Source organism: Bradyrhizobium sp. WU425 (genome assembly GCF_021052305.1).
Taxonomy (GTDB): domain Bacteria; phylum Pseudomonadota; class Alphaproteobacteria; order Rhizobiales; family Xanthobacteraceae; genus Bradyrhizobium; species Bradyrhizobium canariense_D.
The window spans coordinates 4,871,933-4,983,586 of the sequence record NZ_CP088089.1 but is presented as its reverse complement, the minus strand read 5'-3'; the positions used below and the strand labels follow the sequence as shown (position 1 = coordinate 4,983,586).

The following is a 111,654-nucleotide window of genomic DNA, read 5'->3' as shown; positions in this document are numbered from 1 at the left end:
GACACGGTTCTGCGGTGCGCGCCGGTGTCTGACTCATCGCACGCGTGACGCATCGCATATAGTCCGCGCGCTGTTCGCATTTATCCTAGTCTTTGGCGAAAACGTCCAAGCCGCATCCTGCGGTTGACGTTACGCAAGGACGATGTTCGATATTCCAGCATTTCGTTGCAACGTTTTCTCCCCGTCGAAGGCGGCCATTGGACGGCCCGTCTCCTTCGCCAGTCCCCGGATCGCGATCTTTCTCGCACGCCCGAGCCATACGCAGATTGCGTCGTCCGGCCGATGACAATCCTCCACGCAAATCGATTCTCGTCCCTTGTCGGCGAGATCTACGACGCCGCGGTCGATCCCGCACTGCGCAGCGGGGTGCTGGAACAGGTTTCGCATTTCGTCGGCGGATGTGCCGCGACCATCCTGTCCAGGGACAGAGCCAGGCTCTCGATCGAGATCCACGAGCATTTTGGCACCGAATCCCGCTTCCGCCAGCTTTATCGCGACCGATATGTGGAGCTGGACCCTCTACTCGATCGCCATTTTACGCTCGCGGCGGAGCAGACGATCGGCGTAGCCGACATCATGCCTCAGGCGGATTTTCTGGCAACGAGCTTCTATCGCGAGTGGGTGGAACCGCAAGGAGCGATAGACCTTGCAACCATTGCCCTCGAGAAGTCGGACACGCGCACCACAATCCTGCAGGTGTTGCGCCACCGGTCGCGCGGAATGGTTGACGAGCCGATGCGTGAGCGCGTGCGGCTGCTGGCTCCGCACCTTCAGCGCTCCAGGATCATGGGCCGACAGATCAGGGCACGCTCGCATACCGTGGACGACCTTGCCGAGGTCTTGGATGGGCTGAGCACGGCGATCTGCCTGCTCGACGCAGATGGCCGCGTCGTGCATGCCAACGCAGCATGCCGCGGGCTGTTCGCCGATGCCAGCCTGCTCGCAATGGTCGGCGACCGGATCGTGGCCCGCAACACCCAGACTGATAAAATATTCCGCGGCCTGTGCGAAATCGATTCAGGCAGCGAAACTCGTTCCGCTGCCCGCCGCCAGATCGAGCTTGCGACATCAGTTGATGGACAGCACTATCTGCTCCACGCCTTTCCCTTGAAGCGCTGTCGCACTCCATCGCGAGATGCTGCAGCCACGGTGCTGTTCGTTCAGAAGGCATCGGCGGCGACATGGCTCGCGGCTGATGCGATTGCGGCGGCCTTCAGGCTGACACCGTCCGAACTGCGCGTTTTAATGGCCATCATCGAGATTGGCGGTGTTCCCGACATTGCGGCAAAGCTCGGCATCGCCGAAACGACGGTGAAGACGCATCTCGGTCGCCTGTTCGAGAAGACCGGCACCGGCAGGCAGGCCGACTTGGTCAAGATCGCCACCGGCTTTGCCGTTCCATTCGCGCATCGAACGAATGGCGGTGACGACGCCGTGTGATCCATTTCACAAGGCTCGCCGATACGTGCCGCGATCTCAATGCATTGTGATGAGCCGAGCTCCCGTGTCCTCCGAATGCAGGACGCGAGTCATTTGATACTTTCGTATATCGCGATCCAGAAAAGTGAAGAGCAGCAAGCGCCACGAAGAGATGCGACGACGGCGTCAAACGCGAGTGTGAGGAAACGACAGCGCACGGCCGGACCTGCTCGTCGGTTGGAGGATTGCAGTGAGCCAGTTTGATTTTTCCATTATTAATGTTTCGACGAACGAAATTCCCGAAAACGAGCGTATCCCGCTGCTTCGCGATTTCTACTGCCGCGGGGTGTTGAAGGCGGAGGTCGAGGCGAGAGAAGGAAAGCCGGCTACGGCGAGCTTCACGTCCCACGTCTTGCCGGAAGCCCAATTGCTGATCGGAGGATTGTGCGGAGCGCGCGTCAGTCGCACCAAACACCTGGTTGCCGATGGCGACGACAGCCTGGCCCTGATCGTGAATCGATCTGGCGTACTTGGAATATCCGAGCGGGGACACGATCTGAGCCTTCGTGCAGGGGAGGCGGTCCTGACCAGCGCGGAGGACGTCACGACGTTCGAGCGATTGTCGCTGGGTAGCTGCTTCTCCCTACGCGTGCCGAGACGCGTGCTGGCGCCGATGATCGTGGATGTCGATGACGCCGTAATGCGTGTCATGCCGGAGAGCTCGACAGGACTTCGATTGCTGGTCAACTATGCGGAGACACTGGTGCGGGAGAAGGCGTTCGCGACGCCAAATTTGCGCCAGCTCGGGGTCGGGCATCTGCACGATCTTCTGGCAATCGTTCTCGGTGCCACCAACGAGCCCCGGGAGCTGGCCGGGCGGCGCGGCGTGAAGGCGGCACGGCTGCAGAAGGCCAAAGTCTCCATCGCCAACAATTGCTGGCGGCAGGACCTGTCGGTGGCCACAGTCGCCCAGGAGCTCGGCGTGACGCCGCGTTATCTCCAGCGCCTGTTCGAGGCCGACGGCAAGACGTTCTCGTCCTTCGTGATCGAACAACGCGTCAAGCGCGCCCATCGCATGTTGCGGGAACCCGGATACGCCGAGCGGACGGTCAGCTCGATCGCCTACGATGTCGGCTTCGGCGATCTCTCCTATTTTAACCGCTGCTTCCGTCGAACTTATGGCGCCACGCCCAGTGACGTCAGGAGCGGCGAAATGTCGTGACCGCGCACGACTGAGTTTCAAGTCAAATGCCGCTTGGAGACGGCAGGGGCGGGCGTGCGCCGCCCCCAGTTGGAGTGTTGCATGCGCCGTTTTTTCTTTGATCTTATGATCGGCAATATCGTGAAGATCGATCCGGGCGGCATGGTGTTCGAATGCCCCGAAGCGACATTCGTGGTGGCCAACGAGATGGCAAGCCACCTGTTCGTCTGGCGCGACGATTTGCGCGACCGCGATGCCTGCATCCGGGTCAGAAACGCCGACGGGCGCGAGATCTATCGCGCCGCGGTCTGGTCGGAGAATCTGGAGAAGGTCGGCTGGGACGAGATGTGAGCATCCCGGTGCGGTATCGCGACTCTGCATCAGTAGCACCCGAAACGAATATCCGCTCGTTACCGGCCGACGCCTCATCCGATCGGAGGATGCCGCATGCTGTGGTTGTGGTATGCTTGGTGATATTGATCACCCAGGCCATTTATAGCCATGCACGGACCACGGAAACTGCCCGACCTGGTCGAGGCCATCTACGATGCCGGGCTCGATCCCTCGCTGTGGAATAACGTCGTCACCGGCATCCGCGACTTCGTCGGCGGCCAGGCCTGCGGGCTGTTTTCCAAGGACTCGATCAGCAAATTCGGCGTCACGCACTATTATTGCGGGGCGGACCCGCACTACATCCGGCTCTATTCCGAGACGCATTCGAAGTTCGATCCGCTGACGGTCCTGCCGCCGCATGGCCAGATCGTCAGCATCCCGGATCTCGTCAATTTCGATGAATATCGGCGAGGACGCTTTTACCAGGAATGGATGCGGCCGCAGGGTTGCAGCGATGCGGCTAACGTCGTGCTCGAGAATTCGAATGCGAGCTGCCCCGTGATGATGACGGTGCTGTCGGGCCGCCGGATGGTGGATCCGGTGATGAAGCAGCGCCTCTCGCTGATCTTGCCGCACGCCAGCCGAGCGTTGCTGATCAACCGCGCCATGACCTCGCAACTGACGCTGGCGACGGCGTTGGCGGAGGTCCTGGACAATTTGGCCTGTGGCATCTTCCTGCTCGATGGCTTCTGCCGGGTGGTGCACGCGAATTCCGCAGGGCACGCCTTGCTTGCGGCCGACGATCTGGTTCGGTCCGTTGCCGGGCAATTGGTGACCAGCAGTGCGGAGGCCAATCAGACACTGTGGGAAGCGTTCGCGACCCGCCATGAAATTGCGCTGCTTGCCGCAAAGGGGCACGCGTTTTCGCTGCTTTCGCCTTCGGGCGAGCGCTACGTCGCGCACATCCTGCCGCTGTCGTCCGTCCTGCGGGACGGCAGCGAGCGGGTGGTCGATGCCGTCGGTGCGCTGCTGCTGCGTAAGGTATCGCTCGGCGGACAGTCCTATGGCGAATTGATCGCGCGGACATTCGACCTTACGCCGGCCGAGCTGCGCGTGTTCCTGTCGATCGTCGAGGTTGGCGGCGTCCCGGAGACGGCGGTCGCGCTTGGTATCGCGGAAACGACGGCGAAGACGCATCTGCATCGCGTGTTCGCCAAGACGGGCGTTTCGCGTCAGGCCGATCTCGTTAAGCTCGCGGCAGGATTCTCCAATCCGCTTGTGAATTAGACTGTTGAATTTTGCCTTCACGATTGAACCTTTCGCTCCCGCGAAAGACTCACGGAAGCCGCCAGGCATGAAGAACATTTCGCCATCTCCATGTGTCACCATTGGCTCTTCCGATGCCCCGACCTCCAAAACCGTCCGAGTTGATCGAGACTATCTATGACGCGGGTCTCCACCCGGAGTTGTGGAGCGAGGTCGTTGTCAAACTCAATGCCTTCATTGGCAGCCAAGCCTGTGGTCTGATTTCGAAGGACCCGGTCAGCAAATCAGGCGCGACGCATTATTATTGCGGGGTCGATCCGTACTACATTCAGCTCTATGCGGAGACCTACTCCCGATACGACCCGCTTGCTCGGCTTCCGCGCTATGGCGAGGTGCGCAATATCCCTGATCTCGTGGATTTCGACGAATACCGCCGCGGCCGCTTCTACCAGGAATGGCTGCGCCCCCAGGGCTGCGTCGACGTCGCCAACGTGGTGCTGGAGCAGTCGAAGTCGCCGTGTCCGATGCTAATGACCGTGATCCCGGGCAGGGAGATGCTCGGCGCGGAACAGCGGGCGCGAATGCAGTTCCTGGCTCCGCATGCGAGCCGGGCGCTGTTGATCAACCGGGCGATCGAGCGGAAGCAGCAGCGCGCGGTCGCGCTTGCCGACGTCGTGGACCGACTGAATGCCGGTGTCATCCTGCTCGATTCGACCTGTCATATCATCCACAGCAATCCGGCCGCGGCGATGATCCTAGACGTCGACGATGTCCTGCGGTCTGTCTCGGGCAGGTTGGTGGCAAGATCTTCCGCTGCTAATTCAGCCTTGCGCGATATTTTCCGTGACACCAGCGAGGTCGCGTTGGCGGCATCTTCGGGACGGAAAATTCCGTTGATGTCGCATGACGGTTCCTACTACGTCGCGCAAATCATCGCGCTGCCATCATTGCTGCGCGACGGGGTGGCCGAGCGCAGTTCGGCAGTGGGAGCCCTGTTCATCTGGAAAGCGGAACTCGACGGCCGCTCGTGTGCCGGGCTCATTGACCGCACCTTCGAGCTCACGCCTGCCGAACTGAGGGTCTTGCAGTCAATCGTCGATGTCGGCGGCGTGCCGGAGACGGCGGTTGCGCTCGGTATCGCCGAGACGACGGTGAAGACGCATCTGCATCGCGTGTTCGCCAAGACCGGCGTTTCTCGTCAGGCCGATCTCGTCAAGCTCGCAGCTGGATTTTCCAATCCGCTCGTGCACTGAGACGCGTTCAAAAACGCAGGCGAGTCGCCGTAGCTCGCAATAGGTTCAATCACAAGCATCATTAGAAAGTTATCGCACGTCGTTCGATCGAATGACGCGATTTTCCGCGTTGTCTTCTACTAGACGTCACACGATCTGTTGTTCGACCTACCAGATATTGTTGTGAAGCAACTCACTGCGAGCGGAAACGAATTCCGTCAATCTCTCGTGCAGGTTGAGAGGAGATTGTCATGCGGACGGCGTCACCAGTTCTGACAGGAAGATTCCGCGATATCGTCGCCCGCATGGGCGCGGTACTCCGCGCGCAGCGGGAAATCGACGCGGAGCGCGTGTTGCGGCGCTATCGCCACCTGCTGGACCAGCCGCACGAAGCGCCGTGTTTGAATGAAATTATTCCCGTTTCCCGTGAAGAGGATATCTTTGAAAATGCCAACGGAGTTGATCCGCGCGAGCGCACGAGCGACCACCCCAAATTCGAACGTGCGTAACGCCAGCATCGTCGCAATCGCGCTGACGGCAGCGCTCGTCGCTCTCGAACTGGTCGGCCTCGCGATGCTGGAGCGATCTCATGCTTACGCGCAGCCGTCGGTTCCACTCGTGCCGACCGTTTGCACCGAGAGCACCGATGTCCCCGTCTCGCAAATTCCCTACGATTGATCGGAGGGCAAATTGTGCCTGATGTCACGACTCTGATGCTGCTCAGCGTTGCCGTGTTCGCCGGCGCCTTTGTCTCCGGACTCTCGGGATTTGCCTTTTCCGCGGTAGCGGGCGCCATCCTGCTCCGGGTGTTTCAGCCGCTCGAAGCCGTACCGCTGATGATGGCGTGCAGCATCGGCGTGCAGGCCACCAATCTGTGGTCGCTTCGGCGCAATATCCGCTGGGAAGGCAGTCTGCTGCTGATCGTCGGCGGCTTGATCGGCGTTCCCATCGCGGTGTCGCTGCTCCAGAGCACCGATACGCATCTGCTCCGGCGCGGCTTCGGCATTATCGTTGCGCTCTATGCGGCCTACATGCTGCTGCGGCCGACGCTGGTGACGGCCGGCGAGGCGGTCGGGCGGCACTGGGTCGCGTTGATCGGGTTCGGTGGAGGACTGGTCGGCGGACTGACCGCGATGCCGGGCGCGATCCCGACGATCTGGTGCGACATGCGCGGCATGCCCAAGAGCGAGCAGCGCGGCCTGGTGCAGCCGTTCATCGCCGCGATGCAGCTGTTCGCGATCGCGCTGCTGTTCGGACATCAGGATCTGTCGTCAAAGGTCTTCGTCGATCTCGCGGTTAGCCTGCCGGCGCTGTTCGCAGGCTCCGCGCTGGGCGTGATCGCGTTCCACAGGGTCAACGAGACGGTCTTTCGCAAGACCGTGCTCGTTTTGTTGTTGCTGTCGGGGATTTCCCTGATCTAGTGCCCGACGGGTTGCACCGGCGCCGCGCTGGTGTCGCTGCCGTGATGCGTCAGCGGCTTCATGCCAGTGACGGTCCGCAGCAGCACATAGAACACCGGCGTCAGGAACAGGCCGAATACGGTGACGCCGATCATGCCGGAGAACACGGCGACGCCCATGGCGCGCCGCATCTCCGAGCCGGCCCCGGTCGAGAGCACCAGCGGCAGCACGCCCATGATGAACGCCATCGACGTCATCAGGATCGGGCGCAACCGCAGCCGGCTCGCCTCGATTGCGGCCCGGATCGGGGTGCGGCCTGCGAATTCGAGCTCGCGCGCGAATTCGACGATCAGGATCGCGTTCTTGGCCGAGAGTCCCACCAGCACGATCAAGCCGATCTGGGTGAAGACGTTGTTGTCGCCCTTGGAGATCCAGACACCGAACATAGCAGCCAGCAGACCCATCGGCACGATCATGATGATCGAGAGCGGCAAGGTCAGGCTCTCATAGAGCGCGGCCAGCACCAGGAACACCAGGAGGATCGCCAGCGGAAACACCCACAGTCCGGAATTGCCGGCGATGAACTCCTGATAGGTCAGGTCGGTCCATTCGAAGGCAAAGCCGGGCGGCAGCGTCTCCGCCGCGATCCGCGTCGCGACCTCCTGCGCCTGTCCGGAGGAGAAGCCGGGAGCAGCCGCCGCGTTGATATCGGAGGACAGGAAGCCGTTGTAGCGGATCGCCCGCTCGGGTCCCGCGCTCTGGCGAACGCTCAAGAGCGCCGAGAGCGGCACCATGTCGCCCGAGGACGAGCGCACCTTCAACTGCCGGATGTCGTCGGCGCGGGCGCGGAACGGCGCGTCGGCCTGCACCCGGACCGAATAGGTGCGGCCAAACTTGTTGAAGTCGTTGACGTAGTAGGAGCCCAGGTAAATCTGCAGCGTGTTGAACACCTCCGTCACGGGCACGCCCAATTGGAGCGCCTTGGTGCGATCGATGTCGGCGAACAGCTGGGGCACGTTGACCTGGAAGCTCGAGAACACGCCGGCGATCTCCGGCGCCTTCTGCATCGCCGCCATGAACGCCTTGGTCGCCTCGTTCAGCGCCTCATAACCGAGACCGGCACGGTCCTCGATCTGCAGCTTGAAGCCGCCGATGGTGCCAAGGCCGTTGACCGGCGGCGGCGGGAACATGGCGATGAAGGCTTCCTGGATGCCGGCATATTTCTTGTTCAGCTCGGCCGCCAGCGCGGGGCCGCTGAGAGAAGGATCCTTGCGCTCGTCGAACGGCTTGAGCGTGGAGAACACGATGCCGGCATTGGAGGAGTTGGTGAAGCCGGCGATCGACAGGCCCGGAAAGGCGACCGAACTCTCGACACCTGGCTGGGTCAGCGCGATGTCGCTCATCTTGCGGATCACCTCTTCAGTGCGATCGAGCGCTGCGCCGTCGGGCAGCCGCGAGAAGCCGACCAGATACTGTTTGTCCTGGCCCGGCACGAAGCCGCTCGGCACCTGCTGGAACAGAAGCGCGGTCACGCCGATCAACACCACATACAGTCCCATCACTGCGGCCTTGCCTGATATCACCTTGGTGACGGTGCCGCTGTAATTCTCCGACGAGCGTGTGAACACCTTGTTGAAGCCACGGAAGAACCAGCCAAGGCCCTTTTCCATGATGATCGTCAGCCGGTCCTTCGGCTCATTGTGTCCCTTGAGCAGCAGCGCCGACAACGCAGGCGACAGCGTCAGCGAATTGATGGCGGAGATCACGGTCGAGATCGCGATCGTCAGCGCGAACTGCTTGTAGAACTGCCCGGTGAGGCCGGAGATGAAGGCGAGCGGCACGAACACCGCGATCAGCACCATCGCAATCGCGATGATCGGCCCCGACACTTCGCGCATCGCCTGGTAGGTGGCGTCGCGCGGCGACAGCCCTCCCTCGATGTTGCGTTCGACGTTCTCGACTACGACGATGGCGTCGTCGACGACGATGCCGATTGCGAGCACGAGCCCGAACAGGCTGAGCGCGTTGATCGAGAAGCCGAACACGTGCATGACCGCGAATGTGCCGACGATCGACACGGGCACCGCCAGCAGCGGAATGATCGAGGCGCGCCAGGTCTGCAGGAACAGGATCACCACCAGCACCACCAGCGCGATCGCCTCCAGCAGCGTGTGAATGACGGCCTCGATCGAGGAGCGCACGAACTGGGTGGGATCGTAAACGATCTGGTAGGACACGCCTTCCGGCATATTCTTCTTGATCTCGGCCATGGTGGCACGGACATGATCGGAGATCTCCAGCGCGTTGGAGCCGGGCGCCTGGAAGATCGGAATCGCCACTGCCTGCTTGTTGTCGAGTAGCGAGCGCAGGCCGTATTCGGACGCGCCGAGCTCGATGCGGGCGACGTCGCGCAAGCGCACGACTTCGCCACGCGTACCGGTCTTGACCACGATGTCGCCGAATTGCTCTTCGTTCGCAAGCCGCCCTTCCGCGTTGACGGACAGCTGCAGGTCGATGCCCTTGACATTCGGGGAGGAGCCGACCACGCCGGCAGCGGCCTCGACGTTCTGCGCCTGGATCGCCTTGACGATGTCGCTTGCGGTGAGCCCGTGTTCGGCAGCCTTCTGCGGATCGACCCAGACCCGCATCGAATAGTCGCCGGCGCCATAGAGCTGGACGTCGCCGACGCCGTCGATCCGTGCAAGACGGTCCTTGACATTGAGCACGGCGTAATTGCGCAAATACGTCATGTCGTAGCGGCCGGTGGGCGACAACAGATGCACGACCATGGTGAGGTCGGGCGACGACTTCTTGGTGATGATGCCGAGCTGCCGCACCACGGCGGGCAGGCGCGGCTCGGCCTGCTGCACACGGTTCTGCACCAGCTGCGTCGCCTTGTCAGGATCGGTGCCGAGCCGGAATGTCACCGTCAGCGTCATCGCGCCATCGGTGGTCGCCTGGCTTGACATGTACAGCATGCCTTCGACGCCGTTGATCTGCTCTTCGATGGGAGTCGCCACCGTCTCGGCGATCACCTTGGGATTGGCCCCGGGATAGGTCGCGCGCACGAGGACGGAGGGCGGCACGACATCGGGATATTCCGAGATCGGCATCGCGAACAGCGAGATCAGGCCGGCGAGGAAGATCAGGACCGAGAGCACACCGGCGAAAATCGGACGATCGATGAAGAACTTCGAGAGATTCATGGCTTTGCCCCTGCGCGAGAGACGACCCTCCCGCCATTCCCGGGCGCGGGAAAAGCCCGCAAATCCGGAAATCCAGAAGTGATGTCTTGGTAGTTCAACAAATTCGACATTCCGGCTCGCGCTGCCCGCGCGCTCCGGAAGCGGAGAATGCTAGCGTTGCACCACGTCCTGTTTGCTGTGGTTGGAGGCCTGCTGCGGCCCGCGCGCGCCCATCGACGCGATCTCCGTCTTGAGCAGGGCGCCGGGACGCACGCGCTGGAGGCCGTTGACGATAATGCGATCGCCGGTCTTCAGTCCCGTCGTCACGATACGCAACCCGTCGACCGAGCCGCCGAGGGTGATCGGCCGGTAGACCGCGCGGCTGTCGTCGCCGACCGCCATCACGAACTTCTTGTCCTGGTCGGTACCGATCGCGCGCTCGTCGATCATGACCAGCGATTGCTGCTTGGGCTGGCCCATGCGCACGCGGGCGAACTGGCCGGGGATGAGACGCCCGTCCTCGTTTCTGAACACCGCGCGGACACGGATGGTGCCGCTCTGGCCGTTGACCTGGTTGTCGATGAGCTGGATGTGGCCCTTGGCCGAGAGGCCGCCTGAGGTCGTCATCTCCACCGGGATCTGGTCCAAATTGCCGCGCTTGCCGGAGACATCTGCGATCGAGTTCAGCGCCCGCAGCACCACCTCCTCATCCGCATCGAACGACGCGTAGATCGGATTGACCGAGACCAGCGAGGTCAGCACGGGGGAGGCGGTGCCGGCGGCGACGAGATTGCCGACGGTGATTTCGATCTTGCCGACGCGGCCGTCCACGGGTGCACGTACCTCGGTGTAGTCGAGATTAAGCTTTGCGGTCTGGAGCGTCGCCTCGGCTGCCTTCACGTTGGCGATGGCCTCGCGGTTGGCGTTGTCGCGCTGGTCGTAGTCGCGCCGCGTCACCACGGCGTTGCCGACCAGCTGCGCGCCGCGCTCAAGTTCATTCTGCGTGAACACGACGCGCGCTTTCGCAGCTTCGAGCTGGGCCGCGGCCTTGTCGACCTCGGCTGCGTAGGGCGCCGCGTCGATCTTGAACAGGATGTCACCAGCCTTCACCAGCGCGCCTTCGATGAAGTTGGCCGACAGGATCGCGCCGGCCACGCGCGGGCGAAGCTCGACGCGTTGAATGGCCTCGAGCCGACCGGAGAAATCGTCCCACAGCACGGTCTGCTTTGGTTCGATCAGCGCGACCGTGACAGGGACGGCTTGCTCGGCCGCGGCGGTCGCGGTCGCCTGCGCGGCACGAAAGTAATGGCCGGTCGCGATCGAGCCGGCTACGGCGAGAGCGCCCACGATGGCGACGCCGCCCAGAAGGCGGCGGACATGGCCGGGGCGAGAGGTATTTTGGGAGGGGGGCATTTGCGCTCCAGATATGTAGTGTTCACTACAGATGTGGAGCTGGATACCGCAGCGCAAGATACTTATGTACCATTCGCTAAGAAAATTGTAGCGGTTTACCGCAAGAATTGGCAAGTGGAAGAGAAAATATAGCGAGAACAAAGAGATAGGATCCGGCGTTAGGGTCAGGGACGACGCCGATTTCGAGGAGAAGAGGCAAATGGGCATGGGACGCCCCCGCGAATTCGACGCCGAAACGGCGTTGGACCAGGCGATGGAAGTGTTTTGGCGCCATGGCTATGAGGGTGCCACGATCGCTCAGTTGACCGAAGCCATGGGGATCAATCCGCCCAGCCTCTATGCCTGTTTCGGCAACAAGGAAGGGCTGCTGAAAGCCGCGCTCGACCGCTATACAAAACTGCGCAACGTCTGGATGGACGAGGTCGTGGCAGCGCCGACTGCCCGCGACGTCGCCGAACGGATGCTGATGGGCATCGCCGACAAGCAGACCGATCCCGCCAACCCGCCCGGTTGCCTGCTCGTGCAGGGCGGCATTGCATGCGGCACCGGATCAGAAAGCGTCCCCTTCGAACTCGCCGCTCGGCGCGCCCAGAACGAGGACCAGCTTCGCGATCGTTTTGTTCGCGCCAAGGCCGAAGGCGATCTCAAACCGACCTCAGATCCCGCGGCACTCGCGCGCTACGTTTCGGCCGTCTCCGTCGGCATGGGCGTGATGGCGTCCTCAGGCTCCGACCGCGAGGCATTGCAGCAGGTCGCGAGCGTGGCGGTGCAGGCGGTCGAGGCGCAGTCGACTGCAAGAACATGACGAGCGTTGTCGTCTCTATCATCTCATCGATTGCGTGGCAGGCAGCGACGGCGGCGGGACGAAGCCGCCGAACGCGCGTTCGATCAGTCCGGCGAGCGCAATCGGTGTGCGGTCCTCGAGATAAGGCCCGATGATCTGGACGCCGATCGGCAGCCCCGATGGCGTGCGCTCGATCGGAACGGCCGTTGCAGGCAGTCCGCAGGTCGAAGCGGGGTCTGCCCAGATGAAGCACGCATCGGCATAGGGATAGAGCTGTCCATCGATATCGAGTTGCCGCGCGTCGAACGGCTCGGACTGGTCCTGTGGAAACGCCGGTACGGCGGCGGCCGGGTAGATTACTGCGTCGAACTCGCGGAACAGCTCCTGCCATCGTTGTTGCAGCCGCAGGCGCGCCGCGTCGGTCGCCAGCCATTCGCGATGGACCATCGCCCAGCCGCGCGCGCGCTCGGCCTGCAGGCTGCGGTCGTCGGGCGAGAGTTCTGCGGCAACTCCTTGCGCCTCTGCGAGGGCGGCCGGTGTCAGGCGTGGACTTCGCGCTGCGTTCAACAGCTTCATGTAAAGGCGGGCGGATTCGGCGAGATCGGGCAGAGACGCACTCGAGCGCGCGACGCGTGCGCCTGATCGTTCGAGCCGTTCCGACAACCGCCCGATGGCGGAACGCACGGCATCGCCTGTCGGCATCAACGGATGCGTATCGATCACGAGAATCCTGAAACCCCTGAACTGGTCGTGTCGTGAGGCCGGCAACGCAAGACGATAGCCGATCCCGTCGCGCGTCTCGTCGGGGCCGGCGATCACGTCGAGGGCGAGCGCGAGGTCCGAGGCGGTGCGCGTCATCGGCCCGACGACGGCGAGATCACCCTGGCCGGCAACGGGCGGTGCCGGCGGAAGGTTGTATCCGCGCAGCGGGACCAGGCCGAGGCTCGGCTTGTGTCCGAACACACCGCAGAAATGCGCGGGCACCCGGATCGAGCCGCCAATATCCGAGCCGATCGACAGCGGTCCGAATCCCGCAGCCAGCGCCGCTCCTGATCCGCCTGAAGAGCCGCCGGGCGATCGGCCGAGATCCCACGGATTGTTCGTCGTACCGTAGATGTCATTGTAGCTCTGGAAATCTCTGAGGCCGATCGGGATATTGGTCTTGCCGATGATGACAGCACCCGCCGCCTTCAACCGCGAGACGACAAGGGCGTCCTCCGCGGGTTGGAAATCTTTGAAATGCGGAAAGCCCCACGTCGTCGGCAGGCCAGCGACGTTGAACGGTTCTTTCAACGTCACGGGGATGCCGAGCAATGGCTGCCGCTCGCCGCGACCAAGTGCGGTATCGGCGGCGCGCGCGGCGTCTCGTGCGCGATCGAAATCGCGAACGATGACGGCATTGATCTGCCCGTCCAGCGCCTCGATGCGCGCGATCGTATGCTCGATCAACTCGGACGCAGAAAGCTTGCGCGCGTGCAGGGCGCTCAGCAATGTGCTGATCGAGCCGTAGTCCCAGTCAGTGGCGGTCAATCCGGGCGGCATCACGATCTCCATTGTCTTGCATCGCCGCGTCGATGTCGCTCGGCTGCAAATCGATCCGAGTATCGAGCATGCAATTTGGCGGATGGTATGAGGAGGCCACGCAACGGGAACCAGATCTGTCCGCGGGTCGGGGGCCGGAGGCGGCGCCTGGCCATCAGATCGCGGGATACCCACTGCTTGCCGCGGTCTATGCGCGATCGAGGGCTCTGTACGGGCTGCTGCTCACGTGGCATTGGGGGCGGCGAAGCCTGGATACTGACGACCATGTTCGCCCTGACATTCCTTGGGACCTCCGCCAGCGTTCCGTCGGCGGAGCGCAACCATCCGGCTCTCCTGGTGGAGGCCACGGGCAAGCGCGTCCTCATCGATTGCGGCGAGGGCACGCAGCGCCAGTTGCTGCGCAGCGGCGCGGGCTTTCGACGGCTTGACCGCATTCTGCTGACGCATGCCCATCTCGATCACGTGCTCGGTATCCCCGGTCTCTTCTCGACGCTGGGGTTGCGTCAGCAATCGGACGCGATGACCGTCTATGGAGGCCAGGGCACGCTCGACATCGTCATCCGCATGCTTGCCGGCCTGTGGGGCGCGGGCAGGGCGCCGATCCCGGTGGAGTTCGCACCGCTGACCGAAGGACAGGTTATCGACGCCGGCGACTTCACCATCGATTGCTTTCCGGTCCGTCACCGCGACACCGACAGCTTTGGTTTTTGCTTCCAGAGTCCGGCACGCCGCCATCTTGAGCGGGAGCGCCTCGCCGAGCTCGGTGTTCCCGATGGGCCGCTGCGCGGAGAACTGGCCGCGGCACGACCAGTCGTGATCGCCGGCCGCACGATCTATCCCGAAGACGTCATGGGGCCGCCGAGCGGCGGCAGGAAGCTTGTGGTCATCGGCGACACCGAAACCACTGACGGGCTGTCCAGGCATGTCGCCGACGCCGATCTGCTGGTGATCGAGGCGACCTTCCTCGATCGCGACGCCGCGACCGCCCGGGACTATGGTCATCTCACCGCGCGCGAGGCGGCTTCATTTGCCGCCGCGAACAACGTCAGGCAACTCGTGCTGAATCACATGTCGGGGCGTTATCGCGACGAAGAGATTCTGGCCGAAGCGACAACGATTTTTCCAAACACGCGGATCGCCGCCGACTTCGATCGCGTCGTGATTTAGCGGCACCGCTCAAAGAGAGCGCAACCTCTGACTGTCTGATTGTGAGCTGCTTAACCTGCGGTGGCTGGGGAACTAGGATTCGAACCTAGACAAACAGAGTCAGAGTCTGTTGTGCTACCGTTACACCATTCCCCAACGGAATAGCCGAACAAATTCAATGACTTGTTGATTTGTCCGGCTGTGGCCTATGGCACTTATCGCGCAAATCACGGCTCAGGCGTGGAGGGTTTCTACCCGCTCGGCTGTGGGCTGGCAAGCGCTGCGACGCAGGGATGTTTTGCGGTCCACATGGGACGTGCGGGCCGTGGCATCGTGGGCTCCGGCGGAGCGCCGCGGCGGCGCGCGACCGTTTGCCTCATCCGAAAATCACGGTTCCTGGTCGGATCGTCACGCACCGCATCGTCCTTCGGACACACAACCCAAGGAGATCCGTGATGCCCTATGTCGATGGTTTCGTGCTGGCCGTGCCGAAGGACAACATCGAGGCTTACAAGGCGCTGGCGAAAACGGCCTGCGCGATCTGGATGGAGCACGGTGCGCTCGATTATGTCGAATGCATCGGCGACGACGTGCCCTACGGCGAGCTGACTTCGTTTCCGCGCGCGGTGATGGCGAAGGAAGACGAGATCGTGGTGTTCGCCTGGATCGTCTATCGCGACCGGGAGACTCGCGACACCGTCAACAAGAAGGTGATGGCGGACCCGCGGCTGAAGTTGGATGGTATGCCGTTCGACGGCAAGCGCATGATCTACGGCGGCTTCACGACGCTGCTGCGGGCGAGCGACGTGATGGGGTAAGGACGCTGACCCGGCCCACACGTCGGTGCTTGTCCATGCAGCGTCGTGGCAAGCCGTTTTACTTGCCGGTACGGGGCCAGCATGCCATCCTCTCATCGCCAGGCATAAACAACCGGAAGCGGGCGCTTAGCCGAGCTTCCAAAAAAACTGGTTGGGGAAACCCTTGGGAGGTTTGATTTCATGAGATTGAAGCACGTCACCGGGCTGCTTTGCGCGGCCGCGATGTCCCTTGCGCTCGCTTCAGCCGCGCAGGCCCAGGACAAGGTCGTCAAGATCGGCGCGATCCTGCCGATGTCCGGCGGCACCGCCTCGATCGGGGCGCACGCCAAGGCGGCGCTCGAGGTCGCAATGGACATCATCAACAACGCTCATCCCGAGCTCGGCACTCTGCCGCTGGCCAAGAACGCAGGCCTTGCGGGCCTCGGCGGCGCCAAGATCGAGATCGTGTTCGCCGACAACCAGGGCAACCCGGCGACAGGCCAGAACCAGGCGCTGCGCCTGATCACGGAAGACAAGGTAGCCGCCGTGTTCGGCTCGTATCAGTCCGGCGTCACGCTGACCTCGAGCGCCATCGCCGAAAAATACGGCATTCCCTTTCTAAACTCCGAGTCGGTCGCCGCCAATCTCACCGAGCGCGGCTTCAAATGGTTCTTCCGCACCACGCCGATCGCCACCGACTTCGCCAAGGCCTATGTCGATTTCCTCGCCGACATCAAGGCGCAGGGCGCCAAGACCGATGCAATCGCGCTGGTTCACGACAACACCGAATACGGCACCTCGGTCGCCAACACGATCAGCGCCGCCTTCAAGGAGAAGGGCCAAGCCATCGCAGTTGACGTCGCCTATCCCGTCAATGCGACCGATGTTCAGGGCCAAGTGCTCCAGCTCAAGGAGAAGAAGCCCGACGTGATCATCATGATCAGCTACACGTCGGATGCAATCCTGTTCGCCAAGACCATGCAGTCGCTCGACTACAAGCCGGCGGTGCTTTTGGCCGATGACGCCGGCTATTCCGATCCCTCCTTCATCAAGGCGGTCGGCAAGATATCGCAAGGCGTCTTCAACCGTTCGTCATGGTCGGTGGGGCCGGCCGGCTCACCATCGGCCATCATCGCCGACATGTACAAGAAGAAGAGCGGCGAGGAGATGGACGACACCGTCGGCCGTCAGATGCAGGGCTTCTTCGTGCTGGCCGACGCGATCGACCGCGCCGGCTCGACCGACCCGGCAAAGATCCAGGCCGCGTTGAAGACGACCGATCTGAAGCCCGAGCAATTGATGATGGGTTACAAGGGCGTGAAGTTTGACGACAAGGGCCAGAATATCCTCGCCTCCGGGCTCATCATCCAGCTCCAGGATGGCGAGAACTACACCGCGGTATGGCCGAAGGCCAACGCCGCGAAGGCGCCGGTGCTGCCCTACAAGGGCTGGTGAGATTGAAGGCGGGGCTGCGCGCCCCGCCATTTCCGAAATGATTTGATCAGAGCAACGCTGGCTCATGTCCTTTGTACTCGTGCAGGTGATCGTCGGCGGACTTCTGCTTGGCGCTGTCTATGCCCTGTTTTCCTCAGGCCTCACGCTGGTGTGGGGCATGATGAACATCGTCAATTTCGCGCATGGCGATTTCGTCATGCTCGGCATGTACGTCGCCTATGTCGTCTACACGCTGTTGGGAGGAGGGCCGATCCTCGGCGCGCCGCTGGCAACCCTGGTGCTCGCGACCGTCGGCGTCGTCGTCTATTTCGCCCTGATCCGCGATATCATGAAGGGACCGATGCTGGCGCAGATCCTCGGCACTTTCGGGCTTGCGCTATTGCTGCGTTATTCCGTGTTCTGGTGGTTCGGGGCCAACTTCCTGTCGATGCCTCCGGACATCGTGGGCGGCACTTATGCGTTCGCGGGCCTGCGCATCGAGGCCTCGCGGCTGCTTGCCGGCGTGGTCGCGCTGCTGGTCACGCTCGGGCTGCATCTGCTGCTCACGCGGACCTCGCTCGGCTCGAAAATGCTGGCGGTGGCGGAGGATCAAACAGCGGCCCAGCTCATGGGCATCCGTCCCGATACCATGCAGGCGATCGCCTGGGCGATTGCGGCCGGTGCCACCGGGCTTGCCGGCGCGCTGATTGCGAACTTCTTCTACATCGTGCCGACCGTCGGCGAGACGCTTGGCATCGTCGCCTTCGTCACGGTGTCGCTCGGCGGTTTTGGCAGTGTGCCGGGCGCCCTTGTCGCAGGCCTGCTGATCGGCATGATCGAATCGCTGTCGGGCTATCTGATCGGCGCGATCTACAAGGACATCGTCGTCTATGTCCTGTTCCTGCTCTTCCTCTGGTTCCGGCCGCAAGGCCTGATGGGCAAGACCTGATGGGAAGGCTGTGATGCGGCGCTTGATCTGGCTCTCGGTCGTCGCAGCGTTCGCGATCTGCTATCCGCTGCTGCTGTCCTCGCCGTTCCAGCAGCGTCTGGGCGCGCTGGTGCTGCTTTATGCGATTGCAGCGTCCGCGTGGAATATCGTCGGCGGCTATGCCGGCCAGGTCTCGGTCGGCCACGTCGTCTTTTTCGGCTGCGGTGCTTATGCCGCGATGGGATCCTACGCAAAGTTCGGCCTGTCGCCCCTGTTCGGCATCCCCGGCGGGATCGTGCTCGCCGTGGGCTTGGCCGCGATCATCGGCGTGCCGACGCTGCGTCTGTCGGGCCATTATTTCAGTATGGCGACCATCGCGGTCGCCGAGACGATGCGGCTGATCGTGACCAACACCGACTGGCTCGGTGCGGCCGTCGGGCTCTCAGGGCCGACCGTGCCGCGCAACATCTTCGATCTCTCGTTCCTGTCGTCGCTGCCGTATTACTATCTCTTCCTCGCAATCCTCGTGATCACGCTGTTGATCACCTGGTGGATGACCAACAGCCGCATGGGATTTTACCTGCGCGCGATCAAGGACTCCGAGCGCGCGGCGCGCTCGCTCGGCGCACCCGCCAGTCGCACCAAGCTCTACGCCTACATGCTGAGTGCGGCGCTGACGAGCGTCGCCGGCGCGCTCTATGCCATGATGTTCGGCTTCGTCGACCCCGAGTCCGGGTTCGGGATCCTGATTTCGGTGAAAATCCTGATCATGGCGGCGCTGGGCGGGGCAGGGCTGTTGTTCGGGCCCCTGGTCGGTGCCGCGATCCTGGTGCCGCTGGAGGAGATCTCGAACAGCTGGCTCGGCGGCAAGGGCGCCGGGCTCACCTTCGTGCTCTATGGCGCGATCATCGTGGTGATCGCGCGCTTCCAGCCCGGCGGTCTGCTCAGCCTGTTCACTCGGCGCAGCAAGCCGACGAAGGACACGGGAGCTGGCCATGCTCCTTGAGGCACGCGAAATTACGAAGGCGTTCGGAAGCTTCAAGGCGGTGGACGATGCCTCCGTGACCTTGGAGCAAGGCGACATCCTCGGCCTGATCGGCCCGAATGGCGCGGGCAAGTCCACCTTCTTCAATTGCCTGACTGGCGATCTCAAGACCACTTCGGGCTGCGTCCTGTTCGAGGGCCGTGACATCACCGACTTCGCGCCGGAGCTGCGCGCCGGGCTTGGGCTCGCTCGTACCTTCCAGGTGCCGCAGACATTTGAGGGCATGACGGTGCTGGAGAACGTCATGATCGGCGCATTCCTGCGCACCTCGCATCGCAAGGACGCCGAGACCAGGGCGCGCGCGGTGCTCGAGCGCGTCGGCATGATCAGGCTTGCGGATGCGCCGGCGCGCTCGCTCGGCACCCCCGGTCGCAAGCGGCTGGAGATCGCGCGGGCGCTGGCAACCGAACCGAAGGTGCTTCTGCTCGACGAAGCCATGGCCGGCCTCAACGCCCATGAGGTGAGGCTCGCCATCGACCTCGTGCGCGACATCCATCGTTCCGGCATCACCCTCGTGATCGTCGAGCACATCATGGAAGTGATCATGTCACTCGCCAGCCGCGTGATGGTGTTCCACCAGGGCAAGGAGATCGCCCGCGGATCGCCGCGCGAGGTCACATCCAACCCGGCGGTGATCGAGGCCTATCTCGGCAAGCGTGCAGCCAAGGCAGCGGCCGGCCACACGCCGGTCGAACTGATGGGCGGGCCGGACCTATGAGCGGGCCGTTGCTGCGGATCGAGCACCTCGAGGTGCGCTACGGCGATCTCATCGGCGTGTCCGACGTCTCGCTGGAGGTTCCTGAAGGCAGCGTCGTGGCGCTACTCGGCTCCAATGGCGGCGGCAAGACCACGACGCTGAACGCGATCGCCGGCCTCATTCCCGTGCATTCCGGATCGATCCGCTTTCGCGGCGAGGATATCGCCGGCGAGAGAGCCTTTGCGATCGTGCGCAAGGGGCTGGCGCTGTCGCCAGAAGGCTGGCGGCTGTTCGTGCAGCAGAGCGTCGAGAACAATTTGATGCTTGGCGCAACGCCGCTGCGCGACAAGTCGCGCCAGGCCACGCTGCTCGAACGTGTCTACGAGATCTTTCCGCGCCTGAAGGAGCGCCGCAACCAGCGTGCGGGCACCATGTCCGGTGGCGAACGGCAGATGCTCGCGGTCGGGCGCGCGCTGATGAGCGACCCGAAGCTGTTGATGCTGGATGAACCTTCGCTCGGTCTCGCGCCGGCGGTGGTCGAGTCCATGTACGAGACCTTCGGCCGCCTGCATCGCGAGGGCCTGACCATTCTGCTCGCCGAGCAGTCGATCGAGCTCGCACTGGAGGTCTCGGATTTCGCCACGGTGCTCCAGGTCGGCAAGAGCGTGCTGTCGGGCACGGCGGCGGCGCTCGCGGAGGATCCGCAGGTGCAGAAGGCTTATCTGGGCGTGGACTGACCGATTTTCCGCCTGGAGGCGCCCGGTATCGGCGGCGTTAGGCTGCAAAATGGATATGCAACAGTAACGGCGAGGCGTCGCTACTTGATCTTGTCGTAGGCCGCCGCGAAATCGCCGAGCGGCATCGGGATCGCGATCGTTTCCTTGGCCATGTTCTGGAAGGAGACCTTGAGCTGCTTGCCCGACCGCAAGGTCGCAAGCAGGTCCGGCGCGATCGGCGTGGAGGCGTAGCAGCCGCGGTTCTCGCAGGTCTGGATCTGGAGATCGACCGTCTTGCCCTCGTCAACCTGGAGCTTGGCGCCGATGGGAAGGTTGAGGCCAAGCGGCAATTGCAGCAGCGCCACCGGTGTGCGGGTGTCGGGCGCGATGCGGATGTTGATCAGAACGATGGTCTGGCCGGTCTTGGTCAGCACCGCGTTCTGCTCCATCGCGCATTCGAGCGGTGCGTCGCGGCTGACGCTGGTGCAGCGCACGACCCAGCCGGGCTGCTGCGCCGCAGCGCCGTCAGCCTGCGGCTGCGTCGGAGCCGGTGCGGGCTGTGCCGCCGGGGCAGACGGAGCTGCATTCTTCTTGGCGCCTTGCTGGGCATGCGCGGCACCCGCCGACAACAGGACAGCGGCGGCAAGCGCGACAAGTCTGGATTGGATGGGCATGGCAAGACCGCGTTGACGTGAACCGAGGGTCTCGCTGTAACGTCGTGAGGCGCGCGGTGCAAGCTGCTACTCGGCAGCTTCCTTAACGGTGCCGTGCTCGACCGTCTCGTCGCCTTCGCCGTCACCCTTGCGGCCCCAGCCCGAGAACCAGTTGTTGAGCTCGTCGAGATAGAGATAGACGACCGGGGTGGTGAACAGCGTCAGCGCCTGGCTGACGATCAGACCGCCGACCATAGCGTAGCCGAGCGGCTGGCGAATCTCGGCGCCGGTGCCGTGGCCCAGCATCAGGGGCACGCCGCCGAGCAGGGCAGCCATCGTCGTCATCATGATCGGACGGAAGCGCAACAGCGCTGCCTGCCGGATCGATTCCGCCGGCGTCTTGTGCTCGTCGCGCTCCGCGGCGATGGCGAAGTCCACCATCATGATGCCGTTCTTCTTCACGATGCCGATCAGCAGAATGACTCCGATCAAAGCAATGAGGCTGAACTCGAAGCCCGCCGCCATCAGGATCGCGAGCGCGCCGACGCCGGCCGAGGGCAGCGTCGACAGAATCGTGATCGGATGGATGTAGCTCTCGTAGAGGATGCCGAGGATCAGATAGACCACGACCAGCGCGGCGAGGATGAGGAGCGGCACGGTGCCGAGCGACTGCTGGAACGCCTGTGCCGTGCCCTGGAAGCTCGAATTGAGCGTCGGCGGCGCGCCGAGGTCCGCCATCGCCTTCTGCACGGCCTCCGTAGCCTGGCCGAGCGCGACGCCCTGGGCGAGGTTGAAGCTGATCGTGATCGCCGGGAACTGGCCCTGGTGGCTGATCGAGAGCGGGCGAACCGGATCGGTGCTCCAGGTCGCGAAGGTCGACAGCGGCACCTGGTCGCCGGTCAGCGGAGACTTCAGGTAGAGCTTGTTCAGGCTCTCGAGGCTGCCCTGCATCTCCGGCAGGATCTCGAGAATCACCTTGTAGGTGTTGAGCTGGGTGAAATACTGCGTGACTTGGCGCTGTCCGAAGGCGTCGTACAGCGTGTCGTCGATCAGCTGCGGCTGGATGCCGTAACGCGCAGCCGTATCGCGGTTGATCTTGAGCTGAACCGTGGTGCCCTGGGTCTGCTGGTCGGTCGCGACGTCGCGCAGTTGCGGCAAGGTCTGCATCTTGGCGAGAATCTTCGGCGCCCAGTCATTGAGCTCGGCGAGATCGGCGTCCTGCAGGGTGAACTCGAACTGCGTACGCGTCGGCCGGCCGCCGAGCCGGACGTCCTGGGCCGCCTGCATGTAGAGGCGGGCGCCGGACACCTTCTCGAGCTTGGGACGCAGCCGCGCGATGATCTGCTGCGCCGAGGCATTGCGGACGCTGAGCGGCTTCAGCGTGATGAACATGTTGCCGTTGTTGCCGGCGCGGCCACTGCCGCCGATGTTCATCGCGATCGTTGCGACGTCGGGGTCGTCCATTACGATTTTGCCGAGCTCGACCTGGCGGCGCTGCATCTCCGCGAACGAGATGTCCTGGGAGGCTTCCGAGGTCGCCGTGATCAGGCCGACGTCCTGTTGCGGGAAGAAGCCTTTCGGGATCAGCACGAACAGATAGACCGACAGGGCAAGGGTGGCGAAGAAGATCGTGAGCGTGGTGCGGCGCCAGCTCAGGGCATGGTCGAGCACCCATTCGTAGCCGCGCAACATTGCATCGAAGCCGCGCTCGCTCCATTGGTAGAACTTGCCGTGGGTGACCTCGCCATGGGCGCGCAGGAAGCGCGAGGCCATCATCGGCGTCAGGGTCAGCGACACGAACATCGAAACGAAGATTGTCATCGCCAGCACGACGGCGAATTCGCGGAACAGGCGTCCGATGATGCCGCCCATCAGCAGCAGTGGAATCAGCACTGCGACCAGCGAGATGCTGATCGACACGATGGTGAAGCCGATTTCCTTGGAGCCCTTGAAGGCCGCCGCCATCGGCGATTCGCCTTCTTCGATGTAGCGCGTAATGTTCTCGAGCATCACGATAGCGTCGTCGACGACGAATCCGACCGCGATGGTGAGCGCCATCAGCGACAGATTGTCGAGCGAATAGCCGACGACCCACATCAAGGCGCACGCGCCCAGCAGCGCCAGCGGCACTGTGATTGTGGGAATGACGGTCGCCCAAAAACTGCGCAGGAAAATGAAGATGACCATGACCACCAGCGCTATGGTCAGCAGCAGCGTGAACTGGACGTCCTCGACCGCGGCGCGGATCGTCGTGGTGCGGTCGCTGATGAGCTCGATCTTGATCGCGGGCGGGATCGCGGCGACGAGGCGAGGCAGGGTGGCCTTGATCCGGTCGACGGTTTCGATAACGTTGGCGCCCGGCTGCTTGAAGATCACCAGGAACACGCCGCGCTTGCCGTTGGCCCAGGCCGCCTGCTTGGCGTCCTCGGCGCCGCTGACCGCTTGGCCGACATCGCGGATTCGCAAGGGACCGCCATTGCGATAAGCGATGATGACGTCGTTCCAGTCCTTGGCCTGCGTGAGCTGGTCGTTGGCGTAGATCGTGTAGGCGCGCTTCGGGCCGTCGATGTTGCCCTTGGGGCTGTCGACCGTGGTGATCGCGATCTGGCTGCGCACGTCCTCCATCGACAGGCCCTTGGCGACGAGTTTCGCCGGGTCGATCTGGATGCGGATAGACGGTTTCTGCTGGCCCCCGATGAAGACCTGCGCGACGCCGGAGAGCTGGCTGATCTGCTGGGCGAGCTGGGCGTCGACCGCGTCGCTGACGCTGGTCAGCGGCAATGTGTCTGAGGTTGCCGACAGCAGCAGGATCGGCGCGTCGGCCGGGTTGACCTTGCGGTAGGTCGGCGGCGACGGCAGGTTCTTCGGCAGCTGACCGCTCGCGGCGTTGATGGCGCCCTGCACGTCGTTGGCGGCGCCGTCGATGCTGCGGTTGAGGTCGAACTGGATGGTGATCGACGCGGTGCCCAGATAGCTCGTCGAGGTCATCTGGGCGATGCCCGGGATCTGGGCGAATTGCCGTTCGAGCGGCTGGGCCACCGACGAAGCCATGGTCTCTGGGCTGCCGCCCGGCAGATTGGCTGTGATCTGGATGGTCGGGAAGTCTACCTGCGGCAGTGGCGCGACCGGCAGCAGGGGATAGGCGACGAGACCGACGAAGAGAATGCCGGCCATCAGCAGCGAGGTGCCGATGGGATAACGGATGAAAGGTGCCGAAATCCCGCCCGCGTTCATTCCTGTCGGACCTTGTTCTGGGCCGGATCCGTACTCGCCACGGCCGTGGAGACGAGGCTTCCGGGCTGGACCTTGAATTGGCCGCCGGTGATCACTTGCTGCCCGGGCGTCAGCCCTTCGTCGACGACCGAACGTCCGTCGATGCTGTAGCTGACCTTGATCTTGTGCACCTCGGCCTTGTTGTCCTGATTGACAGAATAGGCGTAGAGGCCGTTGGTGGAGTGCTGGACCGCGTCATCCGGGACAACGGTCGCATCCTTGAGGGTGCGCACCAGCAGGCGTGTCGACACCGATTGACCGGGCCAAAGCGCGTGGTCCTTGTTCTCGAACACCGCCTTGAGCCGGATCGTGCCGCTGCTGGTGTCGACCTGGTTGTTGATGACGGCAAGCTTGCCCTCGGCCAGCGTCTTCTTGCCGTCGGTGGTGAAGGCGATCACCCTGAGCGCGCCGGCCTTCTGGCCCTCGCTGATATAGGGCAGCTGATCCTCCGGCGCGGTGAAGATCACCGAGATCGGCTCGACCTGCGAGATCGTGACGATACCGGTCTGCGTCGAGGCGTTGACGATGTTACCGATGTCGACCTGGCGCAGGCCCGCGACGCCGGTGATCGGCGCCTTGACCTGGGTGTAGTCGAGCTGGGTCTGCGCGTTGGAGATCGCGGCATCGTCGGCGGCGATCTGCGCCGTGAGCTGGGCGACCGTGGAACGCTGGGTGTCGACCCGCTGGGCGGTGGCGAATTCGCCGAGCTTCATGGCGCGCTGGAGCTCGAGATTGGCGTTGGCCAGATTTGCCTCGTCCTGGGCCTTCTTGGCCTTGGCCTGGTCGAGCGTGGCTTGATAGGGACGGGGATCGATCGAGGCGAGAAGCTGGCCCTCCTTGACGATCTGGCCTTCGGTGAAGGCGATCTTGTCGATCTGGCCATCCACCCTGGTCCGGACTTGGACGGTGTTGAAGCCCGCAACCGTGCCCAGACCGGTCAGGTAAACCGGAAAGTCCACCTTTTGAACCGGCGAAACGCTCACAGGGACGGCGGACGGGCGCTGCGGCCCCTTTTGTGCGGTCTGGGTTTTTCCGGCGTCGGGCGAGCCGAATTTCTGCCAACCATAGTAACCTGCGGAGGCCACGGCCGCGATGATCAGAATCCAGAGGATCGGCCGGGACTTTTTCATATCGTCTCGTGTCGGCTCTTATGCCCTAAGCTACGAATTATGAGGCAATCATAGGGTTCCAGGAGGCTTGTATAATACACGCCAAGTTCCAGTGTAAACAGCACTATCGGTTGAGAATCCTAAACAATTGGAAAGCTTTGCACGGGTTAGGCAGCTCCGTGTCACTACGGTGTGCCGTGCTGCATTCCCCCCTCAGGAACGATCAGCGTGCAAAGTTTGTGCAATGCTCGAAAGCGGTGTGCTCTGGACTGAGCGGCGCCGCGCCTAGGCCGCAAGGCGACGGCTGGCAGGAACGGTTCTAATCGTGCGGAGCTCGTTTCGGTTGTCAGGGAAATCGGCATCGGTCATATCGACGCGCCACAACGGGAGCGCAGCATGGACGAACTGAACGGCAAGCTGATCGCGTGTCAGATCCTGATCACGGGACTGATCGCACGCGTCGCCAACGAGCAGCGTGATCCCTTGCGCTTTCTCACCGAGTTCCGCGACGAGATCAGAGCCGTCGTCAACGGCGTCAACATCGCAGGCATGGACAACAGCGACCGCGTGCGCGCGGTGGCGCGGAAGACCGTCGATGAATTGTTCTCGTTGATGAAGCCGCCAAGCAGCGATTGACCATGCGCCCGCGACCGCCGATTTAGCAGCATTTTCACGCGCTCTTTAGAACGACTCCAATCTCGATTTAGAACGATTTCAAACGGCAGTTTAGAATCGCTTTGATCTGGACTTATTCAAGCGTTCTCGCGGCTTACTCGCATTGACCCGCAATTTTGCGGCCGATACCAACACTCCAATCGCTCATCGAAGTGAATGGGCGAACTGGAATATGGGGCGTGTTTGGTAATGGGGCAGGTGGTCGCACCGAAGTCGTTGCGTTCGGTCGCAGCATTCGATGAAAAGTTCACGAGCGTTTCCGGCAAGAAGGTCTCCGCTGTCGCCGGCCTGATCGCAGCAGCATCGGTGTCGAGCGGCGCGGAGGCTCAGCAGTCGAACCTGCCGCCGGTGACGGTCGATGCGCCGGTCGCGCGTCCGCGCCCGGTGGCTTCGAAGCCGACGGCGGATCAGGTCCGCGCGCGCAATGCGCTTCGCCGCGCCGCGCAGCGGCAGCAGGCGGCGCAGCAGACCGCTCCCACCACGCCGTCCGGCGAGGTTGACCGCAATCCGTATTCGGATCCGGCGGCGCCATACAAGGTCGACCACGTCCAGGCCTCCGGCAAGTTTCCCGAGCCGATGCTGAACACGCCGAAGACCATCACCGTGCTCAGCAAGGAAGTTCTCGAGGACAAGAACGCCACGACGCTGAAGGAGATCGGGCGCTCCACCGCTGGCGTGACGCTGGGGTCGGGCGAGGGCGGCAACGCGTTTGGCGACCGCTTCTTCATCCGCGGCTTCGATGCGCGCAACGACGTCTTCATCGACGGTATCCGCGATCCCGCGGTCTCAATCCGCGAAAACTTCTTCACCGAGCAGATCGAGATCCTGCGGGGCCCCGCCTCGTCCTACGCCGGCCGCGGCACCGCTGGCGGTGCCATCAACATCGTCACCAAGCAGGCGGGCGACGTTAATTTCAAGCGGATGGATACCGAGTTCGGCACCGACAGAACCAAGCGCGTCACGCTCGACGTCAACCAGGTCGTCGATCCGACCTTCTCCGTGCGCGTGGGCGGCCTGTTCCAGGACGCCAACGTCGCCGGCCGCAACTATATCACCGACGATCGCTGGGGTTCTTTCATCTCGACCAAGTACACCCCGACCAACGACATCAAGATCACGACGAACTATGTCCACACCGATCTTAGCGGCTACCCGGATTTCGGCGTGCCCTTCTACAGGCAGGGCAATGTCCCTGTGACGTCGGCGGGCATTCCGCGCGGAAACTGGTACGGCTTCCTCAATCGCGACTTCCAGACCGCACGGCAGGATTTCGGCACCGGAACGATCGAGTACAAGGTCAACGATGCCATTACGCTGACCAGCAAGGTTCGCGGCGAGCACTCGCTGCTGAACTACATCGGCACCTTGCCGCAGAACCCGAACACGACCAGCCCCAATCCGCTGCTCTGGACCACCACGGCCAGCGCGCAGAGCCGCTTCCAGAACGTCGACGTGTGGGCCAACCAGAACGAGGCCACTTTCAAGCTCGTCACCGGAGGGGTCAAGCACACCGCGGTGTTCGGCGTGGAATACGCCAACGAGAACATCTCGATCGACCGTTACACCGGCCTCTCGTCGGAACTATTCGGCGGCGGCTCGACCAGCAACGGAGCGGTCACGGGGGTCAACCTCTACTCGCCGCAGTACACCTACATTCCCTTCAGCAACACGCCATCGCTGGTTGGAAATCCCACGCGCTATGGTGTCAACACCAGCAGCGTCTACGTCATGGACACTGCGAACTGGCAGGACACCATCATTGTGAATGGCGGCGTGCGCTACGACGGCTATAATATGAGTGCGTCAGTCAACGCGCCCCCCGCCCTAAAAATGAACGCCGATCTTGTCAATTACAATGTCGGCGCGGTCTACAAGCCGATCTCGATCGGCAGCCTTTATGCAGCCTATGCGACCTCGGCCAATCCGTTCGGGTCGGAGCTTGATGCGACCGCGACCGATTACGGTGGTGTTCCGCCCAACACGACCGTTTTGCTCGGACCCGAGCGCAACAAGGCAATCGAGCTCGGCACCAAATGGGAGCTTGCCGACCGTCACCTGCTGGTGACCGGTGCGCTGTTCCAGACGACCAAGGACAATGCGCGCGAGACCGTCAACAGCGTGCTGACTTCGGGCGCCGCCTACAGGATCCAGGGCATCGACATCGAGGCCGAGGGCAAGCTCACCGACCGCTGGAGCATTTTTGGCGGCCTGGTGCTGATGCAGTCGAAGGTCACGCAGAGCGGCGTTGCCTCGAATCTCGGTCTGCAACTCGCCAACATAGCCCACCAATCGTTCAGCATGTTGACCAAGTACAAGTTCGACGGCGGCTGGGAACTCGGCGGGCAGGCGGTGTACCGCTCGAAGGTCTATGGCGGCACGTTCGCGGCCAACACCAACGAGTTGCCGAGCTATTGGCGGTTCGACGCGTTCCTCGAGAAGAAGATCGACCAGAACTGGACCATGAAGTTCTACGCCCAGAACCTGACGAACAAGCTCTACTACGACTCGTTCTATCGCAGTGCCGTGCCTTTCGTGGCGGTCGCGCCGGGACGGGCGTTCTACCTCGTGACGACGGCGAAGTTCTGATCATGTTGACGTGCCTGCCTGGCGTTCTGAGCAAGGATGATGTGGCGGATTTCCGCCGCATCATGGACGCCAGCGATTGGGAGGACGGGCGCTCCACCGCCGGCTCGCAGTCGGCGATGGTCAAGCGCAACGAGCAATTGCCGCCCGACAGCGAAGTCGCGCGAAAACTCGGCAACCGCATCATTTCGGCGCTGACCTCGAACCCGCGCTTCATCGCGGCGGCGATCCCGCTCCAGATATTCCCGCCGCTGTTCAACCGCTATGCAGCCAGCAGCGGCCACCATTTCGGCCTGCACGTCGACAATGCCATCCGCGGCGACCGCCTGACCGGCCTCCGCATCCGCACAGACCTGTCGGTGACGCTGTTCCTGGCCGAGCCGGAGGAGTACGACGGTGGCGAACTTGTGATCGAGGACAGTTACGGTTCGCACGAAGTCAAGTTGCAGGCCGGGGACTGCGTGCTCTATCCCTCGACCAGCCTCCATCTGGTCACCCCGGTGACGAGGGGAACGCGGGTTGCGTCTTTCTTCTGGCTTCAGAGCATGATACGGGACGATCAAGCCCGGAGCATGATCTTTGACCTCGACACCGCGATACAGGCGCTGGTGGAACGGCTCGGGCGTGACGATCCCGAAACGGTCAAATTGACGGGTATCTATCACAACCTCATTCGCTACTGGGCCGAAGTATGAAGATCATGTCCTTCCAAGCAAGCCTTGCCGCAGCTCTTGTGCTGGCGGCCGCCTGGCTTGCATCCCCTGTTTCCGCCCAGACACAGGCCACGCCCGCGGCACCGGTCCAGTCGACGGCTCAGCCGTCCCCGGTCGGCCCGGCCCCGGTTGTTGCTCCGCCTGCGGCGCCGCAAGCTGCCGCGCCTGCGGCTGCAAAGTCCGATACTGCAGCCGGCATCGCGCCCGCCATGAAGGAATTGTCGCCCTGGGTGATGTTCATGTCGGCGGACATCATCGTGAAGGCGGTGATGATCGGGCTCGCTTTTGCATCGCTGATGACCTGGACGGTGCTGATCGCCAAGTCGATCGAGCTGTCGATCGCCGCGACCAAGCTTCGCTCGGCGCTGAAGAAGATCGCGGAGGCGCGCTCGCTCGCGGAAGCGCAGATGGCGCTCGGCTCCAAAGCGGGGATCCTGCCGTCCTTCCTGGCGGCGGCGCTGCGGGAGGCGCGGATGTCGGCCGGCCTGTCCAGTGACACCGGCATCAAGGAGCGGGCGGCTTCGAGCTTCTCCGAGATCATGCGCGCGGAGGCGCGGCGCATCCGCGTCGGCATGGGTGTGCTCGCGACCATCGGCTCGACCTCGCCCTTCGTCGGCCTGTTCGGCACGGTGTGGGGCATCATGAACAGCTTCATCGGCATCTCGAAGTCGCAGACCACGAACCTCGCCGTCGTTGCGCCCGGTATCGCCGAGGCGCTGCTCGCCACCGCGATCGGTCTGGTCGCCGCCATTCCCGCCGTCATCATCTACAATTACTTCTCGCGCGTGACGAAGAGCTATCTCGAGCTCGTCAGCCGTGCCTCGGGCGCGGCGGGGCGGTTGCTCTCGCGCGATCTCGACCGCAGCCACGGCAGCGTGCATTCGCGCGCGGCGGAGTGAACCATGGGCGTTTCGCTCGCAGACAATGATGACGACGACGATTTCGGCGAAACGCATGAAATCAACGTCACGCCGTTCATCGACGTCATCCTGGTGCTGCTGATCATCTTCATGGTCGCAGCGCCGCTCTCGACCGTCGACCTGCCGATCGATCTGCCGACGTCGAGCGCGACGCCGCAGAAGAAGCCGGACAAGCCGACCTATCTCAGCATCAAGCCCGATTTGACGCTTGCCATCGGAGAGAACCCGGTCCACCGCGCCGAGTTGATCGGCACCCTCGACGGGCTGTCCGACATGAGCAAGGACAAGTACGTGTTCCTGCGCGCCGATCGCTCGGTGCCGTATGGCGAGTTGATGGGCGTCATGGAGCTGTTGCGCTCAGGCGGCTATTCGCGGGTGAAGCTGGTTGCGCTGGAAGGCGCTCCGGGGGCGCCCGCGGCAGGCGCCGCTCAGCCTTAGAGGCCCGCTATGTCGGACGAGTCCAGACCAGCCCGGACGCTTTGGATTTTGGCAGCGATGGCGGCGCTCGCGCTCCATCTGGGCGGGGCCGCGCTCGCGTTGGCGCACCTGCGGGCCGATGACGCCGATGACGGCCTCGGCGCGGCCGGCGCGGAGTTCGCTGTCGAGATGGCCTCGCCGAAGGCGCCTGACACCGACCTTCCGCCGGGACCGGATAGTGAAGCGATGCAGGAGCAGCAGGCGCTTCCCGAGCAAAAGGCCGAGACCAAGGAAACCGAGCTTCCAAAGGATCAGTCGCAACAGGTCGACGATCCCGATCGGGTCGTCACCGAGAACATTTCGAAGAAGCCGCAGGACGAGGATCCGAAGATTGCGGCGGTCGAAACGCCCGCTGCGGAGGCCTCGCCGAAGTCCGTTGCGACGGCGCGGCAGACGCTCGACGAGGACGCGCGCGAGGCCGAGAAGGCACTGGCGCCCGTGCTGGGCATCGGCAAGGACATTCTAAAGCTCACGGCAGACTGGAATCGCAAGATTAGCGCGCACCTTACGGCCCACAAGGTCAATCCGGAAGGCAAGGAGCCCAACAATCAGAAAGTCAAGGTCAGCTTCGCGATCAACCGACGGGGCAACGTGCTTTCAGTCGACGTTGTCGAGTCGTCCGGGGATGCAGCTTACGATGCGGCCGCGATCTCGATTGTCCGCAAATCCGATCCCATCCCGCAGCCGCCTGCCAGCCTGACCGACGACCGGTTCGAGCGCACCGTCGACATCATCTTCACGCCGCCGGACGCAAGGAAAAAGAAGAAGACGGCTCAGCGCCAGTAGAGCCTGATCCCGACATAGACCACGACCAGGCAGGCGAAGATCAGGGCCACCGGGAGCGGCCGCTTCTGGGTTGCGCCCGCGGTCGCTGCCCGGAAGAAACTGGCCTTCTTCAGCTTCGGTTCGGGGCGGCGGAAAGCGGTAACATTGTCCGCCGCCGGTTCAGCCGCCCGGGGGCGGACGTCAGGTGGAGTTCCCGCGCCGCCCATCTCGGCATAGTAGGCCTTGTAGATGGCGCCGATGGTGGCCTCGGTAGCCTCACCCTCGTTCATCTGCGCCCGCAGGTTCTTGTAGCTCAGGAGGAACTCCTGCGCCTCCGGAGGCAGCGCGGACGACCCGTTGAGCTTGGCCATCATCTTCCAGGTGGCAAAATCGGCGCGAGCGCGGGTATCAGCGCGTCGCGCGATCAGCATATCGGCAGCTTTGACCAAGTCGGCCTCGAGCCCTTCGGCTTGTGTTCGGGTGTGCTGTTCAACTACGTATTGCCGGTCAGAATGAGAACAGCCTGAATCACATAACCAGTCAACGTTCGCAGTATTGCTGAAATAACATCAAGATTTAGACCGAACTGCGAGCCTGCCAGCGGTAGCAGGATCAGCAAGCCGATCAGAATCAGCATCCCGAACGGCTCGAGCCGCGCCAGCGGGAGGGCGAGTGGCCGGGGCAGCAGCCCTACCGCGACGCGCCCGCCGTCGAGCGGCGGGATCGGCATCATGTTGAACACCGCCAGCACCGCGTTGATCAGCAGTGCGTTCTTGAGATTGTCAAAGATCCATTGCGCCGAGTTCGCTGGGGCCCAGGGCAGGGCGTGCAGGGCAAGAGCTGCGGACAGCGCCAGCAGGATGTTGGTGGCGGGCCCGGCCAGCGCCACCCAGACCATGCCGAGTCTGGGGTCGTTGAGCTTGCGGAAATTCACCGGCACAGGCTTGGCATAGCCGAACAGGAATGGCGAATGCGCGAACAGCAGCATCGCCGGCAATATCAGCGTGCCGAACGGGTCGATGTGGCGGAGCGGGTTGAAGCTGACACGGCCGAGCTGCCATGCGGTATCATCACCGAGACGATGTGCGACGAAGGCGTGGGCAGCCTCGTGGAAGGTGATGGCGAGCACCAGCGGCAGCACCCACACCGAGAGGTCATACAAGGAAATGTTCACGGCTCGTCCGTCCCGGTTTGCCTGCGGTCTTGCAGCCGACCCAGCCAACCGGTGGTGCAGCAACGCGTCACCCCAACATAGGGTGGGCGGTCCCGAAATGCCACGCCGCAAATGATCGGCGAGACCAGCGGCCGTGACGTGGAGCCTTGGCGCCGGATGAGCTACGTCGGGATCGTCCCGTCATATCGGATCATGCCGTCCTCGATCGTCACCCAGCCCATCTTTTCGCTGACCCAGATGTGCTCGGTGGGCACAAACGCGTTGCGATCGTCGAAGGTCGCCAGCGCAACGCCAGCCAGCGTGCCGTTGCGCCGCCAGGCGAACAGGCGCGTGCCGCAGCGCTTACAGAACACGCGGTCGATGTTCTCGGACGACGCATAGCGCTCGGTGTCGCCCTCGACAGTCAGTGCGCGCTGGTCGAATTGCGCGCGGGCGAAGTAGGGCGAGCCCATCGCCTTCTGACAGAGGCGGCAATGGCAGATGCGGACGTTGAGCGGCTCGCCCTCCGCCTTGAACCGCACCGCGCCGCACAGACATCCGCCTTCTCGGATCATGGCTGCCTCAATAGGTTGCCCGCCCACCCGAGATGTCGAACACGGCGCCGGTCGAGAACGCGCAGTCCTCGGATGCGAGCCAGCTCACCATCGCGGCTAGCTCTTCCACCAGCACAAAGCGCGCTTTCGGGATTTTCGACAGCATGAAGTCGATATGCTGCTGCGTCATCTGGTCGAAGATCGCCGTCTTCGCAGCCGCGGGAGTCACCGCATTGACGAGAATGTCGTGTGCGGCCAATTCCTTGCCGAGCGACTTGGTCAGCGCGATCAGGCCGGCCTTGGACGCCGAATAATGCGAGGCGTTGGGATTGCCTTCCTTGCCGGCGATCGAGGCGATGTTGACGATGCGCCCGTACTTCTGCTTGAGCATCCAAGGCACGATCGCCTTGCAGACGATGAAAGGGCCGTCGAGGTTGATGCGCAGAACTTTCCGCCATTCCTCGAGATCGGTCTCCCAGACCGGCTTGTTGACGCCGGCGATGCCGGCATTGTTGACGAGGATGTCGATCTTGCCGAAGGCGGCCAGCGTCGCGTCGCGGGCCTGCTCGACGGCCGCGGTATCGGTGACGTCGACCTTGAAGACGCAGGTGTTATCGCCGATTTCCTTTGCCGTCTTCTCGGCCAGGGCTGCATCAAAATCCCAGATCGCGACCTTGGCGCCGGAGGCGACGAAGCGCTGAACAATGGCGCGGCCAAAGCCCTGCGCGCCGCCGGTGACGATGGCGACACGGCCGTTGAGATCGATCTTGTTCATGCCGGGCCTCTGGCGTCAGAGCATGTAGCCGCCGTCGACCACGAGGTCGACACCGGTGGTGAAGGCGCTCTCGTCGCTGCCGAGATAGACCGCCATGGATGCGATCTCGTCGGCGGTGCCGAGCCGGCCCATCTTCTGGCGGGAGACGAACATCTCCTTGCCCTGCGGCCCTTGCGCTGCGGCACGGTCGAGCATCGAAGGCGTCTCGACGGTGCCCGGGCAGATGCTGTTGCAGCGGATGCCCTTGGTGATGAAGTCGAGCGCGACCGCGCGCGTCAGCAGCGACACCGCTGCCTTCGAAGCGCTGTAGACGTAACGGTTGGCCGGCGGCCGCAGCGCCGCGCAGGAGGAGATGTTGACGATGCTGCCGCCGCCGCCCGCGAGCATGTCCGGCAGGAAGGCCCTGATGGTCCGGTGCATCGACTTGACGTTGAGGTCGAACGAGAAATCAAAATCCTCTTCCGAACACTCCAGGATGGTGCCGTGGTGCACGAAGCCCGCCGCGTTGAGCAGGATGTCGACCTTGCCGACGCGCTTGGCGAAGGCGTTAACGTCGGCGGTGCTGCGCACGTCGAGCTTCGCAGTCTCGGCAATACCTTCCTTAGCCAGGCTCGCGATGCCGCTCTCATTGATGTCGGTGGCGATGACGGTTGCGCCTTCACGCGCGAATGCAATGGCGCATGCGCGCCCGATGCCTGCCGCTGCAGCCGTGATGACGGCGCGCTTTCCCTTGAGGCGGTCTGCCATTTGTATTCTCCTCGATTTTCTCAGTGCCGTAGCCCGGATGAGCGCGCGAGCGCGATATCCGGGAGCGGATGTCCCGGGTGTCGCTCCGCTCACCCGGGCTACGTGTTCCTAACTCAGTGATTATCCCGCGCTACGCCAAATGTGCCGGCGACGTTCTGATAGCGCGTAGCGAGCTCCATGCAGGCACCGGTCGACTGCTGGCCGACGGTGTTGCGATAAAGCTCCTGCCACGGCGTCTGGTTCGGCGGATGCTTGAAGCCGCCATTCGCCGCCAGCTCGGCGTGGCGCTTCTTCACCTCGTCGTCGGAGATGAGAATGTTGGCACTGCCCTTGTTCAGATCGACGCGTACCTTGTCGCCGTTTCTGAGGATCGCGAGCCCGCCATTGGCGGCGGCTTCCGGCGAAGCATTGAGGATCGAAGGGGAGCCCGAGGTGCCCGACTGGCGGCCGTCGCCGATGCAGGGCAGGGACATGATGCCGCGCTTGATCAGCGCCGCAGGGGGCTGCATGTTCACGACCTCGGCGCCGCCGGGATAGCCGATCGGGCCGGTGCCGCGGATGAACAGCACGCAGCGCTCGTCGATCTCGAGTGAGGGATCGTCGATCCGCTCGTGATAGTCCTCGGGACCCTCGAACACGATGGCGCGGCCCTCGAATGCATTGAGATCGGTCGGGTTGCTGAGGTAGCGATCGCGGAACTCCTTGGAGATCACGCTGGTCTTCATGATCGCGGAATCGAACAGATTGCCCTTCAGCACCAGGAAGCCGGCGTCCTTCACCAGCGGCTTGTCGTAAGACCAGATCACGTCGTTGTCGGGTTTTGGCGCATTGGCGCAGTTCTCGCCGATGCCGCGGCCGTTGACCGTGACCGCGTCCTCGTGGATGCGCTTGTGCTTCATCAGTTCGCGCACCACGGCCGGCACGCCGCCGGCGCGGTGGAATTCCTCGCCGAGATAGAAGCCGGCCGGCTGCATGTTCACCAGCAGCGGCACGTCGTGGCCGACCTTCTGCCAGTCGTCGATGGAGAGCTCGACGCCGATGTGGCGCGCCAGCGCGTTAATGTGGATCGGTGCGTTGGTCGAGCCGCCGATCGCCGAATTGATCACGATGCAGTTCTCGAACGCCTTGCGGGTCAGGATGTCCGAAGGCTTGAGGTCTTCCCAGACCATGTCGACGATGCGTTTTCCCGTCTCGTAGGCGATCTGGCCGCGCTCGCGATAGGGGGCGGGGATCGCCGCACAGCCCGGCAGCGAGAAGCCGAGCGCTTCCGCGAGCCCGTTCATGGTCGAAGCGGTGCCCATGGTGTTGCAATGGCCGACCGAGGGCGCCGATGACGCCACGATCTCCATGAATTCTTCATAGTCAATCTCGCCGGCGGCGAGGCGCTCGCGCGATTTCCAGACGATGGTGCCGGAGCCGGTGCGCTCGCCATTGTGCCAGCCGTTCAGCATCGGCCCGCCCGACAGCACGATCGCGGGCAGGTTGACGGTCGCCGCCGCCATCATGCAGGCCGGCGTGGTCTTGTCGCAGCCCGTGGTCAGCACCACGCCGTCGAGCGGATAGCCGTAGAGGATTTCGACGAGGCCGAGATAAGCGAGGTTGCGGTCGAGCGCCGCGGTCGGGCGCTTGCCGGTCTCCTGGATCGGATGGGTCGGGAATTCCATCGCAATGCCGCCGGCCTCGCGGATGCCTTCGCGGACGCGATGGGCAAGCTCGATATGGTGGCGGTTGCAGGGGGAGAGGTCGTTGCCGGTCTGCGCGATGCCGATGATCGGTTTGCCGGACTGGAGCTCGGCGCGGGTGAGACCGTAGTTCAAATAGCGCTCCATATAGAGCGCGGTCATGCCCGGATTATGCGGATTGTTGAACCATTCCTGCGAGCGGAGGTGGCGGCGAGCGCCGTTGCCGGCGGGGGCATGCCCATTGGTTGGTTTTTTTGTCATTGGTTTCTCCTGCAATGCAAACGCACTGGCGTCCGTTTTATGGTATCGGCTTGTGCGATGCCCAACGGCGCGAGCGACGATTTGCCTGCCCGCTGGCGGGTCGTTTCCTCACAAATCCGATACTAGTCATGGCCACTTGGTAACGCTACCATTTTGTTCGCAACACCCCCGCCTGAAACGGCTGGCCGGTTGTCGGAACGCCGGGCCGACGAGCTTTGCCGCTCGATCACCTTGAAGCCGAGATCGAGCACCGGCTGCTCCGGACGCCGTCCGTCGATCGCGTCGATCAGCATGCTGGCGGCCGTGTTGCCCATCTCGTAGCGGTTGGTGCGCACGCTCGTCAAAGTCGGGACGGCGGAGGCCATGAATTCGAGATCGTTGAAGCCAACGATCGCGATCTGTTCGGGGATCGCGATCTCGCGGCGCCTGCATTCGAACAGCACACCCAGCGCGAGGTCGTCATTGGCGCAGAACACCGCGTCCATGCCGGGCTCCCGCGCCAGGAGATCGGTGAACAGGGCGCCTCCGAGCGTTACCGAGGTCGGAGTCGCCGTGGTGACGACGAGGCGTTGGTCGAACAGTCCGGCGTCTTTCATGGCCGAGACGTATCCGTCGAGCCGGCGCTGCACCCGCGGATCCATCCGTGCGCCGACGAAACCGATCTTGCGGTGACCTTGCGCGAACAGATGCGCAACCGCCGCACGGGCTGCGTCATAGTGCGAAAAGCCGATCATCATGTCGATCGGATTGGGTCCGATCTCCATGATCTGCACGATCGGGCAGTCGGCGGCATCGAGCATTGCGCGCGATTCCGTGGTCTGGTCGATGCCGGTGACGATCAGCCCGGCCGGCTTCTGCGCAAGAAACAGCCGCAGCAGCTTCTCCTCCTGGAGAATACTGTAGCGTGTGTTGGACAACTGGATCGAGTAACGGCTGTTTTCGGAGGCGTCGTAGATGCCGCGTAGCACGTCGGAGAACACGTTATTGGTCAGCGACGGAATCAAGACACCGATCACCTCGGTGCGCTGCGAGGCCAACGCGCGCGCCGCCAGGTTCGGTACATAGCCGAGCTCCCTGGCTGCGCTCTCGACCCGGGTCCGTTTGGCGAGCGACAGCGCCTCGGGATTGCGGAAGAAGCGGGACGCTGTGATCGGGCTGACGCCGGCGAGCTCGGCGACTTCCGCCAGCCGGATTTTGCCTGACTTGGTGCGGTTTCGACCCATTTGCTGCTCTTAACACACTCAATGTCGCAAACAAAGGAACGTTGACAGCGCTACCAGCACGGACTAACCAAAGACAAATTGCCAAAACCGCACAAACTGCCGACAATGTCGCCCGCTAAGGTTGGGCTTCGCTCGGTGAAGTCTGAAAAACAAGACGGTCGCGGCGCGAGATGCGTCGTGGACTTTCGAGGAGGGAGCTAGATGTCGTCTGTGCAAATCCGCGACGTGCGGAAATCGTTCGGCAATTTTGAAGTCCTGCACGGCGTTTCGATTCCGATCGAGGACGGCCAGTTCGTTGTCCTGGTTGGCCCCTCCGGCTGCGGCAAGTCGACGCTTCTGCGCATGCTCGCCGGTCTCGAGAACATCACCTCAGGCACGATCTCGATCGGCGACCGCGTCGTCAACAATGTCCAGCCCAAGGAGCGGGACATTGCGATGGTGTTCCAGAACTACGCGCTCTATCCGCACATGACGGTCGGCGAGAACATGGGCTTCTCGATGAAGCTGCGGGGCGAGAGCACCGAAGAGATCAACAAGCGCGTCAAGCGCGCCGCCGAGATCCTGGCACTGTCGCCGCTGCTCGAACGCTATCCGCGCCAGCTCTCCGGCGGCCAGCGCCAGCGCGTCGCCATGGGCCGCGCCATCGTGCGCGATCCGCAGGTGTTCCTGTTCGACGAGCCCTTGTCGAACCTCGACGCCAAGCTGCGCGTCGCGATGCGCACCGAGATCAAGGAGCTGCACCAGCGGCTGAAGACCACGACGGTCTACGTCACCCACGATCAGATCGAGGCCATGACCATGGCCGATAAAATCGTGGTCATGCATGACGGCATCGTCGAGCAGATGGGTACGCCGCTCGAGCTCTACGACAAGCCCGAGAACCAGTTCGTCGCCGGCTTTATCGGCTCGCCGTCCATGAACTTCCTGAAGGGTCATGTGCGGGTCAACGGCGTTGCGATCTTCGAGGGGCCGAATGGCGTCAAGCTGCCGCTCAGGAACGCGCCGGCGGCGTCCGACGGGCGTCCTGTCGTTTACGGCGTGCGTCCCGAGCATTTCACCATCGCTGACGACGGCGCCGATGCCGAGATCGTCGTGGTCGAGCCGACCGGCTCGGAAACGCAGGTGTTTGCGAAGCTCGGTGGTGAGCAGGTCGTCGCGGTCTTCCGCGAACGTCACCAGTTCAACCCGGGCGACAAGGTCAAGCTGAAGCCCGATCCTTCCGTGATTCATCTGTTCGACGAGGCGACGGGCAAACGCGTATAGCGACGCCAAAGAACTGCCAAGCAGAACTGCCCCAATACAAGACGACCCAATACAAATATAAAATTTAGGGAGAGAACGATGAGCGATTTCGACAGGCGAAGTGTGCTTAAAGTCGGTCTGGGCGGCGCGGCGCTGCTGGCCGGCCCGGGCATTGTCCCGGTACGCGCGGCGGAGTGGACCAACACGCCCGAGCCGAACGCTTCCATCCGCGTCTTGCGCTGGAAGCAGTTCATTCAGGCCGAGTTCGACAAATTCGCCGAGCAGACCAAGGCGTTCTCCGAGAAGACCGGCGTCAAGATCAAGCTCGAGGCCGAGAGCTGGGAGGACATCCGCCCCAAAGCCGCGGTCGCCGCCAATGTCGGCGCCGGTCCCGACCTGATCATCGGAACGCTCGATGATCCCCACAAATTCCCGGAAAAGCTGATCGACATGACTGACGTCGCCGACTATCTCGGCGCGCAGTATGGCGGCTGGTACCCGGTTGCCGAACGCTACGGCAAGAAGGGCAACAGCTGGATCGCCATTCCGCAGGGCGCGACCGGCGGCTGCCTGAACTATCGCGTTAGCCACGTGAAGGCCGCCGGCTTCGATGAATTTCCCAAGGACACTGCCGGCTTCCTCAAGCTCTGCCAGGCGCTGAAGAAGAACAACACGCCGGCCGGCTTCGCGCTCGGCCACGCCACGGGTGACGCCAACGGCTGGTGCCAGTGGGCGCTGTGGGCCTTCGGCGGCAAAGTCGTCAATGAAAAGAACGAGGTCGTGATCGACTCGCCGGAGACGATCGCCGCGCTCGAATACGTCAAGCAGCTCTACGAGACCTTCATCCCCGGCGTGCTGTCGTGGAACGACTCGAACAACAACAAGGCGTTCCTCAACGGCGAGCTCAGCCTGACGCTGAACGGCATCTCTATCTGGACCGTCGGAAAGAACTCGACCGATCCGAAGCAGCAGGAGATCGCCAAGGACATGAACCACGCGCCGATGCCGATCGGTCCGGTCGGCGTGTCGACCGAGCAGCAGAACGTGCTGGTTTATTACGGCTACAAGCACTCGAAGTATCCGAAGGCGGTCAAGGAATACATCAAGTTCATGATGGACAAGGCGAACTACGACGCCTGGGAGGTCTCCTCCAACGGCTACGTGTCGCCGCCGCTTCCGGCCTACAACGACAACCCGGTGTGGACGTCGGATCCGAAGATCACGCCGTATCGCGACTGCCTGAAGCGCTGCCGCGACAACGGCTATGCCGGCGATCTCGGCTATGCCTCGGCCGCCGTGATGGGCGACTTCGTCGTCGTCGACATGTTCGCCGAGGCGGCGTCGGGCTCCGTGACGCCGAAGGCGGCAGCCGCACGCGCAGCCGAGCGCGCCAAGCGCTACTATCAGGTCTGATCAGCTCCAATCTACGCGGCGTCCGGTTCGCCGGACGCCGCGACTTTTCGTCGAGGGGAATCCGACATGGCAGTTATGGCCGAGTCCACTGTCGCGCAGGCCAAGCGCAGCAGCTTGTGGACCAGAGCATTCGAGAGCCGGCATTTCCTCGGCGCGATGTTCATGGTGCCGGCAATCGCCATCCTCATCCTGTTTCTGGCTTACCCGCTGGCGCTGGGCTTCTGGCTCGGCATGACCGACACCAAGATCGGCGGCGCCGGGCGCTACATCGGCTTCCAGAATTTCGTCTCGCTGGCGAAGGACTCAGTGTTCTGGCTTTCGGTGTTCAACACGATCTTCTACACGGTCGCCGCCAGCGCGGTGAAATTCGCCATCGGCCTTTACCTGGCGCTGCTGCTCAACGAGCGGCTGCCGATGAAGTCGATGATCCGGGCGATCGTGCTGTTGCCCTTCGTCGTGCCCACGGTGCTCTCTGCGATTGCGTTCTGGTGGATTTATGACAGCCAGTTCTCGATCATCTCCTGGGTGTTGATTAAGGCCGGCCTGATCACGCGCTATATCGATTTCCTTGGCGATCCCTGGAATGCGCGCTGGTCGGTCGTCGCCGCCAATATCTGGCGCGGCGTGCCTTTCGTGGCGATCACGCTGCTGGCGGGATTACAGACCATCTCGCCCTCGCTCTATGAGGCCGCCAATCTCGACGGCGCCACCAATCTGCAGCGCTTCCGCCACATCACGCTGCCGATGCTGTCGCCGATCATCGCGGTCGTGATGACGTTCTCGGTGCTGATGACCTTCACCGACTTTCAGCTCATCTACACCATCACGCGGGGTGGACCGATCAACTCCACCCATCTGATGGCGACGCTGTCGTTCCAGCGCGCCATCACCGGCGGCAATCTCGGCGAGGGGGCGGCGATCTCGAACGCGATGATTCCGTTCCTGGTCGCGGCGATCCTGCTCAGCTTTTTCGGGCTTCAGCGTTCGCGCTGGCAGCAGGGCGGGAGGGACTGACCATGACCACGGCAGACGACCAAAGCGTCGGAATGGACTATCTCGAGAGCTTCCCGCGGAAGTTTTTTCGGGTCTACCTTCCGCTCGGCCTGATCATCTTCTTCCTGCTGTTCCCGTTCTACTGGATGGCGGTCGCGACGTTCAAGCCGGACGCGGAGATGTACGACTACGAAAAGTACAATCCGTTCTGGATCGTGCATCCGACGCTGGAGCACATCAAGAAGCTGTTCTTCGACACCGACTATCCGCTCTGGATGTGGAACACCGTGATCGTCTCGGTGTCCTCGACCTTCATCTCCCTGTTCGCCAGCGTCTGCGCCGCCTATGCGATCGAACGCCTTCGCTACAAGGGCTCGCGCTATGTCGGCCTTGCGATCTTCCTCGGCTATCTGGTGCCGCCCTCCATTCTGTTCATTCCGCTGGCGGCGATCGTGTTTCAGCTCGGGCTGTTCGACGGCAATTTGGCGCTGATCCTGACCTATCCGACCTTCCTGATCCCGTTCTGCACCTGGCTCCTGATGGGCTATTTCCGCACCATCCCCTATGAGCTGGAGGAGTGTGCGCTGATCGACGGGGCGACGCGGCTGCAGATTCTGATGAAGATCACGTTGCCGCTTTCGCTGCCGGGCGTGATCTCGGCGGGCATCTTCGCCTTCACGTTGTCCTGGAACGAGTTCATTTACGCGCTGACCTTCATCTCCTCGTCCGAAAACAAGACGATCCCCGTCGGCGCGATCACCGAGCTCGTCAATGGCGACGTCTACCACTGGGGGGCGCTGATGGCGGCGGCTCTGACCGGCTCGGTTCCCGTAGTTATCCTTTATTCCTTCTTCGTGGAGTATTATGTGTCGGCGATGACCGGCGCCGTGAAGGAATGATCGCGGGGCCTGCCTCGAGAGCGCGCCAGGACGAATCGCCGAAATCGGCGCGTTCCGGCCAATAAAAGGAGTAGGCTCTTGCACATTCTGGTTCTGGGCGCCGCCGGCATGGTCGGCCGCAAATTGTGCGAACGGTTGTCGCGCGACGGCCGGCTCGGCAAGAGCGACATCACCAAGCTGACCATGCATGACGTGGTCGAGCCGAAGGCGCCGGAAAGAGCCGGGTTTGCCGTCGAGACCGTGTCGAGCGATTTCGCCGTGCCGGGTGCGGCCGAAAAGCTGATCGCCGGCCGTCCGGACGTGATCTTTCATCTCGCCGCGATCGTCTCGGGCGAAGCCGAGCTCGATTTCGACAAGGGCTACCGCATCAATCTCGACGGCACGCGAATGCTGCTCGATGCCGTCAGGCTTGCAGGCGGCGGCTACAAGCCGCGCGTGGTCTTCACGTCCTCGATCGCGGTGTTCGGCGCGCCGTTCCCCGATGCGATCGGCGACGAGTTCTTCCACACGCCGCTTCTGAGCTACGGTACGCAGAAGGCGATCGGCGAATTACTGCTGGCCGACTATTCCCGCCGCGGCTTCCTCGATGGCATCGGCATCCGCCTGCCGACCATCTGCATCAGGCCCGGCCTGCCCAACAAGGCGGCATCGGGCTTCTTCTCCAACATCCTGCGCGAGCCGCTGGCCGGCAAGGAAGCGGTTCTTCCCGTGTCCGAGGACGTCCGCCACTGGCATGCCACGCCGCGCTCCGCCGTCGGCTTCCTGCTGCATGCCGGCACCATGGACCTCGCCGCGGTGGGGCCGCGCCGTAATTTGACCATGCCGGGCCTGTCGGCGACGGTTGGCGAGCAGATCGCTGCGCTGAAGCGCGTCGCCGGCGACAAGGTCGCCGCCCGCATCAAGCGGGAGCCCGACCCCTTTATCGTCGGCATCGTCGGCGGCTGGCCGCGCAACTTCAATGCAAAGCGGTCGCTCGAGCTCGGCTTCACCACTGCCGAGAAGACTTTCGACGACATCATCCGCATTCACATCGAAGACGAGCTCGGCGGCAATTTCGTCGCCTGATCTCTGACTGAGCGGGTAAAGTGATGGCGAGCGTTGCTTGCATCGGCGAATGCATGGTCGAGCTCCGGCAGGCCCAGGGTGGACAATCCGCCGGACCTTCCAGCGGGCAGGGCGGGGGCCTCTACTCGCGTGGATTCGGCGGCGACACCCTCAACACGGCCGTTTACCTCGCGCGGCTCGAGGTCAAGGTCGATTATTTCACCGCGCTTGGCGACGATGCCCTGAGCGATGAGATGATCGCGGCCTGGACTGCGGAGGGCGTCGGCACGAGGCGCGTCGCGCGGCTGCCCGGCAAGCTGCCCGGCCTCTACATGATCCAGCTGGATACGAAGGGCGAGCGCCAGTTTTTCCACTGGCGCGACAGTGCGGCGGCGCGCCAGCTGATGAATCTGCCGGAGACGGACGATCTCCTCAACTCGCTGATGAGCTACGACATCGTCTATCTCTCTGCGATCACGCTCTCGATCTACGACACGGCTGGGCGCGAGCGCCTGCTCGCGGCGATCAAGCGCGCGCGTCTGCTTGGCACCCGCTTCGTGTTCGATACCAATTTTCGCGCGCGGGGATGGCCGGATCGTGAGGTCGCGCGCGAGGTGTTTTCAGCGGCCTTCGCGGCAGCCGACATCGTGCTGACCTCGACCGAGGATCTGCTCGCTCTCTATCCTGGCGAAAGCCACGAGCAGTTGATGGCGCGCATCCCAAGCCCCGAGCTGGTGTTCCGGCTCGCCGAGCCGGTCAGCCTGCTGCGCTTTCCCGGGGGGCCCTACGAGGTCCGCGCCGAGCCCATGACCAAGCCCGTGGTCGACACCACCGCGGCCGGCGACAGCTTTGCGGCGGCCTATATCGCGGCACGGCTCGCCGGTTCCGACCCGGTCGAGGCCGCGCAGGCCGGGCACCGCCTCGCCAGCCTCGTCATCTGCTATTCCGGCGCCATCATTCCGGGTTATGCCATGCCGCCGAAGAAACGGCATCGGCCGGCGACCACGCGTCAAGCGACCAAGTGAAACGAAAGCCAAGATGACCACGACTGCCCAACAGAACCACCTCGCCGCGCTGTTCAAGGCCGCGACTGTCATTCCCGTCCTCACCATCGAGCGTATCCAGGATGCGGTGCCGCTGGCGCGTGCGCTGGTGGCCGGCGGCGTCCGCACGCTGGAGGTGACCATGCGTACCCCTGTTGCGATCGAGGCGGCGAGGGCGATGATGGCCGAGGTGCCCGAGGCGGTGGTCGGCATCGGCACGATTCTCAATCCGGCCGACTTTACCCGTGTCGAGAAGCTCGGCGTTGCGTTCGGCATCAGCCCGGGCTTGACCCCGGACCTCTTGAAGGCCGCGACCCATAGCTCCTTGCCGTTTGCGCCGGGTATCGCCACGGCCTCCGAGCTGATGATGGCGCTGTCCTACGGCTTCGACATCGCAAAATTTTTCCCGGCCGAGCAGGCCGGCGGCATCAAGGGGCTGCGCTCGCTGGGTGGGCCGTTCCCGAACGTGCGGTTCTGCCCGACCGGCGGGGTCGGCGAGGCCAATGCGGCAACCTGGCTCGCGGAGCCCAACGTGGTCGCGGTCGGCGGTTCCTGGCTGTGCCCGACGGCGGAGATCAGGGCCGGGAACTGGGCCGGCATAACTGCCATCTGCCAGCGCACCCTCCAGGCGCTTAAACCCGCGTGAAGTCTTGCCATCCCTGAGCTAAGACTTAGGTCAGCAAGAGACCGCCAGGGAGAAAGACCATGACCGCCAGCATCGTCGGATGGGCGCATACGCCGTTCGGCAAGTTCGACACCGAGACCGTGGAAAGCCTTGTGGTGAAGGTCGCCAATGAGGCGCTGGCGGATGCCGGCATTTCGGCCGGCGATGTCGACGAGATCGTGCTCGGCCATTTCAACGCCGGCTTCTCGCCCCAGGATTTTACCGCCTCGCTGGTGCTCCAGGCCGACCCGAAGCTGCGCTTCAAGCCGGCGACCCGGGTCGAGAACGCCTGCGCCACCGGCTCCGCCGCCGTCCATCAGGGCGTGCGCGCGATCGCGGCCGGCGCGGCCAGGATTGTCCTCGTTGTCGGGGTCGAACAGATGACGCGCACGCCGGGCCCGGAGATCGGCAAGAACCTGCTCAAGGCGTCCTATCTTCCCGAGGACGGCGACACTGTCGGCGGCTTCGCCGGCGTGTTCGGCAAGATCGCCAGCTCCTATTTCCAGAAATACGGCGACCAGTCCGATGCACTGGCGCTGATCGCGGCCAAGAACCATAAGAACGGCGTCGCCAATCCCTTCGCCCAGATGCGCAAGGACTTTGGCTTCGACTTCTGCCGCGCCGAGAGCGAGAAGAACCCCTACGTCGCCGGCCCCCTGAAGCGCACCGACTGCTCGCTGGTCTCGGACGGTGCCGCTGCCCTGGTGCTGGCCGACGCGGAAACCGCCAAGGGCATGAGCAAGTCGATCGGCTTCCGCGCCACCGCGCACGCCCAGGATTTCCTGCCGATGTCCAAGCGCGACATCCTCCAGTTCGAGGGCTGCACGGTCGCTTGGCAGCGCGCACTGGAGAAGGCGGGCGTTACACTTTCCGATCTCTCCTTCGTCGAGACCCATGACTGCTTCACCGTCGCCGAGCTGATCGAGTACGAAGCGATGGGCTTGACGCCGCGGGGGCAGGGTGCCCGTGCCATCAAGGAAGGCTGGACGCTCAAGGACGGCAAGCTGCCGGTCAATCCGTCCGGTGGCCTGAAAGCCAAGGGCCATCCGATCGGCGCCACCGGCGTCTCCATGCACGTGATGACCGCGATGCAGCTCGCCGGCCAAGCGCCCGAGGGCATGCAGCTTAAGAATGCAAAGCTCGGCGGCATTTTCAACATGGGCGGTGCGGCGGTTGCCAACTACGTCTCCGTGCTGGAGCCGCTGAAGTAAGGCTGCTGCACGGTAGGCAAGGCGTGAAGCGCCGTGCCCACCTTCTTATCTTGCGCTAGATCATGGTGGGCTCGCTGGGGGCCCTTAAAGCTCTTGATCGATTTGCAGGGGATGCATCATGAGCAATGACTACGAAGATTCGCTGTCGATGGACGCACTCAACGATCGCATCGCGATTCTCGAGGACAATATCCGCCAGCTCATCGAGCAGGCCGCGGCCGCCTCGGGTGAGCAGAACGAGTCGCGGATCGCTGACCGCATCAACCAGCAGAATGATGAGCTCGACCGCCTCCTCAAGATTCGCGATTCCCGTCAGAAGAAATAGCCGCCTTTCGCCGCCGGCGCATGCGGCCATACGCCGGCGGCTCTTGCGCATGCGCCGCCACTGCCGTTAGCTGGACCGAGATCGCAGGCCTCACTTGAGGCCGCGCAATCGGGAGCGAACGATGGGGCCGCTGAAGGGCATCAAGGTCGTCGACATGACCACCGTGCTGATGGGCCCCTATGCGACCCAGATGCTCGGCGATTACGGCGCAGACGTCATCAAGGTGGAGTCTCTGGACGGCGACGTCACCCGCCTGATCGGCCCGATGCGGCACGCAGGCATGGGCCCGGTGTTTCTCAACACCAACCGTAGCAAGCGCTCGATCTGCCTTGACCTGAAGAAGCCCGCCGGCCGCGAGGCCGTGCTCCGCTTGCTGAAAGACGCCGACGTTCTCGTCTACAACGTCCGCCCGCAGGCGATGGCGCGGCTTCAACTCGGCTATGACGTTGTTTCCAAAATCAATCCGCGGCTGGTCTATGCCGGCGTGTTCGGCTTCGGCCAGGACGGGCCCTATGCTGCAAAACCGGCCTATGACGATCTGATCCAGGGCGCCACCGCGCTGCCCGCCTTGATGGCGCAGACCGGCGACGGTGTGCCGCGCTATGTGCCGAACGCACTGGTCGATCGCATCGTAGGCTTGACTGCCGTGGGCGCGATCTGCGCCAGCCTCGTGCACCGCGACCGCACCGGCCGCGGCCAGCGCGTCGACATCCCGATGTTCGAGACCATGGCCGGCTTCGTCATGGGCGACCACATGGGCGGATTGACCTATGAGCCCCCGCTCGACAAGGGCGGTTACGCCCGCCACCTCTCGCGCGACCGCCGGCCCTACAAGACATCGGACGGTTATCTCAGCGTCATCGTCTACAACGACAAGCAGTGGGAGAACTTCTTTAAGGCGACGGGACGCGACGACCTGCGCGCCGACGTGATGTTCTCGACATTCGCCGGCCGCGCCGCCAACATCGACGTCGTCTATGCCGAGCTCGCGCGCATCTTCGAGACGCGCAGCACCGCGGAATGGATCGACCTGCTCACCAAGGCCGACGTGCCGGTGATGCCCATGCACGACCTCGCGTCGATGCTGCACGATGAGCATCTGGAGGCGACCGGCTTTTTCCCAGTGGTGAACCATCCAACTGAAGGGCCGATCCGGAGCATGAGGGTGACGGCCACCTGGTCCGAAACCGAAGCCGAACCGGTGCGGCTCGCGCCGCAGCTCAACGAGCACGGCGCGGAAATCCTGCGCGAGATCGGCTATTCCGCCGACGAGATCGACGCCATGGTCCGCGATGGCGTCACCCGTTCGCCGCCCCGGAATGACGATGCACTGGTGCGCCCATGAGCTTCATCACCGGCGTCGGTCTCACGCCTTTCGGCAAGCACGAAGGCTCGTCCTCGCTGGAGCTGATGAGCAAGGCCGCGCAGGCTGCGCTCGACGATGCCGGGCTCAAGCGTGCCGAGATCGACGGCATCCTCTGCGGCTACTCCACCGTCTCGCCGCACATCATGTTGGCGACCGTTTTTGCCGAGCATTTTGGCATCCGCCCCAGTTACGCCCATGCCGTCCAGGTCGGTGGCGCGACCGGGCTCGCGATGACCATGCTCGCCCATCATCTCGTCGAAGCGGGCGTCGCCCGCAATGTGCTCGTCGTGGCCGGCGAGAACCGCCTCACTGGACAGAGCCGCGACGCCTCGATCCAAGCGCTGGCGCAGGTCGGCCATCCCGACTACGAACTGCCGCTCGGCCCGACCATCCCCGCCTATTACGGCCTCGTCGCTAACAGATACATGCACGAGTACGGCGTGACGGAAGAAGACCTCGCCGAATTCGCGGTGCTGATGCGCACCCACGCCTGCACTCATCCTGGTGCGCAATTCCAGGATCCCATCGAGGTCGCCGACGTCATGGCCTCGAAGCCGGTGGCGATGCCGCTCAAGCTGCTCGATTGCTGCCCGGTGTCCGACGGCGGTGCCGCCTTCGTCGTCAGCCGCGAGCGGACCGGAGAGGCCGGCGTGCGCATTCGCGGGTGTGCCCAGGCTCATACCCATCAGCACGTCACTGCAGCGCCCGCCCTGAGCGAGCTCGGCGCCGAGATCTCCGTCGCCCGCGCCAGGGAGGCCACCGGCCTCGCGATTTCCGACGTGCGCTACGCGGCGATCTACGACAGCTTTACGATCACGCTCGCGATGCTGCTGGAAGATCTTGGCCTTGCTGGCCGGGGCGAGGCAGCCGCGCGCGTGCGCGCCGGCCATTTCAGCCGCAATGGAGCGATGCCGCTGAACACCCATGGCGGCCTGCTCAGCTACGGTCATTGCGGCGTCGGTGGCGCCATGGCGCATCTGGTGGAAACGCATCTCCAGATGACGGGGCGGGCGGCGAATCGTCAGGTGCGCGACGCCTCGATCGCGCTGCTGCACGGCGATGGCGGCGTGCTGTCGTCCCACGTCAGCATGTTCCTGGAGCGGGTGCGATGAGCGAGCGTCTAGCCGACTGGACCAAGGGCGAACAGGCCGTCATTTATCAGACCTGCACCGCATGCGGCCATGTGCAGTATTTTCGTCGCGCCTTCTGCGTGGCCTGCGGCGCGTCCGATCTGCGCGAGCAGCGCGCCAGCGGCAAGGGCAGGATCTATGCGACGTCGCTGGTCTGCCGCGCCGCCACGCCCGAGACGCGGTCGCACGTGCCCTACAACATCCTGCTGGTCGATTGCGCCGAGGGTTTTCGCATGATGGCGCATGGTGAGAATGATCTCGCCATCGGCGATGAGGTCAGTACGAGCTTCAAACTGTTCGCCGGCAAGCTGGTGCCGTTCTTCGCCAAAGACAGATAGTGAAATTTAGATGCTCCAATGTGGCCCGGATGGAGCGGAGCGAAATCCGGGTTTTCGCCTCACCGATAGACTTTCCCGGATTGCGCGCTCCATCCGGGCTACTGCGGCAACGCGAGCGGTGGGATCCGTCATTCGGGGGCGGTCCTGAGAGACCGAGCCTGGAACGGGAATTCTGGGCCTGGCCTGTGCGAGGGCCACCCCGGAATGACGAAAGCTCTCACCCGACTCTTAACTAGCGCCCGTAGAACAGGATGCTGGCGATGACGAGCATCGCCATCACCGCTAGCATATGCGCGAACGCTTCCGAGGCCGCCCCCTTGGTGGCTTCCTTCATTCCATTTTCTCCCTAGACTTGGGCGTGACTCATCGATGCGCGGTTAGCGCCCAACGGCCAATTGTTTTTACTCGGAACACCCCTTGCGAGTATCCGCCGCGATCAAGTCCCCACGCGGCGAATATCGACTGTGCCAAGGTCGTTCAGCAATGCGGCGGCATTTTGACTCGATGTTGTTGCTCCTGCGGACGCGCAAGAATACAGTTTCGTGGAAATTTCGCCGCTAACGACAAAAAGCATCAAAGGCTTAGGGAAAAACTTCAGGAAAATCATGGCCCGCATCAACTACAGCGACCCGTCCAGGGCATCCGACCGCACCCGGGAGATCCTCGACAAGAACCGCAATGCCAACATCTTCCGGATGATGTCGCATTCGCCGAGCTATTTCGAGCAGTACTGCCGGCTCGGCGGCGCCATCCGCCACAAGGGCGAGCTCGATCCGATCGTGCGTGAGCTCGCGATCACCCGCACCGGCATCCTGTGCGAGGCGCCGTATGAGATCGTCGCGCACAAGCGCATCGGCAAGAATGTCGGTGTCACCGACGAGCAGAATGAGGCGCTCGAGAACTGGCAGGCCGCGAGCTGTTTCGACGAGACGCAACGTGCCGCACTCGCCTTCACCGACGAGATCGTCAAGCTGAACAAGCCGACCGATGCAACCTTCAAGGCGATCTCGTCGAAACTGACGCCGGCCGCGCTCGTCGAGCTGCAGCTCTCTGTCGGCTTCTACATCATGACGTCAAAGTTTCTGGAGACCTTTGAGATCGACCTTCAGCCGGTCACCGAAGTGGTAGGCTGATCGAGGCATTGCTGTGAGGGACGCTCATGACGATCGATGAATATGCCGCCTGGGCTGCAACGATTGCGAAAGTCGATGAGCGTCCGTCCAACGAACGGCTGTCCTATCTCGGGCTCGGCCTCGCCGGCGAATCCGGCGAAGTCGCCGACCACATCAAGAAGCTGCTGCGCGATGATTGGCTCGATCAGGCCGGCCTCGTCGAGGAGCTGGGCGATGTCATCTACTACTGGGCCTGCCTCTGCGTGGCGACCGGCCAGCAGCCATCGGAGCTGCTCAAGACCAGTGCCGCCAAGATCAAGCGGCGGATCAGCGAGGCGGCGAGCCGCTAGGCCGCTCAGGTGGAGGTCAAGATATCCACTTTGGCGTTGGCGACGATCAGGCGCTCGGCCAGAAGCTGCGCAAGATTGCGCATGATGCGTTCGCTGGCGTGCGGGTGCTGCTTGCGGAAGCGCTCGAACGCTTTCAGAGGCGCCTCGAACGCGGTCGCAGCCATATCCGCGAACACGTCCGCGGAGCGGGTGGTCTCGATCAGGGCCATCTCGCCGAACGCCATGCCGGCGGTGAGTGTTGCGAGCCGCACTCCGTCGGGCAGGGTGACATGCACCGCGCCGCTGCGCAGGAAGAACAGGGAATCGGCTGCGGCGCCAGTGGTGAGGATTTTCGCGCCAGACTGATAGATCCGGATCGTGCAGATCGAGGCGAGGTCGGTCAGCTCTTCCGCGCTGAGGCCTGCGAGCAGCGGCTGCTCGGAAAGCTCGGTGGTCTCGTGAAAATCGATCGAGCCGCCATAGCGGTAGACGATCTGGTCTTCGGCCCATTCGATCGCGGTGTCGAGCACATAGAAGTCGCGGACGTTCTTCAGCTCCGCGGTCCACTCCCGCAGGCTGTCCCATTCCTTGGAGGCGCGCCTGACGCCTGACAGGACGACGGTCACATTCAGCGCCGCCAGCTCCTCGAACGCTTCAGCCACCAGCCGTGCCCCGGCGCGTGTGGTGGAGGTGACGCGGTGGAGATCGAAAATCACGAATTGCGGCCGCGGCCGGCCCGCAAGCCGGCGTGAGACATAGTCGACCGCCGACAGCGACAGCGTGCCGACCAGCTCGATGATCCGCACCTCCTGCTCGTGGGCTGCGAGAATATCGCGCTCCTGCGGGCGGCGCACGCGCCGCGACGGGCTCTTGCCGATGTCGTAATCGGCGATGACGGCGTTGCGTGCGTCGTCGCTGCGGTTGAGCATATGCAGATCGTAATGCGAGGACAGCGCCTCGCAGACCTTGATGCCGCGCACGCTGTTGCCGTGCTTGTCGAGCCTTGGCGAATAGCTGCCGAGCCCGAGGCGGGCGGGGAGGGCGGCGAGAATTCCGCCGCCGACGCCGCTCTTGGCAGGGATGCCGATCCGGTAGATCCATTCGCCGGCATAGTCGTACATGCCCGACGACGTCATCACCGACAGCGTGCGCGAGATCGCGTAAGCGCTCAGCACCTGCTCGCCGCTAACCGGGTTGAGGCCGCGGTTGGCGAGCGTTGCCGCCATCACCGCGATGTCGCGCGCGGTGACCAGCACCGCGCATTGCCGGAAATAGACGTCGAGCACGGCAGCGACATTGTCCGAGATCACCGCATTGGTCTTGAGGAGATAGCCGATGGCACGGTTGCGGTCGCCGGTCTGGCTTTCGGAAGCGTAGACGGCCTCGTCGACGGCGAGATCGCGGCCGGCAAAACGACTAAGCGCGAGGCGAATTTGCTCGAAGGCATCCGGACCCTTGCTGTCGTGGATCAGCCCGGTGCAGGCGATCGCGCCGGCATTGACCATCGGGTTGAATGGATGATTCTCCGAGTTGAGCCGGATCGAGTTGAAAGGATCGCCGGAGGGCTCGACGCCGATTGCGCTCTCCACCCTGTTTGCGCCGAGCAGGTCCAGCGCCAGCGCGAACACGAACGGCTTTGACATCGACTGGATGGTGAAGGGCGCCCTGGAGTCGCCGACCTCGTAGACATGACCGTCCAGGGTCGCGAGGCTGATGCCGAAACAGGCAGGATCGGCCTTGCCGAGCTCGGGAATGTAGTCGGCGACCGCGCCCGAGGTCTCTGCCGAGAATTCGTTGAGGCAATTGTCCAGAAACCGCAGCAAAGGCGGCTTCGAGCGGGTCCAGGCGGTAGCGAGAGGCGAAAGCGGTTTCATTGCCTCTCTTTGTGCAACGCAATCAGGGCACGCGCAACCCGTCCGGCACCACGGTCTGCCGCCGGACCAGCAGCAGGGCGAGCAAAATCGTGGGGATCAGGATGGCGAGGCCGAGCAGCGTCACCTGCATCTGCGACAGCGGCATGATGCCGCCGCCGGGGGTGGCCACCACGAAACCGCCGATCACCAGCAGCACGCGGATGGGCCACTCCAGCGCACCGGCGCCGCGGAGATCGCCGACGAAGGGCTGGTAGCCCTGGATGCCGCCGCAGATGAACAGCGTGCCGAACGCCGCGAGCGCCATCAAGCCGAGACCGGCCAGATAGGGGCTCGGCCCCTGCAGCACCAGCGCGGGATTGAGCACGAAGAAGAACGGGATGAAATAGATGATGCTGCCGACCCACATCGATTCCCAGCCCGTCTTCATCGCCGGCGAGCCGGCAATACCTGCCGCTGCGAATGATGCAATCGCGACCGGCGGGGTGATCGACGACAGCATGCCCCAGTAGAAAATGAACATGTGCACGGCCATCTTGTTCAGCCCGAGCTTCTCCAGCGCGGGTGCGACCAGGATGGCGAGGAAGATGTAGCAGGCCGTCGTGGTCAGGCCGAGCCCGAGAATCAGGCTAGTCAGGGCGCACATGCCGAGCAGCAGGAACGGATTGTCGCCGGCGATATGCAGCAGGTCGTTGGCGAGGCTCGACACCACGCCGGTCATCGAGAAGGCGCCGATCAGCAGGCCGCACCCGGCGAGGATGCCGACAAGCTCGACGAAGGTGCGGCCGTTGACCTCGAGGAATTTGCCGATGGTCGCGACAGTCCAGCGCGTGTCCTTCGAGAACAGCTGGTTGAGCACAAGAAGCAATGCGGTGGCGTAGAATGGCGCATGGCTCTCGCGCTTGAAGTAGAGCAGCATCACGATCAGAAGGGCGATGACGAAGACGTAGTACCAGCCATCCTTGATCGTATCCATGACCCGCGGCAGCTCCGCGCGCGGAATGCCCTTCAGCCCGTGTCGTGCGGCGTAGGAATCGACCTGCATGAACAGGCCGATATAATAGAGCGCGGCGGGAATGATGGCCGCGATCGCGACATCGGCGTAGCTGACATTGAGGAACTGCGCGATTACGAAGGCGGTCGCGCCCATCACCGGCGGCGCCAGCACCGCGCCGGTCGAGGCACAAGCCTCGATCGCGCCCGCATAGGAGGCGCGAAAGCCGCTCTTCTTCATCACCGGAATGGTCATGGTGCCGGCGGTCAGCACGTTGGAGATGATCGAGCCTGACATCATGCCGAGCAGGCCGCTGGCGAAGATGCACACCTTGGCCGCGCCGCCGCGGAACGTGCCACACAGCGCGAAGGCGAGATTGATGAAGAACTTTCCGGCGCCGGTCATCATCAACGCGGTGCCGAACACCAGGAAGCCGATCACGGTGTCGGCAAACGCCTGGATGGGAATGCCGAGCAGGCTCTCGCCCGACAGCACGTGATAGGCGGTCGCCTGCTCCAGCGTCGACTGCGTGCCGCGGAACGGCCCGAGCCAGCTGGATTCCGCGAACAGCGGATAGACGGTGAAGGGAAGCACGCTCAGTAGCAGGCTCCAGCCGCCGGTGCGGCGCAGCGCCTCCATCAACATCACCCACATCACGAGACCGGCTGCGATCACGCTGTTCGGCGCGCCGCCGAATTCCCAGCCGGCCTCGGCGGCCTTGCGGACGTTCGACATCAACAGCAGCGCGGCGGCAAAGGTCACGACGAAGCAGAGAAGGTCATACCAGGGAATCCGATCGAGCGACGCGCGCGGGGTCCCCGGGAAGATCAGGAACGTGAACGGCAGCATCAGGGCGATCAGGAGGTAGAAGTATTCCGTGTTGAGCTGGGTGTAGCCGACGAAGAAGCGCAGCGAGAATTGCTGGTTGATGCAGAGCAGGATGGTCGCGGCGGTCGCGAGGACGAGCAGCCAGCGCCACGCGCCACGCAAGCTTCGCACGCGCGTAACTTCCGCTTCCTGCATGTTGGCGGCGGCGCCATGCGGATCGTCGAACACGATCCGCTTGGCCCCGTCCTGGGAGGGGGTGGAGACTGAAGCAGACGACATGATCGACCTCGGGCGTGGACAATTAACGCTGTGAACTAATCCTCGAACCCGTTCGGCATGTCGGCCTTCGCAAGCGCCGCAGCACGCGCCTTCATCCAGGCGTCGAGGAACGCCTTATCATCCGCAGGCGGATTGGATTTTCCGTAGTCGGTCCACGCGGCGCCAAGCACCTCTTGCCGCTTGATCAGTCCGTTGTTGTGCGCCTCCTGTGCGTCGTTCCATTGCCCGGCCTCCTTCAAAGCCTTCACCGCGCCGGGATGCACCGGCACCACCCAGTTCTTGGTCTGGCGATCGGCCGCAAGCCCGCCGGCGCCGGGCGCGGAGTCCTTGTAGGAATCGTAGTTCACGATCATCGCCTTGGTGATCGCATAGACCTGCTCGGGGGCTTGCGAGGCGTAGGCGACGAAGATCGGATAGGGATAGTTGCCGAGCTCGATCGGCTTGTCCGGCGAGATACCGGCGCCGCAGGTCGCGGTCTGCGGGAAGAAGAACGAGCCGACCTTCTGCATCCGTGCCCAACCTTCCTTGTCCTTGGCGGGCAGCGGCGGCCAGACCAGCCCGCGCGGCGAAGTCTCGGCTTCCTTGGCGGGACCGGTGATGGTGGTGCCGAAGGCCGCATCGGTGTCGTTGTTGATCAAGCCCTTCCACATCGCGCCGTAGCTTGCGAACTCGACGATCTTGACGTCCTTCTGCGTCAGGCCGGCGAAGGCGAGCACCGCGAGCGAGTTCTGGTTCAGTGCCGGCGAGCCGACGACGAAGCCGACGCGCTTTCCCTTGAGGTCCTTCAGCTCCTTCACCCCTGTATCCGCGGCCACGCCGAGCGAACCGCAATTGCAATCAACGCTCGAGAGCAGGATCTGGAGCGGCTGCGGGCCCCATTCCCTGGAGCCGAACTCGAACACGCCCTCCTGCGCGAAATAGGTCCCCGATCCCATCGCCGCGGAGACCGCGCGCTTGGCGCGCAGCGGCGCCAGACGCGCGACATCGTTGCCTGCGGGGAGCACGCGCACGTCGGTCGAGTATTTGTCCTTCATCATCTTGCCGACGCCGACCGCGATGTTGAAGCCGGCGGTACCGGTGTCATAGGCGGTGAACGTCAATGTTGCCGGCAGCTTGATGTCGTCGGCGAATGCATAGCGTGTAGACACAAAAGAAAGGCCTGCCACCACGGCAGGCGCGAGCATGATCAGCCCACGACGCATGTTTCCCTCCAATGATCCTCGCGTTTGCCGCGACGATTTCTTTCTTTGTTTGAAACAGGTTTTGTTTGAGAGATCATGTCATCGCGGTCAGGCGATGGCAACGCCGTACCGCGAACACAGCAATGAGGCTGACAGAATGTCGCGGAAAACGACGGAGAATGCAGTCAGCTTGCGACGATTGCGATCGCCTGTCCTTCGGTAACGACGTCGTCGAGCTTCACCAGAAGCGATGTGATCTCGCCGCTCACAGGCGAAAGCACCGGTATCTCCATCTTCATCGCTTCGACCACCACAATCTCATCGCCATCTGCAACGGTTCCTCCAACTTGCACGGGAGTTGCGCAGACGCGTCCGGCGATCTCCGTGACGATCTTAATTTCTGGCATGCCATCGCCTTTTTGTTGTGGTCGCAAAATGCCTGAGGTAGTTTCTTCTGCAAGCGGAATTTAATTCCGCACAGCGGAACAAGCGGTAGGGATCATGGGACGACGTTCGGAGCGGTTGAGTAGACAAGGTGCGCTCGCTGGCGAAGCCGGTGAGGGTGATGTCATCCAGGTGGTGTCGCGCGCGTTCGACGTGTTGCGGTGCTTCGAAGGCCACGAGGCCAGGCTTGGCAATCTCGAAATTTCAAATCGCTGCGGCCTGCCGCGCTCCACGGTGTCGCGGTTGACGCACACGCTGACGCGGATGGGGCAACTGGTTTATCTGCCGCGCGATCAGAAATATCGCATCGGGCCGAGCGCGGTGGCGATGAGCGCCTCGATGATGAAGGGCGCGCAGCTGCGCAGCATGATTCGCCAGCGGCTCCAGGAACTCGCCGAGCAACTGCCGGGCACCGTCGGCTTCGTGGTCCCCGATCGCTTCCATCTGGTCTATCTCCAGTTCGCGCGTTCGGCCTCGGCACTCGGGCTGCACGAGGGCACCGGCAGCCGCATCTCGATGGCCTCGACCGCTGCAGGCGCAGCCTACACTGCGGCATTGGCGCCCGAGGTCGGCGATGCCTTCATCGCGGACATGGAGCGGGAAGCTCCCGAGGCTGCGAAAATCCTGCGGCCCCGCATCGAGGCCAACCGGCAGTCGCTGCATGAGCGCGGCTATGTCGTGGCCTGCGGCCTGTGGAGCCCGCATATCAACGGGCTCGCGGTGCCGATCTGGTCGCCGCAATACCAGACCTTCGTCGTCATCACGATCGGACTTCTGTCGGCGATGTACGACGAAGAGCGCCTGCATGCCGAGGTCGCGCCGCTGATGCTCGCGCTCGGCCGTTCGCTCGGCAGCCTGATGGAGGGCGCGGAAGGCGACGTCTTCAACGCCCGCATCCCGCGTAAACCGGTCGCCATGGCCGTGCACAACAATAACAAGCCGATCAATTCGGAGGGAGTGAATGAACTGGAAGCCGGAACTCGACGAGCTCGCCCGGCGCGAAGCCTTCGCGCGGGAGATGGGCGGCGTTGACAAGGTCAAGCGTCAGCATGACCAGGGCCGACTGACTGTTCGGGAGCGTATCGACAGACTGAGCGACAAGGGCAGCTTTCACGAGATCGGTGCCGTCTCCGGCGTCGGTGAATACGATTCCAGCGGCGAGTTGCAGAAATTGACGCCGGCGAACTGCGTGTTCGGCCGCGCGCGCATCGAAGGCCGCACCGTCGTCGTGGTCGGCGACGATTTCACCGTGCGCGGCGGCTCGGCGGACGCGTCCATCTCCGCAAAACCGCTGATGGCGGAGGAGATGGCGCATGATCTCCGCCTGCCCATCGTCCGCATCATCGAAGGCTCCGGCGGCGGCGGCTCGGTCAAGACTATCGAGACCAAGGGCGCGGCGAACTTGCCGGGCGGCATCGGCGGCACACGCTGGTATCGCTTCACCACCGAGAATTTGTCGCGCGTGCCCGTGGTCGCGCTCGGCCTCGGCTCGGTCGCAGGGCTCGGTGCCGCGCGTCTTGCCGCCAGCCACTATTCCATCATGACCCGGAAGTCCGCGATGTTCGTCGCAGGTCCGCCGGTGGTGAAGGCGCTGGGGCAGGACCTCTCGAAGGAAGAGCTCGGCGGCGCCGACATCCAGACCCGCGCCGGCGCGGTCGATCATGCCGTCGACACCGAGGAGGAGGCGTTTGCCTGCGCCCGGCGATTCCTGTCCTATCTGCCGTCGTCGGTCTACGAGCTACCACCGACCTTGCCCTGCACTGACAATCCGGAGCGCACAGAAGAGGCGCTGATGAGCGCGGTGCCACGCAACCGCAAGCAGGTCTACAAGATACGGCCGATCGTCGAGCAGGTCGTGGACAAGGGCTCGTTCTTCGAGGTCGCCAAAAATTTCGGCAAGCCGATCATTGTCGGCCTCGCGCGGCTCGAGGGCAGGGCGGTGATGGTGCTTGCCAGCGACAGCTTTCACTATGGCGGCTCCTGGACGGCGGATGCCTGCCAGAAGGTGGTGCGCTGGGTCGACTTCGCCGAGACCTTCCATTTGCCGATCGTCTATCTCATGGACTGCCCCGGCTTCATGATCGGCCTCGATGCGGAGAAGGCGGGCACCATCCGCCATGGCGTTCGCGCCATGACCGCGGTCAACCAGACCACGGTGCCCTGGTGCACGGTGATCCTGCGCAATGCCTTCGGCGTCGCCGGCGTGGTGCATCAGCCCGCCGACCGCTTCTCGATCCGCTACGCCTGGCCGTCGGCCTATTGGGGCTCGCTCCCGCTCGAAGGCGGCATCGAAGCCGCCTACCGCGCGGATATCGACGCGGCCGAGGACAAGGCGGAGAAACTGAAAGAGATCGAGGACCGCCTCAACAAGCTGCGCTCGCCGTTCCGCTCCGCCGAAAAATTCTGGGTGGAGGAGATCATCGATCCCAGGAAGACGCGGTCGCTGCTGTGCGAGTTCGCGCGGCTCGCGGAGCCATTGCGAAAGCCGGGGCCGCCGGAGAATTTTTCGATCAGGCCGTAGCCTCAGCCGTCACTGCGAGCTGCTGATGCCGATCTCAGCCTAATTGCAGTTGGGCAAAATTGATCTATCGCAACACGTCGCGTCCGATTGTCTGCAAGCGTCTCGTTTGAAACGAGGGAGAGACGTCATGACAAATGCGGGTAACGCGCTGCTTTGGACGGCCATATTTTTCTGCCTGTCGTTCGCTTCGATTTTTGTAGTCTGGTTTGCCGAGCGGTTGCGCGCGGGCTTCGTGAGGAAGCCGTAAAGCCTCCTCGGTTCGCTCCCTCGTCACCTGCTGACCGGACGGCGGATGCCAGCCGCCGGGCGGTGCCCTTGGCGTCGACGGCGTTGTCCTCGCGCTTTGCGCGGCAGCGATGACGTGACCTCAAAACAATAACGCGCTACGCTTCCCGGGCAAGAACAAGAGGAAGCGCCAATCGTGTATGACTTCATTATCGTGGGCGGCGGCTCGGCGGGGTCCGTGCTGGCCCACCGGCTCTCCGCGAGGAGCGCCAACAAGGTCCTGCTCTGCGAGGCCGGACAGGACACACCGCCCGGAGACGAGCCGGCCGAGATCAAGGACAGCTATCCGGGTACGGCCTATTTCGATCCGCGCTTCCACTGGACCGAGCTCAAGGTCACGACCCAGATCGTCAGCCACAACAATCCGGATGAAGGGCGCCCACCCCTGCGCAAATACGAGCAGGCTCGCGTGCTCGGCGGCGGCTCCTCGATCAACGGCCAGATGGCCAACCGCGGCGCGCCGACCGATTACGACGAATGGGAAGCGCGCGGCGCTGCGGGGTGGAGCTGGAATGATGTGCTGCCCTTCTTCAAGAAGGTCGAGCGCGACCTCGATTTCGACGGTCCCTACCACGGCAAGGACGGCCGCATCCCGGTCCGCCGAATCCCCAGGGAGCACTGGACGCGGCATTCGCAGGCGTTCGCGCAGGCCTTCCAGCAGGCCGGACATCAGTTCCTGCCGGACCAGAATGGCGAGTTCGTCGACGGGTTTTTCCCGGTGACGCACTCGAACCAGGCCGAGCAACGCGTCTCGGCTGCCATGGGCTATCTCGATCGCGACACGCGCAAGCGCGCCAACCTCACGATCTCCACCAACACGCAAGTCAGGGAATTGCTGTTCGAAGGCACGCGGTGCGTCGGGGTGAAGGCGGTGGTCGACGGGCGGGAGCAGGAATTCCGCGCCCGCGAGATCATTCTCTCCAGCGGCGCCATCCATTCGCCGGCGCATCTGTTGCGCGCCGGCATCGGCCCGGTCGGTCACCTCAGGGATATGGGCATTCCCGTGTTGATGGGGCTGCAGGGCGTCGGCCAACGCCTGATGGATCATCCCTCGATCTCGCTGTCGTCCTTTGTCCGCCGCGGCGCGCGGATGAACGAGCACACCAGGCGCCACATGCAGCTTGGCCTGCGTTACTCGTCCGGGCTCGAAGGCGTACCGAAAGGCGACATGTTCGTCGTGCTGCTCAGCAAATCGGCCTGGCACGCCGTCGGTGAGCAGATCGGATCGCTCCTGACATTCGTCAACAAGACCTATTCGGAGACCGGACAGGTCAAGCTTGCCTCGCGCGACCCGGCAGTCGAGCCGATCGTCGAATTCAACCTGTTGTCCGACCGGCGCGACCTTGATCGCCTGATGAGCGGTTTCCGCAAGATGGCGGCCGTGCAGATGAGCGACGTCGTCAGGGCCGTGACGGACAAGCCGTTCCCGGCCTCCTATACCGACCGCGTGCGCAAGATCGGCGTGGTCAACACCAAAAACAGGATTCTCACCAAGATCGCCGCGGCCCTGATGGACGGGCCGGCGGCGCTGCGCCACTACATGATCGACAATTTCGTGGTCGAGGGCTTCACCTTCGACGACGTCATCAACGATGACGAGGCGCTGGAAGCCTTCGTGCGCAAGGCCACGATCGGCGTGTGGCACGCCTCCTGCTCGTGCCGCATGGGCCGGACCGATGATCCGATGGCGGTGGTCGATCCAGAGGGGCGCGTCAAAGGCGTGCAGGGCCTGCGCGTCGTCGATGCCTCCATCTTCCCGGTGGTGCCGTGCGCCAACACCAATTTTCCAGTCCTGATGTCGGCGGAGAAGATCTCGGCCGCGATGATGCAGTGAGCTGGCGCCGCTTTCGGGGCGCGAACTGGCTTGTCGACGCTGACCGGCTGGGACCGCCAGTCAGACCGCAAAAGCTAAAATAGGGGGCGAGAACGGTTCCGCGGCAGACGGTCTGGCGGACATGCATCTGAAGGCGGAACTTGGAACCCGGCTTGGGCGTTCTTTGCCAAATTTCGCCTTACGGCCGGGGCCGGACCGCTGACCGCGCGTCCATCTCGGGGCCGGAGCGCACTTTTGGCGATGGAGCTTCACGGGGGTTCAATGATCAATTCATCGAGCCGGGCGCAAACCAGCGACCCCGGAGAGTTGCCCAGGATTTCGACCGGCAGTGATGGCCTCGACGATATCCTGTACGGCGGGCTCGATCCCAATCGCATGTACCTCTACGAGGGTCGGCCCGGCTCGGGCAAGACCACGATGGCGCTTCAATTCCTTCTCGAGGGCGCCCGCTCCGGTGAACGCGTGCTCTATATCTCCTTGTCGGAAACCAAGCGTGAGCTGACGCTGGTTGCACAGCGGCACGGCTGGTCGTTGCAAGGAGTCGACATCTTCGAACTGGTGCCGCCTGAGACGACGCTCGATCCGGAGCGCGAGCTCACCGTCTTCCACCCCGCCGAGATGGAGCTGAGCGAAACCACGGGCCTGATATTCAAGGAGGTCGAACGGATCAATCCCGCGCGCGTGGTGCTGGACAGCCTGTCCGAGCTCCGCCTCCTTGCGCAGAACCCGCTGCGGTACCGGCGCCAGGTTCTGGCCCTGAAGCACTTTTTCACCAACCGCAACTGCACGGTCATCCTCCTCGACGATCTCTCGTCCTCCCAGGACGATCTGCAACTCCATTCGATCGCGCATGGCGTCGTGATGCTCGAACAGCTCGCCATTGATTATGGGGCAGAGCGCCGGCGGCTTCGCGTGATCAAGATGCGCGGCATTCGATTTCGCGGCGGTTTCCACGATTTCACGATCGAAGCGGGAGGGGTGCGGATATTCCCCCGTCTGGTGGCGGCGGAACATCACACCTCGTTTATCGGTGAGTTGACGCCCAGCGGCAATGCACACCTCGACCAGCTACTGGGAGGAGGGCTCGAGCGCGGCACCAGTGCGCTGCTCTTGGGCGCCGCCGGTGTCGGCAAGTCGTCTCTCGCGCTGACCTATGCGATCGCGGCGGCAGATCGCGGTGAGCATGCGGTGTTCTTTGCCTTCGATGAAGGTCGCGGTACAGTGGAGGCCCGGGCTCGAACGCTGGGCCTGCCGCTTGAAAGCCATCTGCAATCGGGACTCATCCGATTTAAACAGATCGATCCCGCCGAAATGTCCCCCGGCGAATTCGCCGCCAATGTGCGCAACAGCGTCGAAAAGGACAACGCCCGAATTGTTGTCATCGACAGTCTGAACGGCTACCTCAACGCAATGCCGGATGAGCGATTTCTCATCCTCCAGATGCACGAGCTCTTGAGCTATCTCGGGCAGAAAGGCGTGCTGACCGTCCTTATCCTCGCTCAGCATGGGCTGGTCGGCCCGATGGAAACGGCCCTCGATATCAGTTATTTGAGCGATGCCGTGCTCATGCTGCGCTATTTCGAGGTCGGCGGAACGGTGCGGCGCGCCCTCTCGGTCGTGAAGAAGCGCAGCGGCAATCATGAAAATTCCATCCGCGAGTTTCGTCTTGGCAGTGCCGGCATTACGGTCGGTCCTCCGCTGACCGGATTCAGCGGCATCTTTTCCGGGAATCCGCGTTACTCGGGCACGGAGATACCGGAGGGGCTGTCGGAATGAGCGCCGACCGCGATCATTGCGTCCTCGTGTTTGCTCCGATTGGCCGCGATGGACCGGCATCGGTCGAGCTTCTCCGCAGTTCGAATCTCGTGGCAATCAATTGTCGAGGTCTGCCTGAACTGGTCAACGAGATGTCGGCTGGCGTGGGCGCGGTGCTTCTCGCCGAGGAGGGCTTGTTCGGAAAGGATACCCAGCCGCTGGCACATTGGATCGAGCGGCAGCCGCCCTGGTCCGACCTGCCCTTTGTCATTCTTACCAGCCACCGGGAGCAGCCGGCGGTGGTTGCCTGGCGCCGCAGCATCGTCGAGACACTCCGCAACGTTTCGCTGCTCGAGCGCCCGGTTCAGCCGATCACGCTGACGAGCGCAATTCAATCCGCAATGCGGGCCCGCCGGCGGCAATATGAAATTCGGACCTTGCTGCAGGCGCGCGAGCGGACGGCCCAGGAGCTCGAGAAGCTCGTGGTCGAGCGCACCCGTGCCCTCGAGGAGGCCAACAAGCATCTGCGGGCCGAAATGGAAGAGCGCGCCCGCGTCGAGGAGACCCTTCGTCAGGCCCAGAAGATCGAGGCCATTGGGCAATTGACCGGCGGAGTAGCTCACGATTTCAATAATCTGCTGATGGTGATCTCCGGTGGATTGGACATGCTCGACCGACAGACCGATCCTGATCGGCGGCGTCGGCTGTTGGAAGGAATGGTTCAGGCGGCGCAGCGTGGTGCGGGCCTGACCAGGCAGCTTCTGGCTTTTTCACGGCGGCAGAAGCTCCGGCCCGAGGCCGTCGACATCCCCGCGCAGATCGGCGGCATGCGCGAATTGCTCGATCGGAGCCTGAGAGGCGACGTTCACGTCGAGTTCGATTTTCCGGAGGGGCTTTGGCCGGTTGAGGTCGATCCGGGAGAGCTCGAACTGGTCATTCTCAATCTGGCGGTCAACGCCCGCGATGCGATGCCGAACGGCGGTACGATCGTTGTCCGTGGCGAGAACCTGGCCGGCCTGAACGAGAACGAGATCGCGGGCGATTACGTTCGCCTATCCGTGGTCGACAGGGGTGTTGGAATGAGCCCCGAGATCCTGGCGCGGGTCTTCGAACCGTTCTTCACGACCAAGGATGTCGGGAAAGGCTCGGGCCTGGGGCTTGCTCAGGTCCACGGATTTGCCACGCAATCACGCGGGATGGTTCGAATAAAATCGATCGTCGACGAGGGCACCAGCATCGAGCTCTATTTGCCGCGATCCAGGAATATCCCTTCGGGTGAACGGCACCTCATCGACCTGAACAGGGCGCGGCCCAAGAAGGCCAATCAGGGGCGAATCCTCCTCGTCGAAGACGACGACGAGGTCGCCGCGCTCGTCAGCGAGATGCTTGCGCAGCTCGGTTACCAGGTCACGCGGGCGGCCAGCGCTGCGGCGGCTCTCGGTGCCCTAGCGGACGGCCGCTCCGTCGATCTGGTGTTTTCCGATATCATGATGCCGGGCGGCATGAACGGTGTCGAACTCGCGCGCGAGATCAGAAGAAGGCGAAGCGACATTCCGGTCCTGCTGACGAGCGGATACGCCGAAGCCGCGGTTCACGACGCCGAGCAGGCCGGGATCCGGATCCTATCGAAGCCTTACCACATCGACGAGCTCGCCGCAGCGCTCGGCGCTGCAAAATCGGACTTTGCGATAGCCACAGGAGCGGGTTTGGCGACGACTCGGGGTTGACCAAGCGCGCAACAATCACCGGCCGGGTTTATGGCTCGAGGGGTACCCTGCGCAATTGTGCGCTCGGGCCGGTCGACGCCCATCGGTGAGCGGCGCGTGCACATGCGATCGCGTTTCGGTTGCGACGACACGCGTTCGTTCTCTGCGAGTTATCTATCTCCGCCGCTACGTCTGGGCTATGAGGACTGCAGAAATCGGCCTGCAAATGAAGCCACTTTTGGCCGTTCTTTTAGCCGATTTCAGCCAAACTGTTATTGGTTTCTCATTGCCGGGGCAGGGATCTTCAATTTGGAGCCCTGCAATCTTCAAGGCGGTTCTTTCTGCGTGTCTCTTGGTTGCCCTCAGCTCCGTCGCTTCCGAAGCACGGACTTATCGCATTCATCAAGTACCTGAATGCAACGTCACGATGCCCTGCGACTTCTCATATGCGCAACCGCGCCGTGAGCGGGCTTCCCGGTCCCCACTGAATCCCAGGTCCTCGCTACAAGCCTATCGCGCGACGCAATTGACAGTGACCGACGCGGGCGGCGCCCCGACGACGAGCATCTCCAGCGCCCGCATCGTCGGCAGTCGTCCGGCAGGGTGTCCTTCCTCCTTCTGCGGCTGCGGCGCGGCTCTGCGCGTGTTCGGCCGTATCGTGCCGGAATTGAATCTTGCGGCCAATTGGCTGCGCTTCCCGCGGACATCACCCGCACCGGGAATGGTCGCAGCGCGACGTGGACATGTATTCGTCCTCGAGCAGCATTTGGAAGGGGACATCTGGATGGCGTACGATGCCAACTCGGGCGGACACGCGACGCGAATGCATGCGCGTTCATTGCGTGGCTATACGATCGTCAACCCGCGCGGGGGGTCCCTCGCCTGAGCGGCCAGCCGACATAATTGCGACACATGAACATCCGCAAGGCGTCTGTTGACGGTTACGGCAGGTTCGCCTTGCTGATTTTCGATCTGCGACGGCTGGTCGCGCTTTACCTTCAGGTACGTCTTCCGCAATCGAGCGGCACCCCGAACCCGGACGACCCGCCTCGTGTCGGGCGGATCGGTGACGCCGCATTTTACGGCGTCACCGGCACCATCAGATACTAAGCCATCGCCGCTTGCGGCTTCGGCTTCGGTTGTCGCGACAGCGTCAGCACGATCAGCGAGGCGAACACGCAGAGCGCGCCGGCGATGAAGAAGGCGGGCAGGTAGCTCTGATAGACCGTCCGCGAGAGACCGGCGCCGAAGGCAGCGGTGCCCGCGCCGAGCTGGTGGCCTGCAAAGATCCAGCCGAACACCAGATTGGCGCGCTCAGGTCCGAATTTCTGCGCGGTCAGGCGCACCGTGGGCGGCACAGTTGCAATCCAGTCGAGCCCGTAGAACATCGCGAAGATCGAGAGCCCATAGAACGAGAAATCGCTGAAGGGGAGGAAGATCAGCGAGAGCCCGCGCAGGCCGTAATACCAGAACAGCAAATAGCGGTTGTCGTAGCGGTCCGAAAGCCATCCCGACATGATGGTGCCGAAGAAGTCGAAGATGCCCATTGCAGCCAGCAAGCCCGCGGCCTGCACCTGCGGGATGCCGAAATCGAGGCACATCGGAATCAGATGCACCTGCACGAGGCCGTTTGTGGATGCGCCGCAGACGAAGAACGTCGCAAACAGGACCCAGAACGCGCCGCTCTTCGAGGCCTCGCGCAGCGTGCCGAGTGCGACGCCGGTGATCGAGCCATGGCTGACGGGCGGCGCTGGCAGGGGTGTGGTGCCTTCGTCGCCGAACGGGCGCAGGCCCAAATCGCTCGGACGGTCGCGCATCGCGAGCAGGACCGCGAGGGCGGAAACACCAAGTGCGATGCAGACGAAGCCGAGCGCAAGCCGCCAGCCGAAGCGTTCGGTGAGGCTTGCCAGCAGCGGCAGGAACACGAGCTGACCGGTGGCGACGCTCGCGGTCATGATGCCGACGACGAGGCCGCGCCGCGCCGCGAACCAGCGCGTCGCGATGGTAGCGCCCAGCACCAGCGCGGTCATGCCGGTGCCGATCCCGATCACGACGCCCCACAGCGCGACGAGCTGCCAGACCTCCGTCATGCCGAGCGAGAGCACCAGCGCCGAGACCACGATGAGCTGCGCGGTCAGCGTGACATTTCGCAGGCCGTAGCGGTTGAGCAGGGCCGCCGCGAACGGCGCCATCAGCCCGAACAGGATGAAGCGAATCGACAACGCCGACGAGATCTCCGCCGTGCTCCAGCCGAATTCCTTCTGAAGCGGAACAATGAAAACGCCGGGCGCGCCGACCGTGCCGGCGCTGATCAGCGCGGTGAGGAAGGTCACGCCGACCATCACCCAGCCGTAGTGGATATTGCGGCGGCCGAGTGTTGCCGCGAGCCAGTTCGAGATCATTGGGCCTCAATCTTGATGGGCAGGCGAGAGCCTGCGCAAGTTTTCAGAATGGCACGGGACGCGTCTGTCGGAAATGACGGAGTTCCCTCATTTCCGGACGTTCTCGTCAGTGCGTCAGGCGCTCTACCGCGATCGCAGTAGCTTCGCCGCCGCCGATGCAGAGCGCGGCGACGCCACGCTTGAGGTTTCGCGCCTCGAGCGCATGCAGCAGCGTCACGATCAGCCGTGCGCCGGTGGCGCCGATGGGATGGCCGAGCGCGCAGGCGCCGCCGTTGATGTTGAGCTTGTCGCGGGGAATGCCGAGATCGCGCTGGGCCGCCATCGCCACCACGGCGAAGGCTTCGTTGATCTCGAACAGATCGACATCGCCGGCATTCCAGCCGACTTTGTCCAAGAGCTTGCGGATCGCCGGGATCGGGGCCGTAGTGAACCATTGCGGCTCCTGGCTGTGGGTGGTGTGGCCTTTGATCACGGCGAGAGCCGGCAGGCCGCTGCGATCGGCGAGCGAGCGCTTCGTCAGAACCAGCGCAGCGGCGCCGTCGGCGTTGGCGGAGGAGGCCGCCGGCGTGATGGTGCCGTTGGCGCGGAACGCCGGCTTCAGCCCGGGGATCTTTGCGGGATCGACCTTGAGCGGATGTTCGTCATTGGCGACGATGCGGGGGCCGGCCTTCTCACTCAGCGTGATCGGCGCGATCTCGGCCTTGAACGCACCGCCCTCGACCGCCTTGCGTGCGCGGCTGAGCGTTTCCATCGCAAAGGCGTCCTGGTCCTTGCGGGTGAACTGATAGACTTCTGCGGTGGCCTCGCCGAAATCGCCCATGGAGCGGCCGGTCTCGTAGGCGTCTTCGAGGCCGTCCATCATCATATGGTCGATGATGCGATCATGGCCGGCGCGATAGCCGCCACGCGCCTTGGCGAGCAGATACGGCGCGTTGCTCATGCTTTCCATGCCGCCGGAGACGACGATCTCGGCCGAGCCGGCGCAAATGATGTCGTGCGCCAGCATGGTCGCTTTCATGCCGGAGCCGCAGACCTTGTTGACAGTAGTCGCGCCGGTGGCATCGGGTAGGCCGGCGGCCCGCGCAGCCTGGCGCGCGGGGGCCTGGCCCTGGCCGGCGGGAAGGACGCAGCCCATGAAAACCTCGTCGATTTTCTCCGGCGCAAGCTTGGCACGCTCCAGTGCCGCGCCGATCACGTGCGATCCGAGCTTGTGCGCGGCCAGCGGCGAAAGCTCGCCCATGAAGCGGCCGAGCGGTGTCCGGACGGCGGAGACGATGACGACGGGATCGGCGGCTTCGGCCATGGGTGAGACTCCGTGAGATGCCAACTATGTAAGATTACGGTCATCATATGATGCGGCGCAAAAAATGCAACTGCGCGGGGCATGAGAAATTGTCGTAGGTCGGATGAGATTTGCTCGTTCGCTCGGACGAGGTGGAGAGCGCCTACCGCTTCCGATTCACAAACGCGCCCATCAGCCGCGTCGGCTCGTCCGTCAGGAACGACTCGCCGAAGACTTTGACGCTCAAATTTACCGACTCGGTCAGCGGCAGCTCCTCCCATTGCCGCAACAGTGCCTTCTGCGACCGCAGCGCCTCGGGGCCGCATTCGAGCAGGGCTTTCACGAGGTGCTCGACCTCGGCATCGAGCCCGCCCTCCGGCGCGACCTTGTCGACCAGTCCCCAGGCGAGCGCCGTCGGCGCGTCGATGTTCTCAGCGGTCATCACCAGCCAGCGCGCGCGGGCCCACCCGATCAGGCGCGGCAGCAGCGCGGCATGGATCACCGAGGGAATGCCGACCCGCACCTCCGGCATGCCGAAATGCGCGTCACGGGCGGCGATCCGGAAATCGCAGGCCGCGGCGACTTCGAGCCCGCCGCCGAGGCACCAGCCGGGCATGCGCGCGATCATAGGGGCCGGGAAGGCGCGCACGGCCTCGCAGAGGTCGCGCAGGCGGCTGATGAAGGCCTCGGCGGACTTCTGGTCGAGCTTGGCCATCTCCTTGATGTCGGCGCCGCCGATCATGCTCTTCTCGCTCTGGCCGCGCAGCACCACGACCCGGATGCTGCGGTCGGACGAGAGCTGCTGCAGGCCTTCGCGCACCGCATCGGTGACGGGCGAGCTCAAAATGTTCAGCGAGCCGGCATTGCAGATCGCGACATGAACGACGCCGCGCGCATCGCGCGTCACGCCGCAGTGGTTGTTGAGCATTTCCATGAGAGGATCTCTGAGCTTCGTAGACGTGCGAATACGCCGGTCAGGTCACACTTCCGGGCCGAAACGCATTGCTTGTCAAGCCGGCGGGGAGGGAGTTGCCAGCGCTAAGTCCGCAGCATAGTATGATGAAAATCATACAAAAGAGGCCGCGATGACCGACATCGATCAACTCGACCTGTTTTCGCCTGCGGGCCGGCGCGAGCGGGTGGTTGAATGGCAGGTGCCTGCGCCGGTTGCGAAAGTGGCGATGGGCCTGTCAGGCATGGATGCGATGCTGGGCATCCGCGACGGAAGGCTGCCGCCGCCACCCTTTGCCAAGCTGATCGGCTTCATCATGGCCGTGGTCGAGCCGGGCCGGATCGTCATGGAACTCGAGCCGCGCGAGGATCTCGAAAACACCATAGGCCTCCTGCACGGGGCCACAGCCGCCGCGCTGCTCGACACCGCCATGGGGTGTGCGATCTCGACCCGGCTGGAGCCCGGGCAGGGCTCCGTCACCCTCGATCTGAAAATGACCTTCCTGCGTCCGCTCTCGGTCCGGTCCGGGTTGATCTCCGCCGAAGGCAAGGTGATCAAGCTGGGACGCCAGACCAGCTACGCCGAGGGATTTGTCCGCGACGGTAAGGGGGCGCTTGCGGTGCACGCAACGGCGACCTTTTCCATGATCGGCAACAATTTTACCGGGAATTAATGCGCCGTCCGGCCGATATCCGTGTTATTAGATGACCCCCGACATCCAATGAGATCCGCATGCGCTATTCCCGGGAACACAAGCAGGAAACCCACGACCGCATCGTGAAGAAGGCCTCCGTGCGGCTGCGCGAAAAGGGCGCCCACGGCATCGGTGTCGCCGACCTCATGAAGGAAGCGGGCCTGACCCATGGCGGCTTCTACGCCCATTTCGATTCCCGCGAGGCGCTGGTGATCGAGGCGTTTGGCTACGCTATGGATCGCTCGATGGAGCACTGGCGCAAGCAATCCGATCAGGTCACGCCGGAGAAGCAGCTCAGTCAGATCGTTGAGACCTATCTCTCCGCGGTGCATCGCGACAACCCCGGTCACGGCTGCTCGATCCCCGCGCTCGGCGCCGAGATCGCCCGAGAGAGCCCGAAGACGCGAAAGGCCTTTGCCGGCAAGCTCGACGAGATGATCGAGATGATCACGGACTTCATCCCGAATCTGCCGCGCAAGGCCGCGCGCAAGCAGGCGATCGCGACGCTGGCGACCATGGCCGGCACCATGTTGCTCGCGCGCATTGCCGGCTCGAGCGAGCTGTCGGATGAGGTGCTGAAGACGGGCAAGGACAGCGCGCTGGACGGCGCGCGGCGTGAGCCGAAGGCTGCGGCGGCGAAAAAGGCGAAGCAGAGCTAGGCTTCAGAGCCCCGCAAACAACGCCCGCTCGCGCTCCACAATCTCGGAAATATAATCCGCCACCGCGCGGATGCGTGCGAGGTCCTTGCTGTCGGCGTGCATCAGCATCCAGAAGGTGCGGGTGATCGAGACCTCTTCCGCCAGCACCGCAATCAGCTGCGGATAGTCGGCCGCCATGAAGTGCGGCAGCACCGCAATACCGAAGCCGGCGAGCGTGGCGTTGAGTTGTGCGATCAGATTGGCGCTGCGCAAGCGCGCGGAGATCTTCGGCGAGACCTGCGGCAGATAGTCGAGCTCGGGCGTGAACAAGAGCTCCTCGATATAGCCGACGAATCGATGCTGCGGCAGGACCTCGCGCGAGGTGATTTTCGGGAAGCGGTCGAGATAGGCGGGCGCGGCATAGAGTCCGAGCCGGTAGTCGAGCAGCTTGCGGCCGACGATGCGGCCTTCCTTCGGCATGGTCAGGCTGATGGCGATATCGGCCTCGCGCTTGGAGAGGCTGAACAGCCGCGCGGTGGCCACCAGTTGCAGGTCGAGATCGGGATACCGGTCCGCGAACGGCGCCAGTCGCGGCGCCAGGAAGGCGGTGCCAAAACCGTCCGGCGCGCCGATCCGCACCGTGCCGGTCAGCCGCGCCACGGAGCCACCGACCTGCTCCTGGTTGGCGACGATGGTCGATTCCATCGCTTCCGCGCTGTCGGCGACGCGCTGGCCGGCCTCTGTCAGCAGGTAGCCGGTCTTGCGCCGGTCAAACAGCTTGGCCGAGAGGTGCTTCTCCAGCCGGTCGACGCGGCGGATCACGGTGGCATGGTCGACGCCGAGCTGTTTTGCCGCAGCCGAAACCGAGCCGCCCCGCACGATGGCCAGCACGAACCGGAAGTCGTCCCAGTCGATAGCGCCTTGATCCAGCATTTTCGCACATCTATGGTGCATTATCTCAGACTTGAATCCTATAAAATGCAGGTCGATAGGATTTGTCAAAGCGTTCAAGCTCGCCTCAAGGAGACCATTCCATGCGTTCAGTCGGACATTTCATTGGTGGCAAGGAGGTCAAGGGCACCTCGGGCCGCACCGCCGACGTTTTCGAGCCGATGACCGGTGACGTTCAGGCCAAGGTGGCGCTGGCGTCCAAGGCCGAGGTTCGCGCCGCCGTGGAAAACGCCCGCGCCGCGCAGCCGGAATGGGCCGCGACCAACCCGCAGCGCCGCGCTCGCGTCATGATGAAGTTCGTCGAGCTGGTGCAGCGCGACTACGACAAGCTGGCCGAACTGCTTGCCCGCGAGCATGGCAAGACCGTTCCTGACGCCAAGGGTGACATCCAGCGCGGCCTCGAGGTCGCGGAGTTCGCCTGCGGCATTCCGCATCTGATGAAGGGCGAGTACACCGAAGGCGCCGGCCCCGGCATCGACATCTATTCGATGCGCCAGGCGCTCGGCGTCGTCGCCGGCATCACGCCGTTCAATTTCCCGGCGATGATTCCGATGTGGAAGTTCGCTCCTGCGATTGCCTGCGGCAACGCCTTCATCCTGAAGCCGTCGGAGCGCGATCCCGGCGTGCCGATGATGCTTGCCGAACTGATGATCGAGGCGGGCCTGCCGTCCGGCATCCTCAATGTCGTCAACGGCGACAAGGAAGCGGTCGACGCCATCCTCGACGATCCCGACATCAAGGCCGTCGGCTTCGTCGGCTCCACCCCGATCGCGCAATACATCTACGAGCGCGCCGCCCAGACCGGCAAGCGCTGCCAATGTTTTGGCGGCGCCAAGAACCACGCCATCATCATGCCGGATGCCGACATGGACCAGGCAGTCGACGCACTGATCGGCGCCGGCTACGGTTCGGCCGGCGAACGCTGCATGGCCGTGTCAGTCGCGGTTCCGGTCGGCAAGGCCACTGCCGACCGCCTGATGGAAAAGCTGGTCCCGCGCGTCGAGAGTCTCAAGATCGGCACCTCGATCGATCCCTCCGCCGATTACGGTCCGCTGGTGACGCGCGAGGCGGTCGAGAAGGTCAAGGGCTATATCGACATCGGCATCAAGGAAGGCGCGACGCTCGCCGTCGACGGCCGCGGCTTCAAGATGCAGGGCTACGAGAACGGCTTCTATCTCGGCGGTTCGCTGTTCGACAACGTCACCAAGGACATGCGGATCTACAAGGAAGAGATTTTTGGCCCCGTGCTCTCGGTCGTGCGCGCGCACGATTACAAGGAAGCGCTGGCGCTGCCGTCGGAGCATGATTACGGCAACGGCGTTGCGATCTTCACCCGCGACGGCGACGCCGCGCGCGACTTCGCGGCCAAGGTCAACGTCGGCATGGTCGGGATCAACGTGCCGATCCCGGTGCCGATTGCGTATTACACCTTCGGCGGCTGGAAGAAGTCGGGCTTCGGCGATCTCAACCAGCACGGCCCGGATTCGGTCCGCTTCTACACCAAGACCAAGACGGTGACCTCGCGCTGGCCGTCCGGCGTCAAGGAAGGCGCGGAGTTCTCGATCCCGCTGATGAAGTAACCGTCGTTGGAGCGAAGCTAACAGATGCAGTTCGCTCTGAACGAGGATCAGATCGCGGTTCGCGACATGGCGTTGGCGTTTGCGGCGGAAAAGATCGCGCCGCACGCGCTGCGCTGGGACGAGGAGAAGCATTTTCCCGTCGAGGTGATGCGCGAGGCCGCCACGCTCGGCATGGGCGGCATCTACATCCGCGAGGATGTGGGTGGCTCCGCCATGACACGGTTCGACGCGGCGCTGATCTTCGAAGCGCTGGCGACGGGCTGTCCGACCACCTCGGCCTTCATCTCCATCCACAATATGGCGTCGTGGATGATCGATGCCTACGGCAGCGACACCCAGCGCCACAAATGGCTGCCCAAGCTCTGCACCATGGAGCTGATCGCGAGCTACTGCCTGACCGAGCCCGGCGCCGGCTCGGACGCGGCAGCGCTCCGCACCCGTGCCGTGCGCGACGGCGATCATTACGTTCTCAACGGCCAGAAGCAGTTCATCTCCGGCGCCGGCGGGACCGATCTCCTGGTCGCGATGGTGCGCACCGGCGGCGATGGCCCCGGCGGCATCTCGACGCTGGTCATCGACGGCAACACGCCGGGCGTCTCGTTCGGCGCCAACGAGCGCAAGATGGGCTGGAACGCGCAGCCGACCCGCGCCGTGATCTTCGAGAACGCCCGCGTGCCGGTCGCCAACCGGCTGAGCGAGGAGGGCGTCGGTTTCAAGATCGCGATGGCAGGCCTCGACGGCGGGCGTCTCAACATCACAGCGTGCTCACTAGGCGGCGCGCAGACCGCGCTCGACAAGGCGCGTTCCTACATGAAAGAGCGCAAGGCTTTTGGAAAACGCCTCGACGAATTCCAGGCATTGCAGTTCCGTCTCGCCGACATGGCGATCGAGCTCGAGGCCGCGCGTACGTTCCTGTGGCGCGCAGCGGCGGCGCTAGACCGCAAGGATCCCGACGCCACGATGCTCTGCGCGATGGCCAAACGCTTTGGCACCGATGCCGGCTTCGAGGTCGCCAACCAGGCGCTTCAGCTGCACGGCGGCTACGGCTATCTCAGCGAATACGGCATCGAGAAGATCGTGCGCGATTTGCGCGTGCACCAGATTCTCGAAGGCACCAACGAAATCATGCGGCTGATCGTGGCGCGCAAATTGATCGAGGGCGCCCGATGAGTGGAGCGGAGGAAGGCGATCTGGTCGCATGGGTCGAAGGCTCGGCCGGATTTATCAGGCTCAACCGCCCCAAGGCGATCAATGCCGTGACGCTGGAGATGTTTCGCGACATCGACAAGGCGCTCGACCGTTTTGAGGCCGATCCCGCCGTTGCCGTGATCGTGCTGGAAGGTGCCGGCGAGCGTGGCTTGTGTGCCGGCGGCGACATCCGTGCGCTCTGGGAAAGTTCGAAGGTCAATGGTGACCTCGGCAAGATCCTGTGGCGGGAAGAGTACATCCTCAACGCCCGGATCAAGAAATTCCCGAAACCTTATGTCGCCTTCATGGACGGCATTGTGATGGGCGGCGGCGTCGGACTCTCGGCGCATGCGAGCCATCGAATCGTGACTGACCGTACGAGGCTTGCGATGCCCGAGGTCGGGCTCGGTTTCTTTCCCGACGTCGGCGGCACTTGGCTGTTGTCACGCTCGCCGGGCGAGATCGGCACTTATTTCGGCCTGACCGGCCAGACCATGAACGGCCCCGATGCGATCCATGCCAGGTTTGCCGACGCGGTGGTATCGGCGGCCAAATGGCCCGAGTTGCGCGACGCGCTGACCAAAGTTCGCCAGGGCGTCACCGCGGCCGATGTCAGCAAGCTCATCAACGGTTTTGCGACCGGGGAGATCGCGGGGCCGGTCGCCGCAAAGGAGCCGGCGATCGACGCACTGTTCGGCTTCGACCGCATGCAAGACATTTTTGCCGCGCTCAAGCGCGACGGTTCCGAGTTCGCGCTGGCGACGTTGAAGGCGCTCAACGAAAAATCGCCGCGCGGCATGGTGGTGACGCTCAAGCTGCTGCGGCTCGCGCGCACCGCGTCGAGCCTGGAAGAATGCCTGGTGCGCGAATATCGGGCTGCGCTGGAAGTCTTCCGCAGCGACGACTTTCGCGAAGGCGTGCGCGCCGCCGTGATCGACAAGGACCGCAATCCGACCTGGTCGCCGTCGCGAATCGAGGACGTCACGCCGGACATGCTTGCGCACTATCTCGCCGAGATCGGCGCCGACGAATTGAAGTTCAACTAACAACGTCTTTCAAGCGGAGGAAACCAAGATGGCCACGATCGCATTCATCGGTCTCGGCAACATGGGCGGCCCCATGGCCGCCAATCTGGTCAAGGCCGGCCACAAGGTCGTCGCTTTCGACCTCGCCGAGGCCTCCCGCAACCAGGCCAAGGCCGACGGTGCCGGCATCGCAGAGAGCGCTGCGGGCGCCGTGAAAGGTGCCGATGTGGTCGTCACCATGCTGCCGGCCGGCAAGCATGTGCTCGGCGTGTGGGGCGAGGTCGTTCCCGCGATGACCAAGGGCGCGTTGATCATCGACTCCTCCACCATAGACCTCGAGAGCGCGCGGCAGGCGCATGCGCTCGCGGCCAAGCACGGCGTGCTTTCGGTCGACGCGCCGGTGTCCGGCGGCACCGGCGGAGCCAAGGGTGCGACGCTCACCTTCATGTGCGGCGGCGAGGACAACGCGTTTGCAGCGGCAAAGCCCGTGCTGGAGAACATGGGCAAGAAGATCGTGCATTGCGGCGGTGCCGGCGCGGGCCAGGCGGCAAAAATCTGCAACAACATGATCCTCGGCATTTCCATGATCGCCGTGAGTGAGGCGTTCGCGCTGGCCGAGAAGCTCGGGCTCTCGCACCAGGCGCTGTTCGACGTTGCCTCGACCTCGTCGGGCCAGTGCTGGTCGCTGACGACCTATTGTCCGGTGCCCGGGCCGGTGCCGACCTCGCCCGCCAACAACCACTACAAGCCGGGCTTTGCCTCGGCACTGATGGTGAAGGATCTGACACTGGCGCAGGACGCCGCCAAGGCCGCCGGCGCGGCGACGCCGCTCGGCAAGCATGCGCAGGAAATCTATCAGGCCTTTGACGCAGCCGGCCAGGGCGGGGTGGATTTTTCCGGAATTATCGAGCACGTTAGGGAGCTGGCCGGGAAAGCCTAATGACGACATTTCAGGAAGCGCGCGCGTTTCTGCTTCACAACCGCACGGACTATGAGACAGCGGTCAAGGGCTTCCGCTGGCCGGATCCGATTCCCTTCAACTGGGCGCTCGACTGGTTCGATGCCGAGCTAGCGGCGAATGCGGACAGCAAGGATCGTCCTGCGCTCTGGATCGTCGATGCCGCGCAGGATCGGCAGACCAAGCTCTCGTTCGGGGCGTTGTCGCGCCGCTCCAACCAGGTCGCCAACTTCCTCCGCGCGCAAGGCTTGAAGCGCGGCGATCATCTCCTGCTGCTGCTCGGCAATGTCGTTCCGCTGTGGGAGACGATGCTGGCCGCGATCAAGCTCGGCGTCGTCGTGATTCCCGCGACGACGCTGCTCACCGCCGACGAGCTGCGCGACCGGCTCGATCGCGGCAAGGCAAAGGCGGTGGTGGCCGCGCAGGACCAGGTTGCGAAGTTCGCAAGTCTTGGCGCCGATAATATCGTCCGCATCGTCGTGGGCGAGGCCTCCGATGGCTGGCTTTCCTATGATGACGCCGCAAGGGCGTCGGAGAGCTTTGCAGCCGACGGCCCGACCAACGCTGACGACCCGATGCTGCTCTATTTCACCTCGGGCACCACGGCAAAGCCGAAGCTGGTGCGGCACAGCCAGCGCAGTTATCCCGTCGGCCATCTCTCGACCATGTATTGGATCGGGTTGAAGCCCGGCGACGTCCATCTCAACATCTCCTCGCCCGGTTGGGCCAAGCACGCCTGGAGCTGTTTCTTTGCGCCGTGGAATGCGGGCGCGACCGTCTTTGTGGTCAACCAGCCGCGCTTCGACGCCAAGGGGCTGCTTGCCACCATTGGCCGCTGCGGCGTCACCACGCTGTGCGCGCCGCCGACGGTGTGGCGGCTGTTCATCCAGGAGAATCTTGCGTCGTTCAAGGTGGCCTTGCGCGAGGTCTGCGGCGCCGGCGAGCCCCTCAATCCTGAAGTGATCGAGCAGGTGCAGGCCGCCTGGGGCCTCACCATCCGCGACGGGTACGGCCAGACCGAAACCACGGCGCTGGCCGGCAACTCGCCGGGGCAAAAGATCAAGGTCGGCTCGATGGGCCGGCCGCTGCCGGGCTATCGCGTGCAGGTCAGCGACGCCGATGGTCATCCGGCCAAAGAGGGCGAGGTGGCTCTAGTGCTCGGCGAAAACCGCCCCGCCGGCCTGATGCAGGGCTATCAGGGCGACGACGGTGGGCTGTCCGGCGCCGAAGGCGAGCTTTATCGCAGCGGTGACGTCGTGTTCGAGGATGACGATGGCTATCTCACTTTCGTCGGCCGCTCCGACGACGTATTCAAATCCTCCGACTATCGCATCAGCCCGTTCGAACTCGAGAGCGTGTTGCTCGAGCACGAGCTCGTCGCGGAAGCTGCCGTGGTGCCGAGCCCGGACCCGATCCGGCTCGCGATCCCCAAGGCCTATGTGCTGCTGACATCCGGTGCGGAGCGTTCGCCGGAGACGGCGCTCTCCATCTTCAGGCATCTGCACACGCGCCTTGCACCGTTCAAGCGCATCCGGCGCCTCGAGATCGTCACGGAGCTGCCGAAGACGATCTCGGGAAAGATCCGCCGCGTTCAGCTGAGACGGCTGGAGCGTGACGACGACCGCAATGATGCCCTGCGCGGCCGGGAATTCCGCGAAGAGGACTTTCCGGAGCTGCCGAAAACACGGAGTGAGACCTAAGTGAACGAAGTCTGGAAGAAGCCGCCGATTTCCTTGGACGCCTATCAGGCCATGGTTGGCAAGGAGATCGGCGTGTCGTCGTGGCACCTGGTCGATCAGCCCCGCATCGACACCTATGCCGACGTGATCGAGGATCACCAGTTCATTCACGTCGACCCGGAGCGTGCGAAGAACGAGACGGCGTTCGGCACCACCATCGCGCACGGCTTCCTGACGATGTCGCTGCTGTCGATTATGTCCTACGAGGTGATGCCCGTCATCGCGGGCACCACGATGGGGGTCAATTACGGTTTTGACAAGCTGCGTTTCATCTCGCCGGTGCGCTCGGGCAAGCGCGTTCGGGGCCGTTTCGTGCTGGCGGAAGCCAAGCTGCGCAAGCCGAATGAATTGCAGTCGCGCACCAACGTCACCGTGGAAATCGAAGGCGAGGACAAGCCCGCGCTGGTCGCGGACTGGCTCGGGTTGATCTATTTCGCCTGAGTGGGCCGTCGCTGCCGGGCTTGACCCGGCAGCCCATCGCTGCTCAAAAGTTGTCCAAATCGGTGCGCTCGAACCCTCTCCCTCGCGAGAGAGGGTGGCGAAATCGAGCGGAGCGAGATGAAGCCGGGTGAGGGGTATCTCTCCACACGCTCATCTGCCGAGACAGATCCCTCATCCGGCGCTTCGCGCCACCTTCTCCCACAAGGGGAGAAGGGAAGACAGCACAAGGAAGCACAATGGCAATCAGGTTCGACGGACGCGTCGCCATCGTCACCGGCGCGGGCAATGGTTTGGGGCGCGCGCATGCGCTGGGATTGGCAAGCCGCGGCGCGAAAGTCGTGGTCAACGATTTCGGCGGCGCGCGCGACGGCAGCGGCGGCTCGCTGTCGCCGGCGGAGACCGTTGTCGAGGAGATCCGCAAAGCGGGCGGCACCGCCATGGCCGACGGCGCCGACGTCTCGAATTTCGAGCAGGTCACCGCGATGGTCGAGCGCGCCACCAAGGAGTGGGGCAGCGTGGACCTCTTGTGTGCCAATGCCGGCATTTTGCGCGACAAGTCGTTCGGCAAGATGGAAGCGGCCGATTTCCAGAAGGTGCTCGACGTGCACCTCGTCGGCACCTTCTATTGCTGCAAGGCGGCCTGGGCCGGCATGCGCGATCGCAACTATGGCCGCATCGTCCTGACGACGTCGTCCTCCGGCCTCTACGGCAATTTCGGCCAGGCCAATTACGGAGCGGCCAAGTCCGGCATGGTCGGCCTGATGAACGTGCTGGCGGAAGAAGGCCGCAAGAGCGACATCCGCGTCAACATCATCTCGCCGACGGCAGCGACCCGCATGACGGAAGAGCTGCTGCCGCCGCAGGCGCTGCAGTTGATGAAGCCGAACGCGATCACGCCCGCGGTCGAGTACATGCTGAGCGAGGACGCGCCGACCCGCACCATCATGGGCGCCGGCGCCGGCTCGTTCGCGGTGATCAAGATCGTCGAGAGCGAAGGCATCAACCTGCCGGAGTCCGAGTGGACCCCGGATGCGGTCGCGGCGCATTTCGCCGAGATCAGCGACATGTCAAAAGCGAAGGCGCTGCAGGGAGCTTTCGAGCAGACGCAGAAATACGTGGCGCAAGCCGCTGCGCGCGCCGGGGTAAAACTCTGACAGCGGTCGCCGTCATCGGCGCCGGCCCTGCCGGTCTGATGGCGGCCGAAGTGCTCGTGCAGGGTGGTGCTCGCGTCACCGTCTACGATTCGATGCCGTCCGCTGGCCGCAAATTCCTGATGGCCGGCCGCGGCGGGCTCAATCTCACCCACAGCGAACCGCTGCCTCAGTTCATCACGCGCTACCGCGAGGCGGCGCAGAGGTTGCAGGCTGCGATCGAAGCGTTTCCGCCTGACGCGCTGCGCGCCTGGAGCGAGGCGCTGGGCGAGCCGACTTTTGTCGGCTCCAGCGGGCGTGTGTTTCCGAAGGCCTTCAAGGCCTCGCCCTTGCTGCGGGCCTGGCTGCGACGCCTCGATGCCGCCGGCGTGCACTTTGCGTTTCGCCAGCGCTGGATGGGCTGGGACGGGGACGGACAACTGGTCTTTGACCCACCCGGCGGCGAAGACGCCATCGCCGCGGACGCCACGGTGCTGGCACTCGGCGGCGCCAGCTGGCCGCGACTGGGCTCCGATGGCGGCTGGACGACGATCCTGGCCGACAAAGACGTTGCGATCTCGCCGCTGCGGCCGGCGAACTGTGGCTTCACCGTCAATTGGTCCGAAATTTTCCGCACGCGCTTCGAAGGCCAACCCCTCAAGGGTATCACGCTGTCCTTCGGCCCACACCGCGCCCGCGGCGAGGCCACGATCACAAGCGGCGGGATCGAGGGCGGGGCGATCTATGCGTTGTCCGCCGAGCTGCGCGAGGCGATCGCAGCGAACGGCGCAGCGGTCCTTCACGTCGCGTTGCGGCCGGATGTCGATCATGGCGAACTCGTCAAGCGCCTGTCCGCCTCGCGCGGCAAGCAATCCTTCTCCAACTTCCTGCGCAAGGCTGCGCAGCTGTCGCCGGTCGCGGGCGGGCTGTTGCAGGAAGTCGCCATCGGTGCCGGCCGGTCGTTGTCGGCAATGTCGGCTGAACAATTGGCGGAGCTCATCAACGCCGTGCCGGTCAAGCTCATGGGCGTCGCGCCGATCGCGCGCGCGATCTCCAGCGCCGGCGGGATTTCCTTCGATGAACTCGACTCGGACTTCATGATCCGCAAGCTGCCGGGCGTGTTCGCAGCCGGTGAGATGCTGGACTGGGAGGCGCCGACCGGCGGCTATTTGCTCCAGGCCTCGTTCGCGACGGGAGCGGCGGCGGGCAGGGGTGTGTTGCGACGGCTCGCCGAACTGTCGTCCTGACCATCCGCATCATGACGTCCCGGTCCGGGTTGCGAGATCCGTGAGGAGGCCGAGCACGCCGAAGCTTGCCGCCACTGCGCAGACCATCGTCCAGCCCCCGTAGCTCCAGGCCAGCGATGCCGCCGCCGCGCCGATGCCACCGCCAATGAAGAACAGCGCGACGAACAGGCCGTTCATGCGACCGCGGGCCTCGGGGCGCAACAGGTTGATGGCGCGGCGGCCCAGCGTCTGGTCGGTGGTGATGCCGACGTCGAGCAGGATCGTGCCGAGGCTCAGTACCAGCAGACCGGTGATCTGGGATTCAAGCACGCTCGCCCAGGCACAGAGCGCAAGCGAGCCGATGATGAGCAGATGGGCGGCAAAGAACATCGGCCGCGCCCGGCCCTTGTCGCCCCAGCGTCCCGCGATCGGTGTCGCCGCGGCACCCGCCACACCGATCAGCGCGAAAGCCGCAATTCCCTTGGCATCGAGCTCGAACGGCGCATCCGGCAGCCGTAGCGCGACCGCCGACCAGAACGCCGTGAAGGAGGCCATGACAAGCGAGGCGGTCCAGGCCCGCACGCGTAGCACCGGCTCTTCGCGCAGCAGTCTTGGAAAGGACAGCAATAAATCGGCGTAACTCGCGCGTGCCGACGGTCGAAGGGTTGGAAGGTAACGGGCGAGTGGGCCGGCAAGCAGGGCCATCAGAGCGGCCGAAACGACATAGTAGGCGCGCCAGCTCCAGAGATCGGCGATCAGGCTCGCTGCAGGTCGTGACAAGAGGATGCCGATCATCAATCCGCCCATCACCTCGCCGATGGCCTGACCGCGGCGATCCGGCGCCACCATGGATGCGACCAGCGGAACCATCATCTGGATCGCCGCGCAGCAGGCGCCAAGGATGAAGGTGGCGAGCAGCAGGAGCGCAGGCGTCGGCGCGAGCGCCGTCGCGAGAGCGGCGAGGATGGCGCAGCCGAGCGTGCGGAGGATGACAAGCCGGTTCTCGACGAGATCGACCAGAGGCACGAGCAGCAGGAGGCCGAGTGCATAGCCGAGCAAGGTCAGCGTGCTGATCAGGCCCGCCTGCCACGCAGGCATGGACATTGACCGGCCGATCAGGCCGAGCAGGATCTGCGGCGCGAACAGATTGGTGACGACGACACCGGCGGTGATCGCGCCGAGCCAGATCAGCGGCCGCTCGGCGAACTGGTTTCGGGACGCGGGCCTGGCGGTTTCGGAGATACTCATGGGACCTCGCAGCTGTGGCGCGGGACCCTTTAAGCGGGGACATCAATATGCTACAATTCAAATAAGCCTATAAAGAATATGCGAGTTTGTTATGAATACCCATGACCTTGTTGCCTTCGTCGCCGTGGTCGAGACCGGATCGATTGTCGCAGCTTCGGCGCGTCTCAATCTCACCCAGCCTGGCGTGACCCGACGCATCCAGAATCTCGAGGAGATGTTGGGGGCGCAGCTTCTGGATCGGCTCTCGAAGCCCCTGAAGCCGACGGCAGCGGGGCATGAGGCCTACGAGCAGGGCAGGCGCCTGCTCAGGATGCTGGACGACCTCAAGTCGGGCGTTGCCAGCGACGGAATGGTCCGCGGCGAGTTCAGGCTCGGCCTGACGCCGTTTCTCTCGGAAGCGGGCTTGACCGCACCACTCGATGCGGTGCGCGCCGAATTTCCCGCGCTGGCGGTGCGGGTGGTCTCCGGTTGGTCGCCGAACCAGCTCGAGCGTGTCTGCCGCAACGAGCTCGATGCAGCCGCGATTTGTCTCCCCGACGGTGCAGTGCCGCCCGCCGATCTGGCGGCCGACGATCTCGGCGCGCAGCCCGTCGTCTTCGTCGTCGCACGCGAGATGAAGATCCCGCGCACCGTCGACCTGGAACGGCTGTCCCAACTGTCGTGGGTGATCAACCAGGACGGCTGTGGATTTCGCGATACGCTGAAGCGAAAATTCGATGCCTCGCATCTGCCGTTCAACATCGCCGTCGAGGCGCTGGACAGTGAGCTCCGCCTGTCGCTGGTGTCGCGCGGCCTCGGCGTCGGGCTGGTCACCCCGATCGCCCTGAAACGTAGCGCATTTCGCGACAGGCTCAAGCCGGTCGCCGCGCGCGACTTCAAACCCGCCGTGCGCGCTTGGGTGGTGCATCGCGCCCCCGCCGGTCGGCTGGAGCGGCCGATCAAACTCTTTCGCGACGGATTGGTCCGGGAACTCCAGGCACTGATCGGGGGCTAGCTATCTCAGCTTCCCCCGTGCCGCCACCGGCAGCGTGCCGATGATCTCCTCGCCGCGCACCATCACCACTTCGTCCATCATGTTGACGACGACGCAGACATGATTTGGCACGACCCGCACGACGTCGCCGACGTTAGGCCGGGTGTTGCTGCGGGAGAGGTCGAGGAAGCCGTGCTCCTCGGCGAAGCGTGCGATCTTCGCTTCGGGGTGCTCCAGGATGAGGCCGTGGCCGTCGAGGCCGCCGGTGTCCGTCGTCAGAGTCTTTGAGCCGGCGTCCAGAATCCCGCGCTCAGGCGCGGCGCGGCTGACCACGGTCGAATAGATGTGCAGCGCGCAGTCGTCCCAGGTGGCGACGCCGGCCGCGACCTGCATGCGGTCGTTATAGATGTAGGTGCCGAAGCGATGCTCGGTGCCGCCCTTGAGCTTGCCGAGGTTCTTCAGGTTCGGCGTGCCGCCGGTCGAGACGATTTTTGCATCCAGCCCGTGTGCGCGCACGCCGGCCAGAGCTTCGTCATAGAATTTTTGGGCGTCCGCCCAACCAGTCTCGGTCGGATACAGCATGAAGCCGGCGAATTGCAGGCCCTTGGATGCGGCAATCTTCTGCGCCAGTGCAATCGCCTCGGCGGGCGTCTCGACGCCGGCGCGCTGGCGGCCGGTATCGCATTCGACCACGACCGATAGCGGTCGACCTGAGGCTGCGGCGGCCTTGGGCAGGCCGGCGACGACGGTCGAATTGTCAGCGGCGACCGTCATGTTGGCCTTCGCCTGCAGCGCCCCTAACCGCGCCATCTTCTCTTCGCCGAGCAGGTTGTAGCTGATCAGGATATCGTCGATGCCGGCATTGGCCATGATCTCGGCTTCACCGAGCTTCTGGCACGTGATGCCCTTGGCACCGGCCGCGATCTGCATCTTCGCGATGGTGGGGTTCTTGTGCGTCTTGACGTGGGGACGGTTGGCGATCCCGGCGTCGTCGCAAGCCTTCTGAATCCGCGCGATGTTGCGCTCTACCTTGTCCATGTCGATAACGGCGCAGGGCGTGCCGTATTCGCGGGCGATCTTGGCGGCAAGGGTCGTTGTCATGGAAGTCTCTGAGTTGGCGCGCATCCCGTTTGCAAAAGCGGTGCCCACTTTTGCGGAATGCACGCTAGGCCTGTTCAATCTCTTCGCGCCGCACTTCGAGCTCCAGCCATTTGTCCTCGGCCTCGGCCAGTTCCTTTTGCGCCTTCGTCAGAGCGTCGGAGGCCTGGTCGAAGCGCTTGCGATCCTTGCGAAAGAGATCGGGGTCGTCAAGGAAGCGCTGCTGCTTGGCGATCTCGGCCTGCAGCTTGGCGATGGTCTTGGGCAGCGTCTCCAGCGCGTGTTGCTCGTTGAAGGTCAAGCGTCGTCTCGCGACGCCGGACGGCACGGCTGATCGCTGCTCTCTCGTCTCTTCGACGGCCTTCGCGGTCGCGCGCTTCACGTCGGCGCCGCGCTGGGCCAGCATGTCGGTATAGCCGCCGGCATATTCGAGCCAGCGTCCGTTGCCCTCGGGCACGATCACTGACGTCACCACGCGGTCGAGAAAATCGCGATCGTGGCTGATCAGAATCACGGTGCCCTCGTAGTCGCTGAGCATCTCCTCGAGGACGTCGAGGGTCTCCAGGTCGAGGTCGTTGGTCGGCTCGTCCAGCACCAGGAGGTTGGAGGGTTTTGCCAGCGCGCGTGCCAGCATCAGCCGGCCGCGCTCACCGCCCGACAGCACCTCCAGCGGCGTGCGCATCTGTTCCTGGGCGAACAGGAAGTCCTTCATGTAACTGACGACATGCTTCGGCTTGCCGCCAACCATGACATGGTCGCCGCGGCCGCCGGTCAGCGCCTCGGCCAGCGTCGTCTTCGGATCGAGACTTTCACGATGCTGGTCGAGCGTCGCCATCTCGATGTTGGCGCCGAGCCGTATGCTGCCGCTGTCCGGTGCGCTGCCGCCGGTCAGCATCTCGATCAGCGTGGTCTTGCCGGCGCCGTTCGGGCCGACGATGCCGATGCGATCGCCGCGCTGGACGCGGATCGAGAAGCCGTCGACGATCTTTCGCTCGCCATAGGACCGGCTGATATTCTTGGCCTCGATGACGAGCTTGCCGGACTTGTCGGCCTCGGCAGCCGCCAGGTTGGCGTTGCCCGTCGCGCCGCGATGGGTGCGGCGCTGGTCGCGCAGCGCGTGGAGATTGCCGAGTCGCTTGACGTTGCGCTTGCGGCGGCCCGAGACGCCGTAACGCAGCCAGTGCTCCTCGTTGACGATCTTGCGGTCGAGCTTGTGCTGGTCGCGCTCTTCCTCCGCGAGCACCTCGTCGCGCCAAGCCTCGAAGGCACTGAAGCCGCGGTCGATCTGCCGGATCTGGCCGCGGTCGAGCCAGGCGGTGCTGCGCGAGAGATTGCCGAGGAAGCGCCGATCGTGGCTGATGATCACCAGCGCGCAGCGGCGGCTCTCCAGTTCACTCTCCAGCCATTCGATGGTCGGAAGATCCAGATGGTTGGTCGGCTCATCCAGCAGCAGGATGTCGGGCGAGGGCGCCAGCACGCGTGCCAGCGCGGCGCGGCGCGCTTCGCCGCCGGAGACATGCGCCGGATCTTCTTCGCCGCTGAGACCGAGCTGCTCGACCAGATAGCGCGCCTGATAGTGGTCGTCGCCAGCATTGAGGCCGGCCTCGACATAAGCGAGCGTGGTGGAGAAACCGGAGAAATCCGGCTCCTGCGGCAGATAGCGGATGGTGGCGCCGGGCTGCACGAAACGGCTGCCGCCATCCGGTTCGACCAGGCCGGCGGCGATCTTGAGCAGCGTCGATTTGCCGGAACCGTTGCGGCCGATCAGGCAGACGCGCTCGCCGGTCGAAACCGACAGTTCGACGCCCGCCAGGAGCGGCGTGCCGCCAAAGGTCAGCTTGATATCGCGCAGTTGAATCAGCGGTGGCGCCATGCGGTGTCTCAGTCCTGTCTTGTTGCGGCCTGGTCGGCGCGGCGGCGCTGAATGCGGCGGATGGTCTGGTCGAGCGTCGACAGAAACGTCGAGCGGTCGCGCGGTGAATACGATTTCGGACCGCCGGTGACTTCGCCGGCCGAGCGCAAATCGGTCATCAGGTTGCGGACCGCGAGCGTCATCCCGATCGATTCCTCGGTGAACGCCTTGCCGTTGGACGCGATCACATCGGCGCCGGCCTTCACGCAGCGGCTTGCGAGCGGAATATCCGAGGTAATGACGATGTCGCCGGGCCCGGCGCGTTCCGCGATCCAGTCATCGGCTGCGTCCATGCTGGCACCAGCGGCGATCCGCTCGATGAGGGGATCCTGGGGCACGCGGATGAAATTGCCCGCGACCACGCTCACGGGCAGGCCGTGCCTGCCGGCGACGCGATAGATCTCGTCCTTCACCGGACAGGCGTCGGCGTCGACATAGATACGAGTGGTGTTTTGAGGGTTCGTCATGGTCCGTAGATGGGGCTTGCGAAGCGGTTCCGCAGCAGCCGCGTGGTACCCCATTCGGGCCGCAAAGGCGAGGGGATTGACCCCGGTTCCTCAGGGCCTACGATCGGGCCGAAACAACAAGAAATTGGGGAAAGCCAAGCCATGCCGAACCGGCTCGAAACCTATCGCGTCCAGGCCTACAACACGGCCAAGCAATCCGAAAACAAGATGCATGACGATGCAGTGGCGCGCCGTTTCGGGTTTTCCGGTGGGTTGGTCCCCGGCGTCGACGTCTTCGCCTACATGATGCATGTGCCGGTGGCGCGCTGGGGCCGCGATTTCCTGTCGCGCGGGCTGATCGAGGCGCGTTTCATCAAGCCGGTCTATGACGGCGAGACCGCCGACGTCGATGCGACCGAGCACAACGGCCTGCTCACCATCGAGGTGTTCAGCCGCACCGAGCTGTGTGCCACCGGCACGGCGTCGCTGCCGGCGATTGCGACTGCGGTATCGTTGAGCGACTATGTCGAGGTCCCCGCGATTGCCGAGCGCAAACCGGTCAGCCCGGCAACATTCGAGACCGGCAAATGGCTGGGCACGACACCGCGCCGCTGGGCCGGGCAGGATGCCGCCGACTATCTCGCCGACATCCGTGAAACCGATCCGATCTTCGCGGGCGGGGGGCTCGGCCATCCCGGCCTGATTCAGCGCGTCATGAACCGCGTGCTGGTGGACAACACGATCCTCGGCCCCTGGATCCATGTCGGCAGCCGCATGCAATTGCTGTCAGCCGCGCGCGCCGGCGACGAGATCACCGCGCGGGCAAAAGTCACCGCGAACTACGAGAAGAAGGGCCACCGCTTCGTCGAGCTCGACGCGCTGGTGGTCGCCAACGGCACGACGCCGCTGGCGCACTGCCAGCACATCGCGATCTACCAGCCGCGCGAGCAGGCGGCGGCTTAGGCGGCATGTAAGGGGCGCAGCGCGTCCTCACCCTCGCTGTCATTCCCCGCGAAGGCGGGGAATCCAGTACGCCGCAGCCTATCGGTCAATCGCTTCCGTCTCGGAGTACTGGATCGCCCGGTCGAGCCGGGCGATGACAGTCTGCTTGTGGAGGCAGAAGGGCAGCCCTACGCCGCTTTCCCCTTCGCATCCTGGATCGCGCGCCACACGCGTTCCGGCGTCAGCGGCATGTCGATGTGCTTGATGCCGTAGTCGGAGAGCGCGTCGATCACCGCGTTCACGACCGTCGACAGGCTGCCGGCGCAGCCGGCTTCGCCGCAGCCTTTGCTGCCGAGCGGATTGGTCGTGGCCGGCACCGGGTGGTCGCCGACCGTCATGTTCGGAACGTCCTCGGCGCGCGGCAGAGCGTAGTCCATCAGCGAGCCCGTGATCGGCTGGCCGCTCTCGTCGTAGCGGACGTGCTCCATGAGAGCTTGGCCAATGCCCTGGACGACGCCGCCATGGAGCTGGCCTGCGACCAGCAGCGGGTTGATCACCGTGCCGAAATCGTTGACCGCGCTGTAGCGCACGATCTGCACGACGCCGGTCTCAGGGTCGATCTCGACCTCGGCGACATGGCAGCCGTTCGGGAAGGCTGACGGCACCGGTTCGCTGGTGTGATCGACGTCGAGGCTGTCGGGCACGCCCTCCGGCATCTTGCCGTCGTGCAGGCGCTTGGCGAGCTCCATGATGTCGATGCTGCGGTCGGTGCCGGCGATCGTAAAACTGCCGCCTTCGAATTCGATGTCGGCTTCGGATGCCTCCAGCATGTGCGCGGCGGCGCGCTTGCCCTTTTCGATCACGAGCTTGGCGGCGCCCACGATCGCCATGCCGGTCGCGGTGATCGAGCGCGAGCCACCGGTGCCGTTGCCGGTGTGGACGATGTCGCTGTCGCCCTGCACCAGCTTGACGCTGTCGAAGGGAACGCCGAGCTGCTGGCAGAGGACCTGCGCGAATGCGGATGCATGGCCCTGACCGTAATCGAGCGTCCCGGTGATGAGCTGCACCGAGCCATCGGGATCGAACACGATCTTGCCGAGCTCGACGCCGGGAGGTGCGGTCACCTCCAGATAGGAGCCGACGGCGATGCCGCGCAGCTTGCCGGACTTCTTGCTCTCCTTCTTGCGCTTGGCAAAATTCTCGTGGTCGGAGATTTCGAGGGCCTTGTTGAAGACGGCCTGGAAGTCGCCGCTGTCATAGGTGACGCCGGAGGACGCGGCGAACGGCATCTGGTTCTGCTTGATGAAGTTGCGCTTGCGCAGGGTCAGCCGGTTGATGCCCATCTCGTCCGCGGCGCGGTCGATTAGCCGCTCCATGTAGTAGTTGGCCTCGGGCCGGCCGGCGCCGCGATAGGCGCCCATTAACGTGGTGTTGGTCAGCACCGTCTTGATGTCGACGGCCATCAGCGGCGTGCGATAGACGCTGGAAAAGTTCTTGCTGGTGTTGAGCGAGAGCGGGCTGGGCGCAACGCCGGTGATGTAGGCACCGAGATTGCCGTAGCCCGAGAGCTTGGCGGCGAGGAAATGCCCCTCGGCATCCAGCGCGAGTTCGGCGTGAATTTTCTGCGCACGGCCGTGGCTGTCGGACAAGAAGCTGGTCGAGCGTTCGTCCAGCCATTTCACCGGCCGTCCCAGCGTCTTTGCCGCGTACAGGATGCACATGTATTCGGGGTAATTGATGTTCTTCATGCCGAAGGAGCCGCCGACATTGGCGGTGAGAATGCGCACATTTTCGTTCGGCACTTTCAGGTTCTTGGCGAGATTGGCACGGTTGCCTGCCACCCCCTGCGTGGGCACCTGAAGAGTGTAGCGCTCGGTCTTCTTGTCATAGGAGGCAAGGCCAACGCGTGGCTCCATCGAGACCACGGCGACGCGGGTGTTCTCGATGTCGACCTTGGTCACGTGAGCAGCACTGGCGAAGGCCGCGTTGACCTTGTCGGTGTCGCCATAGTGGTAGTCGAGCGCGACATTGTTCGGGATGTGGTCGTAGAGCTGCGGCGCGCCGGGTTTTGCGGCTTCCTCGGGATCGGTCACCGCCGGCAGCGGCTCGATGTCGAGTTCGACCGCCTCGGCCGCGTCGCGCGCCTGGGCCAGCGTCTCCGCCACCACGAAGGCGACGGGATCGCCGACGAAGCGGACCTTGTCGGTTGCGAGCGGCTGGCGGTTGGTCTGGAGCAGGGGCGAGCCGTCACGGCTCTTCAGCGGCAGGCCGCAGGTGAAGGGGCCGTAGCCGGCCGCATCGAGGTCTTTGCCGGTCCACACCCCGAGCACGCCCGGCATCGCTCTGGCTGCATCGATGTTGATGCCGCGAATGACGCCATGGGCATGGGTCGAGCGAACGATCACGGCATGGGCCTGGCCGGGCAGGTTGAAATCGTCGGTGTAGCGGCCCTTGCCGCGCACCAGGGTATCGTCCTCCTTGCGGCGGACCGGCTGCCCGACGCCATATTTTTGCAGTGCAATAGCGTTGTCGAGCGTGGAGGATTTAGTGTGTTCTTGCATGGAATTGACCTGAAAAGCCGGCAAATGCGCGGTTTGGGGGGCGCCTGGGGTCCGGACCCCTCAAAAATAACCCACCGGCCCGCTCACGACAACGCACGAATGGGCATGGTCCCATGTGATGCGTTGTTGCGCAGGATTGGTGCGCTGCTAATGTTTCAGGCGAAAAAGCAATTCCAGATCGGCCTAACCGGCCGCGGAAAGACAGTTTGTATGAATGACCACACGCGGCTCCGCGACGGCCTTGCGCCGCACGGTGAGCTGGGGTCGATGGCGGCGGCGTTCGCCACTGAACCGGCCGTCGGCGCGCAAGCGCCGGGAACCGGCGTCTACGCGGCGCTCGACCTCGGCACCAACAATTGCAGGCTCCTGATCGCCTGTCCGACCCACGACGGCTTTCGCGTGGTCGATTCCTTCTCGCGCATCATCCGGCTCGGCGAGGGCGTCTCGGCAACCGGGTGCATCAGCGAGGCCGCGATCGAACGCGCCATCGTGGCGCTTGGCATCTGCCGCGACAAGATCAACCTGCGCAAAGCGCGGCGGCTGCGGCTGATCGCCACCGAAGCCTGCCGCGCCGCCTCGAATGCCGAAGGCTTTCGCAGCCGCGTCGCTGCCGAGACCGGGATCGAGCTCGAGGTAATCGACCGCGAGACCGAGGCGGCGCTTGCCGTGCTCGGCTGCTCGCCGCTGGTCGATCCCAGGGGGCGCGGCGCAATCCTGTTCGACATCGGCGGCGGCTCGACCGAGCTGGTACGGATCGAGCGCGACGCCGCAAATCCGGAGCCGCGCATCAAAGCCTGGATGTCGATCCCGTTCGGTGTGGTCACGCTTGCCGAGCAGTTCGGGGGCCGCGACGTGACCCCCGAGATCTACGCCGCGATGGAGCGCGAGGTCGCCCATCACATCGCGCCGTTCGCCGAACAGCATGGCGGCGATCTCACTGATATGCATCTGCTCGGCACGTCAGGCACTGTGACGACGCTCGCCGGCATCCATCTCAACCTCGCGCGCTACGACCGCCGCCGCATCGACAGCGTCTGGATGAACGATACCGACGTCACCGCGACCATCAACAAGCTGCTTGGCATGAGCTACGAGGAGCGCGCCGCGAACAGCTGCATCAGCGTCGAGCGCGCCGATCTCGTCCTGGCCGGCTGCGCCATCCTCGACGCGATCCGCCGCGCCTTTCCGCTGCCGCGCCTGCGCGTCGCCGACCGGGGCTTGCGCGAAGGTATGCTGGTCGAGATGATGCGCGAAGACGGCGCGCTCAGGAGCTGGTGAGATGGCCAAGGACACCACCGGCCGTTTGCACGTCCAGGTCAAGACCCACGGCAAGCGCAAATTGTCGTCGAAGCTCTGGCTGGAGCGGCAGCTCAACGACCCCTATGTGGTGAAGGCGAAGGCGCTGGGCTATCGCTCGCGCGCCGCTTTCAAGCTGCTCGAGATCGATGACAAATACCGGCTGCTGAAGCACGGCATGGCTGTGGTCGATCTCGGTGCGGCGCCGGGCGGCTGGAGCCAGATCGCCGCCAAGCGCGTCGGCTCGGTCGACGGCAAGGGCAAGGTCATCGCGATCGACCTATTGGAAATCCCTGAGATTGCCGGGGTCGAGTTCGCACAGCTCGACTTCATGGACAATGACGCGCCGGACAAGCTCAAGGCCATGCTCGACGGCGGCGCCGACATCGTGATGTCCGACATGGCTGCCAACACCACCGGTCATCGCAAGACCGACCAGCTTCGCATCGTCGGCCTGATCGAAACCGCTGCCGCGTTCGCCTGCGATGTGCTGAGGCCGGGCGGGACCTTCCTGGCGAAGGCGTTCCAGAGTGGCGCCGACGCCGAACTGCTCGCCCAGCTCAAGCGCGATTTCGCAACGGTGCGCCACGTCAAGCCGGCCGCGAGCCGTGCGGATTCCTCGGAGCGCTACGTTCTCGCGACGGGATTTCGGGGCGGGGCGACGCAATAGCGGACGAGAAGAGAGCCTACCCCAGCCGCTGATCCCGCACATCCTGCGTATCCTCGGTCGCCGCCTTGACGGCCGCCTTGGCCGCGCCCTTGCCGGCGCCCTTGCGGCTCGCGATCTCCACGGCTTTGCGGCCGGAAACTTCGTGGCCGGCATCGGCGGGCATCTGCCAGAAGAACCAGCTCGACGCCGCCGAGGTCACGGCGATCACGACGAAGGCCGGCGCAAACACGGTGGCGTCGAGCTCGCTGACGTGGCTGAACCACATCGTCGTCTCCACGGAGGCGGCGCCGACCGCGACGCCGGCCGAGACCGCGAGCTGCTGGTTGACGCTGACGAGCGTGGTGGCGCGGCTCATCTGCGCCTGCTCGACCTCGGCATAGGCCACCGTGTTGATCGCGGTGAACTCGAGCGAACGGAAGAAGCCGCCGACCACCAGGATGATCATGATGATCAGCAGGGGCGTCGTCACGGTGAAGAGGGCACAGGCGGCCAGGAAAACCGCACTGATGATCGCGTTCACCGTCATCAGGTTGCGGAAGCCGAAGGCGCGGATGATGCGCGCGGCCAGCGCCTTCATGCCCATGGCGCCGAGCGAGGAGCCAAACGTGACGAGGCCGGACTTGAACGGCGAGAGGCCGAATCCGATCTGCATCAGCAGTGGCAGCAGGAACGGCAGCGCGCCGATGCCGAGCCGAAACATGAAGCCGCCGAGAACGGCCGCGCGCAGTGTCGGCAGCCTCAGCAGCGTAAAGTCCAGCACCGGCGACCCCGTTCGCCGCGCGTGAAGGACATACAGCGACATCGAGATCGATCCGCCGACGACCAGGGCGGCAACCGTGCTCCATGGCAGCAGATTGAGTCCGGCGACCGACAGCCCGAAGGCGATGCCGGCGAGCCCGAGGCCCGCGAGCACCATGCCGTAGAGGTCGAACGGCTCTCGTTCCTCGCTTTTGATGGGATCGATGAAGCGCAAGGCCATGAAGATGCCGAGCAGCCCGATCGGGATGTTGATCAGGAAGATCCAGTGCCATGACGCGTAGGTGGTGATGAAGCCGCCGAGCGGCGGCCCGATCACGGGGCCGATCAGGGCAGGGACCGTCACCCACGCCATCGCGTTGACCAGCGCGCTCTTGTCGACCGACCGCAGCAGCACGAGGCGCCCGACCGGCGTCATCATTGCCCCGCCCATGCCTTGGAGGATGCGCGCGAACACGAAATCGGTGACCGATGTCGAGAGCGCGCAGCCGACCGAGCCGACCATGAACACGCCGACGGCAATCGCAAACACCAGACGCGCGCCGAACCGGTCGGCGGTCCAGCCGCTCGCCGGGATGAAGACCGCAAGCGACAGCAGATAGGAAGTGATCGCGAGCTTGAGCGTCAGTGGGCTGGTGCCGATGTCGGCCGCAATCGCGGGCAGCGACGTGGCGATCACCGTCGAGTCCATGTTCTCCATGAAGAGAGCAGTGGCCACGATCAGCGGAATGATGCGTTGCTTGTCGACCATGACGGATTGGTAATGGACATCGGGAACGAAGGGCGAGAATTGCGGCTTATCACCGCCACTGGGCCGCGACCATTGCGGATCGACGCATAGCACCTAAATCCCGCGTGACCCCAGGCGGGTGCGCCCTGCGCCGGAGATCACGATGATCTGCCGTTCGCCAGTACGTGCCGCCGCGAAGGCTATCCGCCGCCGAACTTGCCCAAAAAAGCCTGTGCATGGCTGGCCGGCGGTCCGAATTGCTTTGATTCGTCGCCCGCCCGTGCTATCGACCCGCGTCAACCCCACCGATGGGCTCCGATTCTCCGGCGTTGCCGCAAGGTACGCCGAGGGCGGCGCTCATCCATAGCTATTTGCGGCAGGGCCGCGGAAGGAGTTGGCACATGGCCACGGTGCAACAAGGCATTCGCGAAGCCCTCACGTTCGACGACGTGCTGCTGAAGCCGGGCCTGTCGGACGTCATGCCGGGCGAGGTCGACATCCGCTCCCGCGTCACCCGCGCCATTCCGCTCAACATCCCGATCATGGCCTCCGCCATGGACACGGTCACCGAAGCCCGCATGGCGATCGCCATGGCGCAGGCCGGCGGCATCGGCGTCATCCATCGCAATTTCGATCCCGAAGGGCAGGCTGCCCAGGTGCGGCAGGTCAAGCGCTACGAGTCGGGCATGGTGGTGAACCCGCTCACGATCAGCCCGGACGCCACGCTGGACGATGCGCTCAAGCTGATGAGCGATCACGGCATCTCCGGCATTCCCGTCGTCACCGGTGCGGGCAAGTCCACGCCGGGCAAGCTGGTCGGCATTCTCACCAACCGCGACGTCCGCTTCGCCACCGACCGCCAGCAAAAAATCTCCGAGCTGATGACCCATGAAGGTCTCGTCACGGTGCGCGAGAATGTCAGCCAGGACGAGGCGCGGCGGATGCTGCATCAGCATCGCATCGAGAAGCTGCTTGTGGTCGACGAGCAGTATCGCTGCGTCGGCCTGGTCACCGTGAAGGACATGGAGAAGGCGGTCGCCCATCCGCTGGCCTGCAAGGACGCGCAGGGCCGCCTCCGCGTCGCCGCCGCCACCACGGTCGGCGATAGCGGCTTCGAGCGCACCGAGCGGCTGATCGATGCCGGCGTCGATCTCGTCGTGGTCGACACCGCGCACGGCCATTCCCGTCACGTGCTCCATGCGGTCAACCGCATCAAGCGCCTGTCCAATTCCGTGCAGGTCGTTGCCGGCAACGTCGCGACCTCGGAGGGTGCGCAGGCGCTGATCGATGCGGGCGCGGACTGCATCAAGGTCGGCATCGGCCCGGGCTCGATCTGCACCACGCGCATCGTCGCCGGCGTCGGCGTTCCGCAGCTCACCGCGATCATGGATGCGGTCGAGGCGGCGAAGAAGTCGGACATCCCCGTCATTGCCGACGGCGGCATCAAGTTTTCCGGAGACCTTGCCAAAGCGCTCGCTGCCGGTGCCGACATCGCGATGGTCGGCTCACTGCTCGCCGGCACCGACGAGACGCCCGGTGAAGTGTTCTTGTGGCAGGGCCGCTCCTACAAGGCCTATCGCGGCATGGGCTCGGTCGGCGCGATGGCGCGCGGCTCGGCCGACCGCTACTTCCAGCAGGACATCAAGGACACGCTCAAGCTCGTGCCCGAAGGCATCGAAGGCCAGGTGCCTTACAAGGGCCCGGTCGGCAACGTCATGCATCAGCTCGCGGGCGGCCTGCGCGCCGCGATGGGCTATGTCGGTGCAAAGGACATGAAGGACCTGCACGACAAGGCCCAGTTCGTCCGCATCACCGGCGCGGGCCTGCGCGAAAGCCACGTCCACGACGTCACCATCACGCGCGAAGCGCCGAACTATCCGGGCGGGGGTTAGTCTCCGCTCTCGTGCCGCTCGGCTGCGCGTTGTTTTTCGCGCGCTAGCCTCGCATGCGCTGTCATGCCCCGGCTTGACCGGGGCATCCAGTACGCCGCGGCCTTTTCGGCTCGATCACGGCCGCCTCTGGAATACTGGATCGTCCGATCAAGTCGGGCGATGACAGCGAGGGCGTAGTTGGTGTGTACCAAACTTCATTTGCGGCGCTGTCGCGCCACCACGCTCCACCGTTTTTGTATTGACGCAGCTGCCTCCCTCCGCTTCCGTCCACGCCGAAGTATAATTTGGAGGAAGCCATCATGTCCCAAGGCAAACGCATCGTTCTCGCCGCGCGTCCCGTCGGCGAGCCAAAGCCGTCCGATTTCCGCATCGAGGAATTCGCGGTTCCTACGCCTGCCGCAGGCGAAGTCCTGCTGCGCACGATCTGGCTCTCGCTCGATCCCTATATGCGCGGGCGCATGAGCGACGGTCCGTCCTACGCGACGCCGGTGCCCGTCGGTGGTGTGATGGAAGCCGGTACGGTCTGCGAGGTCGCAGCCTCCAACAATCCAAACTTTGCCAAGGGTGACATCGTGCTCTCGCGCGCGGGCTGGCAGACGCACGCGATCTCCGACGGCAAGGGGCTGAACAAGATCGACCCGAAGCTCGCGCCGATCTCGACGGCCGTCGGCGTGCTCGGCATGCCCGGCATGACCGCCTACACGGGCCTGCTCGATATCGGCAAGCCGCAGCAAGGCGAGACCGTCGTCGTCGCCGGCGCCTCCGGCGCGGTCGGCTCGGCCGTGGGACAGATCGCGAAGATCAAGGGCGCACGCGCGGTTGGAATCGCAGGCGGCAAGGACAAATGCGATTACGTCGTGAAGGAGCTCGGCTTCGATGCCTGCATCGATCACCGCGATCCCGATCTGGCGACGAAGCTGAAGGACGCCTGCCCGAAGGGTATCGACGTCTATTTTGAGAATGTCGGCGGCGCCGTGTTCGAGGCGGTGTTCCCGCTGCTCAATGCGTTTGCGCGCGTACCCGTCTGCGGCCTCATCGCCCACTACAACGACACTGAAGCGAAGCCGCCGAAATGGGCCGCCAGCATGATGCGCGCGACCCTGACCAAGCGGCTGACCTTCCGCGGCTTCATCGTCTCCGACTTCGCCTCCCGCCATGGCGACTTCCTGCGCGACATGTCCGGCTGGGTCCGCGAGGGCAAGGTCAAGTACAAGGAGTTCGTCACCGAGGGCCTGGAGAGCGCGCCCGAAGCCTTCATGGGGCTTCTCAAGGGGGCCAATTTCGGCAAGCAGCTGGTGCGGGTCGGGCCGGACAAAGCTTGATCGGCCGCTCTCGCCCCCTCGGGGGCCGGGTATGGTTAACAAAGAGTGACTGATCGGCCACACCCGCCCGTAAAAGCCGCAGGTGTGACCGTCGGTTCATTGACGGGCTCGCGAAGGCATTGAATCATTGCGCATATTTCAGGTGCGATGATGTTAGAGCTTGTTGTTTTCTGCGTAATCCTGCTGGCTGCCGGTTATTGGGCGACCATGTTTGTCATGGGCCGTCGCGACGACGTCATCCATGGCAAGTTCGTCCATACCGAGGACGTGTTCGCGCAATCCGCGATGCCCACACCCACGCCGCCATTCCCCAAGCGCCCGGTCAATGCCGCGCGGCCTGCCAATGTTCTGCCCGCCAATACCGGGGCCAAACCGGTGAACAGCGACGCGCTGCAGTCCTTGCTTGCCGCGATCCAGCAGGATCTCAAAAGCGTCGCTTGAGCAGCGATGGGCAGCGCTCATGCTCGCCGCCCATCTTGGGGCGATCGAACAAAGTTTAAAGCACGCGATAGCGGATTGTGTAGGCGTCTTGCGGGGCGACCGGGCTTGCCAGCGGCGAGGCGATGCGGTCGGCGAGGTGCCAAGGGCCGAACTGAGGGCCGAACTGAGCGCCGGACTGTTCGGAGCGATGCGGCTCGGCCGGCAGGCGGAGGCGGAATTCGAAGGTGCCCTTGCCGGGCAGGTTCACGACCAGCACGCGGTCCGCAGTGCGGTGGTTGAGCGGTACCGCGCCACGCAGCACGGAGCGGCCATCACCGAGCTCCCGCACGCCCTCGACCAGTGCCAGCGTCTGGTTGCGGTCGGTATGCAGCTCGATCTGGGTGTCGGACGCCGCCGCCAAGGTCTCCTTGGGCATGCGGATCTCGAACTCGACCGCGGGTTTCGAGGGATTGAGGCCGAGATAGGCCAGCGCGGCATGGCGCATGTCGTAGGCGGCAAACGCAAACAGAGCGAGGGCGGCGAGCGCAGCGAGGCCATGCCTGAGGACATCGCGCCAGGTCCGATAGCTCATTCGGAAGTAGACCGTCATTGCCAGCGCCACCGCGAGCGCCGTCGCGATGCCTGCCAGCGCCGACATCAGGATGCCGAACTGGCCGTCGGCGGACTCGGTCAAAGCGCCGGTCAGGCTGCCGAACTGGCTGAAGAGGGTGTTCATGGCGGTCTCTCGCCTTGCGCGCCCCAAAGGGGGAAATCGCTTTAACTGTCGACAGTGGGTCGCCTCATCGGGAACGCCGGTTCAACTCGTTGATTGTCAGGACCAGCGGTGACCGCTAATGGACGCTAGCTGTGGTCTCCGCCGGATGGGAAATCCCGGGAAATTCCGATGTCCATTCAAATGGTTTTGCTGCCGGTCTTCGTGCAGGTCGGTCTCACCTTCGCGCTCCTGATCGCCATGGCGCTGGGACGCCGGCGCGCGCTCGTCTCCGGCGAGACCAAGAGCCGTGACATTGCGCTCGGCGAGCCCAACTGGCCCAAGGGCGCCACACAAATCGCCAATTGCTACCGCAACCAGTTCGAATTGCCGGTGCTGTTCTACGCCCTGATCGCGCTGGCGCTCCCGTTGCGCCATGCCGATCTCTTCATCGTGCTGATGTCCTGGGTGTTCGTGGTGACGCGCTTCGTCCATGCCGGAATCTTCGTCTCCTCCAACAATCTCGGGCGCCGCTCCACGATCTGGCTCGCCGGCGTGCTCGTGCTGCTCGCGATGTGGATCTACTTCGCACTGAAGATGCTCTTGTTGATCTGACGGTTAGCCGTCGGATTTGATCTGAAAGATTCAAATGACTCCCGCTGCCCGGCTGTCCGCAGCCATCGAACTGATCGACACCATCGAGAAGGACCGCGTGCCCGCGGCCAAGGCGCTGAAGGAGTGGGGCACCGCGCACCGCTTCGCCGGATCCGGCGACCGCGCCGCCATTGCCGGCCTCGTCTGGGACGTGCTGCGCCGCTATGCCTCGAGCGCCTACCTGATGGATTCGGATACCGCGCGTGCGCGGCTGATCGGCATGCTTCGCCTCGAGCGCAACATGGATACGGCGACGATGGCCGCGCTGTTCGACGGCAGCCGCTTTGCCCCCGCGCCGTTGACCGAGCCCGAGCAGGCCGCGCTCGCCTCGCGGTCGCTTGAAGGTGCCCCGGCCGCGATCGCCGGTGACTATCCGGAATGGCTGGATCCGTATTTGGCAAAAGCGTTCGGCGACGAACGCGTCGCGGAGGCGGCCGCGATGGCGAGCCGGGCGCCGCTCGACCTGCGCGTCAACACGTTAAAATCCAATCGCGACAAGACGCTGGGGGCGCTTGCTCACCTTCATGCGAAACCGACGCGTTGGTCCGCAACCGGCCTGCGCATCGAGCTTTCGGCCGATGCGCGCAACCCCGGTATCCAGGCCGAAGAGGATTTTATCAAGGGTGCCATTGAAGTGCAGGATGAGGGGTCACAGCTTGCGGCTGCCTTGACCGCGGCAAAACCTGGCGAGCAGGTGATCGATCTCTGTGCGGGGGCCGGCGGCAAGACGCTGGCGCTCGCCGCGATGATGCAGGGCAAGGGCCGGCTGATCGCGACCGACAGCGACAAGCGGCAACTTGCGCCCATTCACGAACGCCTGTCGCGCGCCGGCGTCCACAATGCCGATGTGCGCACGCCCAAGGGCGAGGCCGATCCGCTGGCGGAGATCAGCGCGACCGCCGACCTCGTCGTGATCGACGCGCCCTGCACGGGAACCGGAACCTGGCGCCGCAATCCCGATGCCAAATGGCGCATGCGTCCGGGCGCGTTGGAGATCCGCTTGCGGGACCAGACCGCGGTGCTCGATCGCGCGGTTCCGCTGCTCAAGGCCGGCGGCCGCATTGCCTACATCACCTGCTCGGTGCTCTCAGAGGAGAACGGCGACCAGGTGAGGGCGTTCACCGCCCGCCATCCCGAGTTCGCTGTGGTGCCGCCCGAGCAGACCGCGAGCGTGCTCTGGGACAAGGCCGAGGAGTTTGCGCAAGCCGCGCTGCAATCGCCGGAAGGCTGGCTGATGACGCCGCGGCGGACGGGGACGGACGGGTTCTTCGTCTCGGTCTTGAAGAAGGCATAGCCCACCCCACGACATCGCGGATGACGCGACGCCTGTCTCACCAAACAAGAACCCCGCGAACCGGAACCCGGTCGCGGGGTTTTCTAACTCGACGTTCTGCCGGTACGTCCGTGGTCAGAACGGTGCGCGGGCTTTAGCCGACGCGGAGATTGTCAGCCGAGGACTTGCCGCTGCGACGATCGGCGACGATGTCGAACGAGACCTTCTGACCTTCGTTGAGGGTCGAGAGGCCAGCGCGCTCGACGGCGCTGATGTGCACGAACACGTCCTTGTCGCCGTCATCCGGCTGAATGAAACCAAAACCCTTTTGATTGTTGAACCACTTCACGGTGCCCATAGCCATGGGAATTTCCTTTGCTTAAGAAGTTAACACGCGGACCGGTACGCACTATTGCGCCCATAGTCCTGATCAGTCGATGTTGGAGAAATCATCTGAAGCGTGCGCGCCCGTCAGCAACGAAGCGAAGCGGCCCAGTCGTTCGGCCAAGTATCGATGATCACAATATAGCGAGATTTTGGGGCCACTTCAAGGCACCACCCGCCGCTCGGGATGTCGCCGAATTTTGCTATTTTGCGGTGCAAATTAACCCTTCCGGGGCGCCTCAATCGACGATAAACAGCGTCGCCCCCGTCGTCGTCGAGGATCGGTGCGCTGCATCGCCGAAATCCGAGACCTGGTAGCTCATCCCCGCCGTGAGCTTGAACTTGCGGCCGTCGCGCAGCTCGCTGTCGAGCTCGCCCTGCAGCACGTACAGCACGTGGCCGCGGTCGCACCAATGGTCGGCGAGATAGCCCGGCGAATATTCGACCATCCGCACCCGGAGATCGCCGATGTCGAGCGTACGCCACTTGGCTTGCCCGGTCTCGCCGGGATGGACGGTCGGCTCGACCTTGCTCCAGTCGGTGACGGTGAAAGGGGAGGTGGGGAGCTTCATGATGGTGATCCTGAGGCGGCGACGGCAGTGCCGTTACTATCGGATGCTTTCGCGGTAGTCCTCATTTTTACAGTTCTTATTGTTTTCGGCCCTTATTTTTGCCCATGCATCAGCGCGCAATCTGCCGTCACCGGCATCCTGCTTGCGATGATGACCCAGACCAGCAGCGCGGCGGCACTGATTCCCGCGCCGAGCACGCAGACGCCGGACCAGCCGGCCATCGCGTACACCATCGTCGACGCGATCGCGCCAATCGCGCTTCCGACCGAGTAGAACACCATGTAACCGCCCACCAGTCGGCTCGCCGCATCGGGCCGCACGGCGATGATCAGGCTCTGGCTCGTCACGTGCACGGCCTGGAGTCCCAGATCCAGCACGATCACGCCGGCGACGACCAGCCAGAGCGAGCTTTGCAGGCAGGCGATCGGAGCCCAGGCACCCAGCATCAGCAGCAGTGACAGCCCGGTGGTCCGCTGGGCCCATCCGAGATCGGCAAGCCGCCCGGCATTGCGCGCCGCGAGCGCTCCGGCGAACCCGGCGACGCCGAGCAATCCGATGGTGGTATGCGACAGCGCGAAGGGAGGCGCCGAGAGCGGCAGCACGATCGACGTCCAGAACACGTTGAGATTGGCGAAGATCAGAAACGCAAACAACGCGCGCTCGCGCAGTATCGGCTCCTCGACAAACAGCGAGGCGGTTGAGCGCAACAGCGACAGATAAGAGGATCGGGCCAGCGCCGACTGCCGGCCGCGCGGCAGCACGCGCAGGAGCAGCGCCGCCATGGCCAGCATGAGGCCGGCCGAGACCAGGTAGACCATTCGCCAGCCGCCGAAATCGGCCAGCGCGCCCGAGGCGAACCGCGCCAGCAGGATGCCGGCGACGACGCCGCTCGTGACGGTGCCGATCGCGCGACCGCGCCCGTCCGGTCTGGCCAGCGTCGCGGCGAAGGCGACGAGGACCTGGACGACGACGGCGAGCATGCCGACTAGCGCCATTCCCACAAGCAGCACGGCGGCATGCGCCGCCGTGCCGACGATGACGAGGCCGATCGCCGACAGCACGGTCTGGCCGACGATCAGGCGGCGGCGATCCCAGAGGTCGCCGAGCGGCACGATTAGGATCAAGCCGAACGCGTAGCCGATCTGGGTGAAGGTCACCACCATCCCGATCGCGGCGGGGTCGATGCCGAGATCGCGCGCCATGGCATCGAGCAGCGGCTGCGCGAAGTAGATATTGGCGACGCTCAGGGCGCAGGTCAGCGCCAGCAGCATCGCCATCCCGTGCGAGAGCCCGCGCCCGGCGTCATCGTCGGCTTTTTCGTTGGCCCTGGTCGGTCCGGCTGTCGCGGCATCGTGACTTGTCATTGTCGTCTCCAGCACGTTCCATCTAGTCTTAAAATAAGACCAGTTGCGCGGCGTGCTGTCTAGTCCTATTTTAGAACCAGTTCGGAGGACGGCGAATGAAGCGGACCGGTTTTGCCGAGGCTGACTGCCCGGTGGCGCGTGCACTCGACGCAGTTGGGGACATTTGGTCGCTTCTGATCGTGCGCGATGCCTTCGACGGGCTGCGTCGATTTGGCGATTTCCAGAAGAACCTCGGCATCGCCAAGGGCATGCTCACTGCGCGGCTGCACAGGCTGGTGGAGCTTGGCGTGCTCGAACTGATTCCGGCCTCCGACGGCAGCGCCTATCGGGAATATGCGCTGACCAAGAGGGGGCGCGAGCTGTTTCCAGTCGTGGTCAGCTTGCGCCAATGGGGCGAAGCGAATCTCTACGCGCGCGGCGAAGTCCATTCGGACCTGGTGGACGAGACGGGCCAGCCGGTCGGGAAGCTCGTGCTTCCGTCGCGGGCCGGTCGTCCGCTGGCATGGTCCGATACCAGGGTGAGAAAGGCCGGTCTGCGCAAGCGCTGATTCGCGTCGGCCTTGGTGCGTCCTCGAGCTAGAAGCGCGACTCAGGGCACCGGATGATTCGCCGATCCCTGCACGATCTTTCCGGCCGCGTTCACCCGCAGATATTCGCAGATCCGCTTTCCCCGCTCGTTCTCGTAGAACACCACCACGCTATCAGGGCTGACGAACAATTCGATCAGCGAGAAATGCAGGTTCGGCAACAGCGCGAGCGCCTTGCCCCAATAGGCGCGTAACGCATCCTTGCCGCGCACGGTGCCGCTTTCATCGAACCCCAACATGGGGATGCGGTCCGAGGTCATCACGGCGTCCTCGTCATAGAGCGTGAGCACGCGCTCGAGATCGCCGGTATTCCAGGCCTCGACCCAGGTGCGGCCGAGCGCGGCGAGAGTCGACGGCTGATGATGGTGTGGCATGACGTTCTCCCTGATCGGCCCTTGATGACGAGCCATATTAGGTCAATAATACTTACCTATATCGATTTGTCCATGCCCAAAGAAGAATGTGGGCGCGCGGCCCGCGCGGTTGCGGGAAAAGCCCCCGTCGCGTATCTGCTTGCCATGACAGCAGCACAGACCGACCGCTCCGCGTCGACGCCCTCGGCGCATGACAAGATTCTCATCGTCGACTTCGGCAGCCAGGTGACGCAGCTCATTGCGCGTCGCGTGCGCGAGGACGGCGTCTATTGCGAAATCGTCCCGTTCAACAAGGCCGAACAAGCCTTCAACGAGATGAAGCCGAAGGCGGTGATTCTCTCCGGCGGCCCTGAATCCGTACATGAGGCGGGATCGCCCCGGGCGCCGCAAGCGATCTTCGATTCCGGCGTGCCGGTAATGGGCATCTGCTACGGCCAGATGGCCATGGCGGAGCAGCTCGGCGGCACCGTCGAGGGCGGCCATCACCGCGAATTCGGCCGCGCCGATGTGGAGGTGAAGGCGCCGAGCAAGCTGTTCGAGGACGTCTGGTCGGCAGGCGGCAAGAACCAGGTCTGGATGAGCCATGGCGACCGCATCACCAAGATGCCGCCGGGCTTCTCGGTCGCCGGCACCTCGCCGAACGCGCCGTTCGCGATCATACAGGACGAGACGCGCAAATATTACGGCCTGATGTTCCACCCGGAAGTGGTGCACACGCCCGACGGCGCCAAACTGATCCGAAATTTCGTCCGCAAGATCGCAGGCCTTTCCGGCGACTGGACCATGCGCGCCTTCCGCGAGGAGGAGATCGCGAAGATCCGCGCCCAGGTCGGCACGGGCAGGGTGCTCTGCGGCCTGTCCGGCGGAGTCGATTCCGCGGTCGCGGCCGTGCTGATCCACGAAGCGATCGGCGAGCAGCTCACCTGCGTTTTCGTCGATCACGGCATGCTGCGCCTTGACGAAGCGAAGACGGTCGTCGACCTGTTCCGCCACCACTACAACATCCCGCTCGTGCACGTGGATGCCTCGAAGCAGTTTTTGGGCGAGCTCGAAGGCGTCACCGACCCGGAAGTGAAGCGCAAGACCATCGGTCGCCTCTTCATCGAGGTGTTCGAGGCGGAGGCCAAGAAGATCGGCGGCGCTGACTTCCTGGCGCAAGGCACGCTCTATCCTGACGTGATCGAGAGCGTCTCCTTCACCGGCGGCCCGTCGGTGACGATCAAGTCGCACCACAATGTCGGCGGGCTCCCCGAGCGCATGAACATGAAGCTGGTCGAGCCCCTGCGCGAGCTGTTCAAGGACGAGGTGCGCAAGCTCGGCCGCGAGCTCGGCCTGCCCGAAATCTTCGTCGGCCGCCACCCGTTCCCGGGCCCCGGCCTCGCCATCCGCTGCCCCGGCGAGATCACCCGCGACAAGCTCGAGATCCTGCGCAAGGCGGACGCGGTCTACATCGACCAGATCAGGAAGCACGGTCTCTACGACGACATCTGGCAGGCCTTTGCCGTGCTGCTTCCTGTGAAGACCGTGGGCGTCATGGGCGACGGCCGCACCTACGACTTCGTCGTCGGCCTGCGCGCCGTCACCTCCACCGACGGCATGACCGCGGACTTCTACCAGTTCGACATGAAGTTCTTGGGCGAGACCGCGACGCGCATCATCAACGAGGTGAAGGGCGTGAACCGGGTGGTGTATGACGTGACCAGCAAGCCGCCTGGGACGATTGAGTGGGAGTAGTTTTTAGAGACCGAGGCATGCTGATGCGCGCCGCGTTGAAAGTGGTGATGGCCGCAATATTTGCCATGCCGGCTGCGGTGGCTCTGGCGAAGTCTCCGGACTGCGCGAGTTGGCCCAATAACATGGCCCTCGTGCACCTCAAGAACGCCGGCCTGATTGATATCCCATCAGTGATCGAGGCGCAGACGAAGGCCGTTCGTCTCGCATCCGAAAAGATCGGCAAAGACCTCTACCAGCAGGTTTACGACATCACGTTTCACACCAAGGATGGCAAGACGATCGAGGTCATCACGAAAAGCCAAGCATCAAGCGAGGAATGCTCGATGAGCGGCGTCGACATCTACGTGGTCTCGAACAAAATCGGCGGGTCGGCGGAGCTGCCATCTGACGGCAGGACTAAAAAGTGATCCGGTTGCATCGAAAGCTCAAGAACCGAAATTGACCTGCAGCGGATGCGTAGGGCGGATTAGCCGCAAATCCGGCCTCTCTCGCCGAGTCGCGCGCAAGATGGCAGATTACGCTTCGCTAATCCGCCCTACGATCTCTGTCACGGCTTCACGAACCGATACACGAAGCGATCGGTTTTGCCCTTGATGGCGGGATCGAACACCTTGATCGTGTGCGGATCGTCCTTGTTCGCGAGCAGGGTGCTTTCCGCGTCCAGCACGAAGCCGGCCGCCTCCACCTCCTTGCGAACGGATGCAGGCTCAATCCGATGCAGCGATTGGGCCTCGCTCGTGCCCGCCCCGAGCGCGGCGGCGTGGTCGACGATGACGTAGCACCCGCCGGGCTTCAGCCGCTCGTAGACGGCGCGATTGAAGTCGGCCGCCGTCGCGCCCCTGGCCTGGATCAGCGCGGTGTGGAGGTCGTGATAGAACAGGTGCAGCCACAGGACATCCGCTGGTCGCGTGACCTGCGGCATCGCCACGAGGTCCGCTGACACGGCTTCGACGTTGTCTCGGCCCGGCTCCTTCGCAAGCCTCCGCATAAGGCCGAGCGGATCGTTCTTGAAGTGCGCGACTTCGGCCGGCACGAAGCTGTCAACCCGTCCTTCGGGTCCCACGATCTCGGAGAAGACACGGGTCCAGTCGCCGTCGCCTGGGTAAACGTCGATCACGGTGGCGCCCGCATCGATACGTGCGAACCGGATCAACTCGGACAGCTTGGATTGGTCGTACATCTGGATTTCCTTTAGGCTTGGGCATTCGACACGCGCGCGGCTCGTGCCAGTGCCTGCGTGTCGACGTACTCCCGGATGTTCGTCAGTTTGCCGTTGCGAACGGTGATGGCGAAGACCCAGTCGTCCCTAAACGTCTTGTTCGTGGCTTTGATCTTTCCCTTTGCGAATCCGACGACCAGGACCCGGTCTCCTTGCGCCACGAACTCGCGGGGTTCGGTGGACGTTTCGATCGACTTGGATGCCCTCTCGAGCAAATCCGCCACCCCGTCGTGCCCGCGATGCGTTCCGGCCAGCGGCCAGTCCTCGCCGGGGATGATCCACTCGATGTCTTCGGCGATCAGCGCCAGCAGAGTTTCCCTGTCGCCTCGGCCGATCGCGGCGAAGAAGTCCTTCACGGTCTGGATGTTTGTCTCGATACTCATGGGAATTTCTCCATTTCGCTCCGATCGGATCGCGCTCGATCCGATCGCATGCTTCGTGTCCTCGTGTTCATCAGTCGAACTTGACCAAATCCTTGAAGATCAGGTGGCCCCAGCTGTTTCCGCGCGCCTGCACAAGCAGCCCGCCTTCCGAAAGCCCGCCGAGCTTGATCGGCGCGAAGCCGAGAGTTTCCGCAAGCGTGCCAATCGCCGCTGCGGCAGCGTCATCGTCGCTCGCCAGGAACACGACTCTCCTGCCACCATGGACGGCCGGATCCTGGGCAAGGACGGCAGCACCCAAATGGTTGAAGCCCTTGACCAGTCGACCGCCGGTGAAGGCTTGCGCGAGGGCCTTGGACGAAGGTTGTCCCCCCAGTTTCTCAGGCGGCACGCCGTAGGCGTTGGTCACATCGACGATCGTCTTGCCCTGCCAGGTGGGCAGCGCTTTCGCGACATCCTGGTGCGACTCGAAACGGACCGCCAAAAAGACGATGTCCGCCTTGACGGCGTCCGCCAGCTTTTTGGGAATGATCGAGGGTCCGATCACGGCCGCGGCGGATGTAAAGCTTTCCGGGTCGCGCGTGGTTGCAACGGAGACTTCGATGCCGTTGCGGGCAAACGCGCTGGCCAGGGCTTGGCCGATAGGGCCGAAGCCGATGATTGCGTAGCTCATGATGTTTCTCCGAACTTGTGTCGATGGCGCGGTCAGACCTGGGCCATGCCGCCATCGACGGCGAGCTCCACGCCGGTGATGTAAGAACTTTCATCGGAGGCGAGGAACGTGACGGCAGCCGCGATTTCCTCCGGCTTGCCCCTGCGACCCATCGGGACCTGTGAAGCAAATTGGCTGGCCGCTTGCTCGGCTTGCTCGCGGGTCAAGCCCGTCGTCTCCAGGGCGGGGGTCTCCGTTGGCCCGGGGCTCATCGTATTGACGCGGATTTTGCGGTCCTTCAGCTCCAGCGTCCAAGCGCGCGAGAAGCTGCGCACCGCCGCCTTGCTCGCGGCGTAGACGCTGAACCCCGGCAGCCCCTTCACGTTCGACACCGAAGAGTTCAGGATGATCGAACCGCCGTCCTTAAAGAGGGGGAGGGCTTTCTGCACCGTAAAGAACAGGCCCTTCACGTTCACATCGAAGGTCTGGTCGAAATGGGCCTTGGTCGCTAGCGCGAGCGGCGCGATTGTCCCCGCGCCTGCGTTCGCGAAGAGAATGTCGATGTGACCATGTTTCTCCTTCACGACGGCATAGAGCCGGTCCAGATCTTCCAGGCGCGACACGTCGCTCACGACCGTCGTCACGTTTCTCTCGATGAAGGCTGCGGCCTCCTTCAGCTCTTTCTCGCGTCGCCCGGTGATCACCACGTGCGCACCTTCGTCCACGAAGCGCTTGGCCGTGGCCAATCCAATGCCGCTGCTGCCGCCGGTGATGACGGCGATCTTGCCTTCTGGTTTTTTCATGATGTTTATCTTTCATTGTGTGTGGGCCAGGCGCGGGACCGCGCCGGGATCAGAGTTGCGCCAGGCCGCCGTCGACGGCGACTTCGCTGGCGGTCATGAAGCTGCTGTCCGAGGAGGCGAGAAAGGCAGCCACCGCCCCGATCTCCGCCGGATCGGCCATGCGCTGCAGCGGAGTCATCGCGGCGAACACCTTCTGTCCCTCTTCGCCCAGCGCTTCCTTCGCGAGTTCGGTCGCGGTCGCTCCGGGCGACAGCACGTTGACCCGGATGCCGCTGCCTTTCAGGTCCTCCGCCCAGGTCCGCGCGAGGTTTCGCACGGCCGCCTTGCTCGCGCTGTAGGCGCTCATGGCCGGGGCGCCCGTCGTGCCGGCGCTCGATCCCGTCAGGATGATCGAACCGCCCCGGCGCATCAGCGGCAGCGCCTTCTGCACCGTGAAAATCGTACCCTTCACATTGGTGTCGAAGGTTTCGTCGATGTGCGCGGCGGTGATCTTGCCGAGCGCAAGCTGACTTCCCGCGCCGGCATTGGCGAAGACGATGTCGAGGGTTCCGCGCTCGGCCTTCACCGCCGCGTAGAGCCGGTCGAGGTCGGCCTCATCCGAGACCGAGCCCTTCACCGCGCGTGCATTAGGCCCGAGGGCGGCGACAGCAGCGTCGAGGGCTTGCTGTCGGCGGCCGAAGATGAAGACGAAAGCGCCATCCTCGATGAAGCGCTTTGCCGCGGCGCGGCCGATGCCGGTCGCGCCACCCGTGATGACTGCAACCTTGCCGTCAAGCTTTCCCATGATGTCTCCTGTCGTGGTGTCGGGGCAGCATCTGCCCCCGAGGACCCCGACATAGGTCCGCCGGCCCTAGGCGTTGAGTGCGGAAGCGCGCACATCGGTGGTGCGAAATCGATCCGGCCGGACGACTAACGCCGACGGCGACGATCGGTGTCCGTCGCTCAGAATGGACCCTGCTGGCCGGAACCGGCTATGATCACCGCCCATACTGCTGTAGGAGGCATCAGATACGGCTTGAAAAGGCGCACCGCGCGGTGCGGGATTGCACCATGATCGACTGGGACGATGTTCGCTATTTTCTAGCCGTCGCGCGGGGAGGCTCGGTGCGGGCGGCCGCCGAGCACCTCGGCGTGAACCACGCGACCGTGCTGCGACGCATCGCCCAGCTCGAGGAACGCCTTGGGGTCCAGATGTTCGAAAAGCTGCCTTCGGGCTACCGGCTGACGGCTGCGGGCGAGGAGGTCCTCGAATTCGCCGACCAGATGGAAGCCTCGTCACACCAGCTGGAGACGCGCGTGTTCGGGCGCGATCAGAGCGTGCGCGGGCGTCTGCGGGTGACGCTGGCGCCGCCGATGGCGACACATTTGCTGATGCCTGATTTCGCCGATTTCGCGCGTCTGCATCCCGATATCGAGATGGATGTCCTGTCGTTCGGCGAACTGGCAAATCTGACCAACCGTGAGGCCGACGTCGCGATCCGCGTCGTCTACGAGCGCAAAACCCTGCCGCAAAATCTTCATGGCATGAAGGGACCGGAGCTGTTCGGCGCCGTCTACATGTCCAGGGATCGACTGGCCGCGTGGCGTGCGGGCGCGCCGGATCCCTTCCGCTGGATCGTCATCAGCATGCACGGCATCCCGGATTGGGCCAGCGCGGGCGAGGTTCGCACCACGGACGTTCCATTCAGGACCAGTGACGCCGGAGCGCAGATCGCTGCTGTCCGGCAAGGGCTGGGGATCACGACACTGCCGTGCTTCGTCGGCGATGCCGACCCGCTGCTGGTGCGGGTGCCGGGGACCGACCTGCACATGTACGGAACGGTCTGGCTCCTCACGCAGGGAGAGACGCGCAAGACCAAGCGCGTGCGGCTGTTCACGGAGTTTGTATCCCGCAGGCTCGCCGCGTACGCGCCGCTGCTGGCGGGGCTGTCGGTGGCGCGCGAGTGACGCGGGGCGGGTCGTGGGCGGAAAGCTTGGCCTCGACAGATCAATGCGTTATCGTGCTTCCGAAACAATCGAGTGGGAGTAGGGTTGTGACTGCTATTGATCCAGCATCGCTGGGTGTTGTTTCCTGGAGAGGCAGCGCCGCTTAGGTCATGGGGTTTGGGGTATTCATCCATCGATTGGACTCGATCTACGACGACAGCCCCGCTGAGCAGTACCAATTTCCCAGTCAATATCTTCATCGCGTTGAAGCCTGCATCGGCGATTGGATAGTATATTACGAACCGAGCAAGGTTGCTGAAACGCGCGGTTACTTTGCAATTGCTCGGGTTCAGCAGGTTCTTCCCGATCCCGGTACTTCCGGGATGTATCTCGCTTTAATGGAACCGGGAAGCTATCTCGATTTTGCCAATTCAGTCCCATTCAACGGACCGACGGGTCCAGTAGAGCGCGGTGTTCTTAACGAACAGGGGCGGATTTCAGGACGCGCTCAGTCCGCAGTCCGCCCAATCTCTCCCGACGATTTCAATAGAATATGCGAGCTTGGTTTCGCGGAGAACGCGCCGCTGCTGCCGCGGCGCGACGGCGACCTTCCATCGCTCGATCTTAACGACCAGCCGCAGGTGCCATTCGCGGTTGAGCAGCAGCGCGACCGTGTTAGCGTAACGATCTCGAAAGTCCTGCGTGATCGAGTTTTCCGCCGCATCGTGCTGCGTGCCTATGAAGAGCGTTGCGCCATCACCGGCCTCAAGCTCATCAATGGAATGGGGCGCGCGGAGGTCGCGGCGGCTCACATACGCTCCGTCGAGGCAAACGGGCCGGACATCATCAGCAATGGCGTTGCTCTTTCGGGCACCGCACATTGGATGTTTGATCGTGGTCTCATCAGCTTCGCGGACGATCTGGAGATATTGATCTCGCGCCAGACAAACGATCTGGAGGGAGTGCAATCGATCATCAACAAGACGGGGCGCGCTCTTGCGCCGCGTCGTGCGTCAGATCGGCCACATCCGCACTTCTTAAAGTGGCACCGCGAGCATTGTTTCAAGCAATAAGCAAAACCATACGGCTCATGCGCTCGTACCCGCCCGCCGCTGAGCCGCAATCAGCATCTCCACAAACGCGGTCACCTTCGGCGGGCGGAAGCGGGCTGCGGGGTAGACCGTGTGGATGCCGCCGGATGGCAGTTGCCATTGCGGCAGGATGTGGATGAGGCGGCCCGCCGCGAGATCGTCGGCCACCAGGAAATCCGGCAGCACCGAAAGGCCGCCGCCGGCGAGCACCGCTGCGAGCACCCCCGGCGTCGTGTCGATGGCGATGCTCGCCTGCAGGCGCACGGCGCATCGATCGAGATCACCGCGCGAGAACTGCCACAGCAACGGCTCGCGCAGCGCCATGTTGGCGATGAACGGTAGCGTCACCAATTCGTCGGGATCGCGCGCGGCGGCGATCCGATCCGCGAATGCGGGAGCGCCGACCAGACATTGCCGGAACGATCCGATCTTGCGCGCCTGCAGGCTGGAATCGACCAGCCACCCCACACGGATCGCCATGTCGATCTGGCCTGAGGCGAGATCGACGGTCTGATCTTCGAGCGTCAACTCCACGCGGCAGTGGGGATA

Annotated in this window: 106 protein-coding genes and 1 tRNA gene (1 of these 107 running past the window's edge); 67 read left to right on the top strand and 40 right to left on the bottom strand. The window is 63.9% G+C overall.

Translation table 11 applies throughout. The annotated features are described in order from the left end of the window. Nucleotides 1-282: 282 nt before the first annotated feature. The 8 genes from BcanWU425_RS24315 (at nt 283) to BcanWU425_RS24280 (ending at nt 6,872) form a co-directional block, all read left to right on the top strand. Entirely contained in the window at nt 283-1,440 is a 1,158-nt protein-coding gene (locus BcanWU425_RS24315; protein ID WP_204513922.1) for a helix-turn-helix transcriptional regulator, read from the top strand. Between the two features lie 229 nt (nt 1,441-1,669). Next, nucleotides 1,670-2,641 (top strand): helix-turn-helix transcriptional regulator, encoded by a 972-nt coding sequence (locus BcanWU425_RS24310; RefSeq protein ID WP_018459279.1) that lies wholly within the window; start codon nt 1,670-1,672, stop codon nt 2,639-2,641. A gap of 81 nt (nt 2,642-2,722) precedes the next feature. Then, a complete protein-coding gene (locus BcanWU425_RS24305) occupies nt 2,723-2,971 on the top strand; it encodes a DUF6894 family protein (protein ID WP_204510928.1) in 249 nt (82 codons plus the stop codon). Between the two features lie 150 nt (nt 2,972-3,121). Next, nucleotides 3,122-4,240, top strand: a complete 1,119-nt coding sequence (locus BcanWU425_RS24300) for a helix-turn-helix transcriptional regulator (RefSeq protein ID WP_018459277.1) — start codon at nt 3,122-3,124, stop codon at nt 4,238-4,240. A gap of 113 nt (nt 4,241-4,353) precedes the next feature. Continuing rightward, the gene (locus BcanWU425_RS24295; RefSeq protein WP_026233770.1) at nt 4,354-5,472 is read left to right on the top strand and encodes a helix-turn-helix transcriptional regulator; all 1,119 of its coding nucleotides are present in this window, start codon (nt 4,354-4,356) and stop codon (nt 5,470-5,472) included. Between the two features lie 230 nt (nt 5,473-5,702). Further along, nucleotides 5,703-5,960 carry a hypothetical protein gene (locus BcanWU425_RS24290; protein ID WP_085352780.1) on the top strand — a complete coding sequence of 86 codons (258 nt, stop codon included), beginning with the start codon at nt 5,703-5,705 and terminating at the stop codon, nt 5,958-5,960. After that, the gene (locus tag BcanWU425_RS24285) at nt 5,953-6,129 is read left to right on the top strand and encodes a hypothetical protein (protein ID WP_231188607.1); all 177 of its coding nucleotides are present in this window, start codon (nt 5,953-5,955) and stop codon (nt 6,127-6,129) included. The genes BcanWU425_RS24290 and BcanWU425_RS24285 overlap by 8 nt, the downstream gene beginning before the upstream one ends. Before the next feature lie 14 nt (nt 6,130-6,143). Next, nucleotides 6,144-6,872 carry a sulfite exporter TauE/SafE family protein gene (locus BcanWU425_RS24280; protein WP_085352782.1) on the top strand — a complete coding sequence of 243 codons (729 nt, stop codon included), beginning with the start codon at nt 6,144-6,146 and terminating at the stop codon, nt 6,870-6,872. On the opposite strand, the gene BcanWU425_RS24275 is transcribed toward BcanWU425_RS24280, so the two are convergent. Then, on the bottom strand, nt 6,869-10,057 hold the full coding sequence (locus BcanWU425_RS24275; RefSeq protein ID WP_085352783.1) for an efflux RND transporter permease subunit: 3,189 nt from the start codon (nt 10,055-10,057) through the stop codon (nt 6,869-6,871). The genes BcanWU425_RS24280 and BcanWU425_RS24275 overlap by 4 nt on opposite strands. A gap of 150 nt (nt 10,058-10,207) precedes the next feature. Then, on the bottom strand, nt 10,208-11,449 hold the full coding sequence (locus tag BcanWU425_RS24270; RefSeq protein ID WP_231188605.1) for an efflux RND transporter periplasmic adaptor subunit: 1,242 nt from the start codon (nt 11,447-11,449) through the stop codon (nt 10,208-10,210). A 199-nt stretch (nt 11,450-11,648) separates the two neighbouring features. Here BcanWU425_RS24270 and BcanWU425_RS24265 point away from each other — a divergent pair, with 199 nt between their 5' ends. Then, nucleotides 11,649-12,254: a TetR/AcrR family transcriptional regulator gene (locus BcanWU425_RS24265; protein ID WP_204510931.1), complete on the top strand. Its 606-nt coding sequence runs from the start codon at nt 11,649-11,651 to the stop codon at nt 12,252-12,254. A gap of 18 nt (nt 12,255-12,272) precedes the next feature. Here BcanWU425_RS24265 and BcanWU425_RS24260 read toward each other — a convergent pair whose 3' ends face one another. Further along, nucleotides 12,273-13,775: an amidase gene (locus BcanWU425_RS24260; RefSeq protein ID WP_204510932.1), complete on the bottom strand. Its 1,503-nt coding sequence runs from the start codon at nt 13,773-13,775 to the stop codon at nt 12,273-12,275. A 264-nt stretch (nt 13,776-14,039) separates the two neighbouring features. Between BcanWU425_RS24260 and rnz the strand changes: the two genes are divergently transcribed. After that, entirely contained in the window at nt 14,040-14,942 is a 903-nt protein-coding gene (rnz, locus tag BcanWU425_RS24255; RefSeq protein ID WP_204510933.1) for a ribonuclease Z, read from the top strand. Nucleotides 14,943-15,003: 61 nt separating this feature from the next. Here the strand turns inward: rnz and BcanWU425_RS24250 are convergent. Further along, nucleotides 15,004-15,077 (bottom strand) — tRNA-Gln (locus tag BcanWU425_RS24250). 299 nt (nt 15,078-15,376) lie between these two features. Between BcanWU425_RS24250 and BcanWU425_RS24245 the strand changes: the two genes are divergently transcribed. The 6 genes from BcanWU425_RS24245 to BcanWU425_RS24220 all read left to right on the top strand — a co-directional run bounded on the left by BcanWU425_RS24245 (nt 15,377) and on the right by BcanWU425_RS24220 (nt 20,559). Next, complete coding sequence (locus tag BcanWU425_RS24245) at nt 15,377-15,739, top strand: DUF1428 domain-containing protein (RefSeq protein ID WP_085385621.1); 363 nt, start codon at nt 15,377-15,379, stop codon at nt 15,737-15,739. Nucleotides 15,740-15,919: 180 nt separating this feature from the next. Then, nucleotides 15,920-17,173 carry an ABC transporter substrate-binding protein gene (locus BcanWU425_RS24240; protein ID WP_018459266.1) on the top strand — a complete coding sequence of 418 codons (1,254 nt, stop codon included), beginning with the start codon at nt 15,920-15,922 and terminating at the stop codon, nt 17,171-17,173. A 64-nt stretch (nt 17,174-17,237) separates the two neighbouring features. After that, nucleotides 17,238-18,101, top strand: a complete 864-nt coding sequence (locus tag BcanWU425_RS24235) for a branched-chain amino acid ABC transporter permease (RefSeq protein WP_018459265.1) — start codon at nt 17,238-17,240, stop codon at nt 18,099-18,101. Nucleotides 18,102-18,114: 13 nt separating this feature from the next. Then, the gene (locus tag BcanWU425_RS24230; RefSeq protein ID WP_204510934.1) at nt 18,115-19,086 is read left to right on the top strand and encodes a branched-chain amino acid ABC transporter permease; all 972 of its coding nucleotides are present in this window, start codon (nt 18,115-18,117) and stop codon (nt 19,084-19,086) included. Then, nucleotides 19,076-19,843, top strand: coding sequence for an ABC transporter ATP-binding protein (locus BcanWU425_RS24225; RefSeq protein WP_018459263.1), 768 nt, complete (start codon nt 19,076-19,078; stop codon nt 19,841-19,843). The genes BcanWU425_RS24230 and BcanWU425_RS24225 overlap by 11 nt, the downstream gene beginning before the upstream one ends. Next, complete coding sequence (locus tag BcanWU425_RS24220; protein WP_085352790.1) at nt 19,840-20,559, top strand: ABC transporter ATP-binding protein; 720 nt, start codon at nt 19,840-19,842, stop codon at nt 20,557-20,559. Before BcanWU425_RS24225 ends, BcanWU425_RS24220 begins: the two co-directional genes overlap by 4 nt. Before the next feature lie 80 nt (nt 20,560-20,639). On the opposite strand, the gene BcanWU425_RS24215 is transcribed toward BcanWU425_RS24220, so the two are convergent. The 3 genes from BcanWU425_RS24215 to BcanWU425_RS24205 form a co-directional block, all read right to left on the bottom strand. Beyond that, a complete protein-coding gene (locus BcanWU425_RS24215; protein ID WP_204510935.1) occupies nt 20,640-21,212 on the bottom strand; it encodes an invasion associated locus B family protein in 573 nt (190 codons plus the stop codon). A 66-nt stretch (nt 21,213-21,278) separates the two neighbouring features. Next, complete coding sequence (locus BcanWU425_RS24210; protein WP_085395899.1) at nt 21,279-24,425, bottom strand: efflux RND transporter permease subunit; 3,147 nt, start codon at nt 24,423-24,425, stop codon at nt 21,279-21,281. Beyond that, nucleotides 24,422-25,594, bottom strand: coding sequence for an efflux RND transporter periplasmic adaptor subunit (locus BcanWU425_RS24205; protein ID WP_204510936.1), 1,173 nt, complete (start codon nt 25,592-25,594; stop codon nt 24,422-24,424). Before BcanWU425_RS24205 ends, BcanWU425_RS24210 begins: the two co-directional genes overlap by 4 nt. 375 nt (nt 25,595-25,969) lie before the next feature. On the opposite strand from BcanWU425_RS24205, the gene BcanWU425_RS24200 reads away from it, so the two are divergent. The 6 genes from BcanWU425_RS24200 to BcanWU425_RS24175 all read left to right on the top strand — a co-directional run bounded on the left by BcanWU425_RS24200 (nt 25,970) and on the right by BcanWU425_RS24175 (nt 31,727). Continuing rightward, nucleotides 25,970-26,209, top strand: coding sequence for a hypothetical protein (locus BcanWU425_RS24200; RefSeq protein ID WP_085352792.1), 240 nt, complete (start codon nt 25,970-25,972; stop codon nt 26,207-26,209). A 228-nt stretch (nt 26,210-26,437) separates the two neighbouring features. Then, entirely contained in the window at nt 26,438-28,834 is a 2,397-nt protein-coding gene (locus BcanWU425_RS24195; RefSeq protein WP_231188603.1) for a TonB-dependent receptor, read from the top strand. A gap of 2 nt (nt 28,835-28,836) precedes the next feature. Then, complete coding sequence (locus BcanWU425_RS24190; protein ID WP_018459256.1) at nt 28,837-29,526, top strand: Fe2+-dependent dioxygenase; 690 nt, start codon at nt 28,837-28,839, stop codon at nt 29,524-29,526. Next, nucleotides 29,523-30,443 (top strand): tonB-system energizer ExbB, encoded by a 921-nt coding sequence (exbB, locus tag BcanWU425_RS24185; protein ID WP_085395901.1) that lies wholly within the window; start codon nt 29,523-29,525, stop codon nt 30,441-30,443. The genes BcanWU425_RS24190 and exbB overlap by 4 nt, the downstream gene beginning before the upstream one ends. Before the next feature lie 3 nt (nt 30,444-30,446). Beyond that, complete coding sequence (gene exbD, locus BcanWU425_RS24180) at nt 30,447-30,902, top strand: TonB system transport protein ExbD (protein WP_018459254.1); 456 nt, start codon at nt 30,447-30,449, stop codon at nt 30,900-30,902. 9 nt (nt 30,903-30,911) lie between these two features. Next, nucleotides 30,912-31,727, top strand: a complete 816-nt coding sequence (locus BcanWU425_RS24175) for an energy transducer TonB (protein WP_085352796.1) — start codon at nt 30,912-30,914, stop codon at nt 31,725-31,727. Here BcanWU425_RS24175 and BcanWU425_RS24170 read toward each other — a convergent pair. The 7 genes from BcanWU425_RS24170 to BcanWU425_RS24140 all read right to left on the bottom strand — a co-directional run bounded on the left by BcanWU425_RS24170 (nt 31,715) and on the right by BcanWU425_RS24140 (nt 38,101). Next, entirely contained in the window at nt 31,715-32,137 is a 423-nt protein-coding gene (locus tag BcanWU425_RS24170) for a hypothetical protein (protein WP_018459252.1), read from the bottom strand. The genes BcanWU425_RS24175 and BcanWU425_RS24170 overlap by 13 nt on opposite strands. Nucleotides 32,138-32,199: 62 nt before the next feature. Continuing rightward, entirely contained in the window at nt 32,200-32,880 is a 681-nt protein-coding gene (locus BcanWU425_RS24165) for a site-2 protease family protein (RefSeq protein ID WP_026233763.1), read from the bottom strand. A gap of 161 nt (nt 32,881-33,041) precedes the next feature. Then, a complete protein-coding gene (locus BcanWU425_RS24160; protein ID WP_018459250.1) occupies nt 33,042-33,434 on the bottom strand; it encodes a GFA family protein in 393 nt (130 codons plus the stop codon). Nucleotides 33,435-33,441: 7 nt separating this feature from the next. After that, the gene (locus tag BcanWU425_RS24155) at nt 33,442-34,188 is read right to left on the bottom strand and encodes an SDR family NAD(P)-dependent oxidoreductase (protein ID WP_018459249.1); all 747 of its coding nucleotides are present in this window, start codon (nt 34,186-34,188) and stop codon (nt 33,442-33,444) included. A gap of 15 nt (nt 34,189-34,203) precedes the next feature. After that, nucleotides 34,204-34,935 carry an SDR family oxidoreductase gene (locus BcanWU425_RS24150; protein ID WP_018459248.1) on the bottom strand — a complete coding sequence of 244 codons (732 nt, stop codon included), beginning with the start codon at nt 34,933-34,935 and terminating at the stop codon, nt 34,204-34,206. Between the two features lie 113 nt (nt 34,936-35,048). Continuing rightward, complete coding sequence (locus tag BcanWU425_RS24145) at nt 35,049-36,878, bottom strand: IlvD/Edd family dehydratase (protein ID WP_018459247.1); 1,830 nt, start codon at nt 36,876-36,878, stop codon at nt 35,049-35,051. Nucleotides 36,879-37,000: 122 nt separating this feature from the next. After that, entirely contained in the window at nt 37,001-38,101 is a 1,101-nt protein-coding gene (locus tag BcanWU425_RS24140) for a LacI family DNA-binding transcriptional regulator (RefSeq protein WP_085395903.1), read from the bottom strand. Nucleotides 38,102-38,302: 201 nt separating this feature from the next. On the opposite strand from BcanWU425_RS24140, the gene BcanWU425_RS24135 reads away from it, so the two are divergent. The 12 genes from BcanWU425_RS24135 (at nt 38,303) to BcanWU425_RS24080 (ending at nt 49,769) form a co-directional block, all read left to right on the top strand. Next, on the top strand, nt 38,303-39,364 hold the full coding sequence (locus tag BcanWU425_RS24135) for an ABC transporter ATP-binding protein (RefSeq protein ID WP_204510938.1): 1,062 nt from the start codon (nt 38,303-38,305) through the stop codon (nt 39,362-39,364). A 78-nt stretch (nt 39,365-39,442) separates the two neighbouring features. Next, a complete protein-coding gene (locus BcanWU425_RS24130) occupies nt 39,443-40,756 on the top strand; it encodes an ABC transporter substrate-binding protein (protein ID WP_018459245.1) in 1,314 nt (437 codons plus the stop codon). Nucleotides 40,757-40,822: 66 nt separating this feature from the next. After that, nucleotides 40,823-41,770, top strand: coding sequence for a carbohydrate ABC transporter permease (locus tag BcanWU425_RS24125; RefSeq protein WP_007592324.1), 948 nt, complete (start codon nt 40,823-40,825; stop codon nt 41,768-41,770). Nucleotides 41,771-41,772: 2 nt separating this feature from the next. Further along, on the top strand, nt 41,773-42,648 hold the full coding sequence (locus BcanWU425_RS24120) for a carbohydrate ABC transporter permease (RefSeq protein WP_007592322.1): 876 nt from the start codon (nt 41,773-41,775) through the stop codon (nt 42,646-42,648). A 78-nt stretch (nt 42,649-42,726) separates the two neighbouring features. Then, nucleotides 42,727-43,713 carry a D-erythronate dehydrogenase gene (denD, locus tag BcanWU425_RS24115; protein ID WP_018459243.1) on the top strand — a complete coding sequence of 329 codons (987 nt, stop codon included), beginning with the start codon at nt 42,727-42,729 and terminating at the stop codon, nt 43,711-43,713. A 23-nt stretch (nt 43,714-43,736) separates the two neighbouring features. Next, nucleotides 43,737-44,717: a sugar kinase gene (locus BcanWU425_RS24110; RefSeq protein WP_204510939.1), complete on the top strand. Its 981-nt coding sequence runs from the start codon at nt 43,737-43,739 to the stop codon at nt 44,715-44,717. A 13-nt stretch (nt 44,718-44,730) separates the two neighbouring features. Further along, nucleotides 44,731-45,381, top strand: coding sequence for a bifunctional 4-hydroxy-2-oxoglutarate aldolase/2-dehydro-3-deoxy-phosphogluconate aldolase (gene eda, locus BcanWU425_RS24105; protein WP_204510940.1), 651 nt, complete (start codon nt 44,731-44,733; stop codon nt 45,379-45,381). A 59-nt stretch (nt 45,382-45,440) separates the two neighbouring features. Further along, complete coding sequence (locus BcanWU425_RS24100) at nt 45,441-46,610, top strand: acetyl-CoA acetyltransferase (protein ID WP_007609038.1); 1,170 nt, start codon at nt 45,441-45,443, stop codon at nt 46,608-46,610. 118 nt (nt 46,611-46,728) lie between these two features. Next, on the top strand, nt 46,729-46,935 hold the full coding sequence (locus BcanWU425_RS24095) for a hypothetical protein (RefSeq protein ID WP_018459240.1): 207 nt from the start codon (nt 46,729-46,731) through the stop codon (nt 46,933-46,935). 121 nt (nt 46,936-47,056) lie between these two features. Further along, nucleotides 47,057-48,280, top strand: coding sequence for a CaiB/BaiF CoA transferase family protein (locus BcanWU425_RS24090; protein WP_085395907.1), 1,224 nt, complete (start codon nt 47,057-47,059; stop codon nt 48,278-48,280). Beyond that, complete coding sequence (locus BcanWU425_RS24085) at nt 48,277-49,413, top strand: thiolase family protein (protein WP_204510941.1); 1,137 nt, start codon at nt 48,277-48,279, stop codon at nt 49,411-49,413. The genes BcanWU425_RS24090 and BcanWU425_RS24085 overlap by 4 nt, the downstream gene beginning before the upstream one ends. After that, nucleotides 49,410-49,769: a Zn-ribbon domain-containing OB-fold protein gene (locus BcanWU425_RS24080; RefSeq protein ID WP_204510942.1), complete on the top strand. Its 360-nt coding sequence runs from the start codon at nt 49,410-49,412 to the stop codon at nt 49,767-49,769. Before BcanWU425_RS24085 ends, BcanWU425_RS24080 begins: the two co-directional genes overlap by 4 nt. A 436-nt stretch (nt 49,770-50,205) precedes the next feature. On the opposite strand, the gene BcanWU425_RS24075 is transcribed toward BcanWU425_RS24080, so the two are convergent. Next, nucleotides 50,206-50,376, bottom strand: coding sequence for a hypothetical protein (locus BcanWU425_RS24075; protein WP_158091581.1), 171 nt, complete (start codon nt 50,374-50,376; stop codon nt 50,206-50,208). Between BcanWU425_RS24075 and BcanWU425_RS24070 the strand changes: the two genes are divergently transcribed. Beyond that, nucleotides 50,375-50,902, top strand: coding sequence for a carboxymuconolactone decarboxylase family protein (locus BcanWU425_RS24070; protein WP_204510943.1), 528 nt, complete (start codon nt 50,375-50,377; stop codon nt 50,900-50,902). The genes BcanWU425_RS24075 and BcanWU425_RS24070 overlap by 2 nt on opposite strands. Before the next feature lie 26 nt (nt 50,903-50,928). Continuing rightward, nucleotides 50,929-51,231: a nucleoside triphosphate pyrophosphohydrolase family protein gene (locus tag BcanWU425_RS24065; protein WP_026233761.1), complete on the top strand. Its 303-nt coding sequence runs from the start codon at nt 50,929-50,931 to the stop codon at nt 51,229-51,231. A 5-nt stretch (nt 51,232-51,236) separates the two neighbouring features. Here the strand turns inward: BcanWU425_RS24065 and glsA are convergent, their stop codons facing one another. From glsA to BcanWU425_RS24045, 4 genes are all read right to left on the bottom strand, one after another. Then, a complete protein-coding gene (gene glsA / locus BcanWU425_RS24060) occupies nt 51,237-53,084 on the bottom strand; it encodes a glutaminase A (RefSeq protein ID WP_204510944.1) in 1,848 nt (615 codons plus the stop codon). A gap of 22 nt (nt 53,085-53,106) precedes the next feature. Beyond that, nucleotides 53,107-55,182 (bottom strand): TRAP transporter permease, encoded by a 2,076-nt coding sequence (locus BcanWU425_RS24055; protein ID WP_204510945.1) that lies wholly within the window; start codon nt 55,180-55,182, stop codon nt 53,107-53,109. Between the two features lie 35 nt (nt 55,183-55,217). Beyond that, nucleotides 55,218-56,384, bottom strand: a complete 1,167-nt coding sequence (locus BcanWU425_RS24050; RefSeq protein WP_018459232.1) for a TAXI family TRAP transporter solute-binding subunit — start codon at nt 56,382-56,384, stop codon at nt 55,218-55,220. A 164-nt stretch (nt 56,385-56,548) separates the two neighbouring features. Further along, nucleotides 56,549-56,770 carry an acetyl-CoA carboxylase biotin carboxyl carrier protein subunit gene (locus BcanWU425_RS24045; protein WP_018459231.1) on the bottom strand — a complete coding sequence of 74 codons (222 nt, stop codon included), beginning with the start codon at nt 56,768-56,770 and terminating at the stop codon, nt 56,549-56,551. Nucleotides 56,771-56,864: 94 nt separating this feature from the next. Between BcanWU425_RS24045 and BcanWU425_RS24040 the strand changes: the two genes are divergently transcribed. From BcanWU425_RS24040 to BcanWU425_RS24010, 7 genes are all read left to right on the top strand, one after another. Further along, a complete protein-coding gene (locus tag BcanWU425_RS24040; protein WP_085395911.1) occupies nt 56,865-57,839 on the top strand; it encodes an IclR family transcriptional regulator in 975 nt (324 codons plus the stop codon). Beyond that, on the top strand, nt 57,769-59,328 hold the full coding sequence (locus tag BcanWU425_RS24035; protein ID WP_204510946.1) for an acyl-CoA carboxylase subunit beta: 1,560 nt from the start codon (nt 57,769-57,771) through the stop codon (nt 59,326-59,328). Before BcanWU425_RS24040 ends, BcanWU425_RS24035 begins: the two co-directional genes overlap by 71 nt. 421 nt (nt 59,329-59,749) lie before the next feature. After that, nucleotides 59,750-61,447, top strand: a complete 1,698-nt coding sequence (locus BcanWU425_RS24030; RefSeq protein ID WP_204510947.1) for a GMC family oxidoreductase — start codon at nt 59,750-59,752, stop codon at nt 61,445-61,447. Between the two features lie 261 nt (nt 61,448-61,708). Continuing rightward, entirely contained in the window at nt 61,709-63,223 is a 1,515-nt protein-coding gene (locus tag BcanWU425_RS24025) for an ATPase domain-containing protein (protein ID WP_018459227.1), read from the top strand. Continuing rightward, complete coding sequence (locus tag BcanWU425_RS24020; protein WP_018459226.1) at nt 63,220-64,929, top strand: response regulator; 1,710 nt, start codon at nt 63,220-63,222, stop codon at nt 64,927-64,929. Before BcanWU425_RS24025 ends, BcanWU425_RS24020 begins: the two co-directional genes overlap by 4 nt. Nucleotides 64,930-65,107: 178 nt before the next feature. Next, the gene (locus BcanWU425_RS24015; protein WP_231188600.1) at nt 65,108-65,794 is read left to right on the top strand and encodes a hypothetical protein; all 687 of its coding nucleotides are present in this window, start codon (nt 65,108-65,110) and stop codon (nt 65,792-65,794) included. 26 nt (nt 65,795-65,820) lie between these two features. Then, complete coding sequence (locus tag BcanWU425_RS24010) at nt 65,821-66,018, top strand: hypothetical protein (RefSeq protein ID WP_018459224.1); 198 nt, start codon at nt 65,821-65,823, stop codon at nt 66,016-66,018. On the opposite strand, the gene BcanWU425_RS24005 is transcribed toward BcanWU425_RS24010, so the two are convergent. The 3 genes from BcanWU425_RS24005 to BcanWU425_RS23995 form a co-directional block, all read right to left on the bottom strand. Beyond that, entirely contained in the window at nt 66,015-67,310 is a 1,296-nt protein-coding gene (locus BcanWU425_RS24005) for an MFS transporter (protein ID WP_018459223.1), read from the bottom strand. The two genes, BcanWU425_RS24010 and BcanWU425_RS24005, sit on opposite strands and share 4 nt — an antisense overlap. Before the next feature lie 106 nt (nt 67,311-67,416). After that, complete coding sequence (locus BcanWU425_RS24000) at nt 67,417-68,613, bottom strand: acetyl-CoA C-acyltransferase (RefSeq protein ID WP_204510948.1); 1,197 nt, start codon at nt 68,611-68,613, stop codon at nt 67,417-67,419. Nucleotides 68,614-68,755: 142 nt separating this feature from the next. Beyond that, complete coding sequence (locus BcanWU425_RS23995) at nt 68,756-69,526, bottom strand: enoyl-CoA hydratase (protein WP_018459221.1); 771 nt, start codon at nt 69,524-69,526, stop codon at nt 68,756-68,758. Between the two features lie 151 nt (nt 69,527-69,677). Here BcanWU425_RS23995 and BcanWU425_RS23990 point away from each other — a divergent pair, with 151 nt between their 5' ends. Both BcanWU425_RS23990 and BcanWU425_RS23985 read left to right on the top strand, forming a co-directional pair. Beyond that, entirely contained in the window at nt 69,678-70,217 is a 540-nt protein-coding gene (locus BcanWU425_RS23990; protein WP_018459220.1) for a PaaI family thioesterase, read from the top strand. 59 nt (nt 70,218-70,276) lie between these two features. Beyond that, entirely contained in the window at nt 70,277-70,897 is a 621-nt protein-coding gene (locus BcanWU425_RS23985; RefSeq protein WP_018459219.1) for a TetR/AcrR family transcriptional regulator, read from the top strand. A 3-nt stretch (nt 70,898-70,900) separates the two neighbouring features. Here BcanWU425_RS23985 and BcanWU425_RS23980 read toward each other — a convergent pair whose 3' ends face one another. Beyond that, entirely contained in the window at nt 70,901-71,809 is a 909-nt protein-coding gene (locus BcanWU425_RS23980; RefSeq protein ID WP_018459218.1) for a LysR family transcriptional regulator, read from the bottom strand. 101 nt (nt 71,810-71,910) lie between these two features. Between BcanWU425_RS23980 and BcanWU425_RS23975 the strand changes: the two genes are divergently transcribed. The 8 genes from BcanWU425_RS23975 (at nt 71,911) to BcanWU425_RS23940 (ending at nt 81,135) form a co-directional block, all read left to right on the top strand. Next, nucleotides 71,911-73,407: a CoA-acylating methylmalonate-semialdehyde dehydrogenase gene (locus tag BcanWU425_RS23975; RefSeq protein WP_018459217.1), complete on the top strand. Its 1,497-nt coding sequence runs from the start codon at nt 71,911-71,913 to the stop codon at nt 73,405-73,407. Between the two features lie 24 nt (nt 73,408-73,431). Further along, a complete protein-coding gene (locus tag BcanWU425_RS23970) occupies nt 73,432-74,577 on the top strand; it encodes an isobutyryl-CoA dehydrogenase (protein ID WP_018459216.1) in 1,146 nt (381 codons plus the stop codon). Beyond that, complete coding sequence (locus BcanWU425_RS23965) at nt 74,574-75,641, top strand: enoyl-CoA hydratase/isomerase family protein (protein WP_018459215.1); 1,068 nt, start codon at nt 74,574-74,576, stop codon at nt 75,639-75,641. The genes BcanWU425_RS23970 and BcanWU425_RS23965 overlap by 4 nt, the downstream gene beginning before the upstream one ends. Nucleotides 75,642-75,669: 28 nt before the next feature. Beyond that, entirely contained in the window at nt 75,670-76,560 is an 891-nt protein-coding gene (gene mmsB / locus BcanWU425_RS23960) for a 3-hydroxyisobutyrate dehydrogenase (protein ID WP_231188598.1), read from the top strand. Further along, the gene (locus tag BcanWU425_RS23955) at nt 76,560-78,278 is read left to right on the top strand and encodes an AMP-binding protein (RefSeq protein WP_018459213.1); all 1,719 of its coding nucleotides are present in this window, start codon (nt 76,560-76,562) and stop codon (nt 78,276-78,278) included. The genes mmsB and BcanWU425_RS23955 overlap by 1 nt, the downstream gene beginning before the upstream one ends. Continuing rightward, complete coding sequence (locus BcanWU425_RS23950; protein WP_018459212.1) at nt 78,279-78,758, top strand: MaoC family dehydratase; 480 nt, start codon at nt 78,279-78,281, stop codon at nt 78,756-78,758. A 236-nt stretch (nt 78,759-78,994) separates the two neighbouring features. Beyond that, on the top strand, nt 78,995-79,912 hold the full coding sequence (locus BcanWU425_RS23945; RefSeq protein ID WP_018459211.1) for an SDR family NAD(P)-dependent oxidoreductase: 918 nt from the start codon (nt 78,995-78,997) through the stop codon (nt 79,910-79,912). 38 nt (nt 79,913-79,950) lie between these two features. Beyond that, nucleotides 79,951-81,135 (top strand): TIGR03862 family flavoprotein, encoded by a 1,185-nt coding sequence (locus BcanWU425_RS23940; protein ID WP_231188593.1) that lies wholly within the window; start codon nt 79,951-79,953, stop codon nt 81,133-81,135. A 9-nt stretch (nt 81,136-81,144) separates the two neighbouring features. Here BcanWU425_RS23940 and BcanWU425_RS23935 read toward each other — a convergent pair whose 3' ends face one another. After that, the gene (locus BcanWU425_RS23935) at nt 81,145-82,362 is read right to left on the bottom strand and encodes an MFS transporter (RefSeq protein ID WP_204510950.1); all 1,218 of its coding nucleotides are present in this window, start codon (nt 82,360-82,362) and stop codon (nt 81,145-81,147) included. Nucleotides 82,363-82,453: 91 nt separating this feature from the next. Here BcanWU425_RS23935 and BcanWU425_RS23930 point away from each other — a divergent pair, with 91 nt between their 5' ends. Beyond that, complete coding sequence (locus BcanWU425_RS23930; protein WP_204510951.1) at nt 82,454-83,356, top strand: LysR family transcriptional regulator; 903 nt, start codon at nt 82,454-82,456, stop codon at nt 83,354-83,356. Here the strand turns inward: BcanWU425_RS23930 and BcanWU425_RS23925 are convergent, their stop codons facing one another. From BcanWU425_RS23925 to BcanWU425_RS23915, 3 genes are all read right to left on the bottom strand, one after another. Continuing rightward, complete coding sequence (locus BcanWU425_RS23925) at nt 83,357-84,436, bottom strand: alanine racemase (RefSeq protein WP_026233758.1); 1,080 nt, start codon at nt 84,434-84,436, stop codon at nt 83,357-83,359. Nucleotides 84,437-84,500: 64 nt separating this feature from the next. Beyond that, nucleotides 84,501-86,306, bottom strand: coding sequence for an ABC-F family ATP-binding cassette domain-containing protein (locus tag BcanWU425_RS23920; protein WP_018459206.1), 1,806 nt, complete (start codon nt 86,304-86,306; stop codon nt 84,501-84,503). An 8-nt stretch (nt 86,307-86,314) separates the two neighbouring features. Then, nucleotides 86,315-86,812, bottom strand: coding sequence for a YaiI/YqxD family protein (locus tag BcanWU425_RS23915; RefSeq protein WP_018459205.1), 498 nt, complete (start codon nt 86,810-86,812; stop codon nt 86,315-86,317). A 141-nt stretch (nt 86,813-86,953) separates the two neighbouring features. On the opposite strand from BcanWU425_RS23915, the gene BcanWU425_RS23910 reads away from it, so the two are divergent. Continuing rightward, on the top strand, nt 86,954-87,754 hold the full coding sequence (locus tag BcanWU425_RS23910) for a hypothetical protein (RefSeq protein WP_085352825.1): 801 nt from the start codon (nt 86,954-86,956) through the stop codon (nt 87,752-87,754). Between the two features lie 167 nt (nt 87,755-87,921). Here the strand turns inward: BcanWU425_RS23910 and BcanWU425_RS23905 are convergent, their stop codons facing one another. Then, nucleotides 87,922-90,294, bottom strand: a complete 2,373-nt coding sequence (locus BcanWU425_RS23905; protein ID WP_204510952.1) for a xanthine dehydrogenase family protein molybdopterin-binding subunit — start codon at nt 90,292-90,294, stop codon at nt 87,922-87,924. A 210-nt stretch (nt 90,295-90,504) separates the two neighbouring features. On the opposite strand from BcanWU425_RS23905, the gene BcanWU425_RS23900 reads away from it, so the two are divergent. Together BcanWU425_RS23900 and BcanWU425_RS23895 are read left to right on the top strand one after the other, a co-directional pair. Further along, nucleotides 90,505-91,572, top strand: coding sequence for a Ppx/GppA phosphatase family protein (locus tag BcanWU425_RS23900; RefSeq protein WP_026233757.1), 1,068 nt, complete (start codon nt 90,505-90,507; stop codon nt 91,570-91,572). A gap of 1 nt (nt 91,573) precedes the next feature. Then, nucleotides 91,574-92,260 (top strand): RlmE family RNA methyltransferase, encoded by a 687-nt coding sequence (locus BcanWU425_RS23895; RefSeq protein WP_204510953.1) that lies wholly within the window; start codon nt 91,574-91,576, stop codon nt 92,258-92,260. Nucleotides 92,261-92,276: 16 nt separating this feature from the next. Here the strand turns inward: BcanWU425_RS23895 and BcanWU425_RS23890 are convergent, their stop codons facing one another. Then, a complete protein-coding gene (locus BcanWU425_RS23890; RefSeq protein WP_204510954.1) occupies nt 92,277-93,767 on the bottom strand; it encodes an MFS transporter in 1,491 nt (496 codons plus the stop codon). Nucleotides 93,768-94,147: 380 nt separating this feature from the next. On the opposite strand from BcanWU425_RS23890, the gene guaB reads away from it, so the two are divergent. The 3 genes from guaB (at nt 94,148) to BcanWU425_RS23875 (ending at nt 97,401) form a co-directional block, all read left to right on the top strand. Next, the gene (gene guaB / locus BcanWU425_RS23885) at nt 94,148-95,638 is read left to right on the top strand and encodes an IMP dehydrogenase (RefSeq protein ID WP_007609139.1); all 1,491 of its coding nucleotides are present in this window, start codon (nt 94,148-94,150) and stop codon (nt 95,636-95,638) included. Nucleotides 95,639-95,937: 299 nt separating this feature from the next. Further along, on the top strand, nt 95,938-96,960 hold the full coding sequence (locus BcanWU425_RS23880) for an NADP-dependent oxidoreductase (RefSeq protein ID WP_085395926.1): 1,023 nt from the start codon (nt 95,938-95,940) through the stop codon (nt 96,958-96,960). Nucleotides 96,961-97,110: 150 nt separating this feature from the next. Continuing rightward, nucleotides 97,111-97,401, top strand: coding sequence for a hypothetical protein (locus tag BcanWU425_RS23875; protein WP_026233756.1), 291 nt, complete (start codon nt 97,111-97,113; stop codon nt 97,399-97,401). Nucleotides 97,402-97,456: 55 nt separating this feature from the next. Here the strand turns inward: BcanWU425_RS23875 and BcanWU425_RS23870 are convergent, their stop codons facing one another. Continuing rightward, nucleotides 97,457-98,116 carry a hypothetical protein gene (locus BcanWU425_RS23870; RefSeq protein ID WP_018459197.1) on the bottom strand — a complete coding sequence of 220 codons (660 nt, stop codon included), beginning with the start codon at nt 98,114-98,116 and terminating at the stop codon, nt 97,457-97,459. A gap of 168 nt (nt 98,117-98,284) precedes the next feature. On the opposite strand from BcanWU425_RS23870, the gene BcanWU425_RS23865 reads away from it, so the two are divergent. Together BcanWU425_RS23865 and BcanWU425_RS23860 are read left to right on the top strand one after the other, a co-directional pair. Next, nucleotides 98,285-98,707 carry an MAPEG family protein gene (locus tag BcanWU425_RS23865; RefSeq protein WP_026233755.1) on the top strand — a complete coding sequence of 141 codons (423 nt, stop codon included), beginning with the start codon at nt 98,285-98,287 and terminating at the stop codon, nt 98,705-98,707. 34 nt (nt 98,708-98,741) lie between these two features. Then, nucleotides 98,742-100,040 carry an RsmB/NOP family class I SAM-dependent RNA methyltransferase gene (locus tag BcanWU425_RS23860; protein ID WP_018459195.1) on the top strand — a complete coding sequence of 433 codons (1,299 nt, stop codon included), beginning with the start codon at nt 98,742-98,744 and terminating at the stop codon, nt 100,038-100,040. Between the two features lie 133 nt (nt 100,041-100,173). Here BcanWU425_RS23860 and BcanWU425_RS23855 read toward each other — a convergent pair whose 3' ends face one another. The 3 genes from BcanWU425_RS23855 to BcanWU425_RS23845 form a co-directional block, all read right to left on the bottom strand. After that, on the bottom strand, nt 100,174-100,383 hold the full coding sequence (locus BcanWU425_RS23855) for a cold-shock protein (RefSeq protein ID WP_007592195.1): 210 nt from the start codon (nt 100,381-100,383) through the stop codon (nt 100,174-100,176). 259 nt (nt 100,384-100,642) lie between these two features. Continuing rightward, complete coding sequence (locus BcanWU425_RS23850) at nt 100,643-100,975, bottom strand: DHCW motif cupin fold protein (RefSeq protein WP_085362172.1); 333 nt, start codon at nt 100,973-100,975, stop codon at nt 100,643-100,645. A gap of 92 nt (nt 100,976-101,067) precedes the next feature. Then, complete coding sequence (locus tag BcanWU425_RS23845) at nt 101,068-102,339, bottom strand: MFS transporter (RefSeq protein WP_204510955.1); 1,272 nt, start codon at nt 102,337-102,339, stop codon at nt 101,068-101,070. Nucleotides 102,340-102,434: 95 nt separating this feature from the next. On the opposite strand from BcanWU425_RS23845, the gene BcanWU425_RS23840 reads away from it, so the two are divergent. Next, nucleotides 102,435-102,887, top strand: coding sequence for a winged helix-turn-helix transcriptional regulator (locus BcanWU425_RS23840; RefSeq protein WP_018459192.1), 453 nt, complete (start codon nt 102,435-102,437; stop codon nt 102,885-102,887). 41 nt (nt 102,888-102,928) lie between these two features. Here the strand turns inward: BcanWU425_RS23840 and BcanWU425_RS23835 are convergent, their stop codons facing one another. Continuing rightward, a complete protein-coding gene (locus BcanWU425_RS23835; RefSeq protein ID WP_204510956.1) occupies nt 102,929-103,300 on the bottom strand; it encodes a nuclear transport factor 2 family protein in 372 nt (123 codons plus the stop codon). Between the two features lie 144 nt (nt 103,301-103,444). On the opposite strand from BcanWU425_RS23835, the gene guaA reads away from it, so the two are divergent. Both guaA and BcanWU425_RS23825 read left to right on the top strand, forming a co-directional pair. Next, nucleotides 103,445-105,034: a glutamine-hydrolyzing GMP synthase gene (guaA, locus tag BcanWU425_RS23830; protein WP_085352859.1), complete on the top strand. Its 1,590-nt coding sequence runs from the start codon at nt 103,445-103,447 to the stop codon at nt 105,032-105,034. A 17-nt stretch (nt 105,035-105,051) separates the two neighbouring features. Then, nucleotides 105,052-105,441 carry a hypothetical protein gene (locus BcanWU425_RS23825; protein ID WP_018459189.1) on the top strand — a complete coding sequence of 130 codons (390 nt, stop codon included), beginning with the start codon at nt 105,052-105,054 and terminating at the stop codon, nt 105,439-105,441. 140 nt (nt 105,442-105,581) lie between these two features. Here BcanWU425_RS23825 and BcanWU425_RS23820 read toward each other — a convergent pair whose 3' ends face one another. The 5 genes from BcanWU425_RS23820 to BcanWU425_RS23800 form a co-directional block, all read right to left on the bottom strand. Then, complete coding sequence (locus tag BcanWU425_RS23820) at nt 105,582-106,214, bottom strand: class I SAM-dependent methyltransferase (protein WP_085352860.1); 633 nt, start codon at nt 106,212-106,214, stop codon at nt 105,582-105,584. Nucleotides 106,215-106,225: 11 nt separating this feature from the next. Next, the gene (locus tag BcanWU425_RS23815; RefSeq protein WP_085395934.1) at nt 106,226-106,636 is read right to left on the bottom strand and encodes a nuclear transport factor 2 family protein; all 411 of its coding nucleotides are present in this window, start codon (nt 106,634-106,636) and stop codon (nt 106,226-106,228) included. 70 nt (nt 106,637-106,706) lie between these two features. Continuing rightward, nucleotides 106,707-107,306: an NADPH-dependent F420 reductase gene (locus BcanWU425_RS23810; protein ID WP_085395935.1), complete on the bottom strand. Its 600-nt coding sequence runs from the start codon at nt 107,304-107,306 to the stop codon at nt 106,707-106,709. 32 nt (nt 107,307-107,338) lie between these two features. After that, nucleotides 107,339-108,088 (bottom strand): glucose 1-dehydrogenase, encoded by a 750-nt coding sequence (locus BcanWU425_RS23805; RefSeq protein WP_204510957.1) that lies wholly within the window; start codon nt 108,086-108,088, stop codon nt 107,339-107,341. A gap of 49 nt (nt 108,089-108,137) precedes the next feature. Beyond that, nucleotides 108,138-108,872 (bottom strand): SDR family NAD(P)-dependent oxidoreductase, encoded by a 735-nt coding sequence (locus tag BcanWU425_RS23800; RefSeq protein WP_018459185.1) that lies wholly within the window; start codon nt 108,870-108,872, stop codon nt 108,138-108,140. A gap of 266 nt (nt 108,873-109,138) precedes the next feature. Between BcanWU425_RS23800 and BcanWU425_RS23795 the strand changes: the two genes are divergently transcribed. Together BcanWU425_RS23795 and BcanWU425_RS23790 are read left to right on the top strand one after the other, a co-directional pair. Further along, on the top strand, nt 109,139-110,035 hold the full coding sequence (locus tag BcanWU425_RS23795; RefSeq protein ID WP_018459184.1) for a LysR family transcriptional regulator: 897 nt from the start codon (nt 109,139-109,141) through the stop codon (nt 110,033-110,035). 149 nt (nt 110,036-110,184) lie between these two features. After that, the gene (locus BcanWU425_RS23790) at nt 110,185-111,087 is read left to right on the top strand and encodes an HNH endonuclease (RefSeq protein WP_231188592.1); all 903 of its coding nucleotides are present in this window, start codon (nt 110,185-110,187) and stop codon (nt 111,085-111,087) included. Nucleotides 111,088-111,102: 15 nt separating this feature from the next. Here the strand turns inward: BcanWU425_RS23790 and BcanWU425_RS23785 are convergent, their stop codons facing one another. Beyond that, nucleotides 111,103-111,654: the 3' portion of a LysR family transcriptional regulator gene (locus BcanWU425_RS23785; protein WP_204510958.1), read on the bottom strand. Its footprint extends 348 nt past the window's final position; 552 of the gene's 900 nt are visible here — the last part of the coding sequence; its start codon lies off the right edge, out of view; the stop codon is at nt 111,103-111,105.

What these genes read in the sequence shown, in the direction of transcription:
- BcanWU425_RS24315 (WP_204513922.1), top strand. Translation starts at nt 283, where the DNA reads ATGACAATCCTCCACGCAAATCGATTCTCGTCCCTTGTCGGCGAGATC.
- BcanWU425_RS24305 (WP_204510928.1), top strand. Translation starts at nt 2,723, where the DNA reads ATGCGCCGTTTTTTCTTTGATCTTATGATCGGCAATATCGTGAAGATC.
- BcanWU425_RS24300 (WP_018459277.1), top strand. Translation starts at nt 3,122, where the DNA reads ATGCACGGACCACGGAAACTGCCCGACCTGGTCGAGGCCATCTACGAT.
- BcanWU425_RS24295 (WP_026233770.1), top strand. Translation starts at nt 4,354, where the DNA reads ATGCCCCGACCTCCAAAACCGTCCGAGTTGATCGAGACTATCTATGAC.
- BcanWU425_RS24290 (WP_085352780.1), top strand. Translation starts at nt 5,703, where the DNA reads ATGCGGACGGCGTCACCAGTTCTGACAGGAAGATTCCGCGATATCGTC.
- BcanWU425_RS24275 (WP_085352783.1), bottom strand. Translation starts at nt 10,057, where the DNA reads ATGAATCTCTCGAAGTTCTTCATCGATCGTCCGATTTTCGCCGGTGTG.
- BcanWU425_RS24270 (WP_231188605.1), bottom strand. Translation starts at nt 11,449, where the DNA reads ATGCCCCCCTCCCAAAATACCTCTCGCCCCGGCCATGTCCGCCGCCTT.
- BcanWU425_RS24265 (WP_204510931.1), top strand. Translation starts at nt 11,649, where the DNA reads ATGGGCATGGGACGCCCCCGCGAATTCGACGCCGAAACGGCGTTGGAC.
- BcanWU425_RS24260 (WP_204510932.1), bottom strand. Translation starts at nt 13,775, where the DNA reads ATGCCGCCCGGATTGACCGCCACTGACTGGGACTACGGCTCGATCAGC.
- rnz (WP_204510933.1), top strand. Translation starts at nt 14,040, where the DNA reads ATGTTCGCCCTGACATTCCTTGGGACCTCCGCCAGCGTTCCGTCGGCG.
- BcanWU425_RS24245 (WP_085385621.1), top strand. Translation starts at nt 15,377, where the DNA reads ATGCCCTATGTCGATGGTTTCGTGCTGGCCGTGCCGAAGGACAACATC.
- BcanWU425_RS24240 (WP_018459266.1), top strand. Translation starts at nt 15,920, where the DNA reads ATGAGATTGAAGCACGTCACCGGGCTGCTTTGCGCGGCCGCGATGTCC.
- BcanWU425_RS24235 (WP_018459265.1), top strand. Translation starts at nt 17,238, where the DNA reads ATGTCCTTTGTACTCGTGCAGGTGATCGTCGGCGGACTTCTGCTTGGC.
- BcanWU425_RS24230 (WP_204510934.1), top strand. Translation starts at nt 18,115, where the DNA reads ATGCGGCGCTTGATCTGGCTCTCGGTCGTCGCAGCGTTCGCGATCTGC.
- BcanWU425_RS24225 (WP_018459263.1), top strand. Translation starts at nt 19,076, where the DNA reads ATGCTCCTTGAGGCACGCGAAATTACGAAGGCGTTCGGAAGCTTCAAG.
- BcanWU425_RS24220 (WP_085352790.1), top strand. Translation starts at nt 19,840, where the DNA reads ATGAGCGGGCCGTTGCTGCGGATCGAGCACCTCGAGGTGCGCTACGGC.
- BcanWU425_RS24215 (WP_204510935.1), bottom strand. Translation starts at nt 21,212, where the DNA reads ATGCCCATCCAATCCAGACTTGTCGCGCTTGCCGCCGCTGTCCTGTTG.
- BcanWU425_RS24210 (WP_085395899.1), bottom strand. Translation starts at nt 24,425, where the DNA reads ATGAACGCGGGCGGGATTTCGGCACCTTTCATCCGTTATCCCATCGGC.
- BcanWU425_RS24205 (WP_204510936.1), bottom strand. Translation starts at nt 25,594, where the DNA reads ATGAAAAAGTCCCGGCCGATCCTCTGGATTCTGATCATCGCGGCCGTG.
- BcanWU425_RS24200 (WP_085352792.1), top strand. Translation starts at nt 25,970, where the DNA reads ATGGACGAACTGAACGGCAAGCTGATCGCGTGTCAGATCCTGATCACG.
- BcanWU425_RS24195 (WP_231188603.1), top strand. Translation starts at nt 26,438, where the DNA reads ATGGGGCAGGTGGTCGCACCGAAGTCGTTGCGTTCGGTCGCAGCATTC.
- BcanWU425_RS24190 (WP_018459256.1), top strand. Translation starts at nt 28,837, where the DNA reads ATGTTGACGTGCCTGCCTGGCGTTCTGAGCAAGGATGATGTGGCGGAT.
- exbB (WP_085395901.1), top strand. Translation starts at nt 29,523, where the DNA reads ATGAAGATCATGTCCTTCCAAGCAAGCCTTGCCGCAGCTCTTGTGCTG.
- exbD (WP_018459254.1), top strand. Translation starts at nt 30,447, where the DNA reads ATGGGCGTTTCGCTCGCAGACAATGATGACGACGACGATTTCGGCGAA.
- BcanWU425_RS24175 (WP_085352796.1), top strand. Translation starts at nt 30,912, where the DNA reads ATGTCGGACGAGTCCAGACCAGCCCGGACGCTTTGGATTTTGGCAGCG.
- BcanWU425_RS24170 (WP_018459252.1), bottom strand. Translation starts at nt 32,137, where the DNA reads ATGCTGATCGCGCGACGCGCTGATACCCGCGCTCGCGCCGATTTTGCC.
- BcanWU425_RS24160 (WP_018459250.1), bottom strand. Translation starts at nt 33,434, where the DNA reads ATGATCCGAGAAGGCGGATGTCTGTGCGGCGCGGTGCGGTTCAAGGCG.
- BcanWU425_RS24155 (WP_018459249.1), bottom strand. Translation starts at nt 34,188, where the DNA reads ATGAACAAGATCGATCTCAACGGCCGTGTCGCCATCGTCACCGGCGGC.
- BcanWU425_RS24150 (WP_018459248.1), bottom strand. Translation starts at nt 34,935, where the DNA reads ATGGCAGACCGCCTCAAGGGAAAGCGCGCCGTCATCACGGCTGCAGCG.
- BcanWU425_RS24145 (WP_018459247.1), bottom strand. Translation starts at nt 36,878, where the DNA reads ATGACAAAAAAACCAACCAATGGGCATGCCCCCGCCGGCAACGGCGCT.
- BcanWU425_RS24140 (WP_085395903.1), bottom strand. Translation starts at nt 38,101, where the DNA reads ATGGGTCGAAACCGCACCAAGTCAGGCAAAATCCGGCTGGCGGAAGTC.
- BcanWU425_RS24135 (WP_204510938.1), top strand. Translation starts at nt 38,303, where the DNA reads ATGTCGTCTGTGCAAATCCGCGACGTGCGGAAATCGTTCGGCAATTTT.
- BcanWU425_RS24130 (WP_018459245.1), top strand. Translation starts at nt 39,443, where the DNA reads ATGAGCGATTTCGACAGGCGAAGTGTGCTTAAAGTCGGTCTGGGCGGC.
- BcanWU425_RS24125 (WP_007592324.1), top strand. Translation starts at nt 40,823, where the DNA reads ATGGCAGTTATGGCCGAGTCCACTGTCGCGCAGGCCAAGCGCAGCAGC.
- BcanWU425_RS24120 (WP_007592322.1), top strand. Translation starts at nt 41,773, where the DNA reads ATGACCACGGCAGACGACCAAAGCGTCGGAATGGACTATCTCGAGAGC.
- BcanWU425_RS24110 (WP_204510939.1), top strand. Translation starts at nt 43,737, where the DNA reads ATGGCGAGCGTTGCTTGCATCGGCGAATGCATGGTCGAGCTCCGGCAG.
- eda (WP_204510940.1), top strand. Translation starts at nt 44,731, where the DNA reads ATGACCACGACTGCCCAACAGAACCACCTCGCCGCGCTGTTCAAGGCC.
- BcanWU425_RS24100 (WP_007609038.1), top strand. Translation starts at nt 45,441, where the DNA reads ATGACCGCCAGCATCGTCGGATGGGCGCATACGCCGTTCGGCAAGTTC.
- BcanWU425_RS24095 (WP_018459240.1), top strand. Translation starts at nt 46,729, where the DNA reads ATGAGCAATGACTACGAAGATTCGCTGTCGATGGACGCACTCAACGAT.
- BcanWU425_RS24090 (WP_085395907.1), top strand. Translation starts at nt 47,057, where the DNA reads ATGGGGCCGCTGAAGGGCATCAAGGTCGTCGACATGACCACCGTGCTG.
- BcanWU425_RS24085 (WP_204510941.1), top strand. Translation starts at nt 48,277, where the DNA reads ATGAGCTTCATCACCGGCGTCGGTCTCACGCCTTTCGGCAAGCACGAA.
- BcanWU425_RS24080 (WP_204510942.1), top strand. Translation starts at nt 49,410, where the DNA reads ATGAGCGAGCGTCTAGCCGACTGGACCAAGGGCGAACAGGCCGTCATT.
- BcanWU425_RS24070 (WP_204510943.1), top strand. Translation starts at nt 50,375, where the DNA reads ATGGCCCGCATCAACTACAGCGACCCGTCCAGGGCATCCGACCGCACC.
- BcanWU425_RS24075 (WP_158091581.1), bottom strand. Translation starts at nt 50,376, where the DNA reads ATGATTTTCCTGAAGTTTTTCCCTAAGCCTTTGATGCTTTTTGTCGTT.
- BcanWU425_RS24065 (WP_026233761.1), top strand. Translation starts at nt 50,929, where the DNA reads ATGACGATCGATGAATATGCCGCCTGGGCTGCAACGATTGCGAAAGTC.
- glsA (WP_204510944.1), bottom strand. Translation starts at nt 53,084, where the DNA reads ATGAAACCGCTTTCGCCTCTCGCTACCGCCTGGACCCGCTCGAAGCCG.
- BcanWU425_RS24055 (WP_204510945.1), bottom strand. Translation starts at nt 55,182, where the DNA reads ATGTCGTCTGCTTCAGTCTCCACCCCCTCCCAGGACGGGGCCAAGCGG.
- BcanWU425_RS24050 (WP_018459232.1), bottom strand. Translation starts at nt 56,384, where the DNA reads ATGCGTCGTGGGCTGATCATGCTCGCGCCTGCCGTGGTGGCAGGCCTT.
- BcanWU425_RS24045 (WP_018459231.1), bottom strand. Translation starts at nt 56,770, where the DNA reads ATGCCAGAAATTAAGATCGTCACGGAGATCGCCGGACGCGTCTGCGCA.
- BcanWU425_RS24040 (WP_085395911.1), top strand. Translation starts at nt 56,865, where the DNA reads ATGGGACGACGTTCGGAGCGGTTGAGTAGACAAGGTGCGCTCGCTGGC.
- BcanWU425_RS24035 (WP_204510946.1), top strand. Translation starts at nt 57,769, where the DNA reads ATGAACTGGAAGCCGGAACTCGACGAGCTCGCCCGGCGCGAAGCCTTC.
- BcanWU425_RS24025 (WP_018459227.1), top strand. Translation starts at nt 61,709, where the DNA reads ATGATCAATTCATCGAGCCGGGCGCAAACCAGCGACCCCGGAGAGTTG.
- BcanWU425_RS24020 (WP_018459226.1), top strand. Translation starts at nt 63,220, where the DNA reads ATGAGCGCCGACCGCGATCATTGCGTCCTCGTGTTTGCTCCGATTGGC.
- BcanWU425_RS24015 (WP_231188600.1), top strand. Translation starts at nt 65,108, where the DNA reads ATGAGGACTGCAGAAATCGGCCTGCAAATGAAGCCACTTTTGGCCGTT.
- BcanWU425_RS24010 (WP_018459224.1), top strand. Translation starts at nt 65,821, where the DNA reads ATGAACATCCGCAAGGCGTCTGTTGACGGTTACGGCAGGTTCGCCTTG.
- BcanWU425_RS24005 (WP_018459223.1), bottom strand. Translation starts at nt 67,310, where the DNA reads ATGATCTCGAACTGGCTCGCGGCAACACTCGGCCGCCGCAATATCCAC.
- BcanWU425_RS24000 (WP_204510948.1), bottom strand. Translation starts at nt 68,613, where the DNA reads ATGGCCGAAGCCGCCGATCCCGTCGTCATCGTCTCCGCCGTCCGGACA.
- BcanWU425_RS23995 (WP_018459221.1), bottom strand. Translation starts at nt 69,526, where the DNA reads ATGGAAATGCTCAACAACCACTGCGGCGTGACGCGCGATGCGCGCGGC.
- BcanWU425_RS23990 (WP_018459220.1), top strand. Translation starts at nt 69,678, where the DNA reads ATGACCGACATCGATCAACTCGACCTGTTTTCGCCTGCGGGCCGGCGC.
- BcanWU425_RS23985 (WP_018459219.1), top strand. Translation starts at nt 70,277, where the DNA reads ATGCGCTATTCCCGGGAACACAAGCAGGAAACCCACGACCGCATCGTG.
- BcanWU425_RS23980 (WP_018459218.1), bottom strand. Translation starts at nt 71,809, where the DNA reads ATGCTGGATCAAGGCGCTATCGACTGGGACGACTTCCGGTTCGTGCTG.
- BcanWU425_RS23975 (WP_018459217.1), top strand. Translation starts at nt 71,911, where the DNA reads ATGCGTTCAGTCGGACATTTCATTGGTGGCAAGGAGGTCAAGGGCACC.
- BcanWU425_RS23970 (WP_018459216.1), top strand. Translation starts at nt 73,432, where the DNA reads ATGCAGTTCGCTCTGAACGAGGATCAGATCGCGGTTCGCGACATGGCG.
- BcanWU425_RS23965 (WP_018459215.1), top strand. Translation starts at nt 74,574, where the DNA reads ATGAGTGGAGCGGAGGAAGGCGATCTGGTCGCATGGGTCGAAGGCTCG.
- mmsB (WP_231188598.1), top strand. Translation starts at nt 75,670, where the DNA reads ATGGCCACGATCGCATTCATCGGTCTCGGCAACATGGGCGGCCCCATG.
- BcanWU425_RS23955 (WP_018459213.1), top strand. Translation starts at nt 76,560, where the DNA reads ATGACGACATTTCAGGAAGCGCGCGCGTTTCTGCTTCACAACCGCACG.
- BcanWU425_RS23945 (WP_018459211.1), top strand. Translation starts at nt 78,995, where the DNA reads ATGGCAATCAGGTTCGACGGACGCGTCGCCATCGTCACCGGCGCGGGC.
- BcanWU425_RS23940 (WP_231188593.1), top strand. Translation starts at nt 79,951, where the DNA reads ATGGCGGCCGAAGTGCTCGTGCAGGGTGGTGCTCGCGTCACCGTCTAC.
- BcanWU425_RS23935 (WP_204510950.1), bottom strand. Translation starts at nt 82,362, where the DNA reads ATGAGTATCTCCGAAACCGCCAGGCCCGCGTCCCGAAACCAGTTCGCC.
- BcanWU425_RS23930 (WP_204510951.1), top strand. Translation starts at nt 82,454, where the DNA reads ATGAATACCCATGACCTTGTTGCCTTCGTCGCCGTGGTCGAGACCGGA.
- BcanWU425_RS23925 (WP_026233758.1), bottom strand. Translation starts at nt 84,436, where the DNA reads ATGACAACGACCCTTGCCGCCAAGATCGCCCGCGAATACGGCACGCCC.
- BcanWU425_RS23920 (WP_018459206.1), bottom strand. Translation starts at nt 86,306, where the DNA reads ATGGCGCCACCGCTGATTCAACTGCGCGATATCAAGCTGACCTTTGGC.
- BcanWU425_RS23915 (WP_018459205.1), bottom strand. Translation starts at nt 86,812, where the DNA reads ATGACGAACCCTCAAAACACCACTCGTATCTATGTCGACGCCGACGCC.
- BcanWU425_RS23910 (WP_085352825.1), top strand. Translation starts at nt 86,954, where the DNA reads ATGCCGAACCGGCTCGAAACCTATCGCGTCCAGGCCTACAACACGGCC.
- BcanWU425_RS23905 (WP_204510952.1), bottom strand. Translation starts at nt 90,294, where the DNA reads ATGCAAGAACACACTAAATCCTCCACGCTCGACAACGCTATTGCACTG.
- BcanWU425_RS23900 (WP_026233757.1), top strand. Translation starts at nt 90,505, where the DNA reads ATGAATGACCACACGCGGCTCCGCGACGGCCTTGCGCCGCACGGTGAG.
- BcanWU425_RS23895 (WP_204510953.1), top strand. Translation starts at nt 91,574, where the DNA reads ATGGCCAAGGACACCACCGGCCGTTTGCACGTCCAGGTCAAGACCCAC.
- BcanWU425_RS23890 (WP_204510954.1), bottom strand. Translation starts at nt 93,767, where the DNA reads ATGGTCGACAAGCAACGCATCATTCCGCTGATCGTGGCCACTGCTCTC.
- guaB (WP_007609139.1), top strand. Translation starts at nt 94,148, where the DNA reads ATGGCCACGGTGCAACAAGGCATTCGCGAAGCCCTCACGTTCGACGAC.
- BcanWU425_RS23880 (WP_085395926.1), top strand. Translation starts at nt 95,938, where the DNA reads ATGTCCCAAGGCAAACGCATCGTTCTCGCCGCGCGTCCCGTCGGCGAG.
- BcanWU425_RS23875 (WP_026233756.1), top strand. Translation starts at nt 97,111, where the DNA reads ATGTTAGAGCTTGTTGTTTTCTGCGTAATCCTGCTGGCTGCCGGTTAT.
- BcanWU425_RS23870 (WP_018459197.1), bottom strand. Translation starts at nt 98,116, where the DNA reads ATGAACACCCTCTTCAGCCAGTTCGGCAGCCTGACCGGCGCTTTGACC.
- BcanWU425_RS23865 (WP_026233755.1), top strand. Translation starts at nt 98,285, where the DNA reads ATGTCCATTCAAATGGTTTTGCTGCCGGTCTTCGTGCAGGTCGGTCTC.
- BcanWU425_RS23860 (WP_018459195.1), top strand. Translation starts at nt 98,742, where the DNA reads ATGACTCCCGCTGCCCGGCTGTCCGCAGCCATCGAACTGATCGACACC.
- BcanWU425_RS23855 (WP_007592195.1), bottom strand. Translation starts at nt 100,383, where the DNA reads ATGGCTATGGGCACCGTGAAGTGGTTCAACAATCAAAAGGGTTTTGGT.
- BcanWU425_RS23850 (WP_085362172.1), bottom strand. Translation starts at nt 100,975, where the DNA reads ATGAAGCTCCCCACCTCCCCTTTCACCGTCACCGACTGGAGCAAGGTC.
- BcanWU425_RS23845 (WP_204510955.1), bottom strand. Translation starts at nt 102,339, where the DNA reads ATGACAAGTCACGATGCCGCGACAGCCGGACCGACCAGGGCCAACGAA.
- BcanWU425_RS23840 (WP_018459192.1), top strand. Translation starts at nt 102,435, where the DNA reads ATGAAGCGGACCGGTTTTGCCGAGGCTGACTGCCCGGTGGCGCGTGCA.
- BcanWU425_RS23835 (WP_204510956.1), bottom strand. Translation starts at nt 103,300, where the DNA reads ATGCCACACCATCATCAGCCGTCGACTCTCGCCGCGCTCGGCCGCACC.
- guaA (WP_085352859.1), top strand. Translation starts at nt 103,445, where the DNA reads ATGACAGCAGCACAGACCGACCGCTCCGCGTCGACGCCCTCGGCGCAT.
- BcanWU425_RS23825 (WP_018459189.1), top strand. Translation starts at nt 105,052, where the DNA reads ATGCTGATGCGCGCCGCGTTGAAAGTGGTGATGGCCGCAATATTTGCC.
- BcanWU425_RS23820 (WP_085352860.1), bottom strand. Translation starts at nt 106,214, where the DNA reads ATGTACGACCAATCCAAGCTGTCCGAGTTGATCCGGTTCGCACGTATC.
- BcanWU425_RS23815 (WP_085395934.1), bottom strand. Translation starts at nt 106,636, where the DNA reads ATGAGTATCGAGACAAACATCCAGACCGTGAAGGACTTCTTCGCCGCG.
- BcanWU425_RS23810 (WP_085395935.1), bottom strand. Translation starts at nt 107,306, where the DNA reads ATGAGCTACGCAATCATCGGCTTCGGCCCTATCGGCCAAGCCCTGGCC.
- BcanWU425_RS23805 (WP_204510957.1), bottom strand. Translation starts at nt 108,088, where the DNA reads ATGAAAAAACCAGAAGGCAAGATCGCCGTCATCACCGGCGGCAGCAGC.
- BcanWU425_RS23800 (WP_018459185.1), bottom strand. Translation starts at nt 108,872, where the DNA reads ATGGGAAAGCTTGACGGCAAGGTTGCAGTCATCACGGGTGGCGCGACC.
- BcanWU425_RS23795 (WP_018459184.1), top strand. Translation starts at nt 109,139, where the DNA reads ATGATCGACTGGGACGATGTTCGCTATTTTCTAGCCGTCGCGCGGGGA.
- BcanWU425_RS23790 (WP_231188592.1), top strand. Translation starts at nt 110,185, where the DNA reads ATGGGGTTTGGGGTATTCATCCATCGATTGGACTCGATCTACGACGAC.